We start from the raw sequence: 113,039 nt of genomic DNA, 5'->3' as shown, positions 1-113,039 counted from the left end.
CCAGGACCTTGACCTGATGGGTGCGGGTGGCGCTGTGCTTGCCGTTGTTCACCGTCAGGCTGACGTTGTAGGTGACATCCTGCTCGGCCTTCGGGGCGACGAACTTCATCAGGTGGCCTGCGGCGTCAAAGGCGACGTTGGGGCTGATGCTCCAGCTGTAGCTGAGCTTCAGGCCTGCCGGGTCGCTGGACCCCGTGGCGTCGAGGTACACGGTTTCTCCGGACTTGGCCTCGCTCGCGCCGCCGATGACCGCTACCGGCGGTTTGACCTCTTCGACCGGTGGCTCGACCGGTTTCTCGCCCTCGCTCTGGCACGGGCCCAGGTCACGCCAGACCTTGCCGGCGCCGTCCGGGCCGGTGGTGCTGGCCAGGCCCGGCTCGGTGCCGGAGGTCCACCAGCGAGCCTGGTACTGACGACCTTTCCACTGCACCACATCGTTGCCGACGTAAGTGCCTCTGAGCGTCCATTCTGGTTTGCAGCTGGCATCGGCGGCCTTGCCCTTGATCAGCACCTCGTGGGTCCGGGTGCTGCTCTGCTTGCCGTTGCTCAGGGTCAGGGTGAAACGGTAGCGGGTGTCGCTCTGCAGTTCCGGCGCGGTGAAGCTGATGCGCGCGCCGTCGAAGTCGAAGTCCAGGCGCGGCGAGGCTTCCCAGGCGAAGCTCAGGGCATTGCCCTGGGGATCGCTGGAGGCCGAGGCATCGAGGACGATCTTGTCCCCGGCATTGGCTTCGGTCTTGCCGCTGATCACCGCCACCGGAGGTTGACCGGCATTCACAGGCTTGAGGGACGCGGCCTTGATGTCGTTGTCGGCGCTGAATTCGCCGTCGGCCAGCAGGGTCCAGGCGCCGTTTGCACTGTTGCTGCCATAGACCTGATAACCCTTGATGTTGCCGCTCAGGCCGGCGTCCTGGCGCGGCAGGTAGTGCAGTTGCGAGAAGCGGCTGTCGGCCCCCAGGTCGATCAGTATTTCATGGGGGTAGCGCGCACCCGCCGCCGTGCTCCAGTAGGAGTTGGGGTTGCCGTCGATGGCGTGGTTGCCGACCGCTGCGCCAGGCACTGCGCTGCTGGTGGACATGACCTTCCAGCTATCGCGGGGCAGGGCCTTGCCCTTGGCATCCACCAGCAGCAGTTCGGCGACGCTGGCGTTGTCCTTGCCGTCCACCGCGGAGGTGGCGACGAATTTCAGGTAGCGGCCCTGGGCCGTGTCCTGGGTCAGACCGTAGGCATGGCCTTCAAGCACCTGATCCTGAGTGGCCCGGTTGTCGGTGTTGATCGCCAGGTACCAGCGCCCCGGCTGCGGGTCGTTCACCCCCAGGGACACGTTATGGTTGCGTGCCGAGCGGTAGTCGTAGCTTGAGCCGCTGGGCTGGGCGCCGCGCTTGAGCAGCAACTGGATCTGGCCGGCCTTCTCGGTGAGTTCTCCGTCCACCACGGTGAATACCAGGCGCCGGGTGCCTTCGGGGACATCCACCGGGAAGTAGCGCGTCTGGCCGCTGGCCAGGCTGACTTTCTGGCTGAGGATCGAGGTACCTTGTTCCTGCTCGAGTGGTACCACGGAAGGGCTATAGGCCGACATCCGCGCTGCGTTTTCCCGCCAGACCCGGGCCATGTTGGCGGTGTCCGCGTTACCCAGCGGCACGCCGCGGCTGTCCTTGACGTCCGGGTTGGAGAAATAGCCCACATGGTTGCCGCAGAGGATGGTGCCGACCCGGCCGTTGTTGTAGCCGAAGCGGTAGCTCTTGCCATCGGAACAGTGGTTGCCGCCGATGTTGTGGCCCAGCTCATGACGGAAGACGGTGGCCGACTTGATGGAGTTGATGGTGTAGCGCCCAGGCATGTTCCCCCACCCCACGGCGGTGTCCTGGCCGGGGGTGCCCATGACGAAACTGGCCACCACGTCGGGGCTGTAGCGACGCATGCCTTCGGCGAAGACGTTGCGCACCTGGCTCAGGCTGGTTCTGGTGATGGGCGCATCCTGCGTCACCACCTGAGTGCCCACCAGGCGCAGGCGCACGCCCTGGACCTTGGACTGTTGCAAGGCACGGTTGACCGAGGCCACCTGGACCAGGGCGTAGGCTTCGTGGTCACCGATATAGTCGGCGGCGGCCTGGGAGAACCCGGCCAGCAGGTCGATCACGGTTTCGCCCTGGACGTTGCGGTTGACCTGGAAACTGCGCAGGCCGCTCTGCGACTCCTTCAGGGCTGGGGTTTCGCTGCCGTCATCGGCGATGTAGTCGACGCTCGACGGGTCAAAGGCGGCTCCAGCGTCGAAGTGGATCATCGACTGCTGGCCGTTGGCGTCGCCGCGAATGATGGCATTGGCGTCCGGCAACAGGGCGATGAAGCTGCCGTCGGGGCGCGCGGCGAGGGTCATCTCTCCGGGGGCGCTGAGGGTACGGGCGCGACCCTCCAACTGGCCGGTCATGACCCGCAGGTCCTTGAAGGTATCGTCCTGTTGCGCGATCAGGCTGCGGATGCGCATCCCGGTGACCTGTTGCAGCTGTTCGGTGCCGGTTTCGGCGGCGCCGAATGGCATCGCCCTGGCGCCGGGCAACTGCAGGTTGATGAAGTGACCCTGGATCACCGTTGCGCCGAGAGCGGCATCGGGGCTGTGCTGGACGACATCGGCCTGCGCCATGCCGCCAAGCGGCAAGAGCAGGGCAGCGCCCAGGCTGGCGCCCCAAAGGCGGGTAGCGCGGGACAAGGCGGTCAATCTGAAGCTCGACATAACTATTCCTGGATAGTCTCAGCGCGGTGCGAAACCTGGCGAACAGGACCGCTAAAGCGTCCGCGCTGATGAGGTGGATAAGGAGTTTTGCCGGCGGAGGGCATCATAGGCAGGGGCGCTGCGGGCGTACATCGAACAGGGGGCTTTTCGTACCGGTCCTAGGTGCCGGGCAGGATCGCCGGAGCGGGTGGGACGGAGCGTCCAGGCCGCTAAACAACAGCATGGGGGCGGTGCCACAGAGAGGTTGGCGAGGTCACGCAGGCAGCGGCCACAGGGGCCGTCGCCTGCGCTGGGGGAAGGGGGCTGGCTGCCGGGGGCGTGAAGCCCCCGGCGGCTGTCAGTGACAGGGGCCGAGGTCGTTCCAGACCTTGCCGCTGAAGTCCGGCCCGGTGAACGCCGGATTGCCCGGCTCCTGGCCTTGGGTCCACCAGCGAGCGAGGAAGAAGCGCCCGTTGTGGCTGACTTTCTGACCGCCCAGGTAGGCCGTGCTGCGCGTCCAGGCAGCTGTGCAGCCAGGCGCCGTTTGCGGTGGGGGGGCGAGGACCGTGACGCTGTGCTCGGCGGTCGCGGTTTTCTGGCCGTTGTCCACGCTCAGGGTGAAGCGGTAGCGGGTGTCTTGCTTGAGCTGCGGGGCGTTGAAGCTGACGCTTGCGCCGTCATAGCTGAAGTCCAGTGCCGGCGTGACTTGCCAGGCAAAGCTCAAGGCTTTGCCTTGCGGGTCGCTGGAGCCCGAGGCATCCAGCAGCACCCGCTCACCGGCGTTGGCCTGGCTGCGACCGCTGATCACTGCGACAGGTGGCAGGCTGGCCTCGACTGGTTTGAGGGCAACGGACTTGACCTCGTTGTCGGCACTGAACTCGCCTTTGGCCAGCAGCGCCCAGGCGCTGGTCGGGCTGTCACCGCCATACACTTCGTAGCCCTTGATGTTGCCGGCGGTATCGTTGTTTTGCCGCGGCAGGTAATTCAGGGAAGAGAAGCCCCGCTCTGCTCCGAGGTCGATGATGATCTCGTGGGGATAGCTGGCACTGCCCGAACTCCAGTACGAGTTCGGTTTGCCATCGACGAACCACAGGCTGTTGTCGATGCCGGAGGTCTTGCCGTTGACCGAGTGGACGCGCCAGCCGTTTCTCGGCAGCGGCTTGCCCTTGGCGTCGGCCAGCAGCAGTTCGGCGATGCTGGCGACTTTGCTGCCGTTGATCGACGACGTGGCGACAAAACGCAGGTAGCGAGCCTGGCTGGTTTCCTGGGTCTTGGCGAAGACATGGCCTTCAAGCAACTGGTCGCTGGCGCTCTTGTTCTTCTCGGCTCGTACCCCGACGTACCAGCGTCCGGGCTTGGGATGGCTCACCCCCAGGGCGACGCCATGGTTTTCCAGGGAGCGGTAGTCATAGTCGCTGGCGGTGGGGCGGGCGCCGTGCTTGAGCAGCAGTTGCACCTTGCCCGCGCGTTCATGGCGCGGGCCGTGGTTGATCGACAACGCCAGGCGCTCGGTGCCCTCGGGAATATCCAGGGCCTCGTAGTGGATGACGTTCTGTTTCAGGTCGATGGACTTGCTCAGCAGCGGTGTGACTTGTTCGTGGTCCATGGGGATCACCGCCGGGCTGTAGGCGGACATGCGCTGGGCGCCTTCACGCCACAGGCGAGCCATGTTGGCGGTGCCCAGTTGGCCCAGGGGCACGCCCAGGTTGTCCCTGACATCAGGGTTGGAGTAGTAGCCCACGTGGTTGCCACACAGGATCGTGCCCACCCGGCCGTTGTGGTAGCCGAAACGGTCGCTGCTGCCGTCCGAGCAATGATCGCCACCGATGTTGTGCCCCACCTCGTGGCGAAAGGTGGTGGGCGACTTGATGTTGTTGATCGAGTAACGGCCATTGATATTGCCCCAGCCGAGCATGGTGTCGACCCCCGGGGTGCCGACAAAGAACCCGGTCACCAGATCGGGGCTGTATTGCCGCATGCCTTCGGCGAACAGGGTGCTGACCTTGCGCATGGTTCCGTCGGGGCCGGAGGTGATCGGGTGATCCTCGGCAATGACCTGGGTGCCCACCAGGCGCAGGCGTACCCCTTCGATCTGTGACTGGCGCAAGGCATGGTTGACCGAGGCGACCTGGGCCAGGGCGTAGGCTTCGTGGTCGCCGATGTAGTCGGCGGCGGCCTGGGAGAAACCGGCCAGCAGGTCGATGACGGTTTCGCCCTGGGCGTTGCGGTCGACCTGAAAGCTGCGCTGGCCGTTGCGGGTCTGCAGCAGGTTGGGCTCCTGGGCTTGCTCGGACTGCACATAGTCGATGTTGCCGGGCGCATGGGAGTGCCTGGTTTCGGCGGGGATCAGCGTCTGCTGACCATTGGCGTCGCCGCGAATGGTGGCATTGGGCAGCAGGGCGATGAAGCTGCCATCGCTGCGGGCGGTGACGACGACGTTGCTTTCACCGAATGCCAGGCGAGCGGGGCCCTGGGCCCGGCCCACCAGGACCTTGATGTCCTTGAAGCGATCGTCCTGATCCAGGCGCAGGGCGCCGATGCTCAGTCCGGTGGCCTGGGTCAGGCGCTCGGTGCTGGCGGCAGGCGCGTTGCGCAGCCTGGGATCGGGGTTCAAGGCCTGGATGTCGATGAACGGGCCGCTGATCACAGCGGCGCTGGCAACGGCAGGTGTGGCGGGTGATGTCTCGTCGGCCAGGGCCGGGTTGGCCAAGGGCATGAGCAGGACGGCACCCAGGCTAGCGGCGCGGATGGCGTCGGCCAGGGAAAGGTAAGGCAGTTGGCGGTGGGGCATAACCACTCCAGGACAAGCACAGCGCAGCGCGAAACCGGTTTTGGGAATCGCTGAATGACGGGCGCTGATGAGATGGATTCGGGAGGTTTGCCGGCGCGGTGAATCTTATGAATCGACCTGTTGCTTGTACATGTCCGCCAGGCCTTTTCGGTCACGTACGAAGCAGCGGATGCGCGGGGATGCCAAGCGGCGGTAGGGAAAGCAAGCGCTTAAAAGTGCGGTAAACTGCCGCCCATTGCCTCTTCAGTGCTGACTTTTTCCTACGGTACCCCCCATGACATTCGCCACTCTTGGCCTGATCGAACCCTTGCTGCGCGCCCTCGAAACCCTCGGCTACCAGACCCCGACCCCGGTGCAGGCGCAAGCCATTCCGGCGGTGCTGGGCGGTCGTGACCTGATGGCGGCTGCCCAGACCGGCACCGGCAAGACTGCCGGTTTTGCCTTGCCGCTGCTGCAGTTGCTGACCATGGAAGGGCCGAAGGTCGACAGCAACTCGGTGCGCGCGCTGATCCTGGTGCCGACCCGCGAGCTGGCCGAACAAGTCCACGAAAGCGTGCGTCAGTACGCCGAGCACCTGCCGCTGCGCACCTACGCGGTGTACGGCGGGGTCAGCATCAACCCGCAGATGATGAAGCTGCGCAAAGGTATCGATCTGCTGGTGGCGACCCCGGGGCGTCTGCTGGACCTGTTCCGCCAGAACGCGGTGAAGTTCAGCCAGTTGCAGACCCTGGTGCTGGATGAGGCCGACCGCATGCTGGATCTGGGCTTCTCCGAGGAGCTCAAGAGCATCTATGCCGCGCTGCCGAAGAAGCGCCAGACCCTGCTGTTCTCCGCCACGTTCTCCGACGCCATCCGCCAACTGGCCGGGCAGATGCTCAACGACCCGCTGAGCATCGAGGTCAGCCCGCGCAACGTGGCCGCCAACACGGTCAAGCAATGGGTGGTGCCGGTGGACAAGAAGCGCAAGCCGGAGCTGTTCAGCCACCTGCTGCGCAAGAACCGCTGGAAGCAGGTGCTGGTGTTCGCCAAGACCCGCAACGGCGTGGATGCGCTGGTGGAAAAGCTTCAGGGCCAGGGCGTGAACGCCGACGGCATCCATGGCGACAAGCCCCAGGCCACGCGCCAGCGCGCCCTGGACCGGTTCAAGGCCAGCGAGATCCAGATCCTGGTGGCCACCGACGTGGCGGCCCGTGGCCTGGACATCGAAGACCTGCCGCTGGTGGTCAACTTCGACCTGCCGATCGTCGCTGAGGACTACATCCATCGCATCGGTCGTACCGGCCGTGCCGGCTCCACCGGTGAGGCGATCTCCCTAGTGTGTGCCGACGAAGTCAACCTGCTGTCGGCGATCGAGATGCTCACTCGCCAGACTTTGAAGCGCCATGAAGAGCAGGACTTCGAGCCCGAGCACCGGGTGCCGGAAACCGACGCCAGTGGCCAGGTGGTGAAAAAACCGAAGAAGCCCAAGAAACCGAAAACTTCCGGCGGTGGCGGCAAGCGCAACCTGGGCAAGTGGGTGGACAGTGGTGAAGTGGCCGAAGCGCCGGCGGTGAAACCGGTACGCAAGGTCCCGGCGTTCAACACCGGGCCACGCAAGCGCAAGCCTTGATCTGAATTGTGCTGACCTCTTCGCCGGCCAGTCGGCTCCTACAATCCCCGTAGGAGCCGGCTGGCCGGCGAAGCTATTTATGGCCGGTGTTGCAGCCACTCCAGCATTCCCAGCCCGGCCCGACGGCCGCTGGCAAAGCAGGCGGTCAGCAGATAACCGCCGGTGGGGGCTTCCCAGTCGAGCATTTCCCCGGCGCAGAACACCCCGGGTAGTTGCTCCAGCATCAGTCGTTCATCCAGCGCTTCGAAGGCGACGCCGCCGGCGCTGCTAATGGCCTCGTCCAATGGGCGGGTCTTCACCAGCGTCAAGGGCAGAGCCTTGATCGCTGCCGCCAGGCGCGCCGGATCGTTGAAGGTGTCGGCGCCCGTCAGCTCCCGCAGCAACCCCGCTTTCACCCCCTCGATCCCCAACTGACTCTGCAGGTGCTTGGCCATGGAGCGCGAGCCACGCGGCTTGGCCAGGGCGGTCTGGACCTTGTCCCGAGGCTTGTCCGGCAGCAGGTCGATATGAACGGTGGCTTGCCCGTGTTGGTGGATGCTGTCGCGGATCGGCGCCGACAGGGCATAGATCAGACTGCCTTCGATGCCGCTGGCAGTGATCACGCATTCCCCCAGCCGGGGGATGTCGTCATTGAGGCCGATGGCCACGTTCTTCAGCGGCGCCCCGGCGAATTTGCTGCGCAGCAACTCGCTCCAGGCACTGACCTCAAACCCGCAATTGCTTGGTTGCAAGGGGGCTACCTGCACTCCGCGCTGTTGCAGCAGGGGCAGCCACGCTCCATCGGAACCCAGGCGCGACCAACTGCCACCGCCCAGTGCCAGCAGGGTTGCATCGGCCTCTACCGCGCGCTCGCCTTCGGGGTATTGGATGCGCAGGCTGCCGTCGGCATTCCAGCCCAGCCAGCGGTGCCGGGTGTGGATAACCACCCCGGCGTCGCGCAGGCGCTTGAGCCAGGCGCGCAGCAGCGGCGCGGCTTTCATGTCGGTGGGGAACACCCGTCCCGAGCTGCCGACGAAGGTGTCGATACCCAGGCCGTGAATCCATTGGCACAAGGCCTCGGCGCCGAACTCGCGCAGCAGCGGGGCGATGTGCGGGGCTCGCTCGGCATAGCGCGAGAGGAAGGCCGGGTAGGCTTCGGAGTGGGTGATGTTCATGCCACCGACCCCGGCCAGGAGGAACTTGCGGCCCACCGATGGCATGCCGTCGTACAGATCGACCCGAACGCCGGCCTGGCTCAGTACTTCGGCAGCCATCAGGCCGGCAGGGCCGCCGCCGATGATCGCGACGTGGGAAGTAGGGGAGGGGGACATCAAAAAGCCTAGAAAATGGGAGGGGTGGTTATTGTAAGCAATGCTCGGGAACAGCACCTGCTGGATGAGTTGCCGGCCATTGGTACAACGTCATGACCGGCAGTAACCAAGTCCTTGATTAAATCTGCACGAACCCCGTAAACGCATGAAACAGTCGCGCCGGCCAGTGCAGTCTTCATTTAAGACTACCGGTACCCATCTGGGTTATTCGACTGCCAACGCCACGTATCCTCCATCATCTCCTTCAACCCGAGCTCCGCCTTCCAGCCCAGATCCTGAAGTGCCTTGGACGGGTCTGACCAGCATTGCGCAATGTCGCCTTGGCGACGTGGGGAGAAAGTGTGGGGAATGCTGCAGCCAGAGGCGTCCTCGAAGGCTTGGATCATCTCCAGTACTGAGTAACCCACCCCAGTCCCGAGGTTCCAGGCATTTATACCGGTGTGCTGGGAAATGTAGTTCACGGCTGCTACGTGCCCTTTGGCAAGATCAACTACATGAATGTAGTCCCGAACACCGGTGCCATCGGGGGTCGGATAGTCGTTGCCATAGATGGAAAGTCTTTCGAGTTTTCCCACTGCGACACGGCTTATGTAGGGCAGTAGATTTTCCGGCAGGCCGTTGGGGTCCTCGCCCAGAAGTCCACTCTGATGTGCGCCCACCGGATTGAAGTAGCGCAGCAGGGCAACTGACCAGCGTGGATCGGCTGCTGCCATATCCTGCAGCATCTTTTCTACCATTAACTTGGAGGTGCCATAGGGGTTGGTAGGTGTTCCCAGCGGGCAGCTCTCGACAATCGGTATCTGCACCGGGTCGCCGTACACTGTGGCGGAGGAACTGAACACCAGGCGGTAGACGCCTGCGGTGGCCATGGCCTGGCACAAGGTGATGCTGCCACTCACGTTGTTCTGATAGTAGGACAAGGGTTGCTTTACGCTCTCACCGACGGCTTTCAGGCCAGCGAAGTGCAATACCACGTCAATCTCGTGCTGGGTAAAAATACGGTCAAGGATGGCGCGGTCGCAAACATCACCTTGAACGAATACAGGGGTGCGACCGGTAATTTGTTGCACGCGCTGTAGCGAGAGCATGGAACTATTGCACAGGTTATCCAGAACCACCGCCTCGTGGCCTGCTTGAAGCAATTCCAGCAATGTGTGTGAACCAATATACCCTGCACCGCCAGTTATTAAGAACCGCATAGTTATGAGCCTGTTTCAAGTGAGTGCTGACAGTCCGGCCGCAGTATTATCTGGATCTGATGGTGGATTTTGAAAAATGATACAGCACTGCCAATAGGTTTTTAACGCTTTCATTCTGACAACATAATAAAATTTTCTTGCGTCAAGCCCGATGTCCAGTGCGCTTGTCAGATCGCAGGATCTTGCTTTTGATCACTCGCAAACGTGGTCCCCTCAGACAAATACGCGGTGATGTCCCGGAAAAAGCGCTCGACCATGTTCATCCAAGAGCTGAACGTCGGGGGGAAATGCACTTGGAAGTGTTTATGTTTTTCCAGCAACGCTTTCATATTGGGATGCTTGTGGGGGGTGTAGTTGTCGGTCATCAAATGCAGTTGTAGATGCTTGGGTATTTCTCGATTGATCTTCTTGAGCAACTTCCAGCCACTGTTGATGCCGATGTTGATATTCAATATTCCTAATCAAATGCCCCTGTAGTTAGTTCAGGCCGTGAACAGCGTGGCGGTGCCATGACGCACATAATCGTGGGACTGCATCATGCTTCGGCAGCTCCATCGAGCTTTACCGATGCGTGGTTGAGTGACTTGCTCAAGGACGCGACGCACAGCTTCGCGGGGCAGAAAAGGTTTACGGCCCCACCTGGCTTATCGAGCAAACCGTTATCTGGCAACGAGTGTGGGCGTCGAAAAACGCCAGGGAGGTGTGTCGCTACCCTGATCAAAAAACAGACACCGCTCTGCAAGCCTTGCAGAGCAAGGGATCTAGCGCCTTTCACTCAGGTTATCCACAGGCAGCTCCACAGGTATTGGGGGTAAGCGATCCACAACAACATGACCGTCTGGTGACATTGATCAAAAAACAGGCGATTGCCTTGAGGCCCCGTAGAGCAAGGGCTGTAGAGGCTTTCTCCCAGGTTATCCACAAGCGGCTCCACAGTGGATGTGGGTAAGGCCGCAAGGGCTCAGTAGCAGCCTGACGACTCCCAGACGCGTTGTGCGCTGTGATGGAGGATGCCGTGGCGTCGGGCCAGGGCCTGGCGATCCTTGCTGTAGCCGCCGCCGATCACGCCGACCACCGGGATGTCGCGGCCCAGGCAGTGGCGCATGACTCGCTCGTCACGCTCGGCCAGGCCGGCATCGGTGAGCTTGAGGTAGCCCAGGGCATCGTCCTGGTGCACGTCGACCCCGGCGTCGTAGAGCACCAGATCCGGCTGATACAGGGGCAGCAGGTAGTTGAGAGCGTCGTCCACCACCTTGAGGTAGTCGGCGTCGCCCATGCCCATGGGCAGCGGGATATCCCAGTCGCTCTGGGCCTTGCGTGCGGGGAAGTTCTTTTCACAGTGCAACGAGACGGTCACCGCGTCGGGGGTATGTTGCAGGATCCGAGCGGTGCCATCGCCCTGATGCACGTCGCAGTCGAAGATCAGCACCCGTCCCACGCGGCCGCTTTGCAGCAGGTAATGGCTGATCACGGCCAGGTCGTTGAAGATGCAGAACCCCGCCGGGTAGTCGTAGTGGGCGTGGTGGGTACCGCCGGCCAGGTGGCAGGCCAGGCCATGTTGCAGCGCCTTTTCGGCCGTGAGCAGGGAGCCGCCGACAGCGCGCACCGTGCGCCGGGCCAGGGCTTCGCTCCAGGGCAGGCCGAGACGCCGCTGGTCTTCCCGGGACAACTCGCCGCTCATGTAGCGTTCGATATAGCCAGGGTCGTGGGCCAGGGCGAGGATGTCGGCCGGGCACAGCTCGGGGCGCAGCAAATCGGCATCGTGGGTCAGGCCACTGTCCACCAGGTGGTCGCGCAGCAGACGGAACTTGTCCATGGGAAAGCGGTGCTCCGCCGGGAACTCGGGGCTGTAGTCGTCGTGATAGATCAGTGGCAATGACATGGCATTTTCTTAGAGGAACCCGTGAAGGATCCTACCAGCGATGTAGACTTGCACCCACGGAAACGGAGGGGCCTGATGGAGCCAATACTGCAACTCGAAAGCGCGCGTCTGCTGCTGCGCCAGTGGCGTGACGATGATTTGCCGGCATTTGCCGCGATGTGTGCCGATCCGCAGGTCATGCGCTACTTTCCCGCGCCCCTGAGTCGTCTGGAAAGTGCCGCGCTGATCGGGCGCATACGCGGGCATTTCGCCGAACATGGCTTTGGCCTCTGGGCGCTTGAACGTAAGGATAACGGTGCCTTTATCGGCTTTACCGGGCTGCTGGAAGTGGGCTTCGAAGCGCCCTTTACCCCTGCGGTGGAGATCGGCTGGCGCCTGGCCCGGGAACACTGGGGCCTGGGGTATGCCAGCGAAGCGGCCTGGACTGCCTTGCGTTGCGCTTTCGATCGACTGGCCCTGGACGAAGTCGTGGCCTTCACCACCCGCAATAACCTGCCGTCGCAGAAAGTCATGCAGGCCATTGGCATGCATCACGCGGCCCAGGAGGATTTCGAACACCCGAAACTCGCCGCCGATCACCCGCTGCGCGAGCATGTGCTGTACCGCATTACCCGCGAACAATGGCTGGAAACCTTGCATGGATAGCAGGCGCGCACGTTTAGAATGTGCCGACGAGATACCTGGCCCCAATTGATATCACCGCCGCAGCCGAGATTGCGCGGTGTTGCCCTGTGTGAGGAGAGTCTGAATGAGTCATGTGCTGGATGATCTGGTCGATCTGTTGACCCTGGAAGCCATTGAAGAAAACCTGTTTCGCGGTCGCAGCCAGGACCTGGGTTTTCGCCAGCTGTTTGGCGGCCAGGTGCTCGGCCAGTCGTTGTCCGCGGCCAGTCAGACGGTAGAGGAAGCACGTCACGTGCATTCCATGCACGGCTACTTCCTGCGTCCCGGCGACGCCGCCTTGCCGGTGGTCTATCAGGTGGATCGGGTGCGCGACGGCGGCAGCTTCAGCACCCGGCGGGTGACGGCGATCCAGAAGGGCAACCCGATCTTCACCTGCAGTGCTTCCTTCCAGTACGACGAAGAAGGCTTTGAGCACCAGAACAGCATGCCCCAGGTGGTCGGGCCGGAGAACCTGCCGTCGGAGCTGGAAATCACCACCCAGCGCGCGCACCTGATTCCCGAGCACATGCGCGAGAAGCTGCTGTGCCCCAAGCCCATCGAAGTGCGCCCGGTGACCGAGAAGGACCCCTATAACCCGCAGCCGATGGACCCGGTGAAGTACGTCTGGTTCCGCGCCGACGGTGCTCTGGCGGACATCCCGGCGCTGCACAAATACCTGCTGGCCTACGCGTCGGACTTCGGCCTGCTGACCACTTCGATGCTGCCTCATGGCAAGTCGGTGTGGCAGAAGGACATGCAGGTCGCCAGCCTCGATCACGCCCTGTGGTTCCACGCCGACCTGCGGGCCGACGACTGGCTGCTGTACGCCATGGACAGCCCCTGGGCCGGTAACTCCCGGGGCTTCTCCCGGGGCAGCGTGTTCAACCGTGCCGGTCAACTGGTAGCCTCGGTGACTCAGGAAGGATTGATCCGTCATCGCAAGGATTGGGCATGAGTCTTTCAGACATAGAACATTGGGTGTTCGACATGGACGGCACCCTGACCATCGCCGTGCATGATTTCGCGGCGATCCGCCAGGCGCTGTCGATTCCACCGGAGGACGACATCCTCACTCACCTGGCGGCCTTGCCGGCGGAGGAGTCTGCGGCCAAGCACGCCTGGCTGCTGGAGCACGAGCGCGACCTGGCCCTGGGTTCGCGCCCGGCGCCGGGTGCGGTGGAACTGGTGCGGGAACTGGCCGGACGCGGTTATCGCCTGGGCATCCTCACCCGCAATGCCCGGGAGCTGGCCCACGTGACCCTGGAAGCCATCGGCCTGGCGGACTGCTTCGCCAAGGCGGATGTGCTGGGGCGCGACGAGGCCCCGCCCAAACCCCATCCCGGTGGTTTGCTGAAACTGGCCGAGGCATGGGATGTGGCGCCGCAGCGCATGGTCATGGTCGGTGACTACCGCTTCGACCTGGACTGCGGGCGTGCCGCGGGAACGCGCACGGTGCTGGTGAACCTGCCGGACAACCCCTGGCCGGAGCTGACCGACTGGCATGCCCGGGATTGCGCGCAGTTGCGCGAACTGCTGTCGGCCTGAGGGCCTGTTCGCTGGTAAGTCGGTTCTTACCCGTCCCGTAGGAACCGCCTTGCCGGCGAAAGCGTCATTTCAGACAGCGCCTTTCTCTACTTGAACAGCGCCGCCTGCCCTGCGGGGGAGGTGAACATCTTGTCGCCGTCATGCCCGACCCCGGGCACTTCCACCAGCCGTTGTGGCAAGCCTTGCGGGTGACGCCGCATTAGGTAGTCGAAGTAGTTGTGCCCGCGAATCAGCCGGTAGGCGCCCTGGGTCTCGGCCGCGCAGCTCTTGTCCAGGGCCGGGTGGTTGGGGTCGATGTCCTGCTGGCCCAGCAGGTAGGTGATGTGGCGTGTCACGTAGCCTTGTTCGAGCTGCGCCGGGGATGGGGTGCTGGCATAGGCCGGGAGCCGGTTCAGGCCATATTTCCAGTCGTTGAACCCCGGGCAACTGGCCGGCTCGAAAGCCACCGGGCGCGTTGCATCGAAGTAGGCGTAGGACGACGGATTGGCGATCACGTAGCGCAGTTCGATTCCGGACTGCTTCAGCTCGGCATGTTGCCCTGTGGTCAGGGCATAGCGCTGTACCACCTGGGCGCCGCCGGAGTGGCCGGCAATCACCACTTCCTTGAGTGCAGGAAAGAACTGGCGGTCCTGCAGACGCTGGAGGACGGCATCCAGTACCGCGTAGGAGCTGATGGCCACGGGGCCGGCAGCAGGTTCGCCGGCCATCCAGTCATTACCTTTCCAGCGCAGTAGCGCGTCCGGTAGCTGATGGCGGGCGATGTCACTCTGGTTGAGAAACTGGGGGGCGATCACCAGGGTTGCGGCGCTTTGCCCTGCTTGTCGTGAAGCTCTTTCGCCGCTCTTCAGGTAAGTCTGGGCGTTGCGCAGCCGACCATGAACCATGATCAGCGCGCGCTGCACCCCGGGCAGTGGCTGGCGCCAGTCCTGGCTCAGGCCCAGGGCCAGTTGCCCGCCCTCCAGGGGCAGGCGTTCGGGGCTGACGACCTTGACTGTGTGTTCCGCGGCCTGGGCACCCAGGCAGCCCAGGCACAGTAATGCCGCCAGCAGTCGGCCCATCTACAGGCTCTTGGCGGCGAAGGTATCGCACTGGCCAACCTGGCCCTGGCTGAAGCCGGTCTTGAACCAGCGCACCCGTTGCGCCGAGGTGCCGTGGGTGAAGGAATCCGGTACGACCCGGCCCTGGCCCTGTTGCTGCAGTCGGTCGTCACCGATGGCATTGGCAGCGTTCAGGGCTTCTTCCACATCCCCGGGCTCCAGCCAGTTCAGGCGCTTCTGCCCATGGTAGGCCCAGACCCCAGCCAGACAGTCGGCCTGCAATTCCTGGCGCACCAGTAGACCGCCGTCACCTTCCATTTGCCGGCCTTGCTGGCGTGCGGCCTGCATTTTCGCCGAGACCCCCAGCAGGGTCTGTACGTGGTGCCCGACTTCATGGGCAATCACGTAGGCCTGGGCGAAGTCGCCGGCAGCGGAAAAGCGCTGGGCCATCTCGCGGAAGAAGTCCATGTCCAGATACACCTGCTGATCGGCAGGGCAATAAAAGGGGCCGCTGGCAGAGGTGGCGGAGCCGCAGGCGGAGTTGACCCGGCCACGGAACAGAATCAGCTTGGGCGCCTGATACTGGCGGCCGGCCTGCTGGAAGATCTGGCCCCAGGTGTCTTCGGTGTCGCCGAGGATGGCGCGGACGAACTCCGCCTGCTCGTCATTGGCCGGTGGGCTCTTGCGCGCCTGGGTGGTGGCCGGGGCCGAGGTCTGGCCGCTCTGGCCCACCAGTTGACCGAGGATCTGCAGCGGGTCCTGGCCGGTGGCCCAGCCGATACCGACGATCAGGATGATCGCCGTCAGGCTCAGCCCCTTGCCACCGCCAAAACGCAGGCCGCCACCACCGCCGCCACCGCTGTCATTTCGCGCATCCACGACGTTGTCGCTGCGCCGGCCTTTTTTCCAAAGCATGGGGGAGTCCTCGTTTTTTCTGCTGGTCAGTGTTGCTGCTGGCATGAAGCGGCGCCAGTCCGGTCGTCAGGGATTTTTGCGCACGCTACCATGGCCCGATTGCGGATCTCTCCGCTCCTGGCGCATTCGGGGCTCCCTATTGAACATCGATACCCGCATCAAATTCCGTCACTTGGTGTGTTTTCTTGAAATGGCCCGCCAAGGCAGCCTGGCGCGGGCCGCCGACGTGCTGTCGGTGAGCCAGCCGGCAATGTCGAAAACCCTCAAGGAACTGGAGGAGCTGCTGGACACTCGGCTGTTTGCCAGGAGCAAGGCCGGGCTCAGCCTGACCGAAGCCGGGCGAGCCTTCCTGCGCTATGCCGGGCCTTCGGTGCAGGCCCTGCGCGAAGGCGTCAGCAGCTTGCGCGGCGGCGAATACGCTGCCGGGCTGGTGCGTATCGGCGTGCTGTCCACGGTGGAAAGCCTGCTGCTGCCGGAGGTGATGCGGCGCCTGCACCAGCGGCATTCGGCGTTGACCGTGAGTGTGCTGACCGGCCCCAGCGCCCATCTGCTTTCGCAACTGCGAGTCGGTGATCTGGATCTGGTGGTCGGCCGCATGACCGAGAGTCCGGAGATCCACGGCCTGAGCTTCGAGCACCTGTACAGCGAATCCATGACCCTGGTGGCCCGCCCCGAGCATCCCCTGGCGACCGGGCCCCTGGATCGCGACGCGCTCAGCGCCTATCCGCTGGTACTGCCCCTGGCTGGCACCAGCATTCGCAAGCACGCCGACAGCCTGTTCATTCAGTGCGGTATCGCCCAGTCGCAACAACGCCTGGAAACCCTGTCGGTGGCCCTGAGCCGGCGCTACACCCTGTCCAGCGATGCATTGTGGATAGCGCCGCTGGATGCGGTGCGTCTGGACCTGGCCAATGGCGAGTTGCAGGAGCTGGATCTGGGCCTGCGCGAGCCCGGTGGTTCGGTGGGTATCTCCAGCAATGCCAGCCTGCCGCTGTCCCTGGCGGCGCAATGGGCGGTGGATGTGCTCAGGGAAGTGGGGCGGGCCTACCACGAGGGCAGTTATCCATAACCTTTTGGTTATGGATGGTGGGCGGCTTTTCAATTTTCCCCGCTCCTGGTTTGTTTGAAACTGCGCCGGCTGCGCTCCATAAATCAAACAACAGGAGATCGACATGTCTGATGCAGACAGCAGTCGCTTCGTGATTCGCGACCGTAATTGGCACCCCAAGGCCCTGACCCCCGACTACAAGACCTCCGTCGCCCGCTCGCCGCGCCAGGCACTGGTGAGCATTCCGCAATCGGCCAGCGAAACCAGCGGCCCGGACTTCTCCCACTTGCGCACCGGGCGTTTCGATAACGACTTGCTGCTCAACTTCAACCACGGCGGCTTGCCGATCGGGGAGCGGATCATCGTTTCCGGGCGGGTCTGCGATCAATATGGCAAGCCGATCCCCCACACCCTGGTGGAAATGTGGCAGGCCAACGCCGGTGGCCGTTACCGGCACAAGAACGACCGCTACCTGGCGCCCCTCGATCCGAACTTCGGCGGCGTCGGCCGAGCCCTCACCGACCGTGACGGCTACTACAGCTTCCGCACCATCAAGCCCGGGCCTTACCCCTGGCGCAACGGTCCCAACGACTGGCGCCCGGCGCATATCCACTTCTCCATCAGCGGCCCGTCGATTGCCACGCGGCTGATCACCCAGCTGTATTTCGAAGGCGACCCGTTGATCCCGCTGTGCCCGATCGTCAAGTCCATCGCCAACCCGGACGCGGTGCAGAGTCTGATCGCGCGCCTGGACATGGGCAACGCCAACCCCATGGATTGCCTGGCCTACCGCTTCGACATCGTGCTGCGCGGCCAGCGCAAGACCCACTTCGAAAACTGCTGAGGAGCCTGCCATGCCTGTTCAACTGCTGCCTGAAACCCCCTCGCAAACGGCCGGCCCCTACGTGCACATCGGCCTGGCCCTGGCGGCGGCGGGAAACCCGACCCGTCCCGAGGAAATCTGGAACCAGATGGCCAAGCCCGATGCGCCGGGCGAGCGGATTCTGCTGATCGGCCATGTGTACGACGGCAACGGCCACCTGGTGCGCGACTCCTTCCTGGAGTTCTGGCAGGCCGATTCTGCCGGGGTCTACGACCCGGTGTTCGACACGGAAAAGCCCTTCAACTGCTTTGGCCGCACCGCCACCACCTTCGATGCCGGGGAATGGACCCTCCATACCGTCAAGCCCGGGGTGGTGAACAACGCCGCCGGCGTGCCGATGGCGCCGCACATCAACCTGTCGCTGTTTGCCAGGGGGATCAACATCCACCTGCATACCCGGTTGTACTTTGCCGACGAGCCCGAGGCTAACGCCCAGTGCCCGGTGTTGAACCTGATCGAGCAGCCGCAACGTCGGGAAACCCTGCTGGCTCACCCCTGTGAAGTGAACGGCCAGCGCGCCTACCGCTTCGATATCCGCATTCAGGGTGAGGGCGAGACGGTGTTCTTCGATTTTTGACCCAGCGTCCCGCCACGGATGGCAAGCTTCGGTCCTGACTGGTTTATGGAAGGTTGTTCCAAAAAATAGCCGGGCTCGGCTAATCTGCGCACAAGACGTTGTGCCGGGCCCCAAGGTCCGGCCTCGTCGCTTCTGGGCGGTCATCGAACCCTGCCGCGCAGTTCCCCAACCGGCCCGTTGTCACTAGAATCGGCCAAATTTTGTCGGGACCCGACCATGGCTGGCAGTCAAATCGAACGCGTCTTCAGCGTTCTCGAACGTCTTACCGGTGATCCCCGCGGCCTGCCGTTGCAGACCCTGGCGGAACAACTGGAGATCCCCAAAAGTGCAACCCATCGCCTGCTGGCGGAGTTGATTCGCCTGGGCTACGTGCGCCAGAACCCGGACAACCTGCGTTACCAACTGTCCACCCGGCTGGTGGCCATGGGCTTTCGCTACCTTTCGGTCAGCGGCGCCGACATTGTCCAGCCGGTGCTCGATCGTCTGGCCCAGGAGTCCGGCGAGCTGGTGCGCCTGGGAGTGATCGAGGGCGAGCGCCAGACCTGGATCGCCAAGTCCCAGGGCGCCCGTTCCGGGCTGCGTTACGACCCGGACATGGGCCGCGAGGCGCCGCTGTTCTACACCGCTTCCGGGCATGCCTGGCTGGCCACGCTGAGTGACGCCGAGGCGTTGTCGCTGGTGGAGCGCCAGGGTGTGGAGCCCCCGGCGGACCTGGGGCCCAATGCACCGCGCTCGAACATCGAGTTGCTGGAGCGCCTGCGCCTGGCCCGCGAGCAGGGCTATGCCTGGGTCGAAGAAAGCTCGGCGGTCGGCACCTCGGCGATTGCCGCGGTGGTGCGCCATCCCATCGATGGCCGGGTGGTGGGGGTGCTCAGCATCGCCGGTCCCAGTGCGCGCCTACCGTTGGCGCGGCTGCATGAGCTGGCGCCGTTGCTGCTGCGATTTGCCGAAGAGCTGTCGGCCGCCAGCCAGGCTTCCGAACTGTTCAACCTGTAGCCGCTGCCGAGCCTGCGAGGCTGCGCAAAGACCCGCAGGGCCTTGCTTGGCGATCTACCGTCGGGCGTGTGGTGGCCTTGATATCGCCGCGTCTGTTGCACAGCCGTTCGCAGCCTGCGGCAGCGGCTACACAGACTTCGGCTCGGCACAAAGCCGTTCGATAATCGGACGGTATTTTTTATCCCTCTTGTATGAAAATGGAACTGAGTTCTAAATATTTGGAATTCATTGTCCCTATAACAATCACAAGAGGATCTTCCATTGAATCCGCCACTGCGCATTGCCCTGATCGGCGTCGGCAATATGGGGCAGCAGCACTATCAGCACCTCAAGACCCTGGCCGAGGCCCGACTGTGCGCCGTGGCCGATCCCGGGCCCCAGGCGCAAGCCATTGCCGGGCAGTGGCAGGTGCCGCATTTCAGCGATCACCGGACCTTGCTCAAGGACATGCGCCCGGATGCGGTGATCGTCGCCAATCCCAACAACCTCCACGTCAGCACGGCCCTGGATTGCCTGGCCGCAGGCGTGCCGGTGCTGCTGGAAAAACCCGTGGGCGTGCACCTGGATGAAGTGCGCGAGCTGGTGGCGGCATCGCGCAACACTGGCGTGCCGGTGCTGGTGGGGCACCATCGACGACACAACCCGTTGATCGCCCGTGCCCATGAACTGGTGCACAGCGGCGCTCTGGGCCGGCTAACCACGGTCACTGCACTCTGGCAGTTGCAAAAGCCCGAGAGCTACTTCGACATCCCCTGGCGCCGTGAGCCCGGCGCCGGCATGTTGCTGACCAACCTGATCCACGACCTCGATCTGCTGCGCCACCTGTGCGGCGAAGTGCGACAAGTGCAGGCCATCACCAGCAATCACGTGCGTGGTTACGCCAATGAAGATTGCGCCGCGGTGCTGTTGCAGTTCGACAGCGGCGCCCTGGGCAGCCTCACCGGTTCCGACGCGGTGGCCGCGCCCTGGAGCTGGGAGCTGGATTCCGGGGAGAACCCGGTGTACCCGCGCCAGGCCGATCAGCCTTGCTACCTGCTGGCCGGCACTCAGGGGGCCTTGAGCATTCCTCAGCTCAAGCGCTGGCACTACGCCGAGGCGGGCGCCGGTTGGCACCAGCCCTTGTTGATGCAGCAGGAAAGCTTCGTGCCGGATGAGGCGTCGCGCTTGCAACTGCAGCATTTCGTCAAGGTCGCCCGCGGCGAAGTCGCGCCGCTGGTCAGCGCCGCCGATGCCGCGCGCACCCTGGCGCTGATTGAAGCCATTCGCCAGGCCGCCGCCACGGGCCGCGCCTGCACCCCCACCCCTATTGAGTGAACGACTGATGAGTGAGCGGATTTTTTCCCTGGCCAGCCTGACCGTGCTGGAGCTGTCGCCGCCAGAGATGGTGGACGTGGCGGCCCGTGCCGGCTACAGCCATGTGGGCCTGCGGCTGGTGCCGGCAACCCCGGAGGAACATCACTTCCCGCTGGTGGCCGATGCCGGCTTGCGGCGCCAGACCCTGGCGCGCCTGCGTGATAGCGGCGTGCGGGTGCTGGATGTGGAGATCCTGCGGCTCAAGCCACAGACCCGGGTCCGCGACTTCGAGGCGGTGCTGGCGGTGGGCGCCGAGTTTGCCGCCAGCGAGTTGCTGGTGGCGGGCAATGATCCCGATGAGGCGCGCATGACCGACAACTTCGCCGCCTTGTGCGATCTGGCGCGGCAGTACGGGCTGCATCCCCATCTGGAATTCATGCCCTGGACCGATGCACGCAACCTGGAACAGGCGCTGCGGGTGGTGGAAAACGCCGGCCGTGACAATGGCTGCGTGCTGGTGGACGCCTTCCATTTCGACCGTTCGGGTTCGCGCCTGGAGGACCTGGCCAAGGTTGATCCGGCGCGCCTGCGTTATGCACAGTTGTGCGACGTTGCCGGGCCACGGCCGGACGATATGCAGGAGATCCTGCGTCAGGCCCGTAACGAGCGGCGCTTTCCAGGGGAGGGCGATTGTGATCTGGCGGGGTTGCTCAAGTGTCTGCCGCCGGAGTTGCCCCTGAGTCTGGAAATTCCCACGGTGCAATTGCTCGAACAGGGCGTGAGTGCCTTGCAGCGGGCACAGATGGCGCTGGATGCAACCCGCGCGCTGCTGGCCAGGACCTGAGACGGCGGGAGGGCTTTCGCCGGCAAGCCGGCTCCTACAAATATCCGGTAGGCGCTGGCGGACCGCGAAGCCGTGTTTTCAATCACCCCAAGGAATGCCCATGACCCGCAGCACGCCCCTTTCCGGGATCAATCACCCTTTCAAGGGCATTCTGCTGATCGTCCTGGCGACCTTCCTGTTCGCCAGCCACGATGCCCTGTCCAAATACCTGTCGGGGTTCTTCCCGGTGATCATGGTGGTCTGGGCCCGTTACCTGATTCATACCTTGCTGATGGCCGGGATCTTCCTGCCACAATCGGGCCTGCGGGTGCTGCGCAGCAAGCGACCGTTGCTGCAATTGCTGCGGGCCTTGTGCCTGCTGAGCACCAGTTTGCTGTTCACCTCGGCACTGCTGTTCATTCCCCTGGCCGAGGCCACCGCGGTCAACTTTCTCGCACCGGTGTTGGTCACCGCGTTGTCGGTGCCTTTGCTCGGCGAGCAGGTGACCCGTGGCCAATGGCTGGCGGTGATCTGCGGTTTCATCGGGGTGCTGATCATCGTTCATCCGGGGGGCGAGCTGTTCACGCCGGCGGTGTTGCTGCCGTTCTGCTCGGCGCTGTTTTTCTGTTTCTATCAACTGCTGACCCGCAAGCTGGCCGAGCATGACAGCCCCACCACCAGCAACTTCTTCGCCGGGCTGTGCAACACCCTGGTGATGAGTGCGCTGGTGCCGTTCTTCTGGCAGACCCCGGGCTTGGTTCATGGCCTGTTGATGCTGGCGCTGGGGGCTTGCGGCATGAGTGCCCATCTGTTCCTGACCCAGGCCTTTCGTCACGCGGCGCCGGCGCTGCTGGCGCCGTTCGGCTATTGCCAGATTGTCTTTGCCGGGCTGCTGGGCTGGCTGCTGTTCAACCACACGCCGGATGCGATTACCCAAGTGGGCATCGCCGTGATCTGCCTCAGCGGGCTGGCGGCGGCCTGGCAGCAACGCCGCCGCTGAGACGACTCAGAAACGGAAGCGCACCACCAGGTTCTGCAGGCCGGCCGCCAAGTGCGACAGCTCCTGGCTGGTGGCGTTGGTGCGCGTGGCGGCGTCGGCGCTTTCCAGGGACAGGTCGCGGATGTTCAGCAGGTTGCGGTCCACTTCACGGGCCACCTGGGCCTGTTCTTCCGAGGCACTGGCGATCACCAGGTTGCGCTCGTGGATCTGCTCCATGGCCCGGGTGATTTCCCCCAGGGCCAGCCCGGCCTGTTCGGCGATGGACAGGGTCTGGGCCACCCGCTGATTGTTGCCGTGCATGGACTGCACCACGCTGTCGGTGTCGCCCTGGACCCGGCCGATCATCTGTTCGATTTCCTGGGTCGACTGCTGGGTGCGATGGGCCAGGGCCCGCACTTCGTCTGCCACCACGGCAAAGCCGCGGCCGGCTTCTCCAGCTCGCGCGGCCTCGATGGCGGCGTTCAGGGCCAGCAGGTTGGTCTGTTCGGCAATGGCGCGGATCACGTCCAGCACCTTGCCGATTTCCCGTGATTGCTCGGCCAGGGTCTGCACTTGCTGCAAGGCGGTGCCGACATCGCTGCTCATGGCCTGGATCGAGTCCAGGGTCTGGATCACCCGGGCCTGCCCCTGGGTCGCCTGGGTGGTGGACTGGCGGGTGGTGTCGGAGGTGGACACCGCGTTGCGCGCCACTTCCTCGACGGCCACGGTCATCTCGTTGACGGCTGTGGCGGCTTGCTCGATTTCGTTGTGTTGCTGCTGTAGGCGGCTGGAGTCCTGGTGGGTGCTCTGGCTCATCTGTTGCGCGGCGGCGGCCAGCTGGGTCGAGGTGCTGCTGATCAGTTGCAGGGTTTCACGCAGGCTGGCCTGCATGCTGGCCAGGGCCTTGAGCAGGCGCGCGGTTTCATCGCTGCCCTCGCTGTGGATCGGTCGGCTGAGATCGCCGGCGGCCACTTGCTCGGCCACGCCCACGGCCTGGCGGATGGGCACGACGATGCTGCGAATCAACAGCCAGGCCAGGCACAGGGTCAGCAGGGCGACGGCGATCAGGGCGCCGATCACCGTGATTTTTACCTGGGTGTACAGCGCGTCTGCATGCTGGGCCGACTGGCTGACTTCCTCGGCAGTCAGGTTCATCAGTTCGGCGAACTGGTCGCCGGTCTGGGTCGAGTAATCCTGGATCTTGCCGTTGAGCAGGGCCGTCATCTCGCTGCTGCGATTGTCCTGGGACAGGGCTTCGTACTGGGCCAGGGCCTGTTGGTAGCTTTTTACCGTGGCGAGGAATGTCTCGTATTGCACCCGGTTGTGATCGCCCACCAGCGGCGCGAACCTGGCCAGGGCCTGGTCGAGCCAGGCTTGTACCTGATGCAGGCGGGCAATGGTGCTTTCCAGCACTTTGGGTTCACGGTTGAGGGCCATGCGCAGGCTCAGCACGCGGATGCTCAACACGTAGTCGCGCACTTCTCCCAGGTAGCGGGTGCTGGGCAGGGAAATGTTTTCGGTGTGCTGGCCGGTGGCGCGGACTTCGGCCACTTGCTTGAGGGCGAACAGCCCCTGCAGCAGGACCAGCAGGGCAATCACGCCGAAGCTGATCACGGCGCGTTTGGCGATGCTCAGGTTACCCAGCGTCATGGGACGATCTCCGAGTGTGGAAAAACAAAAGGGGGGAGGGGGAGCCGATAAAAAAACGCAGGCCCTGAGCGGGCCTGCGTGAAAGGAGCATCAGTCTTCTACGTGAGGAATCTTGCGCGGGGCCATGAAGTACATCCAGGTCAGGGCGATGAAGTACATGGCCGGGATCAGGGTGAACAGCAGGGTGTAGTTGTTGTTGGTGACGGTCAGGATGTGGCCGACGATCTGGGTCATGAACATGCCGCCGATGGCCGCGCACATGCCGCCAAAGCCGAACACGGTGCTCATCATGTGCTTGGGCGTGTAGTCCATCACCAGGCTCCAGATGTTGGCAGTCCAGGCCTGGTGGGCACCGATCCCCAGGGAGATGGCGAACACGGCCAGCCACAGGTTGGCGGTGCCGGCGGCCATGATCACGCCGATGATGCAGCAGGCGAACAGGAACATCGACAGCAGCCGCGCCTTGATCGGGTTCATGCCGCGACCGATGAGGAACGAGGAGAGGATGCCGCCACCGACGCTGCCGAAGTCGGCGGTCAGGTAGATGATGATCAGCGGGATGCCCATCTGGGTGACGTTGATCCCCAGGTTGTACTGCTGGTTGAGGAACGGCGGCAGCCAGTACAGGTAGAACCAGAACACCGGCGCGGTCAGCGAGTAGGCCAGGGCGAAGGCCCAGGTGCCACGCATGCGCAGGATGCGGCTGAAGGGCACGCGGGTCGGCTCGGGTTCCACTTGTTGCTGGATGTAGGCCAGTTCCGAGGCTTTGACGCTGGGGTGATCTTCCGGGTTGAAGTACTTCAGGCCCCAGAACAGCAGCCAGACGCCGCCCAGTGCCGCCATGCACAGGAACGCCGCTTGCCAGCCCCAGGCGTGGAGGATCAACGGCAGCAGCATGGGGGTGAACATAGCGCCGACGTTGGTCCCGGCGTTGAAGATGCCGGTGGCTACCGCGCGTTCGCCGGCCGGGAACCACAGGCGCGTGGTCTTCACGCAGGCCGGGTAGTTGGCGGCTTCAGTGAGCCCGAGAATGAAGCGGCAAACCATGAAGCCTGCCGCCGAAGTGGCCAGGCCATGAGCGCCGGTGGCCAGGCTCCACAGCAGCACGGCGAAGAAGAACACCCGTTTCACGCCGACTCGGTCGATCAGTCGCCCTTGCAGCACGAAGCCCACGGCGTAACCGACCTGGAACCAGAAGTTGATGTTGGCGTAGTCCATCGCCGTCCAGTTCATTTCCTTGGCCAGGATCGGCTGCATCACGCCCAGTGCGGCGCGATCGATGTAGTTCAGGGTGGTGGCGAAGAACACCAGGGCGAGCATGCCCCAGCGGGTCTTGCCGACGGCCATGGCGCCGCGGATCTTGTCGCCGATGCCGCCGGCAACACTGAGGCTCGGGGCGATGCGAGAGCTTTGGGAAGGAATCATATAGGCCATCCGTTCAGTGACTGACGAGCCAGGGCTCGTCGGAACTCAAGGGCGCGTGATCAATCGTCAGCGAGGGCATGAGCGCCAGGGACTGGGTGATTGATCGGCTGGTTTGGTTCGTCGAGCCGTTGATTGCGGACCGGCGAACGCCATCGGTACGACGCTCCGCTCAGGGCAGTAGCGGGTCGTGATCCAGGGTGCCGATTGAGGCCGTTCCAGGCGCGAGCCAAAGGGATGAGCAGCAGGGCGGGGCGTTGAGTGCAAGCATGAGGATGTACCCGATTTTTAAAATTTTTATGGTGTGTTCTGGGTCTGGGTGATTGAAGCCACGGTTTCTTGGGGCGGCTCAATGTGCTGTCGATGGTGCGCAGTGGCTGAAAAATCGTCAATTCGCCAAGCGGCTTTTTGTTCGATAATCGAACACAAAACTAACTGGTTCGTACACTTTAAATCATGCTGTGGAATAATCCGCAACATCGAATAAAAGGCTCGGGTGCCACCGGCCGTCATCCCCCGGGAGTTCAATCATGCAGCGTTCCATTGCCACCGTTTCCTTGAGCGGCACCCTGCCGGAAAAACTCGAAGCCATCGCCGCCGCCGGCTTCGATGGGGTGGAGATTTTCGAGAACGACCTTCTCTATTACGACGGTAGCCCTCGGGAAATCAGGCAGATGTGCGCCGACCTGGGGATCGCCATCACCCTGTTCCAGCCGTTTCGGGATTTCGAGGGCTGCCGCCGCGATCGCCTGGCACGCAACCTGGAACGTGCCGAACGCAAATTCGACCTGATGCAGGAACTGGGCACCGACCTGGTGCTGGTGTGCAGCAATGCCCAGGCCGACAGCCTCGGCGAGCGGCAGATCCTTATCGACGATCTGCACCTGCTGGCCGAGCGAGCCGGCGCCCGTGGCTTGCGCATCGGCTACGAGGCCCTGGCCTGGGGCCGCCATGTGAATACCTATCAACAGGTCTGGGACATCGTGCGCAGCGCCGATCACCCCAACCTCGGGGTGTTGCTGGACAGCTTCCATACCCTGTCGCTCAAGGGCGACCCGGCGGCGATTGCCGAGATTCCCGGGGACAAGATCTTCTTCGTGCAGATGGCCGATGCGCCGATCCTGGCCATGGATGTACTGGAGTGGAGCCGGCATTTCCGCTGTTTTCCGGGCCAGGGCGAGTTCGATCTGCCGGGGTTTCTGGCGCCGATCATCAAGAGCGGCTACACCGGGCCGCTGTCCCTGGAAATCTTCAACGACGGCTTTCGCGCCGCGCCGCCGCGGGCCAATGCCGCCGACGGCTTGCGCTCCTTGCTGTACCTGGAAGAGAAGACCCGCGAGCGCCTGCTACAAGAGGCGCAACCCGTGGCCAACCTGGACATTCTGTTCGCCCCGCCAGCGGTTGAAGCCTATGGCGGCACCGAGTTCCTTGAGTTCGCGGTGGACGATGCCCTGGGCGCCAAGCTGGGGAGCTGGCTGGAGCGCCTGGGTTTTGCCAAGGCCGGACAGCATCGTTCCAAGAGCGTGAGCCTGATGCGTCAGGGCGATATCAACCTGATCCTCAACTCCGAGCCCTATTCCTTCGCCCACAGCTTCTTCGAGGCCCATGGCCCTTCAGTGTGTGCCACGGCCATCCGGGTCAAGGACAGCGCCAAGGCCCTGGAGCGGGCGGTGGCCTACAAGGGCCAGCCTTATCGCGGCCTGGTGGGCCCCAACGAGCTGGAACTGGCGGCGGTGCGCGAGCCCGATGGCAGCCTGATCTATCTGGTGGACCCGCAGCAGGGCGGTCAGCACCTGTACGACACCGACTTCAACATGCATGACGATGTGCAGGCCAAGGGCGGCCTCAAGCGTATCGACCACATGGCCATGGCCCTGCCGGCGGACAGCCTCGACAGCTGGGCGCTGTTCTACAAGAGCCTGCTGGATTTCGAGGCCGATGATGAAGTGGTGCTGCCCGATCCTTATGGCCTGGTGAAAAGCCGCGCCCTGCGCAGCCGTTGCAGCTCGATCCGCTTGCCGCTGAACATCTCGGAGAACCGCAACACCGCGATTTCCCACGCGCTGTCCAGTTATCGTGGCAGCGGGGTGCATCACATTGCCTTCGACTGCGACGACCTTTTCGCCGAGGTCAGCCGGGCCAAGCAGGCCGGAGTGCCGCTGCTGGATATTCCGCTCAATTACTACGACGACCTGGCGGCGCGTTTTGATTTCGATGACGAGTTTCTCAGCGAATTGGCCTACTACAACGTCCTGTATGACCGCGATGCCCAGGGCGGCGAGCTGTTTCACGTCTACACCGAACCGTTCGAGGGGCGGTTCTTCTTCGAGATCATCCAGCGCAAGAACGGCTACGCCGGCTATGGTGCGGCCAACGTTGCGGTGCGCCTGGCGGCCATGGCCAAGTCTCGCAGTGGCGCGGTGCGCCAGGCCAAGTTGTAGCGCATTGGTAACCGGAGGCGGTAATCCACCGCCTCTGTGCTTTCTTTCGCGACAGGACGCGGCTCATAATCGCCCGCGTGTTCAGTGATGGCCGTGAGCCCAGAATGACAATGACCAGTGAACGCTCGATTGCGTCCGATGAGCCTGCTCTCGAACCGCGCAAGAGTCGCAAGAACAACCCGGAAAAAACCCGCGAGAACATCCTTCAAGAAGCTATTGTCGAGTTCGTCCAGCAGGGACTTTCCGGTGCGCGGGTGGATGCGATCGCCGAGCGCATCCATACCTCCAAGCGCATGATCTATTACTACTTCGGCAGCAAGGAGCAGCTGTACGTCGAAGTCCTGGAAAAACTCTACGGCGATATCCGAAGCACCGAGAGCCGCCTGCATCTGGCCGAGCTGGCACCGCGGGAGGCGATTCGTCGGCTGGTGGAGTTCACCTTCGATCACCACGACCGCAATGTCGATTTCGTGCGCATCGTCAGCATCGAGAATATCCACAAGGCCGAGTACGTGAAGCAGTCCGGCGTAATCAAGGCAATGAACAACACCATCCTCCATGCCCTGGGCGAGATCCTTGAGCGCGGCGCGCAGGAAGGCGTGTTCCGCAGTGGCCTGGACCCGCTGGACGTGCACTTGCTGATCAGCTCGTTCTGCTTCTATCGGGTGTCGAACCGTCACACCTTTGGCGAGATCTTCCAGATCGACCTGCCGGACGAAAGCATCAAGCAGCGGCACCGGGAAATGATCTGCGAATCGGTGCTGCGCTACCTGCAGGCCTGACCCGGAGCTTTAGGGCCGGGTTGGCTTGTCAGGCGCTGGCTTGCTGGCGAAAGCGTCCGTAAGATCGCCTCGCCACCCCGGCTCTCGCATCATCCCCCACGACAAGGAAGGCACCATGGGTAACCCCGTCCCAACGCTTAAAATCATCCTGATCCTGATGATCGTCGTTGACTCGTTCTGGTTCGGTGAGCGCCTGCTGTCCCTGACCGGTTTCAGCGTATTCGACTGGCTGCCGAGCTCGGTGATCAATCTGGTGGGCCTGTTCGGCAGTCTGCTGATGATTCTCTTCAACGTGCTGTTGATCGGCCTGCTTGCGCGCCTGCAGCTCAAGCCCGAGTAAACGCAGGACCTGTAGCCGCTGCCGAAGGCTGCGAACGAGCCGCAGGCTCGCCAGCGTCCTGACGAATGCCGAGGCCCCTGCGGGCCTGTCGCAGCCTGCGGCAGCGGCCACAGGCGTATTTCAGCCATTCATGCTGTGGAAGTGCGCCAGCATCCGTTGCGGGTTGGCGCTCTGGCCGCTGAACAGCTCGAACGCCTTGACCGCCTGGAACACCGCCATGGTGCCGCCATCCAGGGTTCGGCAACCCAGGGCGCGGGCATTGCGCAGCAGCTCGGTTTCCAGCGGGAAGTAGACGATCTCGGCCACCCACAGCTCCGCCCGCAGCAGTTCCACCGGCACCGGCGTGCCCGGCAGCTTGGCCATGCCCATGGGCGTGGTGTTCACCAGGCCGTCGGCGCTCGCCAGGGTGCTGGGCAGGTCGCCACCGGCCTTGGCCCGAGCGGCGCCGAAATGCTGGTTGAGGTTGTCCGCCAGGCTCTGCGCCCGCTGGTTTTCCACATCGAAAATGCTCAGTTGCTCCACACCCTCACTGAGCAGGGCGTGGGCCACTGCCGCTCCGGCGCCGCCGGCCCCCATCTGCACCACGTGCCGTCTGGCCACGCCTTGCAGACCGCGCCGGAACCCTTCGGCAAACCCCAGGCAGTCGGTGTTGTGGCCGACCCGCTTGCCGTCCTTGAGGACCACGGTGTTGACCGCGCCAATGCCGCGAGCTTCCGGGGACAGTTCGTCCAGTAGCGGCAAGATGCTCTGCTTGCAGGGAAAGGTGATGTTCAGGCCGGTGAAGTTCATCCGTTCGGCGGCGCTGAGCAGGTCGGGCAGGGCGCTGCTGTCGAGCCCCAGCTGGTCCAGATCGATCAACCGGTAGAGGTAGCGCAGGTTTTGCGCGTCGCCTTCGTGTTCATGCAGGGCCGGGGTGCGTGAAGCCTGGATGCCGGCGCCGATCAGTCCGGCGAGTACGCCTGTATGGCCTGTCATAGACCTTGCTCCTTGAACCGCAGGCTGAAGTGTTCCAGCGCCAGGCGATAGCCGTGGCTGCCAAAGCCGCACATCACCGCCAGGGCAATACCCGAGACAAAGGAGTGATGGCGGAACGGTTCGCGGGCGTGGACGTTGGACAGGTGCACTTCGATCACCGGCAGTTCACTGGCCACCAGCGCATCGCGGATCGCCACCGAGGTGTGGGTCCAGGCGGCGGGGTTGATCACGATGCCGGCGCAGCGCCCGCGGGCGGCGTGGATCCAGTCCAGCAATTCGCCTTCGTGGTTGGTCTGGCGAAACTCCACGGCCAGGCCCAATTCCTCGGCGGCACGGCCGCACAAGGCCGAGACATCGGCCAGGGTTTCGTGGCCGTAAGTGGCAGGTTCACGGCTGCCGAGCAGGTTCAGGTTCGGGCCGTTAAGCACCAGAACGATAGGACGCATGGGGGTAGATCTCCGTTGTTATTGTCAGCCTCGGGAGAGGGTACGAGGCACTGGGGAGGTAAATTGTACTAACTGGTTAATTTGGTCAATTGATGGCCGAGAGCGGAACCCGGGAAGGCTGATTAAGTGTTCGATAACCGAACGCTGTTGTTGGCGATGGCCGTGGCGAGGCCTTGCCCGGCAATAAATGCTGACGACTTTGCGGCTGCCCGGAGGCCTTCCTGACCTTCTCCGGGACTAACCTCAAGCAGGTCACCTCACTGCTGCCCTTTCAGGCCGGTGGTCGGATTAATCATGGAAACACGAGTCTTTGGACTCGATAACCTAACGGATGGGTTAGCATGAAAGTGTTCGTTTACAAGGGCTATGCGGTCGTCGTCATGTTGCGTGACGAACATTGCCCACCCCATGTGCATGTGGATGGCGGTCGTTGGAGTGCCCGTTTTCGCTTCAGCTTCTGGCACAACGGCGTCGAGCTCTGGGACGTTGTCCCCCATGGCCGTCGCCCGGCACTGGCAGTCCTTGAAGGCTTGCGCCAGGCCTTGAAGCAACGGGTGCATCTGGCTCGGCGTATCTGGTGGAGCAAGCTGCGCACCTTGTGCCTTGAGCAGCAGTTGTGGGATTGGCAAGCGAACGCTGTGGTGGAAGGTTCAAGCGCCGGCTGCAGGGTGTACCTGATCGAGTCAGCGCACTACGAGGAACAACGAAACCTGACTCGCCTGACCCTTGTGGGTGCGGCGCAAGGAGTGGAGATCGAACTATGAAAGTCGTCAAAGCAGCGGTGCCCGTCGATGTGCCCTTGACCCAGGAACTGCTGGATCAAGCGGTCGAACGTGGTGAGGCGCGTCACGACGCGGGTTTGCAAGTCAGTACCTTGAGCTATGCGGCCGGGTGCCTGTGCCTGGGCTTTGCCGATGGCAGCTCGATTCATTTGCCTGTGGAAAACTATCCGGAGCTGGCGGCGCTGAGCGACACCCATTTGCAGCAACTGCAGCTGGGCTTTTCCGCCACAGCGGTGTGCCATGAAGCCGTGGATCTGCAGGTGTCGATTGTCGGGCTGCTGTCGGCCAGCGAGCCGCTGATGAAACTGGCGACCCAGTTAGTCGCCTCCCGTAACGGTCGGCAAAGCAGCGCGGCCAAGGCTCGGGCGGCGCGCCTGAATGGCAAGAAGGGCGGCCGGCCGCGCAAGGTCGAGGTGCCAGCCTAGGTCCTGGAAAGCGGCTGGCAACTGGTGTAAGTGATCGCTAATGAATACTGATATCAATTGAAAATCATTCTCGACTGGCCGTAAGATGCCGGCAATTTCCTTCATGTTCCAGGGAGTCGGTTTGTCGGACGTGGATCTCAAGGGACTGTTTCTCAAGCATGCCGCGACCTTGCGTGGGTACCTGGCGCGCAAGGTACGGGACCCGCAGTTGGCCGCAGATCTGGTGCAGGAGAGTTTTCTGCGGCTGGCCGAGCAAACGCGCGGTGAGCGGATCGACAACTCCCAGGGCTATCTCTACCGCACGGCGAACAACCTGCTGATCGACCATGTACGTCAGGAGGCGCGGCGCAAGACCGAGACCGTGCCCCATGAAGTACTGGCCGACATCGAGGATGAGGCGGCCGGGTTGGAGGCTCAGGCGATGGCGCAACAACAGCGCAAGGCACTGAAACAGGCGATCACGGAGCTGCCTGCGCGCACTCAGGAAATCTTCCGCCTGAACCGTATCGAAGGCATGACCCACGCCGAGGTGGCCCGGCACCTGAATATCTCCGACAGCTCGGTGCAAAAGCACCTGTCCCGGGCGCTGGCTTATGTGATGCAACGCCTGCAGGCTACCGACGGTCGGCCGGTTGACCAGTGAGTTACGGTAAAAGTCGGGGTCAGACGTCACTGCTTATATATAACGAGAAATCGAGATTCACACGTGAATAGCCAGGGTCCGCAAGAGCGCAGTATCACCGAGGCCGCCGCCGATTGGGCGGTGCGTTTGCACGCGGGAGGCCTGAGCGCCACCGAGCAGGCGCAGCTTGCCCAATGGCAGGCCGAGGACCCGCGTCATCCCCAGGCTCTGGTGTTTGCCCGGCAGACCTGGGAGGCCTTGGGCGAACTGCGCCTGGACCCCGAGCTGGCGGCCACTGCCCCACCAAGACGCCAGGTGGAACGGCCTGCGGCGACAATACAGCGCCCGCGCCGTCGACGCCGGCTGGTGCGGGTCGCCAGTGCGGCCATGCTGGTTCTGGCGGTGGCCCTGGGCTGGCTGCAAGGGCCGCAGGCACTGCTGTACCTGCAGGCCGACTACCAGACCGGCAAGGGCGAGGTGCGCATCGTGCAACTGGCCGATGGCAGCCAAGTGGAACTGGACTCGAGCAGCGCCATTCGCCTGGATTACAGCGGCGACAAGCGTCAGATCCAATTGCTGGCCGGCTCCGCAGTGTTTGATGTGGCGCCCATGGTCGGAGAGGAGCAACGACCTTTCATCGTGCACAGCGCCAGCGGCCAGACCCGGGCCCTGGGCACCCGTTTTGTGGTCGGGCGCGAGAGCGATCAACAAGCCTGGGTTGGGGTGTTGCAGCACAGTGTCGCCGTGAGCCTGGATGCCCCGGCGCAACGCGGCGTTTCCGAGCGGGTTCTGCAAGAGGGACAGAGCGTGCGCTATGACTCGCAGTCGGGGGTGGTGGCACTTGATGGGCTCGACCTGCAGCGCGCCACCAGTTGGCGACGTGGAGTCCTGGTGTTCGATCGCCAGCCCTTGAGCGTGGTGGTGGAGCGCCTCAATCGCTATCGACCCGGGCGGGTGGTGCTGACCAACAGTGCCCTGGCCCAGCGTCAGGTCAGCGGTGTGTTCCGTCTGGATATGCTCGACGCGGCCCTGGTCACCCTCACCCAGGAGTTGCAGGTGCAGCGTTTCGACCTGGCCGGCGTCAGCCTTATTTATTGAGGCCTGCGGGCCTTTTTTCACCTTCGGCGAAAAATAACTGAAAAAACCTTACTGAGTTTTCCTGCCTGGCACGTCTAGCTAATTGAGATGCATTCGCATGCACAGAAAGTAGCCAGCGCAGGAATCAGGAACATGAGGGTAGGCAGTCGCACTGGAATTCACGCCGCAAGTCGTCTGGCCCTGGCCATTCACTTGGGCGTAGCAGGGCTGTTGGCAGGAGGCGGTTTGTTGCACGCGGCAGAGCCCGTGGGCGTAGCCCCGCAGAGTGCTCAGCAACCACGCGAACTGGATTTCGATATCCCTGCCCAGGCCCTCGGCAGTGCGGTGCTGGCTTTTGCCGAGCAGGCCGGGGTGCAGGTGCTGTTCGACAGCCTGCGCCTGCATGGCTTGCACAGCTCGCCGCTCAAGGGCCGCTACGGCGCCGAGGAAGGACTGGCCCGGCTGCTGGGCAATGCGCCGGTGGAGTACCGCTTTAGCGGCGAGCGCCAGGTGACCCTGAGTCGGGTGGAGACCGGACGTGATGGCGCCCTGGCCTTGGCCCCCACCACGATTTCCGGCGACCTCGAAGGCCGGCAGAGCGATTGGGTATACAACGCGCCACGCTCGGTGAGCGTGGTCGGGCGCGAGCAACTTGATCGCAATCCACCGCGGCATGCCGCCGAAATGCTGGAGGAAACGTCCGGCGTGTATTCGGCGCTCAGCCAGCAGGACCCGGGCGTGTCGGTGAACATCCGCGGCATCCAGGACTATGGTCGGGTCAACATGTCGGTGGACGGCATGCGCCAGAACTATCAGCAGAGCGGCCACCAGCAGCGCAACGGAACGCTCTATGTCGACCCCGAGCTGCTCTCCGAAGTGGTGGTGGAGAAGGGCGCCACCTCCACCATGGGCGGGGCTGGAGTGATCGGCGGGGTCGCCAACTTTCGCACCATCGAGGCCCGCGACCTGCTCAAGCCCGGCCAGGAGATCGGCGGCCGAATTCGCCTGACCACCGGCTTGGGCGGCCGCAGCAACGGCACTCACTTCATCGGCAGTTCCGCCTTCGCCATCGGCACCGAAGTCTGGGACATGCTGCTGGCTGCCAGTGAACGACACCTGGGGGACTACAAGCCGGGGACCCGTGGCGGCATTGGCGAATTGCGCACCGGGAGCTGGATGGACCCGTCGATCAATGATCGAGTGAAGCATTCCAAGGTGGCCTATTCCGCTTCGGTGATGCGCTCGCGCCTGGTCAAGCTGGGGCTCAACCTGCCCCAGGACCAGCGTCTGCAACTGAGCTACCTGACCACTGAGGTGTCCTACGACGACGCCAACATGATGAACACCGAGAACAAGGATCAGCTCTGGGAAAAGCTCGGCAGCAGCGATGTGCATTCGCAGAACGTCGGCCTCGACTACAGCTACACCCCGGACAACCCGTTGATCGACTTCAAGGCCAAGCTCTATTACGTCGACAACAGCAATGACCAGAGCACCCTGACCCGCCGCAGCAGCCCTGGCTACTCGATCACCTACCAGACCGATACCTATGGCGCCCAGGCGCAGAACACGTCGACCTTTGCCCTGGGCGGGCTGTCCACGCTGAAGGCCAACTACGGCCTGGAGTTCTTCTACGACAAGGTCCGTCCCGACTCCAGCCAGCCGGTGCCCAAGGGCTCGGCGGTCAGTGCCTCGCCTGCGGCGAGCATGACCCCCGAGGGCGATCGAGCCCTGGGCAGCCTGTTCACCCGCCTGGACTTCGACTACGACGGTTGGCTGAACCTCAATGCCGGCTTGCGTTACGACCGCTACCGCCTGCGCGGCGAAACCGGAATCAACACCCGCACCTTCGTGATCGGCAAGACGCCCCAGCAAATCTCGGTGCCGGTGGCCTATGACATCGACAACCAGGAAGGGCGCTTCTCGCCGACCTTCGGCCTGTCGGTCAAGCCCGGGGTCGAGTGGCTGCAACTGTTCGCCAGCTATGGCAAGGGCTGGCGGCCACCGGCGGTGACCGAAACCATGATCACCGGACGCCCCCATGGTGGAGGTTCTGAGAGCACCTTTCCCAACCCCTTCCTCAAGCCAGAGCGCTCCACCACCTGGGAAGCGGGGGTCAACGTCTTCAAGGAAAACCTCTGGTTCAACGATGACCGCCTGGGCATCAAGGTGGCCTACTTCGATACCCGGGTCGATGACTTCATCTACATGGCCATGGGCGTGCAGCCCCCGGGCTATGGCTCCCCCGGCATCGGCAACAGCGCCTACGTCAACGATCTCAGCAGCACCCGCTTCAAGGGCGTCGAGTACCAGCTCGACTATGACGCCGGTCGCGCCTACGGCCAGCTCAATTACACCCACATGATCGGCGACAACGATTTCTGCATGAAGACCGCCTGGCTGGGAGGGGTGACCCAGCCGGTGAAGAACGGCACAGGGCGGGGCGCGATTGTCACCGGCATGCGTCCCGATGATGCGGCCAACAATGCCAGCCGCTGCAACGCCGCGATCCTCGGTTCGGCCGAACACATGCCCATGGACCGCGGCACCCTGACCCTGGGCGCGCGCTTTTTCGAACGCAAACTGGATATCGGTGCCCGGGCCCGCTACAGCGCCGGCTACTCGATCGCCGGCTCGGCGACTGGGACCGTGAGCCAGACCGGTGTCTACCCGGCCGACTGGAAGCCCTACACCGTCTACGACCTGTATGGCAGCTACCGGGCCACTGAAGAACTGACCCTGCGCCTGGCCATGGAAAACGTCACCGACCGCGCCTACCTGGTGCCCCTCGGCGATGTCCTGGCCTTCACCCTCGGCCGTGGCCGCACCTTGCAGGGCACCGTGGAATATCAGTTCTGACCGCTTTTGCCCATTGAAGGGCAAAACCGCAGCAGGCACTGGCGTGCTGCGGACCTGACCCACCTAATGTATTGGAGTTTTGCATGAGCATTTCGATCTCTTACAGCGCTACCTACGGCGGTAACACTGTTGCGCAATACCTGACTGACTGGTCGGCCTATTTCGGCGACGTCAACCACCGCCCAGGCGAAGTGGTTGATGGCACCAATACCGGTGGTTTCAACCCGGGCCCGTTCGACGGCACCCAGTACGCCATCAAGAGCACCGCCAGCGACGCCGCCTTCGTGGCCGACGGCAACCTGCATTACACCCTGTTCAGCAACCCGAGCCACACGCTGTGGGGCTCGCTGGACAGCGTTTCTCTGGGCGACACCCTCGCCGGTGGTTCGGGCAGCAACTACCACCTGGTCAGCCAGGAAGTCAGCTTCAGCAACCTGGGCCTCAACAGCCTGAAAGATGAAGGCCGTGCCGGTGAAGTGCACAAGGTGGTCTACGGCCTGATGAGCGGCGACAGCTCGGCGCTGGCCGGCGAGATCGATGCCCTGCTCAAGGCGATCGACCCAAGCCTGTCGGTGAACTCCACTTTCGACGACCTGGCCGCCGCCGGTGTTGCCCACGTCACCCCGGCTGCCGCCGCCGCAGCCGATGTCGGCCTGGTGGGTGTGCAGGACGTGGCCCAGGACTGGGCACTGGCCGCCTGAGTGCCGGCTTGAGGCATAAAAAAGCGAATGCAGGATCGCTCCTCCATTCGCTGGTTTGACTCACCTCCGTCGCCCGAGTTTTCGAAGGCCAGGGCGGCGGCGGTGGCAAATTCTGGGGAGCGCCGGGGTGCCTGTCAACGCACCGGGCGCGCCTCTTGTCGTTCCGCTCTGTCTGAGCGGAAGACCCTGTATCCCTAAACTCTGCACAGGACACCTTGATGAGCAGGCCGAATCCACTTGCCGCTTCCGAGACGCTGGCGGCCCTGACGGCCTACAAGGGCGGCTTTTTCAACATCGGCCTGTTCTCGGCGGTGATCAATCTGCTGATGCTGGCCCCGGCCCTGTACATGCTGCAGGTCTACGACCGGGTGCTGGCCTCGGGCAATCAGATGACCCTGTTGATGCTGACGCTGATGATCCTCGGCCTGTTCGGCCTGATGGGGGCGTTGGAGTGGGTGCGCAGCCAGGTGGTGATCCACCTCGGCACCCAGATGGACATGCGCCTGAACCAGCGGGTGTATGACGCCGCGTTCGAGGCCCAGCTCAAGGGCAGCCCCCAGGCCGCCGGCCAGGCCTTGAATGACCTGACCGCGCTGCGCCAGTTCGCCACCGGCAATGCCTTGTTCGCCTTCTTCGACGCGCCCTGGTTCCCGGTCTATCTGCTGGTGATCTTCCTCTTTCACCCCTGGCTCGGTCTGTTGGCCCTGGGCGGTGCGCTGCTGTTGGTGGCGCTGGCCTGGATCAACCAGCATATCTGCCAGGCGCCGCTGGCCCAGGCCAGCCAGTTGTCGATCATCACCAGCCAGCAGGCCACGGCCAACCTGCGCAACGCCGACGCCATCGAAGCCATGGGCATGCTCGGCGCGCTGCGCGAGCGCTGGTTCGTCGGTCACCAGGGCTTTCTCGCTCAGCAGAACCTGGCCAGTGAAAAGACCGCCACTATCAGCGCCTGGTCCAAGGGCGTGCGCATGGCCTTGCAGTCCCTGGTATTGGGCCTGGGCGCGTGGCTGGCGGTGCAGGGGCAGATCACCCCGGGGATGATGATCGCCGGCTCGATCCTCATGGGCCGGGTGCTCAGCCCCATCGACCAGTTGATCGCGGTCTGGAAGCAATGGAGCTCGGCGCGCCTGGCCTACGAGCGCTTGTCCGAGCTGTTGCAGGCCAATCCGCCACGGCCGGTGCGCATGAGCCTGCCGACGCCCAAGGGCAAGTTGAGTGTCGAGCAATTGAGTGCCTGTGCCCCGGGAAGTCGCCGTCCGGCCCTGAGCAACCTCGGCTTCACCCTGGAGGCCGGCCAGGTCCTGGGGGTGATCGGCCCTTCCGGTTGCGGCAAGTCCACCCTGGCTCGGCTGTTGGTCGGTGCCTGGACGCCCCTGACGGGAAAGGTGCGCCTGGATGGCGCGGACCTGGCCCAGTGGGACAAGCAGCAACTGGGCCCGCATATCGGCTACCTGCCCCAGGACATCCAATTGTTCGCCGGCAGCATTGCCGAGAACATCGCGCGTTTCGGCGCGCTGGACTCCGATCAGGTCCTGCAGGCTGCGCAAATGGCCGGGGTGCATGAGTTGATCCTGCAACTGCCCCAGGGCTATGACACGCGCCTGGGTGAGGGTGGTGCCGGGCTGTCCGGCGGGCAGCGCCAGCGCATCGGCCTGGCGCGTGCGTTGTACGGCTTGCCGGCGCTGATCGTGCTCGACGAACCCAACTCCAACCTTGATGAAGCTGGCGAACAGGCGCTGTTGCAGGCCATCAGCCAACTCAAGCAACGGCAGCGGACCCTGGTGCTGATCACTCACAAGCCCAACGTGCTGACCCTCACCGACCAACTGATGATCCTGCGCGAAGGCCAGCTGCAAGCCTTCGGCCCGACGGCGCGGGTGCTAGAGGCGAACCAGAAGGCCAAGGCCGCGCCGCCGCCCGCGGTACCGGTGAGTAATCCGGTGACCAGCCTGAACATGAATTACCGACTGGGCGTGGCCGGCGGCGAAGGGAAAAAAGCATGAAGGCGAATGTATCCACAGGCTCTGTTGCGCCGCTCGCGGGGCCCGCCGCCAGCAATGTGTTGTCCCTGGACGACAGGAAGTATTCACGCCTCGGCTGGCTCCTGGTGCTGGGAGGCTTTGCCGGGTTTATCGGCTGGGCCGCCCTGGCGCCGCTGGACAAGGGCGTGGCGGTATCGGGCAAGGTCATGGTCTCGGGCCATCGCAAGACGGTGCAGCACCAGAGCGGCGGCATCGTCGAGCGGATCGAGGTCAAGGAGGGCGACCGGGTCAGCGCCGGGCAGGTGCTGCTGCGCCTCAACGAGACCCCGCTGCGCACCCAGATGCAGTCCTTGCGCAGTCAGTACCTGGGGTCCCTGGCCAGCGAAGCGCGACTCAATGCCGAGCGCGATGGCGCCAGCGAGATCGTCTTTGATCCTCAGCTCCAGGCCTTGGCGAGCGAACCTGAGGTGGCCGCCAGCCTGGCCCTGCAACGGCAGCTGTTCAGCAGCCGGCGCCAGGCCCTGAGCATGGAGCAACAGGGGATTGCCGAAACCATTGCCGGCTCCGAAGCGCAGTTGCGCGGTACCCGGGATTCCCAGGCCAGCAAGCGGCAACAGCGCAGTGCCTTGAACGAACAGTTGCAGGGCCTGCGGGAGCTGGCCCGGGACGGCTACATCCCGCGCAATCGCCTGCTGGACAGCGAACGCCTGTACGCGCAGATCGACGGCTCGATCGCCGAGGACTTCGGCCGCATCGGCCAGTTGCAGCGGCAGATCCTCGAACTGCGCCTGCGCATCCGCCAGTCCACCGAGGACTTCCAGAAAGACCTGCGCAGCCAGTTGGCCGACACCCGGATTCGCACCGAAGACCTGCGCAATCGCCTGGCCTCCGCCGAGTTCGAACTGGCCAACAACCAGGTGCGCGCCCCGGCTGCCGGGGTGGTGGTGGGCCTGGAGGTGTACACCGAGGGCGGAGTGATCAAGCCGGGCCAGCCGCTGATGGACATCGTGCCCCAGGACGAGCCGCTGCTGGTGGAGGCGCGGGTGCCGGTGCAACTGGTGGACAAAGTGCACCCGGGGCTGCCCGTGGAACTGATGTTCTCGGCCTTCAACCAGAGCACCACGCCGAGGGTGCCGGGGGAAGTGACCCTGGTGTCCGCCGATCGCCAGGTCGACGAACGTACCGAAGAGCCCTACTACACCTTGCGCGCCACGGTCAGCGCCGAAGGCATGCAGCAGTTGCAGGGCTTGCAGATCCGTCCGGGGATGCCGGTGGAGGCCTTTGTCCGTACCGGCGAGCGTTCGATGCTCAACTACCTGTTCAAGCCCCTGCTGGACCGGACTCATATGGCGTTGGTGGAAGAATGACTCGCGCCTTTTGCTTGCTCGCGCTGCTGTGCCTGCTGAGCAGCCCGTCGGCCCTGGCCCTGGGTTTGCTCGATGCCTACGATCTGGCTCTGCGTAACGACCCGACCTTCCAGGCGGCGATCAAGGAGCGCGATGCCGGTGAAGAGAACCGGGCCATCGGCCGTGCCGGGCTGTTGCCGAACCTGTCCTGGAGCTACAACAATTCGCGCAACCAGTCCGAGGTGACCCAGGACACGGTTCGTGGCGATGTCACCACCGATCGTGACTATCGCAGCTATGCCTCGACTCTGACCCTGCAACAGCCGTTGCTGGACTACGAGGCCTATGCGCGCTATCGCCAGGGCTCGGCCCAGGCGCTGTTTTCCGACGAGCGTTTTCGCGGCAAGAGCCAGGAACTGGCGGTGCGCCTGCTCAGTGCCTACAGCCAGGCGCTGCTGGCCCAGGAGCGCATCGAACTGAGCCGGGCACAGAAACGCGCCTACGCCGAACGCTTGCAGCTCAATGAACGTCTGCTCAAGGGCGGCGAGGGCACCCGCACCGATGTGCTGGAGACCCAGGCCCGTTTGAGCCTGGCCCTGGCGCAAGAGATCGAGGCCCAGGACCAGCAGGATGCGGCCCTGCGCGAGCTGCAAGCCATAGTCGGCGAGCCGTTGCAGATCGACGAGCTGGACCCGCTGACCCGGCAGTTCGAGATCCAGCCGCTGCAGCCCAACCGCTTCGACAGTTGGCGCGACCTGGCCATGGCCAACAACCCTGAACTGGCTTCCCAGCAGCAGGCCCTGCGGGCGGCGGAATACGAAGTGGAGCGCAAGCGCGCCGGGCACCTGCCCAAGATCAGCCTGTACGCCAGCAGCCGGCAGACCCGCTCTGATTCGGAGAGCACCTACAACCAGCAGTACGACACCAACACCGTGGGTATCCAGGTCAGCCTGCCGCTGTTTGCCGGTGGTTCGGTCTCGGCCTCGACCCGCCAGGCGGCCAGTCAGCTGTCCCAGGCGCAATATGAACTGGATGCGCAAACCGCCAATACCCTCAACCAGCTGCGCAAGCAGTTCAACCTCAACACCAGTGCCGCGGCCAAGGTCCGCGCCTATGAAATGGCCGTCAGCTCAGCCGAGGCCCTGGTGACCGCGACCCGCAAAAGCGTGCAGGGTGGCGAACGGGTCAACCTCGATGTGCTGGACGCCGAGCAGCAACTGTTCACTGCCCGTCGTGACCTGGCGGATGCCCGGCATGCCTACCTGCTGGCACGGATTGAGCTCAAGTACTACGCCGGCCTGCTCAATGAACAGGACCTGCAGCAACTGGCCGGGTACTTTCAACCCGCGGGCTGACCTTGTGGCCGCTGCCGCAGGCTGCGACCGGGGCGCAGCCCCGCACACCCGGCGACGCAGACGTGCCTGATGCACCGCGGTGTCAGGTTTGCGCCTGCTTCGCAGTCGATCGCAGCCTGCGGCAGCGGCTACAGGAAGCGGTAGGGGGATCGGCGGCCCAGAATGACAACGGCCGTCTCGAGGACGGCCGTTGGGGAGCGGGGCAAATCAGCGGCGGGTCAGCAGGACCCCGGATTCCATGTGGTGAGTCCAGGGGAACTGGTCGAACAGCGCGCAGCGGGTGATGCGGTGGGTGTCGTGCAACTGGGCGATGTTGGCCGCCAGGGTTTCCGGGTTGCAGGAGATGTACAGGATGTTGTCGAAGCGCCGGGTCAGTTCGCAGGTGTCCGGGTCCATGCCGGCCCGGGGCGGGTCGACGAACACGCTGCCGAATTCGTAGCTCTTCAGGTCCACGCCCTGCAGGCGGCGGAACGGACGCACTTCGTTCAGGGCTTCGGTCAGCTCTTCGGCGGACAGACGCACCAGGGTGACGTTATCCACAGCGTTTTCGCTGAGGTTGCTCAAGGCGGCGTTGACTGAGGTCTTGCTGATCTCGGTGGCCAGTACCTTGCGCACCCGGGTGGCCAGGGGCAGGGTGAAGTTGCCGTTGCCGCAGTACAGTTCCAGCAGGTCGTCCTGGCGTTCGCCCAGGGCTTCATAGGCCCAGTTGAGCATCTTCTGGTTCACCGTGCCGTTGGGCTGGGTGAAGGCGCCTTCGGGTTGGCGGTAGCTGAAGGTACGCCCGCCGACTTCGAGCTTTTCCACCACGTAGTCCTGGCCGATGACTTCGCGCTTGCCCTTGGAACGGCCGATCACACTGACATTGAGGTCGGCGGCCAGTTGGCTCGCGGCCTTGTGCCAGTGCTCGTCCAGCGGGCGGTGGTAGCACAGGGTGATCATCGCATCGCCGGCCAGGGTGGTGAGGAACTCCACCTGGAACAGCTTGTGGCTCAAAGGCGCGCTGGCCTGCCAGGCGGCCTTGAGCCGGGGCATCAACTGGTTGATGCGCTGGCTGGCGATGGGGAACTCTTCAATGAGGATCGGCGTGCGTTTGTCGTCCTGGGAGAACATCGCGTAGTGGCGTTCACCGGCCTCGCGCCACAGGCGGAACTCGGCCCGCAGGCGGAAGTTCTGCAGGGGCGAGTCGAAGACCTGGGGCTCGGGCGCAGCGAAAGGCGTCAGCAGGTCACGCAGGCGCGTGACCTTGTCGTTCAATTGGGTGCTGTAGCTTGCGGCGTCAAAAGTCATGCGGCGAACCAACCCAGCTTGATCACAAACAGAATCGACAGGATCACCAGCGGTGCGTTCAGCTCACGAGCGCGGCCCGACAGCAGCTTGATCGCGGTCCAGGCAATGAAGCCGAAGGCGATGCCGTTGGCGATCGAATAGGTGAACGGCATGGCCAGGGCAGTGACCACCACCGGCGCGGCGACGGTGATGTCGTCCCAGTCGATTTCCGCCAGGCCCGAGGTCATCAGCACGGCCACGAACAGCAGTGCCGGCGCGGTGGCGAACGGTGGCACGCTGGCCGCCAGCGGCGAGAAGAACAGTGCCAGCAGGAACAGAATCGCCACCACGATGGCGGTCAGGCCGGTGCGGCCACCGGCGCTCACGCCCGCGGCGGATTCGATGTAGCTGGTGGTGGTCGAGGTGCCCAGCAGGGAGCCGGCCATGGCGGCGGTGCTGTCAGCGATCAGCGCGCGGCCCATTTTCGGCATGTGGCCGTCCTTGCCCATCAGGCCGGCGCGCTTGGCGACGCCGATCAGGGTGCCGGAGTTGTCGAACAGGTCGACGAACAGGAAGGCGAAGATCACGCTTACCAGACCAATGTCCAGGGCGCCCTTGATGTCCAGTTGCAGGAAAGTCGGGGCCAGGGACGGAGGCATCGAGGTCACGCCGGCGAACGGGGTGAAGCCCATGATGATCGAGGCAATGGTCACCGCGAGGATGCCGATCAGCACCGCCCCGCGCACTTTCAGCGCTTCCAGGGCGACGATCAGGGCAAAGCCCAGGGTGGCGAGGATCGGCGCCGGCTTTTTCAGATCACCCAGGCCGACCATGGTGGCCTGGTTGCTGACCACGATGCCGGCGTTGTGCAGGGCGATAAGCGCCAGGAACAGGCCGATACCGGCAGCAATCGCCGAGCGCAGCGGCAGGGGGATGCTGTTGATGATCCATTCGCGGATCTTGAAGATCGACAGCAGGAAGAACAGCACCGCCGAGATGAACACCGCACCCAGCGCCACTTGCCAGGTGTGGCCCATGTGCAGGACCACGGTGTAGGTGAAGAAGGCGTTCAGCCCCATGCCCGGGGCCAGGGCGATCGGGTAGTTGGCGATCAGGCCCATGATGGTGGAGCCGATGGCGGCAGCCAGACAGGTGGCAACGAACAGGGCGCCCTTGTCCATGCCCGTCTCGCCGAGAATGCTCGGGTTGACGAAGAGAATGTAGGCCATGGCCAGGAAGGTGGTGACGCCCGCAAGAATCTCGGTGCGCACGTTGGTGTTGTGTGCCTTGAGTTGAAACAGCCTTTCCAGCATGTCTGCTCCCCGTGGCGCCGCCGGGCGCCGTGAATGTATCGACTCCAACAGCAAAGCACAGACTTTATAAGGTGCCTGTGGATTTGCCCTGGGTCGGAAAAAGCCGCGCATCATACCAGCAGCGTGGGCCAATGGCTGCGATCGTCGGCGATGTTTTGCACTGCTGGCAAGTAGCGCATACTGCGCCCTGCTTTTAAGGGGGGATTTATGCGCAGCACAGTGAAAATGACAGCATTGACGCTGCTGGGGGCAGCGGCCTGCTGGTTGGCGGCTCCGGCCCTGGCGCGTTCGGCGCCGCCGTTGAGCCAGGTGGAGATTCTCAAGGTGCTGTCACCTTCCTGCGGCCTGGAAGATGTCTCCGATGGGCGTGAACGCACCCAGTGCGACCACAACGGCCCGAACATCAAGGTCTACGTGCTGGAGATCGGCTACGGCCGCGAGCCCCATGTGAACCTGGACGGTTTCGAGGTCGACGGCACTCGCTCGCCGGTGTGCGAGGACGGCTCCGCCTATGTGCCCTGCGGCAACTCGGGAATCACCGTGGGCTACATCTATGTCTTCGACCTGGCGGGCAAGCAGGAAGGCACCTTCAGCTTCAGCAACACCTCGATCAACGCACCGGGCAATACCCTGAGTGCGCAGATCTACATCCGGTAGCCCCGAACGGCGTTCGGCAAAGCTGACTAAGCTCTAAAGACCTTCCTTGTGGAGTCATCCCCATGACCTTCAGAGCCTTGGTCACCCTTGCCGAAGGCATTGATGACCTGCAAAGCGTGACCCTGATCGACGTACTACGCCGTGCCGAAATCGAGGTGTTGGCGGCCAGCGTCGAAAACCGGCGCATGCTCACCTGCGCCCGCGGCACCCGACTGACCGCCGACGCCATGCTGGTGGATGTGCTGGCCCAGCGCTTCGACCTGATTGTGTTGCCCGGCGGCGCGGTAGGTGCCCAGCATTTGGCGGGCCATCAACCCCTGATGCAGTTGCTCAAGGATCAGGCGGCCGCCGGTAGGTTCTTCGCCGGCATCGCCGAAGCACCGGCCCTGGCCTTGCAGGCCTATGGGGTGCTGCGCCAGCGGCGCATGACCTGCCTGCCCAGCGCCAGCCATCAGCTGTTGGGCTGTACCTTTGTCGACCAGCCGGTGGTGGTGGATGGCAACTGCATCACCGCCCAGGGTTCCGGCGCGGCCCTGACGTTTGCCCTGGCCCTGGTGGAGGCGCTGTGCGGTCGCGGCAAGCGCGCCCAGGTGGCAGCAGAGTTGTCGGTATAGGGCTCAGCCGACATGGGCCGCGATAGGCTCGATCACCGGTTGCAACTCCTGCTCGGTGTGCCAGATGTCGTAATCGGCCTGCACCGCCAGCCAGACCTTGGCCTTGCCGATTCCGGCACGTTCCAGGCGGACCGCCAGTTCCGCGCGGATCGGCGCATGGCCGTTCAACACCTTGGACAGATGCGGGCGGGCATAGCCGATATGCCGGGCCAGTTCCGTCACGCTGATGCCCAGCTCAGGCAAGACATCCAGGCGCAGGGTGTCACCGGGGTGGGGCGGGTTGTGGATGGGCATGATCCTGCCTCCTGTTCAGTGGTAGTCCAGATAATCGACCAGTTCGATATCCGAACCTACGAAACGAAAGATCACTCGCCAGTTGCCGGACACCACCAAAGACCAATAGCCGTGCAGGTCGCCCTTGAGTGGGTGCAGCCGCCAACCCGGCAGGTTGAGGTCTGCCGGTTCGCTGGCGTGATCCATGAACGACAGCTGGCGGGCCAGCCGGCGTGCATGCTCAGCCCGTATTCCACGAGTTGATCCGGTTTCATAGAAGGCGCGTAGGCCTTTGTGCTGAAAGGACTTGATCGTGGGGAGCGAGTGTAAGGCGATACATTACACTCTTCGTAGCGGTTTTGTATTGCAGGGAATGATCAACAAGCTGTTACAGGGACAAACCGCCTGAGGTTTTACATCTTGGCCTCTTCCACTCGTTCGATCATCCGATCGCGCTTGGCCAGGGTCGGAAACAGCTTGATCCAGACCCCGGTCACGACCAGCGTGCCGACCCCGCCCAGCACCACCGCCGGCACGGTGCCGAACCAGTGGGCGGTCAGCCCGGATTCAAATTCCCCCAGCTGGTTCGAAGCGCCGATGAACAGGCCGTTTACCGCGCTGACCCGGCCGCGCATTTCGTCCGGGGTTTCCAGCTGCACGAAGGACGCGCGGATCACCATGCTGATCATGTCCGCCGCCCCCAGCACCACCAGCACCGCCAGGGAAAACCAGAACGAAGTCGAGAGGCCGAAGGCGATGGTGGCCACGCCGAATACGCCGACGGCGGTGAACATCACCCGCCCGACCTTGCGCTCGACGCTGAAACGCGCCAGCCACAGCGACATCAGCAAGGCGCCCACCGCCGGTGCCGAGCGCAGCAGCCCGAGGCCCCAGGGGCCGGTCAACAGGATGTCCTTGGCGAACACCGGCAAGAGTGCTGTGGCGCCGCCCAGCAGCACGGCGAACAGGTCCAGGGAGATGGCGCCGAGGATGTCCGGGCGGCTGCGGATGAAGCGAATCCCCGCCAGCAGCGAATCGAGGGTGGCCTTGCCCTTGTTCAGCGGCGTCTGCCGGGCCGGCAGGTTGAGCATCAGCAGGCAGGCGATCAGGTACAGGACCACGGTGGGGCCGTAGACCCAGACGCTGCCGAAGGCATACAGCAACCCGCCCAGGGCCGGGGCGACGATGGTCGCCGACTGTTGCGCCGATTGCGCGGCGGCCACTGCCCGGGGAAACAGCGCCGCGGGCACGATGCTCGGCAGCAGGGCCTGGGTGGTGGGCATCTCGAAGGAACGGGCGCCACCGAGGAGGAAGGCCAGGATGAAGATCATTTCCCGGGTCACGCTGTCGGTCAGGCTGCCGACGGCCAGGGCCAGGGCGATCAAGGCTTGCAGCGACTGACAGATAGCCGCCACTCGGCGCCGGTCGTAGCGGTCGGCCACGTGCCCGGTGTGCAGCATGAACAGCACTCTTGGGGCAAACTCCACCAGCCCCACCAGGCCCAGGTCGAGCACATTGCCGGTCAGCTGGTAGAGGTTCCAGCCGATGGCCACAGTGAGCATCTGGAAACCACTGGCGGTGAAGATCCGGGCCAGCCAGAACGCAATGAACGGACGATGGTGACGGAGCAGCAGAGGGTCTTGGCTGGGCATCGGGCGGTCGATCTGAGCGGGGAGTGCGACGAGGTTATCACCAAGATGTAACCAATAGTTGCGGGGCGGGGGAAATCGTTAGCCACGCATCTATCTCGTTTTTCGCTCGAACACCGGGTCGCGAACCCTGTAGCCGCTGCCGCAGGCTGCGAACGCTTTGGGCGGCACTCCGTCGCAGGAGACGCCAGGATCTTGAATACGCCGCAGGTTCGCCGGGAAATGGCCAGGCAAGACCCTGCGTACCGAACGCGGCCCGGCCTTTCGCAGCTTCGCAGGCTCAGCAGCGGCTACAGGCGTTTTGTGTGGGGAAAAGCCGGGAAAACCCCGGGTTTGGCGGGGTGAGGCAAGCTGTCACGCGGCAAATAACCACAGAGTTGCGCGCTGAAAATAGGACTACTCTTTTAACGTTGCTTGACCCAGATCAAAACCTTTTCCAGTGGTTTGATGTGGCGGCCGAAGGGCCAGAATCCCTACGTTGCGATGGTTTAAAAAAGAACGAATCCGAATTCGCCGAACTCCATATCCGTGGGGGCAGTAGGCGCTGGCCTTTGGCCCGCAGCCGGTTTTACCTGATAGAGGAAAGCTTATGTTCGGTTTAGAGGCGCTTGATCTCGCCCGAATTCAGTTCGCATTCACCGTTTCGTTCCACATTCTGTTCCCGGCCATCACCATTGGTCTGGCGAGTTATCTGGCGGTACTCGAAGGCCTGTGGCTCAAGACCCGCGACGATACCTATCGTGATCTTTACCACTTCTGGTCGAAGATCTTCGCTGTCAACTTCGGCATGGGGGTGGTTTCCGGTCTGGTGATGTCCTACCAGTTCGGCACCAACTGGAGCCGTTTCTCCGATTTTGCTGGTGCTGTCACTGGCCCCTTGCTCACCTATGAAGTGCTCACCGCGTTCTTCCTCGAGGCTGGTTTCCTCGGGGTGATGCTGTTCGGCTGGAACAAGGTCGGACGCAAGCTGCACTTCTTCTCCACGGTGATGGTGGCCATTGGCACCCTGATTTCGACCTTCTGGATTCTGTCCTCCAACAGTTGGATGCAGACCCCGCAAGGCTTCGAAATCGTTGACGGCCGAGTGATTCCGGTGGACTGGCTGGCGGTGATCTTCAACCCGTCATTCCCCTATCGCCTGGCGCACATGGCGGTGGCGGCGTTCGTCGCCACGGCATTCTTCGTCGGCTCGTCCGCAGCCTGGCACTTGCTGCGGGGCCGCGACAACCCGGCCATTCGTCGCATGCTGTCGATGGCCATGTGGATGGCCTTGATCGTGGCACCGGTGCAGGCGGTGATCGGCGACTTCCACGGTCTGAATACCCTCAAGCACCAGCCGGCGAAAATCGCCGCCATCGAAGGTCACTGGGAAAACGTCGGTAATGAGCCGACCCCGCTGATCCTCTTCGGCTGGCCGGACATGAAGGCTGAGAAAACCAAATACGCAGTGGAAATCCCTTACCTGGGCAGCCTGATCCTCACCCACTCGCTGGACAAGCAGGTGCCGGCGCTCAAGGAGTTCCCGCCCGAAGACCGTCCCAACTCGACCATTGTGTTCTGGTCGTTCCGGGTCATGGTGGGCCTGGGCATGCTGATGATCTTCACCGGCCTGTGGAGTGTCTGGCTGCGCAAGCGCGGCACCCTCTACACCTCGCGTCCGTTCCTGTACCTGACGTTGTGGATGGGGCCGTCCGGCCTGATCGCGATCCTGGCGGGCTGGTTCACCACCGAGATCGGCCGTCAGCCCTGGGTGGTCTATGGCCTGATGCGCACGGCGGATGCTTCGTCCGCACACAGTTTTGTGCAGATGAGCATCACCCTGGCGTTGTTCGTGGTGGTTTATTTCTCGCTGTTCGGCGTGGGTCTGGGCTACATGATGCGCCTGGTGCGCAAAGGCCCGGTCACCAACGAAGGTGCCGAAACCAGCCACGGTGGTCCCGGGCAGAAACGTACTCCGGCCCGTCCGCTGTCCGCAGCCGACGATGACCACGACGCCGACCACGGCACCCGCCTGAACAAGGGGAACTGAGTCATGGGTATTGATCTTCCGCTGTTGTGGGCCGTGATTATCATCTTCGGCATCATGATGTATGTGGTCATGGACGGCTTCGACCTGGGGATCGGGATTCTCTTCCCGTTCGTCAAGGACGACCGCGACCGTGACGTGATGATGAACACCGTCGCCCCGGTCTGGGACGGCAACGAGACCTGGCTGGTGCTGGGGGGCGCGGCCTTGTTTGGCGCCTTCCCGCTGGCCTACTCGGTGGTGCTCTCGGCGCTGTACCTGCCGCTGATCCTGATGCTGATCGGCCTGATCTTCCGCGGGGTGGCCTTTGAGTTCCGCTTCAAGGCCAAGGAAGACAAGCGTCATATCTGGGACAAGGCGTTTATCGGCGGCTCGGCGGCGGCGACCTTCTTCCAGGGCGTGGCTTTGGGCGCATTCATCGACGGCTTGCCGGTGGTGGACCGCCAGTTTGCCGGTGGCTCCCTGGACTGGCTGACGCCCTTCACCCTGTTCTGCGGCCTGGCGCTGGTGGTGGCCTATGCCTTGCTTGGCTGCACCTGGCTGATCATGAAGACCGAAGGCAAGTTGCAGCAGCAGATGCATGACCTGGCCCGGCCCCTGGCCTATGTGGTGCTGGCGGTGATCGGCATCGTCAGTATCTGGACGCCCTTGGCCCATGCCGACATCGCGGCGCGCTGGTTCACCCTGCCCAATCTGTTCTGGTTCCTGCCGGTGCCGATCCTGGTGCTGGTGACCATGTACGGCCTGCTCCGTGCTGTGGCCCGCAACGCGCATTACACGCCGTTCCTGTTGACCCTGGTGCTGATCTTCCTCGGCTACAGCGGCCTGGGTATCAGCCTGTGGCCGAACATCGTGCCGCCGTCGATCTCCATCTGGGACGCCGCGGCGCCGCCGCAAAGCCAGGGCTTCATGCTGGTGGGCACCTTGTTCATCATCCCGTTCATCCTGGGTTACACCTTCTGGAGCTACTACGTGTTCCGCGGCAAGGTCACCCACGAAGACGGTTACCACTAGGTAGGAGCCGGCTTGCCGGCGAACAGGCCCTTGCCCCTTGTGCCTGGCTGGCCGGCGCTTTCACTGGCCAGCCAGCTCCGACGAGGGTTTGGGTCAAGCAGGAGTTGAAATCATGAGCGATAAACACTCTTTGCAGGAAATCGAACAGGCGGAAAAACAGCCCCTGTGGCGGCGCCTGGGCTGGCTGGCGATGATCTGGGGTGGCAGTGTGCTGGCCCTGTTCGTGGTGGCCAGCCTGATGCGCATGTTCATGAGCGCCGCGGGCCTGACTACCCACTGATCATCCCATCCCGTTGCCTTGCGGCACGGTTTCAACCCTCCGCTTGCGGAGGGTTTTTTTTGCCTGTTACTTGCGCGCTTTGAGGATCACGAACTTGGGCGTGGCCGCCACTTGTTCGACGCCGCGAAACAGCCGCGCCAGCTTGCTGTGATAACCCAGGTGACGGTTGCCGACGATATACAGCGCACCGCCCACCACCAGGGCTTCCCGGGCCTGTTGGAACATGCGCCAGGCGAGGAAGTCGCCCACCACCTGCTGCTGGTGGAACGGCGGGTTGCACAGCACCACGTCCAGGGACTGCGGCGCCTGACCGGCCAGGCCATCGCCGGCGCGCATCTCGGCTTCGCGCTCGCCCAGCACTGCCTGCCAGTTCTCCCGTGCCGACTGCACGGCCATGAAGGATTCGTCCACCAGGGTGTAGTGGGCCTGGGGGTTGTCCAGGGCGCTGGCGATCGCTAGCACGCCGTTGCCGCAGCCCAGGTCCGCGACCCGGGCGCTGCCGAGGTTCTGTGGCAAGTGCGGGAGGAAGGCGCGGGTGCCGATGTCCAGGCCTTCGCGGCAGAACACGTTGGCGTGGTTGAGCAGCTCGATGGCCGGCTGCTCCAGGCGATAGCGGGTGGGGTAGGGCGACACGACCGGCGGTCTGGCTTCTGGCGTGGCGACCAGCAGGCGGGCCTTTTTCACCGCCAGGGAGGCCTGCACCGGGCCGATGTAGCGCTCCAGCAAGTCACCGGCGGCGCGGGGCAGGTGCTTGACCATGGCCGCCGCCACGACCTGGGCGCCAGGGGCCAGTTGTCCCTGCAGGCGGATCAGCTGTTCTTCCAGCAGGGCCAGGGTCTTGGGGACGCGAATCAGCACCCGGTCGAAGGAACCGTGCAACGGCTCGCTGGCCGGTATCACCCGCAGGGCGTCAAAGGGCAGGCCGTTGCGCACCAGGTTCTTTTCCAGGGCCAGGGCGCCCAGGTACGAATCGCCGCTGCTGCTGACCTGGACCTTGCCCAGCAGGCTTGCAGCCAGGGCGCCGAAGCTGTCGTTGAGGATCAGCACCCGGGTATCGCTGGTCGGTTGCTGCTCGGCCAGATGGTTGAGCAGGTATTCGTCCGCTGCGTCGAAGGCTTGCAGCGGCTCGTTTTGCTGTTCGGGCTGGCGGATCAGGTCGAGCTGGGCGAAGGGGCTTGCAAGCAGGGGCATGGGGCGGACTCTAGGTAATCGGTGAATGTCCCGGCGGTGGGGGCTGTCGCGCGCACGGGAACCCTCGAACAGCGCAGGCGCGGGCCGTTCGAAGCGGGGCTAAATGGTACGTTTTTTTGCCGGGGATTGCCCGCGCTCTATGCCACTACAAACCGCCGGTGTTTCTGTCCGGCGCTTTGCGGGACACTAGCGCATCGCTTTTGTGGAGCCCGTCATGACCGCCAGTGAAGAAAAGTACACTCGCCAGACCCTGCTCGAGGTCCAGCCGCTGACCTCCAGCCTGTTCACCCTGCGCACTACCCGGGATGCGGGTTTTCGCTTTCGCGCCGGGCAGTTCGCTCGTCTCGGGGTGACCAAGGCCGATGGCAGCACGGTGTGGCGCGCCTATTCCATGGTGTCGTCGCCGTTCGATGAGTTTCTCGAGTTTTTCTCCATCGTGGTGCCCGGCGGCGAGTTCACCAGTGAGCTGAGCCGCCTGGAAGTGGGGGACAGCCTGCTGGTGGATCGTCAGGCCTTTGGCTATCTGACCCTGGATCGTTTCGTCGACGGTCGCGATCTCTGGTTGTTATCCACAGGCACCGGGATTGCGCCGTTCCTGTCGATCCTCCAGGACTTCGAGGTCTGGGAGAAATTCGAACGCATCATCCTGGTCTACAGCGTGCGCGAGGCCAGGGAGCTGGCTTATCAGCAGTTGCTTGCCGAGTTGCCGCAACGTGAGTACCTGGCCGAATTTGCGCATAAGTTGCAATTCATCAGCACCGTGACCCGCGAGCAGCACCCGGGCAGCCTCAATGGGCGCATCACCCAACTGATCGAGAACGGCGAGCTGGAACGTGCCGCTGGCGTGGAACTGACCCCCGAGCATTCCCGGGTGATGCTCTGCGGCAACCCACAGATGATTGACGACACCCGTGCCCTGCTCAAGCAGCGAGGGATGAACCTGAGCCTGAGTCGACGGCCGGGGCAGGTGGCGGTGGAGACTTACTGGTAACCAAAACGGCGCCTTGAGGGCGCCGTTGATGTATTGCAGGACTCGCCTCAGGGCTTGTTGTTCTGCGCCTTGAGCAGATCGCGGATCTCTCCCAGCAGCTCTTCTTCCTTGGTCGGTACCGGTGGCAGGGTAGGGGCCACGGCTTCTTCGCGTTTCAGGCGGTTGATGACCTTGACGCCCATGAAGATGGCGAAGGCGATGATGATGAAGTCGATGATGCTCTGGATGAACTTGCCATAGGCCAGAACCACCGCGGGTGCATCCCCTGCCGCCGCTTTCAGCGTGACCGCCAGGTCCCCGAAGTTCACCCCACCGACCAACACGCCGATGGGCGGCATGACCACGTCGCCGACAAAGGACGAGACGATCTTGCCGAACGCGGCGCCGATGATGATACCCACGGCCATATCGACCACGTTACCTTTGACCGCGAAGGCCTTGAACTCACTTAGCACGCCCATAGGTTATTCCTTGTTACAGATGAGGTTGGTTACGGCAGTGTAATTCAGCAAAAAGCATTTTGCCGACACAACTTTTAACAGCACGCGGGGTTATTGACCGATAAACAGGCAAAGAGTTTTTTCAAAGTGCCATCGGATCGCGCGCGATATACCCCGCATTTGACGAGATAACCAGAACATTCTGTCAATCGATGGGTTATGGCCTTTCTATTTATCTTTCAAATGTTTAGTCACTAGCCTCTAGCAGGCGCACCGAGATGCGCCTTATATAACTAGAGGAATTCAACATGACCGCTTCTCTTGGCCTTGGGAGTTTTTCCCAGCGACGCGTACTGGGCGTGCTTGCCGCCAGTCTGCTTTCCCTTTCCGTACAGGCCGCCACGCTGACCCGCGACAATGGCGCGGCAGTGGGCGATAACCAGAATTCACAGACCGCAGGCGCCACCGGCCCGGTGTTGCTGCAAGATGTGCAACTGATCCAGAAACTTCAGCGTTTTGATCGCGAGCGCATTCCAGAGCGCGTGGTACACGCCCGTGGCACCGGCGCCCACGGCACCTTCACCGTCACCGACAACCTCAGCGACCTGACCCGTGCCAAGGTGTTTGCCACCGGCGAGGTGACCCCGGTATTCGTGCGTTTCTCGTCGGTGGTGCATGGCAACCACTCCCCGGAAACCTTGCGTGATCCACGGGGTTTCGCCACCAAGTTCTATACCGCAGAGGGGAACTGGGACCTGGTCGGCAACAACTTCCCGACCTTCTTCATTCGCGATGCCATCAAGTTCCCGGATATGGTGCACGCGTTCAAACCCGATCCGCGTACCAATCTGGATGATGACTCGCGACGTTTTGATTTCTTCTCTCATGTTCCCGAAGCCACTCGCACATTGACCGAGCTGTATTCCAACTCCGGAACTCCGGCCAGTTACCGGGAAATGGATGGTAATGGGGTGCACGCCTACAAGTTGATCAACGCCAAGGGTGAAGTGCACTACGTGAAGTTTCACTGGAAGAGTCTGCAAGGTCTGAAGAATCTCGATCCGAAACAGGTGGTCGAGGTACAAGGGCGTGATTACAGCCATATGACCCATGACTTGGTAACCCACATTAATAAAGGGGACTTTCCCAAGTGGGACTTGTATGTCCAGGTATTGAAACCCGAAGACTTGGCCAAGTTTGATTTCGACCCACTTGACGCCACCAAGATCTGGCCGGATGTGCCCGAGCGCAAAGTGGGACAGATGGTGTTGAACCGTAACCCGGCCAACGTCTTCCAAGAGACTGAGCAAGTGGCCATGGCCCCGTCCAACCTGGTACCGGGGATCGAGCCTTCGGAAGACCGCCTGCTGCAAGGCCGGGTGTTCTCCTACGCCGATACCCAGATGTACCGCATCGGCGCCAACGCTCTGCAACTGCCGATCAACGCACCGAAGAACCCGGTGAACAACGGCAACCAGGACGGCGCGATGAACCTGGGTCACACCAGCACGGGGGTCAACTACCAGCCGAGCCGCCTGATGCCCCGCGAAGAGCCGCAAACCGCGCGCTACAGCCAGATGGCACTGTCGGGCAGCACCCAGCAGGCGAAGATCCAGCGCGAGCAGAACTTCAAGCAGGCCGGTGATCTGTACCGTTCCTTCAGCAAGAAGGAACGCCAGGACCTGATCGACAGCTTCGGCGGCTCCCTGGCCACCACCGATGATGAGAGCAAGCACATCATCCTGTCGTTCCTGTATAAGGCCGACCCGGAGTACGGCACCGGCGTGACCCGCGTGGCCAAGGGCGACCTGACTCGGGTCAAGGCGCTGGCGGCCAAGCTGAGCGATTGATCGAGCGCGTTTCACTCCGTCACGCCCGCCCGGGCGTGACGACTTTTTCCGACAGAGGAGTCGCGCCATGCGTCTTTTTACAGCGCTGCTGTCAGTGGCCTGTTCGTTTGCCGCCTACGCGCAGCCGGCGGCCGAAGCCGCGACCGCCGCCGACCCGGTGGCGGTCAAGGTGCAGCTGGAACACTACTATTTCGATGCCGCCCGCCGGGGCGATGTGGAAATGCTCGACACCTTTATCGAGGCCGGTTACTCCCTCGATACCCAGGATGAAAAGGGCTACACCGCGTTGATCCTCGCCGCTTATCACGGCCAGGGTCCGGCAGTGGAGCGCCTGCTGGACGCCGGCGCCAATGCCTGTGCCCAGGACAAACGCGGCAACACGGCGTTGATGGGGGCGATCTTCAAGGGCGAGGTGCAGATCGCTCGGCGTTTGCTGGCGACCGATTGCAGTCCCGATCAGCGCAATGGCGCCGGGCAGACGGCGGCCATGTACGCCGGGTTGTTCAAGCGGGTCGAACTGTTGGACGCCTTGGCCGCCAAGGGCGCTGACCTGAATGCCGAAGACCCGCTGGGCAATAGCGCCACGCGGCTGGCCAGCGGGCAGATACGCACCACGGCGCCGCGCTGATCGGTTCCAGCTGAGCTATCATCGCGGTTTTTGCCGGGGGTTCAGATGGCCAAGGCCAAGCGCATGTACGGCTGCACCGAGTGCGGCTCCACCTTTCCCAAATGGGCCGGGCAATGTGGCGAGTGCGGGGCCTGGAACACCCTGACCGAGACCATGATCGAAAGCGGTGGTGCCGCGGCTCCCGCCGGGCGCACTGGCTGGGCCGGGCAACAGGCGCAGATCAAGACCCTGGCAGAAGTCAGCGTCGAGGAAATTCCACGTTTCTCCACCGCTTCCGGCGAGCTCGACCGAGTGCTGGGCGGCGGCCTGGTGGACGGCTCGGTGGTGCTGATCGGTGGTGATCCGGGGATCGGCAAGTCGACCATCCTGCTGCAGACCCTGTGCAACATCGCCACGCGCATGCCGGCCTTGTACGTCACCGGCGAGGAGTCTCAGCAGCAGGTAGCGATGCGCGCCCGGCGCCTGGGCCTGCCCCAGGATCAGTTGCGGGTGATGACCGAGACCTGCATCGAAACCATCATCGCCACCGCTCGGGTGGAAAAACCCAAGGTCATGGTGATCGACTCGATCCAGACCATCTTCACCGAACAGCTGCAATCGGCTCCGGGCGGCGTGTCCCAGGTGCGCGAGAGCGCCGCCTTGCTGGTGCGTTACGCCAAGCAGAGCGGCACGGCGATTTTCCTGGTGGGCCACGTGACCAAGGAAGGCGCCCTGGCCGGGCCGCGGGTGCTGGAGCACATGGTCGACACCGTGCTGTATTTCGAGGGCGAGTCTGACGGTCGCCTGCGGTTGCTGCGGGCGGTGAAGAACCGTTTTGGTGCGGTCAATGAGCTGGGTGTGTTCGGCATGACCGACCGCGGTCTGAAGGAAGTCTCCAACCCTTCGGCGATTTTCCTCACTCGAGCTCAGGAAGAAGTGCCCGGCAGCGTGGTGATGGCCACCTGGGAAGGCACCCGGCCGATGCTGGTGGAAGTCCAGGCGCTGGTGGATGACAGCCACCTGGCCAATCCGCGCCGGGTCACCCTGGGCCTGGATCAGAACCGCCTGGCCATGCTGCTGGCGGTGCTGCACCGCCACGGCGGGATTCCGACCCATGACCAGGACGTGTTCCTCAACGTGGTGGGTGGGGTCAAGGTGCTGGAAACCGCCTCCGACCTGGCGTTGATGGCCGCCGTGATGTCGAGCTTGCGCAATCGTCCGCTGCCCCATGACTTGCTGGTGTTCGGTGAAGTCGGCCTGTCCGGTGAAGTGCGTCCGGTGCCCAGCGGCCAGGAGCGTTTGAAAGAGGCCGCCAAGCACGGCTTCAAACGGGCCATCGTGCCCAAGGGCAATGCGCCGAAAGAGTCGCCGCCGGGCTTGAAGATCATTGCCGTGACCCGCCTGGAACAGGCGTTGGATGCGCTCTTCGAATAAATCGAGCTGGGCTCTCATGGAAGGAAGCAGGTAATGGGCATGACAAAGTTGAAGGGCTGGTGGCTGGGCCTCAGCCTGCTGTGTGGCAGCGGCTTTGCCGTGGCGCAGCCGAGCGAGGTGCCCGAGGGCTATCGCGTGGCCCAGCAAGTGCTGGTGGGCGATGGTTCGCTGCTGGAGGTGCTGGAGGATGTGCGCATCACGCCGCAACTGCATGCCGACAGCTGGGGCAATGGCTTGGACGCCGACAGCTTTGCCCAATCCGAGGACGATCACCCGACCACGCCCTTGGGCGCTCAGGTGCGCCTGGTTTCCGACGGTGGCGAGGTGCTAGCGCAGAGGTCCCTGGACTATCCCCTGGCCACGGTGGAAAAGGCGCCGCTCAACGGCCTGCCATCGCCGGCGTTTTTCCTCACTGTCGACCAGACCGCCCCCATGGGCAGCTACAGCGGTCCGGCCACACAAGTGCTGATGCCGCAGCAGAGTCAGCTGGACTCGGTGCTCTATCTGGGGGAAGAAGGGGAAAGGCAGCCGCTGGTGTTCGCCCAGACTGGCAAGGCGGCGTGGCGGATCGTGCCGTCCCGGGAGGGGGGCACCGAAAGCATCCAGCAGGTGTCATCGGCGTCGTCGATGGAGAACGAAGAGTTCATCACCACCTATCGCACCTTCCGTTATGTCGACGGCCAATGGACAGTATCGTCACGGCAGCAAGCGGGTTACTGGGACATGGAAAGCGACTTTCCCGAACCCGCGCTGTTCCCCTGAATACTGGTGCCTTTGATCAAATACTGATCAGCGCACCCAGTTCCCGCTCCAACTCCTCGGGGTCCCCCAGGTTCAGCTCGATCAACCTCCTGAGGTGTTCGATGGACTCCAGGCCGATGTGCAGGCAGACGAAGCCCAACTGACCGTTATGGTCGTGGGCCAGTTGCACATTCATACGCACGTCGGCATCGAGGCCCAGGTGAATATCGGCTTCGAAGGGGCGGTTGGGATCTCCGAGCCAGGGATCGGGGCGTTCGATCAACAGTCCCTTGAGGGACAGGTCCAGCAACCGCACCGGCCAGCGGTGGGTGCCTTGACTCAGTTCAGTCGTGGCATCGAAGGCGATGCGTTTGAAGCGTCGGCGTTCGGCGTGTTGCTCGCTCATGGGCTGGCCCTCTGCGTGGTGCACTGACTATAGACCCCGGTTTATTACTGTCGCTACAAAGCCATCGGACCGCAAAAAAAATGCAATGCCGCCGCGCTCGCGGCTTGCCGGACGAATGGGGCTGATTCAGGGTTTTGTGGCGGTGCGCCTTGCGCAGAAAAATTCCCAAAAAAATGCCGCTCATAAGATAAAAGAAGGCTCTAGACCAACGTGGGGGTGGTCTTTGAGAACAGTAGCGCTACACTCGAAATGCTGTTTTTCTATCCCCCTGGCCGGAATAAAAAAATGAAAAATAATAATAGCCTGCTGCGCCATGTCCCTTGGCTGCTGCTGGCAATCGTAGGAGCGTGCGCCCTCGGCGTAGTTGCATTGCGTCGCGGCGAGGCGATCAACGCCTTGTGGATTGTGGTGGCCGCGGTGGCCATCTATCTGGTGGCGTACCGGTACTACAGTCTGTTCATTGCCAATAATGTGATGCAGCTGGATCCGCGTCGGGCCACTCCCGCCGTGCTCAACAATGACGGTCTGGACTATGTGCCGACCAACAAACACATTCTCTTCGGTCACCACTTCGCGGCCATTGCCGGCGCCGGCCCTTTGGTGGGCCCGGTCCTGGCGGCGCAGATGGGCTACCTGCCCGGCACCCTGTGGCTGATTGTCGGGGTGGTCCTGGCCGGTGCGGTTCAGGACTTCATGGTGCTGTTCCTGTCCACCCGGCGTAACGGCCGTTCCCTGGGCGACATGGTCCGTGAGGAAATGGGCCGTATTCCCGGCACCATTGCGCTGTTCGGCTGCTTCCTGATCATGATCATCATCCTCGCGGTGCTGGCGCTGATCGTGGTCAAGGCCCTGGCCGAGAGCCCGTGGGGCATCTTCACGGTGATGGCGACCATTCCGATCGCGGTGTTCATGGGCGTGTACATGCGCTACATCCGCCCGGGCCGCATCGGCGAGATTTCGTTGATCGGCGTTCTATTGCTGCTGGGTTCCATCTGGCTGGGGGGGCAGGTGGCCGCCGATCCGGTCTGGGGCAAGATGTTTACCTTCACCGGCATCCAGATCACCTGGATGCTGATCGGCTACGGTTTTGTCGCCGCGGTGCTGCCGGTGTGGCTGATCCTGGCGCCCCGTGACTATCTGTCGACCTTCCTCAAGATCGGTACCATCATCGCCCTGGCGATTGGCATCCTGATCACCATGCCCGAGCTGAAAATGCCGGCCCTGACCCAGTTCACCGATGGCACTGGCCCGGTATGGAAAGGCGGCCTGTTCCCGTTCCTGTTCATCACCATCGCTTGTGGCGCGGTGTCGGGCTTTCATGCGTTGATCTCCTCGGGGACCACGCCCAAGCTGCTGGATAACGAAACCAACGCCCGCTACATCGGCTACGGCGGCATGCTCATGGAGTCCTTCGTGGCGATCATGGCCATGGTCGCGGCTTCGGTGATCGAGCCTGGCGTTTACTTCGCCATGAACAGCCCGGCGGCCATCGTCGGCGGTGATGTGGTGGCCGTGGCGCAGACTGTCAGCAGTTGGGGCTTTGTCATCAGCCCGGAACAATTGCAGGCGGTGGCCAAGGACATCGGTGAAAACACCATCCTGGCCCGTGCCGGTGGGGCACCGACCCTGGCGGTGGGTATCGCGCAGATCCTCCACCAAGTACTGCCGGGTGAGAACACCATGGCGTTCTGGTACCACTTCGCGATCCTGTTCGAAGCCCTGTTCATTCTGACCGCTGTGGATGCCGGTACCCGTGCCGGTCGTTTCATGCTCCAGGATTTGCTGGGGTCTTTCGTTCCAGCGCTCAAACGCACTGAATCCTGGACCGCCAACCTGATTGCTACCGCCGGTTGCGTGTCCCTGTGGGGCTACCTGCTGTACCAGGGCGTGATCGATCCGCTGGGCGGCATCAACACCTTGTGGCCGCTGTTCGGCATCTCCAACCAGATGCTGGCCGGTATTGCCCTGATGCTGGGCACCGTGGTCCTGATCAAGATGAAGCGCCAGCGCTATATCTGGGTCACCCTGCTGCCGGCTGTCTGGCTGCTGATCTGCACCACGACTGCGGGCTTCATCAAGCTGTTCGACGCCAACCCGGCGATTGGCTTCCTGTCGCTGGCGAAGAAATACAGCGATGCGATGGCCAATGGTCAGATCCTCGCTCCGGCCAAGGACATCACGCAGATGCAGCACGTGATCTTCAACGCCTACACCAACGCGACCCTGACTGCCTTGTTCCTGCTGGTGGTGTTCAGCATCCTGTTCTACGCGCTCAAGGTCGGTATCGCGGCTTGGGGCAGCAAGGAACGTACGGATAAAGAATCGCCCTACCAGGCTGTGCCTGACGCGTAACCCGAGGATTGCAACCATGTTCAATGACCTGAGTCGCCTCGGTAAATACCTCGGTCAGGCCGCGCGCCTGATGGTCGGCATGCCCGACTACGACAACTACGTCGAGCATATGCAAACCAAGCACCCGGACAAGCCGGTGATGTCGTACGAGGCGTTCTTCCGTGAACGCCAGGAAGCCCGGTACGGCGGCAAGGGCGGTCCGAAGTGCTGTTGAAGTACAGCGTGTAAGCCACACCCATGTAGGAGCCGGCTGCTCGGCGATAGCGTTCTGATTGACGCCATCGTCGGCCAGCCGGCTCCTACGTTTTTATGCGTGGGAGATCCTGCTTTGCAAAATCCTATTCCCGTCACCGTGCTCAGCGGTTTCCTCGGCGCCGGCAAGACCACTTTGCTGCGTCATCTGCTCAAGGCCGAGCACGGTTTGAAGATCGCTGTGATCGAGAATGAGTTCAGTGATGCCGGTATCGACACCCAGCTGCTGGGGGACGAGCCGGTCCAGGTCATGACCCTGTCCAATGGCTGTGTCTGCTGCACCATCCACACCGACCTGACCAAGGCCCTGTATCTGCTGCTGGAGCGCCTGGACAGTGGCGAGATCGCCTTTGATCGACTGGTGATCGAGTGCACCGGATTGGCCGACCCGGCTCCGGTGGCGCAGACCTTTTTCATTGATGAAGAGTTGCGTGAGCGCTACATCCTCGACGGCATCATTACCCTGGTGGATGCCAAGCACGCCGAGTTCCACCTGACCCAGACCATCGCCCAGGCGCAGATCGGCTTTGCCGACCGGCTGCTGGTGAGCAAGCGCGACCTGGTGGATGAGCAGACCTTCGAGGCCCTCAGCCAGCGCCTGACGCGGATCAACCGCCGGGCGCCGATTCGCCTGGTGGAGCACGGCCGGATCGATCTGGCGGAACTGCTGGATGTGCGGGGCTTCAACTTGAATGCTGATCTGGGCGGCGGCATCAGCCTGCGTCCGGTGAGCCCGGCACCCTCGGTGGATCGGATTTCCAGCCTGGTGCTGCGCACTGAACAGGCCCTGGACCTGGATCGCCTCAGCGAGTTCATGAATGAGCTGCTGGAGGATCATGGCAAGCAATTGTTGCGTTACAAGGGCGTGCTGAACGTGATCGACGAGCCACGGCGCATGGTGTTCCAGGGCGTGCTCAAGCTTTACGGCTTTGACTGGGATACCGAATGGGCTGAGGGCGAGGCGCGGGAGAGTGTGATGGTGTTCATTGCCGACGATCTGCCGGAAGAGAAGATCCGGCAGGGATTCGAGAAGATGCTGGGGGGCTGAAGTCCTCGCTGGCCAGCCGACTCCTACAGGTCGGCGGGCGCTGTGCCTAGCAGGCGTTGTTCCAGGTGATCCAGGTGGCGGTTCATCAGGGCTTCGGCCTTTTCTACATCAGCCGCCTGTAGCGCATCGATGATCGTCGCGTGCTCTTGCCAGGCGCAGCAGTGGCGGGCGCGGCCTTCAAACTGGGCGATGACCAGGGAGGTCAGCGGCACCAGGCTGCCGAGAAACTGCGCCAGTGGGGCGTTGCCGGCCACTTCAGCCAGTTGCAGGTGGAACTCCCCGGACAGGCGAATGGCCGGGCCGCGTTGGTCGCGCTCAATGGCTTCACGTTCCCGGGCGATCAACTGTCGCAGGGACTGCAACTGGCGTCGGGGTTGCTGGCAGGCCAGGCGCACCAGGGTGATTTCCGTCAGGCGCCGGGCGTGCAGGATCTGCCGGGTCTGTTCCAGGTCAGGAGCCGCGACCTGGGGGCGGTAATTGGGCCGCAGGATCACCACTTGCTGGTGGGACAAGCGCGCCAGAACCTGGCGGATGATGCTGCGGCTGACGCCGAAGGCCTGCCCGAGGCTGTCTTCGGTGAAGCGGCTGCCGGGGGCGATGCGCTGCTCGAGAATGGCGTCGAAGATCTGCGGATAGACATCATCGACCAGCAGTTTTTTTTCGCCGCACTGACGCCGAGGCAGGCTGGCCACCAGGGTGAAGGGGTTGTTTTTCAGGGCGTAGCTGACCATGGCCTGTCTCCAGTCCAGTTGCTGACTCGGGGGTTGATTACAGGGCGTTGGAGCCCAGGTGATCGTCCGGAATATTCAGTTCGATGCCCATGCGCTGGCCTTCCTGGAGGATGTGCCGACGCATCTCGGCGCTGGCCAGGGCGCTGTTTTTGTTGCGGATCGCCCGCACCACGGCTTCATTTTCTTCCAGGCGTTCGGCCAGGTGCTCCGGCGAATTGCGCAGGATCTGCGCACTTTGCTTGAGGGCATTGCTGGTCTGTTGCACCACGTTCTGGAAGATCGGGTTGCTGGTCAGGGTGAACAGTTCCTCGTGGAAGGCGATGTAGGCATTGACCCCGGCTTCGCTGTCATTGGCCTCCAGGGCTTCGCGCATGTCCATCAGGGTCAGGCGCAGCTGGCCGACTTCCTTGCTGCTGATGGATTGCGCCACCAGCCCGACGATGAAGGGCTCCAGGGTGTAGCGCAGTTGCAGCACGTCCTCGAGGCTGGCGCCGGCCACGCTGCGCTCGGCACCCTGGGCTTCGCCCTGGGGCGCATCCAGCACCACCACGCCCTTGCCAGGCATGGAGCGCACCAGGCCCAGGGTTTCCAGGACGATCACCGCTTCACGCAGGCTGGGGCGGCTGATGCCCAGTTGCTCGGCCAATTCACGTTGCCCGGGCAGCATGTCGCCGGAGCGCCACTGGCCTCGGGCAAGGGCCGCCCGGAGCTTTTCTACCACTGAATTCACAACCGTTGACGAGCTGATCACTGTTGACTCCATGAGCTATCGGTAGCGCGCTGTTGCCGCGCTGATTGTTGTGCCTGCCGTCGGCAGGCACAAGGTTGGATCAAAATTCCTGCTGGTGGGCACCGGCCACCGGTTTTCGCGCCTGGAAGGTATAGCCCTGTTGACCACTGAGCACCTTGTTGGCCCGTTGCACGTCGATGTCCTTTTCCCAGCGGGCGATGGCCACGGTGGCCACGCAGTTGCCGATCAGGTTGGTCAGGGCGCGACCGATGCCCATGAACCAGTCCACTGCCAGCACCAGCACCAGGCCCACCACCGGAATTGCCGGGATCGCGGTCAGGGTCGCCGCCAGGATCACCAGGGCCGAACCGGGAATGCCATGGGCGCCCTTGGAGGTGATCAGCGACACCAGGAGGATGGTCAACAGGTCCGACATGGACAACGGCGTGCCGGTGGCATTGGCGATGAAGACGATGGCCAGGGTCAGGTAAATGGAGAAACCATCCAGGTTGAACGAGTAGCCGGTGGGAATCACCAGGCCCACGGTGGAGCTGCCAATGCCCAGGTGCTCCAGCTTGCGCATGATCTGCGGCAGGACGGCGTCGGAGGAGGCGGTGCCGAGAACGATCAGCAACTCTTCGCGCAGGTATTTGAGGAAGGGCAGCATGCGTAGGCCCGACAGGCGCATGACCAGGCCGAGGATCAGCGCGACGAAGGCGACGCAAGTCAGGTAGAACAGGCCCACCAGGCTGCCCAGGTGCTGCAGCGAATCCAGACCGTATTTGCTGGTGGTGAAGGCGATGGCGCCGAACACGCCGATGGGCGCCAGGCGCACGATCATGCCCATGATGCGGAAGATCACGTGGCTCAGTTCATTGATCAGCCGGGAGATGCCCGAGGCGGCTTCGCCTACCAGGTTCAGGGCACTGCCGAACAGCACCGAGAACAGCAGCACCTGGAGGATATTGTTCTCGGCAAAGGCACCGATCACCGAGGTGGGGATCAGGTCCATCAGGAACTGGGTGGTGGTGTGCATGTGCTGGCCGCGCTGGGCGATATCGCCCATGTCGGCGGTGGACAGCTGCTCCAGGTGAATATTGGCGCCGCTGCCGATGCCGGTGCTGAAGGCCATGACCAGGCCGATCACCAGGGCGATGGTGGTGAGTATTTCGAAGTAGATCACTGATTTGAGGCCGATGCGGCCGACCTTCTTCAGGTCGCCGGCGCCGGAGATGCCGCTGACCACCACGCAGAACACGATCAGGCCGATGAGCATCTTGATCAGCTTGATGAAGCCGTCGCCCAGTGGTTTGAGTTGTGAGGAGTATTCGGGGAGGGTGAGTCCGCACACGATGCCGAGCATCAGTCCGAGCACAACCTGGAGGAAAATCGAACGCGAGCACCATCTGAGCATGGGGAGGAATCCTGGTCGGTGTCCTGTCTGCCGTGCGCGGGGGAGCGCAGCGGATGGAGGACTTAATTATTGTGGTCTTACCGGTATGTCCAGTGCAGGCGCAGTCTACGCTCGGGTTTTATGGGTTTACAAGATGCTGAACGAAAATTGGCTTTACCGGTCTGACCAGTGGTTTTTCCTCCCCAGGCCACTGTAGCCGCTGCCGTAGGCTGCGATCGCCGAGTATCTTGCGTTCGCAAGACCTCGCAGGCTCCTTTCAGCGCCTGGTGCGGCGGTCATCCAGGCACAAAAAAGCCCGGCGCTGGGCCGGGCTTTTTCTGTTGCGGTCTGCGGGCTGATTAAGCGCCGTACACCGGCAGCTTCTTGCAGATGGCCTTGACCTTCTCACGCACGGCGTCGATCACCGCTTCGTTGTTCAGGTCCGCCAGGATGTCGCAGATCCAGCCGGCCAGTTCCTTGCACTCGGCTTCCTTGAAGCCACGGGTGGTCACAGCCGGAGTACCGAAGCGCAGGCCGGAGGTGACGAACGGGGAACGTGGATCGTTAGGCACGGAGTTCTTGTTCACGGTGATGAACGCTTTGCCCAGAGCGGCGTCGGCGTCTTTACCGGAGATGTCCTGCTTGATCAGCGACAGCAGGAACAGGTGGTTCTTGGTACCACCGGAAACCACGTCGAAACCGCGGGCGATGAACACTTCGGCCATGGCTTGGGCGTTCTTCACCACTTGTTCCTGGTAGGCCTTGAACTCAGGCTGCAGCGCTTCCTTGAAGCAGATCGCTTTAGCGGCGATCACGTGCTCCAGCGGGCCACCCTGGGCGCCCGGGAATACCGCGGAGTTCAGCTTCTTCTCGATGTCGGCGTTGGCGCGAGCCAGGATCAGGCCGCCACGTGGACCGCGCAGGGTCTTGTGGGTGGTGGTGGTGACCACGTCGGCGAATGGCACTGGGTTCGGGTAGACGCCAGCGGCGACCAGACCGGCCACGTGGGCCATGTCGACGAACAGGTAGGCACCGACCTTGTCAGCGATTTCGCGGAAACGCGGGAAGTCGAGGATCTGCGAGTAGGCGGAGAAACCGGCCACGATCATTTTCGGCTTGTGCTCGACGGCCAGGCGCTCGACTTCGTCGTAGTCGATCAGACCGTTGGCGTCGATGCCGTACTGAACAGCGTTGTACAGCTTGCCGGAGGAGGAAACGGCAGCACCGTGGGTCAGGTGACCACCGTGGGCCAGGCTCATGCCCAGGATGGTGTCGCCGCCTTGCAGCAGGGCCAGGTAGACCGCTGCGTTGGCTTGGGAGCCGGCGTGTGGCTGGACGTTGGCGTAGTCGGCGCCGAACAGCTCCTTGGCGCGATCAATGGCCAGTTGCTCAACCACGTCGACGTATTCGCAACCGCCGTAGTAACGCTTGCCTGGGTAGCCTTCGGCGTATTTGTTGGTCAGTACCGAGCCTTGAGCTTCCATCACCGCTGGGCTGGTGTAGTTTTCCGAAGCGATCAGCTCAATGTGCTCTTCCTGACGCTGAGCTTCTTGCTCCATGGCGGCAAAGAGATCGGCGTCGTACTTGGCAATAGTCAAATCACGGCTGAACATGGCGGTCCTCAAGGATCGGGGGGCAGAAAGGGGAGGCATTCTAACCCAATGGGTTTTAGATGGCATATGAAAGGACATCATGTCGCAGACAAGTGGCCTTCACGTAGTACGTGATCTCTCGTAGGAGCTGGCTTGCCAGCGAAGAGGCCCCTGAATCGCCTTCGCCGGCAAGCCGGCTCCTACGTACACGGGGGTTAGTCGAACATGAACAGCGCGTCGTTGCTGAACTGCGCTTCGAAGCGGTTGGCTGGCATCGGCCGGCCGAACAGGTAGCCCTGGACCTCGTCGCAGCCGTGTTCGCGCAGGAACTCCAGCTGCTCGTGGGTTTCCACGCCCTCGGCGATTACCGCCAGGTTCAGGCTGTGGGCCATGGCGATAATGGCACGGGCGATCTGCGCATCCTGCTCGCCGGACGGCAGGCCGTCGACGAAGGTGCGGTCGATCTTCAGCACGTCGATGGGGAACTGCTTGAGGTAGTTCAGCGATGAATAGCCGGTGCCGAAGTCGTCCACCGCGATGCTCAGGCCTAGATTCTTCAGGCCGTCGAGAATCTGCATCGCCTCGCTGACTTCGCGCATCAGGATACTTTCGGTGAGCTCCAGCTCCAGGCACGCCGGCGGCAGGCCGGTGTCCTTGAGGATGGTGGCGATGCGCATGCCCAGCTGGCCGTCGGAGAACTGCCGCGCGGAAATGTTCACCGAGACCTTCGGCACCCGCACCTTGGCCTGGTGCCAGGACTTGAGCTGGCGGCAGGCTTCGCTGATTACCCAGTCGCCCACATCCACCACCAGGCCCAGTTCTTCCAGGACCGGAATGAAGTCGCCCGGCGGCACCAGCCCACGGCGCGGATGACGCCAGCGCAGCAGCGCCTCGGCACCGGTCAGGCGTTTGCCGTCGCCGCTGAACTGCGGCTGGTAATAGAGCACGAACTCTTCCTGTTCCAGGGCGTGGCGCAGGTCGCTTTCCAGCTCCAGGCGCTCCAGGGCACTGGCGTTCATGTCGGCCTGGTAGAACTGGAAGTTGTTCTTGCCGCGCTCCTTGGCGTGGTACATCGCGGTGTCGGCGTTCTTCATCAGCTGGCTCAGTTCTTTGCCGTCCTGAGGGCTCAGGGCGATGCCGATACTGGCGGTGACGAAGAACTCCCGACCTTCGAGGACGAAGGGCTTGACCAGGCTGGCGAGGATCTTCTCGGCCACATTGATGGCCCGGTTCAGGGCGATCTCGCGGCTGGCGCGCGGTTGCAGGAGCAGGGTGAATTCGTCGCCACCCATGCGCGCCACGGTGTCGTCATCGTCGACGCAACCCAATAGGCGGGTGGCCATTTCCTTGAGCATGCGATCACCCGCCGCGTGGCCCAGGGAGTCGTTGATCGGCTTGAAACGGTCCAGATCGAGGAACATCAGCACCACCCAGGACTTCTGCCGCTCCGCCGATTGCAGCGCGGTGTGCAGACGGTCCTGGAACAGGGTGCGGTTGGGCAGGTGGGTCAGGGCGTCGTAGTAGGCCAGGCGGTGAATCCGCTGTTCACTGGCCTTGCGCTCGCTGATGTCGCTGAAGAAGCATACGTAGCTGGCCAGGTCGCCTTCATCGTCGAGCACCGCAGTGATGCCGACCCAGGCCGGGTAGTGCTCGCCATTGCGGCGCTTGAGCCAGACTTCGCCTTCCCAACTGCTGTGCTGGTGCAACTGCTTGAGCACATAGCGCAGGTGGGCTTCCTGCTGGTCGTCGACGGTGAGCATGTTCGGCAACTGGTCAAGCACCTGGGACACCGCGTAGCCGCTGACCCGGCTGAAGGCTTCGTTGGCCTGGACGATATAGCCGGCGGGGTCAGTGATCAGGATCGCCGAGGTCGAGTGCTCGAATACCGTGGCCGCCATGCGCAGGTCTTTTTCCGCCCGGCGTTGCTGGCTGATATCGCGGCCAACCCCGAGTACGCCCTCGAAGGCGCCGTGTTCGTCCCACACCAGGACCAGGCGCAGTTCGATGGGGATCTTGCGCCCATCGGCTCGCAGGCAGTCGAACAGGAACAGCTGGGTCTGCACCTGGCTGCGCAATTGCGCCAGTTGCTCGGGTTTATCCAGGGCCTTGCTGACCCGGTCCATCAGGGTGTAAATGCCGGCCAGTTGCTGTGGGTTGGCGATGGTGGACTGCCAGCCATTCTGGAAGATCCACTCCACGTCGTAGCCGAGCACCGCATGCACCGAGGGGCTGACGTAGTTCAGCGACAGCTTGTTGTCAGTGGAGAAGATCACGTCGCTGATGCTTTCGGCGAGCATGCGGTAGCGCTGTTCGCTGTCACGCAGCGACTCGCTGGCCTCGATCTGGTCGGTGATGTCCTTGGCCACGCCGATGATTCGCGTCACCTGGTCGTAGCGATCCCGGGCCAGGGCCTGTTCGCGGATCTCGAAGCGCCGCCACTGGCCGCTGCGGTGGCGGAAGCGCAGTTGGCATTGCAGGAGCTGGGCGTAGGCCGAGTGGCGCTGTTCCTGGCGCAGGCGGTGATAGAGGTCAGCGTCTTCCGGGTGCAGGAGGATTTCCCAGAAGTACTCGCCCATCTGGTGCAGTTCGGTCTTGTTGTAGCCGAGGGTCTGGCCCAGGTGGTGGTTGCTGAAGATCATCCGTTGGCTGATCACGTCCTGCACATACAGGTGATCGGGCACGGTGCGCACCACGTCCGACCAGAAACCTTCGCGCTCCAGCAGCGACAGCTCGATCAGCTTGCGGCTGGTGATGTCGCTGATGCTGAGGATCACTGCGCTGTAATCCTCTGTCGCTTCCGGCAGGCGCAGCACCAGCCATAGATGCTGGTCATTGCCTTGGGCGTCGCTGAGCTTGATCTCCAGTTCCAACTGTTTCTGCTGGTTGACCACGGCTTCCAGTAACTGGCCGCCGATGGCGTTGCCGTTCTTCGGGCAGCCTTCGATCAGTAGCTGCCAGGCCTGGTCGCTGGATTCGACATTGAGCAGGCGCAGCGCCACCTGATTGACTTCGGTGATGCGCAATTCTTTCAGCAACTGGCGACGGTGGTCCGGATGGCTGGATTGCCAGCGCTTGAGCTGCTCGCTGTTGTGTAAATGGTGTTGGCCGAGCAGGTCCGGGAGCCCGGAGATATCCAGGACGCAGAGGGCGACCCCTGTGCCCTCGAAAATATCCTGATAGCGTCGCCGGCCCTCGTGGAGCTGGCGTTGGCGCCGACGCATGTTGAGCAGGGCAATCACCGGCAGCAGGGAGAACGCCAGGCCCAGCAGGCACTTGCCGATAAAGGCCGGCAGCAGTTCCTCGATCACCGCCCGTTGGTCGAACAGCCCGCGCAGCTGCCAGTCGCTATTGTTCAAAGGCACCAGCAGCACACTGCTGGCCATCTCGTCGGGGTCCAGCATGCCTGGGGTCGGGGCGCTGCGTTCGTCGCGCTTGATCACCTGTCGGCTCAGGCGATTCTCGATCACCCAGGTCGGCTTGAAACTTTCCTCGCTTTGCCGCACCAGGGTCTGCAGGAAACTGGGGGACATGCGCAGTATCCAGAAACTGCGAGTCGAGCCACTGGCCTGGTGCAGCAAGACATGCACCACTGAACCGTCGGCAGGATTGCTGTAGTAATAGCGCTGGGAACGGCTGCGCTGGACCAGTTCGGCGAGCCAGAGAGCATCCTGACTGTCGGTGGCGCTGTCGCTGAGGATCTGCCCCTGGCTGTCCAGCAGGGCGAAACTGCGGACGTCCGGCAGGGAGCGCTTGAGCTTTTGCAGCAGTTGCTGTTGTTGCTGGCTGTCTTGGGGGGCTTCGACGGTCGGTAGCAGATTGAGGGCGATCTGGGCATTGAGCGCCAGGTTCAGGCTCAGGTGGTCGGCCAGATCGGCGCTGTAGTCGATGGCGTGCTGGCGCTGGTCCTTGCGGGTTTGCTGCAGTTGATCGAGCAGTTGCCAGAACAACAGGGCCAGGAGCAATAGCACCAGCGTCGCCAGTGCGCCTTTGAGTGTGCCCCGCAAAGGAAGGGCCGACGCGGAGGCTTTAGCGCGCGCGGGCTGTGGCGAAATGACGTTGGACAAGCTGTGATCCTGCGGTTTGGCTGGGCTGGCGCGACGTGCACTATAAGCCGGACGCCCGAAGGGCGGCTAGCATGCCTTGAGTTGTGGCAAAGTGCCAGTCCCGCTTGGCTGGACCTGGATCGTGCATTGAGGTAGTTTTGCCGGTTACGCGGGAGCGTTCCAGCTCCAAACAATCAGGCTTTTTCCGCCCGTCGGTATTGATCATGGTCAATGCCGGTGCCGCGCATGGCCTGGCCCGGGCCCGGCCCGTTCTATTCATCTGTCACTGACGCTAGGTTCACCATGGCTCAATACGTCTTCACCATGCATCGGCTGGGCAAAGTTGTTCCGCCGAAGCGGGAAATCCTGAAAAACATCTCCCTGTCTTTTTTCCCTGGCGCCAAGATCGGCGTACTGGGCCTCAACGGTTCGGGTAAGTCCACGCTGCTGAAAATCATGGCCGGCGTCGATACCGAGTTCGAAGGTGAAGCCCGTCCGATGCCGGACCTGAACATCGGCTACCTGCCTCAGGAACCACAACTGGATCCAACCAAGACTGTGCGTGAAGTGGTCGAGGAAGCGGTGAGCGTGATCAAGGACGCCCAGGCACGCCTGGACGAAGTCTACGCCGCCTACGCCGAGCCGGATGCCGATTTCGACAAGCTGGCCGCCGAGCAGGCCAAGCTGGAAGCCATCCTGCAAGCCAGCGACGGTCATAACCTGGAGCGCCAGCTGGAAGTGGCCGCCGACGCCCTGCGCCTGCCGGCCTGGGACGCCAAGGTCGAGCACCTGTCCGGTGGTGAAAAGCGTCGTGTGGCCCTGTGCCGCCTGCTGCTGTCCGCCCCCGACATGCTGCTGCTCGACGAGCCAACCAACCACCTGGATGCCGATTCCGTGGCCTGGCTGGAACACTTCCTCCACGACTTCCCAGGCACCGTGGTCGCGATTACGCACGACCGTTACTTCCTGGACAACGTCGCCGGTTGGATTCTCGAGCTCGACCGCGGCGCCGGTATTCCTTACGAGGGCAACTATTCGGGTTGGCTGGAAGCCAAGTCTGCGCGTCTGGCCCAGGAATCCAAGCAGCAGTCGGCCCATGAAAAGGCCATGAAGGAAGAGCTGGAGTGGGTGCGCAAAGGCGCCAAGGCCCGCCAGTCGAAATCCAAGGCTCGTCTGCAACGCTTCGAGGAAATGCAGTCCCAGGAATTCCAGAAGCGCAGCGAAACCAACGAGATCTATATCCCGGCCGGTCCGCGCCTGGGTGACAAGGTCATCGAGTTCAAGAACGTCACCAAGGGCTACGGCGATCGCGTGCTGATCGACAACCTGTCGTTCTCCATGCCCAAAGGCGCCATTGTCGGCGTGATCGGTGGTAACGGTGCCGGTAAATCGACCCTGTTCCGCATGCTCATGGGCAAGGAAACCCCGGATTCGGGCAGCATCGAGATCGGTGAGACCGTGCAGCTTGCCTGCGTGGATCAGAGCCGTGAGGACCTGGACGGCAGCAAGACCGTGTTCCAGCAGATTTCCGACGGTTCCGACCAGATCCGCATTGGTAACTACGAGATCCCGTCGCGTACCTACGTCGGTCGCTTCAACTTCAAGGGTGGCGACCAGCAGAAGTTCGTCAAGGACCTGTCCGGTGGTGAGCGTGGCCGTCTGCACCTGGCCCTGACCCTGAAAGAGGGCGGCAACGTCCTGCTGCTCGACGAACCGTCCAACGACCTCGACGTCGAAACCTTGCGTTCCCTGGAAGAGGCCCTGCTGGACTTCCCGGGCGCCGCCATCGTGATTTCCCACGATCGGTGGTTCCTGGACCGGGTGGCCACTCACATCCTGGCGTACGAAGACGATTCGCAAGCGGTGTTCTTCGAAGGCAACTACACCGAGTACGAAGCCGATCGCAAGAAGCGCCTGGGCGAAGCCGCAGCGCAACCGCACCGTGTGCGGCACAAGAAGCTGGCCTGATCGGCTCGCTGCTTGAAACAAACGGAGCCTTCGGGCTCCGTTTTTTTTGTTCGCCGGTAAGCCGGCGCCTACAAAAATACTGCCGTTGCGGTAGGCGTCGGCTGACCGGTGAAGGGTTTTCTGCGACTCCCCAAAAACGTGCAGGCCATGCAATTTGTGCCACCAAATCCGTGCACAAAATCCCTGTAAATCGTCGTCATTTATATCTAATGCACCATTTAAATTCATATCTGCGACATTTTGCGCTGTCGCGGTGCGAGTTGAATTGATAAAGTCCCGGGCAAATCTCCCCTTAACGACAATAAATTTGCCGAGACTTCCCATGATCGAATCCGTCGAAGATTTCCTCGCCCGCCTGAAAAAGCGCGATCCGGACCAACCTGAGTTTCATCAGGCGGTGGAAGAGGTCCTGCGCAGCCTCTGGCCATTTCTCGAGGCCAATCCGCACTATCTGAGCTCCGGTATTCTCGAGCGAATCTGCGAACCGGAACGCACTGTGGTGTTTCGCGTGTCCTGGGTCGACGATCAGGGCAAGGTCCGGGTCAATCGCGGTTTCCGCATCCAGATGAATAGCGCCATCGGTCCCTACAAGGGCGGCTTGCGCTTCCATCCGTCGGTCAACATGGGCGTGCTGAAATTCCTCGCCTTCGAGCAGACCTTCAAGAACTCCCTGACGTCCCTGCCCATGGGCGGCGGCAAGGGTGGCTCCGACTTCAATCCCAAAGGCAAGAGCGATGCTGAAGTGATGCGCTTCTGCCAAGCCTTCATGACCGAGCTGTACCGGCATATTGGTGCCGATGTTGACGTGCCTGCGGGCGATATCGGCGTCGGAGCCCGGGAAATTGGCTTCCTGTTCGGTCAGTACAAGCGCTTGAGCAACCAGTTCACCTCGGTATTCACCGGCAAGGGCATCAGCTACGGCGGCAGCCTGATCCGTCCGGAAGCCACGGGGTTCGGTTGTGTGTACTTCGCCGAAGAAATGCTCAAGCGTCGTGGTGCCCGGGTTGAAGGTCAGCGAGTGGCGATTTCCGGTTCCGGTAACGTGGCGCAATACGCGGCCCGCAAGGTCATGGACTTGGGCGGCAAGGTGATCTCCCTGTCGGACTCCGAAGGCACCCTGTACTGCGAGTCCGGCCTGAGCGAAGAACAATGGCTGGCGGTGCTGGAACTGAAGAACGTCAAGCGTGGACGCATCAGTGAACTGGCGACTCAATTCGGCCTGGAGTTCCGCGCCGGGAAAACCCCATGGGACTTGCCCTGCAATATCGCCCTGCCATGCGCCACACAGAACGAACTGGATGCCGAGGCTGCGCGTACCCTGCTGCGCAACGGCTGCATCTGCGTCGCCGAAGGCGCCAACATGCCGACCACTCTGGAGGCTGTGGATATCTTTATCGAGGCCGACATCCTGTTCGCCCCGGGCAAGGCATCCAATGCCGGCGGAGTGGCGGTGAGCGGGCTGGAGATGTCGCAGAACGCCATGCGCCTGCTCTGGACTGCCGGTGAAGTGGACAGCAAGCTGCACGCCATCATGCAGTCGATCCACCATGCCTGCGTGCATTACGGCGAAGAGAACGGTCGGATCAACTACGTCAAAGGGGCGAACATCGCCGGCTTCGTCAAGGTTGCCGATGCCATGCTGGCCCAGGGCGTGGTCTGAGCCGTCTCAGGCCAGTTCGATTCGGATGATTTCGATCAACTGATCCCCAGCCGGCCGTTGCCACAGGACTTCGTCACCGGGTTGTGCCCCCATCAGGGCACGGCCCAGGGGCGAGGCCCAATTGATCAGGCCTCTGGCGGCATCGGCCTGATCCTCACCGACCAACTGCACGCTCTGTTGCTGATCCTGTTCATCGGCGAAGGTCACGCGGCTGCCGATCTGCACCTTGTCGCAGGTGCTTGCATTGACCACCTGGGCGCTGTGCAGGCGTGACGAGAAATAGCGCAGGTCCCGTTCCAGTTCCGCCACCTGCTGTTGGTCTGCGGCGTCCCCCAAGTCGGTTTGTGCCGAGTGCTGGCTGTGCAGTTCTGCCACCTTGGCCTGCAACTCGGCAAAACCCAGGGGCGTGACGTAGTTGGGCAGGGTGCTGATCTGACGTTCCACGGGTTGCTCGACCTGGGCTGCGGCCAGATCTTCATTGACGAAAGCGCGGCTCATGGTTGTTCTCCTTAAAGGGAGCGATGGACCATGGTTGCAGGCTTTTGACCCGGGCGGTTAGCTAAAAACGACTTACTGCGAGCGATAAGTCCGAGCCGCGTCACGGTCCTTCTCCTGCTGCCAGGCACGTTCCCGTTCGTCCCAGTGACGTTCCCGGTACTCATTGCGCTCCTGGTTCTCCAGCATGCCCTGGCACTGGCGGAAACCATCGTTCCAGCCCTCGGCATACTGCGGGTCCTTGAGGTAGCGCGGAACGTCCTTGCGATACTCACCGCTGATCGATCCTGCTACCTGACGGCCGCTGACGCAGCCAGCGTCGAAGCCGTCGACAAAGGCCGGCGGATAGCCTTGCTTGAGCAAATACTCGTGGTTCGACTCACAACCACCGATCAGTGCCAGTGCCAGCACTGCCCAACCATAACGCCACATCGAGTCACTCCCAGGCTTCACCTGAGTGAAGTCTAGAAGGGCGATTGTCGGCGACGCGTGAAAACCTTGTCGCTGGCAACTTGAGGCTTGCAGCTGTTCTTAATAGTGATACCACTTGAGTTCGAGCATGACTTCGTTGACCGGGGTAGCCAGCTGGCTGAACTCGCGCTGCGCGCTCAGGCGCAGGCCCAGGTTGCGGGACAGTTCCCATTGCTGGTTGAGGCTCAGGCTGCGGCGGACTTCGCCGTTGGTGAAGTAGTCGCCCTTGGCTTCGAGGCTGAAGTTGCCCAGTGGGTTCTTCCACAGCAGCCCGGAGTTGAAGCCTGCCGCCGGGGCGATGAACCCGGCGAAGTCGGCGTTGTGTTCTACCCGCACGGTACCCAGGACAAAACCCAGGGTGTCCTCGCCCAACTGCCAGGTACCGCCGGCGCCGCCGTTGACGTGGCTGACCAGGGTTTCATCGTCGTGCTTGCCAGGCACCCGCTCCAGGCCGCCAGTGACCTGCCAGGACCAGGGTTGCAGCAGCTCGTTGCGTGGAGTCAGGGAGCGGATGGTCGCCAGGTCCAGTTGTTGCAACTGCCAGCGGTTGCCTTCGTACTGGCGTAGTTTCATCTGCAGGATTTCGATCTGCGCCCCTAATGGGAAACCCTCGGCGTTGTCATTGAGGTCGTGGTAGGCCATGCGCAGGCCGTATTCGGCAAAGGCCTTGTCGTCCCGGGTTCCGAGCCCCAGTTGCCAGGTACGGGACTGGTGACCATCCTCCGGCAGGCCAGGGCGTTCGATCTGCAGTTCCGGCGCGGGGTTCTGGTTGATTGCCCGCAACAGTTCGAAGCTGCGCTGGGAGCGCTCGGTATCGCGCTCCAGCCCGTTGGCCCGATAACGCTCAAGGCGGTAGGCGGCGTCGACGATCAAGGCCTGGCGAGCCCGTGGCAGGGCCTTGAACTCGGCGCCTTGCAGTTGTTTCTGATCGGCGCTGACCTTGAGCACCCATTGCTGTTCGTCGTGGCTCAGGGGCTGGGCGCGGCTGAGCAGCTCCCGCTCCCGGGACGGGCGATAGTCGATGCGCTCCACCAGCCCGGCGTCCTTGACCGCCTTCACCGTGTCGGTGGGAATGGCGGTCAAGGGGAATTGTCCGGTCAGGCGTAGGCTGGGCCTGGCGACTTGTAGCAACTCCAGCAGGCGGTAGGAGCAGTTCTCATCGAAGAAGAAGTAGTCGAACTTGATCTGCTTGAGCTCCCAGACGTGCTCCACCATGCGCTCGGTTTCAACTGGCGTCAGGTTCAGGCGGTACTCCCACAGGTCGCGGTTTTCCAGGCTGCGGTACTCCGAAAGCTTCTCCTGGTAGGGCACCAGGGCAAACAGTCCGGGGTAGCCGCCCATCAGGCCTTTCCACGCGTAGAGGATGCTGTTGTCCGAACCTTCGATATAGGCACCGAAGTTGATCGCGTAGCTGAGCAGGGCCGTGTTGTTGCTTTGTACGTCGGCCTGGTCGATGCGTAGCAGGGTATGGCCAAACATCGATGAGGGGCTGTTGAGGTAGGCCGCGGGGAAAATCATCACGGTGCTGTGGGGTGAGACATCCTTGAACCATTGTTTGAATTCGCTGCACTCGACTTGGGGCAAGTCATTCAGCCCCAGTTGTGCCTTGAGCCAGCGGGTGCGGGACGGATAGACGCACTGCGCATGCCGGTCACCGGCGTCGGGGGCAGCGTAGAGGGCGTTCAGCGTCGCGCTCAGCTCGGCGTCGGGATGGTGGGCGCCATCGGTTGCGAGGAAGAACTTCGGATCACTGACATAACTGCGCCAGCCGCCCAGCTTGGCGGTTTCATAGTGTCCGATGGAAATCCAGAACGGGTCATTGGCCAGTTGCTGCAAACGTTGGGGATCGATGTGGGGCGCGGCATACAGCGGGGCGCAGACAAAGAGCGCCAGGTAGGCAAGGCGTTTGAGCATGGTGGGCAACTTAAGTCGGAAATACAAAGACCCAAGATGGGCAAGGTCAAGAAGACAAAACCCGCTCCCCGGGGGGAGCGGGCGGGTCGAGCTTAAGCTGGAGTGGCGTATTTCGCCAGGCGCGCATCGTTCTTCAACACGGCCAGGGTATTGGTGTGCACATCTTCCGCGGTCACGTCAGCCTTGCTGAAGATCTGTTGGAAGTGTTCGTGGGTGACCGCAGCAAAGTGCGCACGGTCTTCAGGGGCGACACCGAGTACCACGGCGTAGGTGGTCAAGGCTTCGCCTTGGCCCTTGGCCATGTCTTCGGAGAGCTCGTTCATCATGCCGTTCATGGCGAACCAGGATTTACCACCGTAAGTCAGTGATGCATTGGTGGAGCAGCCGTTGGTGCCGGAAGTCATGCCGAAGGTCGCGTTACCGGAGGTGCCGTTGGTGGTGGAAGCCAGGAAGTGCGCTGGAGTACCACGCTGACCTTCGAACAGCATGTTGCCCCAGCCGCAATCCGGACCGCCTGGCGCCTGAGCCATGGCGTTGAGGGATACAGCGGTGAAAAGAGTACCGAGAAGAATCCGTTTCATAGCGTTGTTCTCTTTGTGTGCATACCAATGGACAGGGAGACTGGCGCTGATTGGCGCCAGTGGGCCGGTTATCTATCCAGCCGCGCAGTTTGGAGTTTAGGCAGGTTCCATGGGTTCCGTAGATTTTTACAAAACAATGCCTGAAATAGCTGGTTTTACATGGGGCGGGTAGCTGTATCCGCCTTGTCTATGCTTTCCCCTGAGGCGCGCCTTGCCAGCCGGGCATACCCGGCGCCAGAATGCCGCCATCTGCCCCGCCTGATGTAAGGAAGCCCGATGCCTGATCCTGTTGCTGCCAGCCTGCGTCTTGCGCCTGAAGCGCTGACCCGTCCTTTCTCTGCTGAACAGTTCAGCTTCTCGACCACCAATGATTTGGAGCCCTTTCGCGGCGTGCTTGGCCAGGAACGTGCGGTCGAAGCCTTGCAGTTCGGCGTGGCCATGCCACGCCCCGGTTACAACGTGTTTGTCATGGGGGAACCCGGCACGGGGCGCTTTTCTTTCGTAAAGCGCTACCTGAAGGCTGAAGGCAAGCGCCTGCAGACCCCGTCTGACTGGGTCTATGTCAACAATTTCGACGAGCCCCGGGAGCCTCGGGCGCTGGAACTGCCGGCCGGTGCCGCGGGCAGTTTCATCAGCGACATCAACGGTTTGATCGATAACCTGCTGGCGACGTTCCCGGCAGTCTTCGAGCATCCGTCCTATCAGCAGAAGAAGAGCGCCATCGACCGCGCTTTCAACCAGCGTTACGACCGCGCCCTGGACGTGATCGAGCGCCTGGCCCTGGAAAAGGACGTGGCGCTGTACCGCGACAGCAGCAATATCGCCTTTACCCCGATGCTCGATGGCAAGGCCCTGGACGAAGCCGAGTTCGCCCAACTGCCGGAGGCTGATCGCGAGCGTTTCCACGAGGATATTTCCGCTCTGGAAGAGCGCCTTAATGAAGAGCTGGCGAGCTTGCCGCAGTGGAAGCGCGAGTCGAGCAACCAGTTGCGTCAGCTCAATGAAGAAACCATCACCCTGGCCCTGCAGCCGTTGTTGGCGCCACTGTCCGAGAAGTACGCGGAAAACGCTGCGGTCTGCGGTTACTTGCAAGCCATGCAGGTCTATCTATTGAAGACCGTGGTCGAGCAACTGGTGGACGACAGCAAGACCGATGCGGTGGCACGCAAGCTGTTGGAAGAACAGTACTGCCCAAGCCTGGTGGTGGGCCACCCGGCCAGTGGCGGCGCGCCGGTGGTGTTCGAGCCGCATCCGACCTACGACAACCTGTTCGGCCGGATCGAGTACAGCACCGACCAGGGTGCGCTCTACACCACGTACCGGCAGTTGCGTCCCGGTGCACTGCATCGAGCCAATGGTGGTTTCCTGATTCTGGAAGCCGAGAAGATGCTCAGCGAACCCTTTGTCTGGGACGCCCTGAAGCGTGCCCTGCAATCGCGCAAGCTGAAGATGGAATCGCCTCTGGGCGAGATGGGGCGTCTGGCTACCGTGACCCTGACGCCGCAGATGATTCCGCTGCAGGTCAAGGTCATCATCATTGGTGCTCGCCAGTTGTATTACACGCTGCAGGACCTGGATCCGGACTTCCAGGAAATGTTCCGGGTACTGGTGGACTTCGACGAAGACATCCCGATGGTGGATGAAAGCCTGGAGCAGTTTGCCCAGTTGCTGAAAACCCGCACCTCGGAGGAGGGCATGGCCCCGCTGACCGCTGATGCGGTGGCGCGCCTGGCCACCTACAGCGCGCGTCTGGCGGAGCACCAGGGGCGTCTGTCGGCGCGGATCGGCGACCTGTTCCAATTGGTCAGCGAGGCCGACTTTATCCGCCACCTGGCTTCCGACGAAATGACTGACGCTGGACATATCGAAAGGGCGCTGAAGGCCAAGGCGACGCGTACCGGTCGGGTATCGGCACGGATTCTCGATGACATGCTCGCCGGCATCATTCTCATCGACACTGATGGTGCGGCCGTGGGCAAGTGCAACGGCCTGACGGTACTGGAGGTGGGGGATTCGGCGTTCGGCGTGCCAGCGCGTATTTCCGCCACGGTCTACCCCGGTGGCAGTGGCATCGTCGACATCGAGCGCGAGGTCAATCTTGGCCAGCCCATCCACTCCAAGGGGGTGATGATCCTGACCGGTTACCTGGGCAGTCGCTATGCCCAGGAGTTCCCCCTGGCGATTTCCGCGAGCATTGCCCTGGAGCAGTCCTACGGCTACGTGGATGGCGACAGTGCTTCGCTGGGGGAGGCCTGCACGTTGATTTCGGCGTTGTCGAAAACTCCACTCAAACAGTGTTTCGCCATCACCGGTTCGATCAACCAGTTCGGCGAGGTGCAGGCTGTGGGCGGAGTCAACGAGAAGATCGAAGGCTTCTTCCGCCTGTGCGAAGCCCGCGGCTTGACCGGAGAGCAGGGTGCGATCATTCCTCAGGCCAACGTGGCCACTTTGATGCTCGATGAGAAGGTGCTGCAGGCCGTACGTGCTGGACAGTTCCATGTGTATGCGGTGCGTCAGGCTGATGAAGCCCTGAGCCTGCTGGTGGGCGAGCCGGCTGGTGAACCGGATGCCGAAGGTCAGTTCCCCGAAGGCAGCGTCAACGCGCGGGTGGTGGAGCGCCTGCGGGTCATTGCCGAGATGATCAGCGAAGAAGACCTGAAAGAAGCGGAAAAGGAACTGGCGCAAGAGGCGCTGACAGAGGCCAAGCCGGCGTGACAGTGGCCGCTGGCGAGGGCTTTGTCCCTCGCCAGCGGCGTCAGTGGGCTGACGCCAATTTCTCAAAATAGACCATTCGGCGCCTGTTGGATCGGTCAACTTTGTTTATCAGGCTTTTCTTCTATTCTCAGGGCAAGGAGAACGACAGTCGTCGCTGGATCGAAACAGTCCTCTACTGAAGGCTGAACAGTGGTTCTACCGAGGGTCGCCGCCATGTCGCGCAACCTTTGCCTCACCCGCCAATGCCTTGGCTTGGTCACCCGTATCGAATGCAGCGTCCGCCCACTGGCGGGGGACAACGGTATGTGGACCCTTCTCTTCGCCGCCGGAATGGCGGGTGAACAACCCTCAGCGATCAAGTCCCAAGGCCCGTTCTGTGGGCCTGTGGTGGCGGAGTCCATCCTTGATTCGATTGTTGAAAGCCTGACCACCCATGGCTATCAGCTGGCCGATGATCCACAGATCTGGTGCCTGCATCTGCAGGCCCAGTTACGTCAGATCAATGGTGAGCGGGGACGTCATGCCGGTGATTTCCAGTTCCATCCCGAACACTGACCCCTAGGGGGCCGGGGGCGCCGACTCGGCTTTGTCGAGCTTGACCTCAAAGCCGTATTGCACCGTGTCGAGTGTGCTGCGGGTGTAGCTTTCCAACTGGCTGGGCTCGCCGTAGAAGTAGTGCACATCGAATAACGCCGTACCGTCGGCCGAGGCACTGTGGCTGCTTGCAAGAATCTCCTTCAGGTATTGGCCGCTGGCGTCCTTGGCAAAGAAGCGCCAGGCGTCTGCAGGAAAGAGTTTCTGGTCGACGATCAAGGCGTTGCCCCTGAGTTCTAGGCCTTTGGGCAGCTGTTGAGCGTTGATGCTGCTCTTCTCGATGGTGGCCAGGAACAGAGGAATGGAGCCTACGGCGTAGGCGGGGGTTTCCGGGAAAAGGTTGAGGTCGTAGGTGATGACGCCCCGCAACGGGTCGATGTCGAAGGCCTCGTCCGGCAGTTCGATCGGTTCACCCCGTTGGCCCTTCTCGTTCTGGGTGAAGAAAGTCAGCGGGGTATCGTTGGTGCTGAACTCTGAGCCCAGCAACTCATCATTGAAGGTCCGCGGGTGGCTGAACTCGATGCGCGCTGCGCTGGCATCTTCCACCGACTGGCTGATGGTCACGGATTTTTTCAGTGACTCTTCGTCCAGCTGTGCGCCCTTGAGGTAGTGGGGGGCTTGATCGTCATAGACCACCACCGGCATTGGCAGCGGTTGGATGTTCCTGTCGGTGGTATTGCTGTCGAAACGATGTACCGGCAGGTCCAGGTCCTTGCGCGTGACGCTGGCCTGGGAGAAATCCAGTACTGCGACTTCCAGCCGATCCACCAGGCCATTGAAATACACCTTGGCGTAATGATTGGTGTGTTGCTGGTCGAAGGCCTTTTGCTCGTCCTCCAGTTGTTTCTCGAATGCCTCGCTCCACGCCTTCTGCTTTTGCATCTCGGCCAATTGCTGTTGGTAGAAGGCGATCTGTTGGGCACTTTCGTTGATCGAGCCTGCGCGGGACAGAATCTGCCCCTTGCTGTCACGGGCCTGGGCCAGCAAGGGATTGAGGGAGGCATCATTGGCTTCTTCGGGCAGGGGGGCGCTATTGCTCAGCTCGATCTCGGCAACGTTCCTGTCCAGCGTCAACAGGGTCAGGCGGATATTGCCGTCCTGACGCGGTTTACCGATGTCGGCCTTGGTCAGTTCAAAAGCGAGCACCCGACCTGGGGCTATCACCTCCAGCTTGCCTTGTAGGGAAACCGGCTGCGGCTGATTCTTGTTGTCCACCTCCAGGCCCTCGATAAAGGGGTAGGTGATGGTCAAGTCATCCGGATTGGTCAGGTTGGAGCTGGAGGGGCTGAGCTGGATGCCCGGATCGGTCTCCGACCATTCGGCTTGGAAGGGAATGACTTTTTTGTTGCTGAGGGTGACCGACTGCCATTCCAACCCGTGGGGAAACGGGAACTGTGTGGGCATGTTGAAGCTGAAGGGGAAGACGGGCTGCAGATCGGTCAGGTAGTCGGAATTGGAGGATTTGCGCAGTACGAACAGGCCGTTGACGTAGGTGTCCACCAAGGCTTGGGCAGTGGGATAGTGCTTGAGCAGGGCCAGGCTGTCGTCGCCGTATTCGGTTTCCAGCGGCTTGCTGTCAAGTTTGAGCTGTGCTCGTTCCAGCAGCAGGAGGGAGCCACCAAGATTGGCAATGGCGTCCTTGAGCTTTGGATCCTGGATGGCGTCCAGCGACTGTTCAAACTGTACGGTTTTCTCTTCGAGGCTCGCCTGTTTCTTTTCGTCGCTGGGGGAACAGCCGCTGATCAGCAGCGCCAGACCAAGGCCGACACTGGCCAAAGGCAATCGCACATCCATTTCCAGTCTTCCTGTCCAATGTCGGTGAGCGTGAGCAATGGCTTCGACACTAGCAGAAAATACGCCCGGAAAAACCCGTGGATCAGGTGATTGTCTGTGGTTTATGGGGGTTTCGGGCGCTGATATACTCGCCGCCGTTTTTACACCGGGTGCGAGATTCAATGGAACGTTTTATCGAGAATGCAATGTATGCCTCACGCTGGCTGCTGGCGCCGATCTACTTCGGTTTGTCTCTGGGCTTGCTGGCACTGGCATTGAAGTTCTTCCAGGAAGTCTTCCACGTCATTCCCAATGTGTTTTCCATGGCCGAGTCCGACCTGATCCTGGTGCTGTTGTCGTTGATCGACATGGCGCTGGTAGGTGGCCTGCTGGTGATGGTGATGATCTCCGGTTATGAGAACTTCGTGTCGCAACTGGACATCGACGAAGACAAGGAGAAGCTCAGCTGGTTGGGCAAGATGGATTCTTCGTCTTTGAAGATGAAAGTGGCCGCGTCCATCGTAGCGATTTCGTCGATCCACCTGCTGCGAGTGTTCATGGATGCCAAGAACATCCCTACCGAGTACCTGTTGTGGTACGTGGTGATTCACATGACGTTCGTGATTTCGGCGTTTGCCATGGGTTACCTGGACAAGCTGACCAAGCACTGACAGGTTTCGCTGCGTGAATGAATGCCGCCCGGCCGTTGCGAAACGGACGGGCGGCGTTGTTTGTGGCTTGTGTTTTTCCTGGCTGGGGCATATGCCTGTAGCTGTCAGGGCTGTAAAAGCACGAGGTGCTCTCATGAATCTGCAAGAAATGAATGCCTACGCCATTGCCGGAAAAGTCGACGAATTGAACCTGATCTCCCTGGAGGGCGGAATCTATCTGCTTGAGGCGCGCATGCACGGGGCGGCTTATCCACTGAGCGATGCCCAGGGCCAGATGTTTCATCTGCGCTCCGTGGAGCATGCTCGTGAGGTCCTGCAGTCTTTTCCCAAGTTGCCGTTCAATCTGATTCACACGTCAGTGCATGACGAGATGTGCGGCTTGTCCGCGGGTGTCGAGGAAAGCTTGAAAGTGCCCATCACTTTGCACTCGGGTGGCTGAGGCCTGCGCGGCGATGATCCGTGCCGGGCTTCTGTGCTAGTCTGCTCGCCCTTTTGATTCCGGGCGCTCCGGGAGGCGCTGTGTTCCTGCGGCCTTTCCGAGCCGTCCGCACAGCGGAGCAGTGTCATGTCCGAAGTAAATCTGTCCACCGACGAAACCCGCGTCAGCTACGGCATTGGCCGTCAGTTGGGCGACCAACTGCGCGACAACCCTCCACCGGGTGTCAGCCTGGACGCGATCCTGGCGGGTCTGACCGACGCTTTCGCCGGTAAGCCAAGCCGTGTGGGTCAGGAAGAAATGTCCGCGAGCTTCAAGGTCATCCGCGAAATCATGCAAGCTGAAGCCGCTGCTAAAGCCGAAGCTGCTGCGGGTGCCGGTCTGGCTTTCCTGGCGGAAAACGCCAAGCGTGAAGGCATCACCACTCTGGCTTCCGGTCTGCAATTCGAAGTGCTGACCCAGGGTGACGGCGCCAAGCCATCCCGTGAAGACAGCGTGCGTACTCACTACCACGGCACCCTGATCGACGGCACTGTGTTCGACAGCTCCTACGAGCGTGGCCAACCTGCTGAGTTCCCGGTAGGCGGCGTGATTGCCGGCTGGACCGAAGCGCTGCAATTGATGAACGCCGGTAGCAAATGGCGTCTGTACGTGCCGAGCGAGCTGGCTTACGGCGCACAAGGCGTGGGCAGCATCCCGCCGCACAGCGTTCTGGTGTTCGACGTCGAGCTGCTGGACGTTCTGTAACCCGGTAGGGGCCAGATGGCTGGCGATGACGGCCGCGCACGCGCGGTCGGTTCATCCTCGGCCAACTTGCCCCTTTCGCGGTTTTGGTTTCATAGACGAATTTTTGCGCCCAGGCTGTGGCCATCGGCGCCGGTTGGCCGCAAGGCTCTGGCGTAGCAGAACAAAAACAGGTTGCGCACCAATTCCTTGAGAACCAGCGGTTCGCTGGAGCTCAAGCCGATCAGGTCCAGATCTCCCTGGTCCTGCAGCTCGCTCAGGGCTTCCTCTTCCAGCACAGCACAGACTTCCCCGGTTTCCCGATGCAGGATGCGCAGGTAAGGGTGTGGGCGGTCCAGCCAGGCATCAATCAAATAAGTCATGGGTGTCATCTCCTTGAATGGGGTTCAATGAGAATAATTCTTATTCAATGAATAGCAAGTACCTATTGGCGGTTTCTGCTTTTTTCTGTGTGGAAATTGTTTTCGATCAAATCGGCTGGCTTTTCGCTAGCAGGTGTGTGGATCAAGCAGGGCGGGGGGATAGGCGGGATACCCTCTCGCGGCAGGCGCGAGAGGGTGCAGGCGTCAGACCTTGCGGACGAACTCGGATTTGAGCTTCATCGGGCCGATGCCGTCGATCTTGCAGTCGATGTCGTGGTCGCCATCGCACAGGCGGATGTTCTTGACCTTGGTGCCGACCTTGACCACCAGGGAGGTGCCCTTGACCTTGAGGTCCTTGATCACGGTGATGGTGTCGCCGTCTTGCAGCACGTTGCCCACCGAATCTTTCTTCACGGCTTCATCGGATGCGGCTTCGGCTTCGCCGCTGGCGGACCACTCGTGGGCGCACTCGGGGCAGATCAGCTGGGTGCCGTCCTCGTAGGTGTATTCGGAATTGCATTTTGGGCAGGGTGGCAAAGTGCTCACTTAAGCTCCTCAAAGTCAGGATGGCTAAAAAGCGCACATTGTATAGGGTTTTTTCGGGGAGGGGGCGCTGGGGAGTTGCGCCGGCTCCTGCCGATCAGCAGGAGCCGGTGCGGTTTAGTGGGTGCGAGCGACGGCGAATTCGCTCAACTCCACCAGAGCGTCGCGGTATTCGCTGGGTGGCAGGGCTTCCAGGCAGGTAATGGCGCGAGCCACGTAGTCGCGGGCCAATTGCGCGGTGTAGTCCAGGGAGCCCGAAGCCTCAACGGCGGCGCGGATGCTTTCCAGGTCTTCGATACCGCCTTTCTGGATGGCCTGGCGAACCAGGGCTGCCTGCTCTGGGGTGCCTTCGCGCATGGTGTAGATCAGCGGCAGGGTGGGTTTGCCTTCCGCGAGGTCGTCACCCACGTTCTTGCCCAGGGTTTCGGCGTCGCCACGGTAGTCCAGCAGGTCGTCCACCAGCTGGAAGGCCACGCCCAGGTGATCGCCGAAGGTGCGCAGGGCTTCAGCCTGTTCCGGTGTGGCGCCGGCCAGGGCGGCTGCGCTGTGGGTCGAGGCTTCGAAGAGCATCGCGGTCTTGCCGCGGATGACTTCCATATAGGTTTCTTCGGTGGTACTGGCGTCGCGCACCTTGGACAGTTGCAGGACTTCGCCTTCGGCGATGATCCGCGTGGCCTGGGACAGGATGCGCATGACTGGCATCGAGCCCAGTTCAACCATCATTTCGAACGAACGGGAGTACAGGAAGTCACCCACCAGTACGCTGGGCGCATTGCCCCACATAGCGTTGGCGGTCGAACGGCCACGGCGCATGCCGGACATGTCGACCACGTCGTCATGCAGCAGGGTGGCGGTGTGCAGGAACTCGATGGTGGCGGCCAGCAGGCGCAAATCGTCGCCTTCGCGCCCCAGCGCCTTGCCACACAGCAGCACTAATAAAGGACGCAGGCGCTTGCCTCCGGCCGAAGTGATGTAGTCGCCGATTTTTGAAACCAGCGGCACTCGGGAAGTCAGCTGTTTCTTGATGATGCCGTCGACGGCGCTAAAATCGTCCGCCACCGCGCGGTAGAAAGCTTGGGGTTGCATCAGCGACAGGTGCTCCAGAAGGGTTGCGCGGCATGCTAGGACCCGCGTCCGCAGGTGTCAAGGCGCGCTCCGGGCAGGACTCCGCGCCGCCTGAACGGCACTTGCATCGCTATTGTGCCTTGCGTACAATCGCGCACCCTGAACTTCCTGGGCAGCACCTGCCTTACGCAATTGCACTTGGGCCGTTCCAGCCCCATGCAGCCATGCCAGCCAATACCTCTTCTTATAAAGAGCTGGGTGAGCAGGATTATCGGAGAAATACCATGTACGCAGTAATCGTTACCGGCGGTAAGCAATACAAGGTCGCTGAAGGTGAATACCTGAAGATCGAAAAACTGGAAATCGCCACTGGCGAGTCCGTGACTTTTGACCGCGTTCTGTTGGTTGCCAATGGCGACGACGTGAACATCGGCGCACCTGTTGTTGCTGGCGCAACCGTCAAGGCTGAAGTGATCTCCCAAGGTCGTCACGATAAAGTCCGCATCATCAAGTTCCGTCGCCGTAAGCACCACATGAAGCGTATGGGCCACCGCCAGTGGTTCACCGAGATCAAAATCACCGGTATTCAGGCTTAATTTCAGCCTAATTCCTCACTAGGAGAATTGAACTCATGGCACACAAAAAAGCTGGTGGTAGTACCCGTAACGGTCGCGACTCAGAAGCCAAACGCCTTGGCGTGAAGATGTATGGCGGCCAGGTCATCAAGGCCGGCAACATCATCGTGCGTCAGCGCGGCACCCAATTCCACGCTGGCTACGGCGTTGGTATGGGTAAAGATCACACCCTGTTCGCGAAAATCGAAGGCGTGATCAAGTTTGAAGTAAAAGGCGCCTTCGGTCGTCGTTACGTGAGCGTCGTCGCGGCTTAATTGCGCGATCGCTGGAAAAGCCCTGTCTCGCGACGGGGCTTTTTCGTTTGTGGGATGAGTCTCTTGCAAAACTGTTTGTACGAGCTGGCAGCGTTGGATGTTTCGGTCGTTGATTGAGGTCGCTGCGCTCATTTTTGCAAGAGTCTTATGTCTTGGTTTCTTCAGCTCGCCCGTGCGGTGAGAGGCGTTTGATCATGAAGTTTGTTGATGAAGTTTCGATTCGAGTAAAAGCTGGCGACGGCGGCAATGGCTGCATGAGTTTCCGTCGGGAAAAATTCATCGAGAACGGTGGTCCCAACGGCGGTGATGGTGGTGATGGTGGCTCGATCTACATGGTCGCTGACGAAAACCTCAACACCCTGGTGGACTACCGTTATACCCGGCACTTCGATGCTGAGCGCGGCTCCAATGGTGGCAGCACCGACTGCACCGGCAAGAAAGGCGAGGATCTGGAGCTGCGGGTTCCGGTCGGTACCACCATCATTGATGCCGGTACTCAGGAGGTCATCGGCGACCTGACCAAGGCTGGTCAGCGCCTGATGGTGGTGCAGGGTGGCTGGCACGGCCTGGGTAACACCCGGTTCAAGTCCAGTACCAACCGTGCGCCGCGACAGACCACTCCGGGCAAGCCGGGTGAGCAGCGTGATCTCAAGCTGGAATTGAAGGTGTTGGCGGACGTCGGCCTCCTGGGTTTGCCGAATGCCGGTAAAAGTACCTTCATTCGCTCGGTTTCCGCCGCCAAGCCGAAAGTGGCTGACTACCCCTTCACCACGCTGGTGCCCAACCTGGGCGTGGTCAGTGTTGACCGCTGGAAGAGCTTCGTAATCGCCGATATTCCAGGTTTGATCGAAGGGGCTTCCGATGGCGCTGGCCTGGGGATTCGCTTCCTCAAGCACTTGGCGCGTACGCGCATCCTGCTGCATCTGGTGGACATGGCTCCGCTGGATGAAACCAATCCGGCGGATGCCGCAGAAGTGATTGTCAACGAGTTGGTCAAGTTCAGTCCGTCCCTGGCTGAGCGTGAGCGCTGGCTGGTGCTGAACAAGAGCGATCAGATTCTTGAGGAGGAGCGTGAGGAGCGCGTCAAGGAGATCGTTGATCGTCTGGAGTGGACGGGTCCGGTGTACGTGATCTCGGCCATCTCCAAGGATGGTACCGAGCGTCTGAGTCGCGACATCATGCGTTATCTGGAAGATCGTGCCGATCGCCTGGCGGCCGACCCGGCCTATGCCGATGAGCTGGCCGAGCTGGATCAGCGCATCGAAGATGAGGCGCGTGCCCAGTTGCAGGCGCTGGACGATCAGCGTGCCTTGCGCCGTAGCGGCGTCAAGAGTGTCCATGACATTGGCGACGATGACTGGGATGAAGAGGATGTGGATGACGAGGACGGCCCGGAAATCATCTACGTCCGCGACTGATCCTGTGGTGCGGGCTTGCCCGCGAACACGGTTTATCTGGGCGGGCGCGGTGTTATCATCGCTGCCAGCCAGCTCTCAAGGCGCCGCTCATTCGAGCGGCGTTTTGGTATCTGCAAGGCTTAAATACGAATAACCCCATGAGTGGCGCTCGGTCGCGCTGCTCGCTGGCAAAGGTTGAATAAGATGCGGAGCAAGGTGACGGGTGCGCAGCGCTGGGTCGTGAAGATCGGCAGTGCACTGCTGACGGCGGACGGCAAGGGACTGGATCGCGCGGCAATGGGCGTGTGGGTCGAGCAGATGGTGGCCTTGCATGAGGCGGGGGTTGAATTGGTACTGGTCTCTTCGGGTGCTGTGGCGGCCGGAATGAGTCGCCTTGGCTGGACCGCACGACCGAGTGCGATGCATGAGCTGCAGGCGGCTGCGGCCATTGGCCAGATGGGCTTGGTGCAGGCCTGGGAGTCGAGCTTTGCCGAGCATGGCCGGCATACGGCGCAGATTCTCCTGACCCACGACGATCTGTCGGACCGTAAGCGTTACCTCAATGCTCGCAGTACTTTGCGGGCGCTGGTGGGGCTCAAGGTGATTCCGGTGATCAATGAAAACGACACCGTGGTGACCGATGAAATCCGCTTCGGCGATAACGACACCCTGGCGGCGCTGGTGGCCAATCTGGTGGAGGCTGACCTGCTGGTTATCCTCACTGATCGCGATGGCATGTTCGATGCTGATCCGCGCAACAATCCCGATGCGCAGTTGATTTACGAGGCGCGGGCCGATGATCCGGCGCTGGATGCCGTGGCTGGCGGTACTGGCGGGGCGTTGGGGCGTGGTGGTATGCAGACCAAGTTGCGAGCGGCGCGCCTGGCGGCGCGCTCCGGTGCGCATACCATCATTGTTGGTGGGCGTCTGGAGCGGGTGCTGGATCGCCTGAAAGCGGGGGAGCGCATTGGTACCTTGCTGTCGCCGGAGCGTGGCATGTTGGCGGCACGCAAGCAGTGGCTTGCTGGACATCTGCAAACCCGCGGTACCCTGGTGCTGGATGAGGGGGCTGTATCGGCCTTGTCTCAGGGCAACAAGAGTCTGTTGCCAGTGGGGGTCAAGCAGGTCCAGGGTGGTTTCCGTCGCGGTGAAATGGTGGTGTGCGTGGCGCCTGATGGGCGTGAAATTGCCCGCGGCCTGGCCAACTACAGTGCCCTTGAGGCGCAGAAAATCATCGGTCAGCCCTCTGATGCGATTGTCGGTGTCCTGGGTTACATGGCTGAGCCGGAATTGGTTCACCGCGATAACCTGATTCTGGTGTAAGTGACCTAAGGAAAAGCGAATGCGCGTAGCAAAAGGATTGTTGGGGTTGCTCTTGGCGATGCCGTTCATGGTGTCGGCCGAGGAAATTGGCCAGGTGTCCACGGTGTTCAAATTTGTCGGGCCTAACGACCGGATCGTGGTCGAGGCCTTTGATGATCCCAAGGTGGATGGCGTGACTTGTTATCTGTCGCGAGCCAAGACGGGTGGTCTCAAGGGTGGCTTGGGTTTGGCTGAGGATCGTGCTGAGGCGTCCATTGCCTGTCGCCAGGTGGGGCCGATTGCCTTCAAGGGCGAGCTCAAGGATGGTGACGAGGTCTTCAAGGAGCGCACCTCGCTAGTGTTCAAGACCATGCAGGTGGTGCGCTTCCTCGACAAGAAGCGCAACACCCTGGTGTATCTGGTCTATAGCGATCGTGTGATCGAGGGTAGTCCGCAGAATGCGGTAACGGCGATCCCTATTCTGCCTTGGCCTCATCAATGACCTGTTGAGAATTGCCGGGCCGGCCCCTGATGGGGCTGGCTTGTTGCGGGCGGGTAAATTGCAGGCAATAAAAAACCGACCCTTGGGTCGGTTTTTTAACAAGCGTGTCGCTTAGGCTGCAGCAGCAAGGTTCAGAGCCTTGATGTGGCCATTCAGACGACCTTTATGACGAGCAGCTTTGTTCTTGTGGATGATGCCTTTATCGGCCATGCGGTCGATAACTGGCACGGCCAGAACATAAGCGGCTTGCGCTTTAGCAGCGTCTTTGGCGTCGATGGCTTTAACTACGTTCTTGATGTAGGTACGAACCATGGAACGCAGGCTGGCGTTGTGGCTGCGACGCTTCTCAGCCTGTTTTGCACGTTTTTTGGCGGAAGGTGTGTTGGCCACCGTCGAGCTCCTCGAAAGACTTTTTGGGAAATAGCAAACAAAATAGGCCGCGAATCATGCCGATGAGTTGAAGTCTTGTCAAGGGCAGCTGATGCGTTCCGCTGAGTGGTCGATCTGAAGAGGCGGGATATTTATTTCCGGCGCTTGACCTGTAAACTCGCGAGCTTTGGCTCTGTGCTGTTGCGGCGCGGAGTATCGCATAAGTGGGCGTCTTTTCGCCTGCTGTTTATCTACAGGCAAACAACCTTTTCATGAACCTGCTCAAGTCATTGGCCGCGGTCAGCTCTATCACGATGCTTTCCCGGGTACTGGGGTTTGTCCGCGATACCATCATCGCGCGCACGTTCGGCGCCGGGATGGCTACGGATGCCTTCTTCATTGCCTTCAAGTTGCCCAACCTGTTGCGGCGAATCTTTGCCGAGGGAGCCTTCTCTCAAGCCTTCGTGCCGATTCTGGCGGAGTACAAAAGTCAGCAGGGGGAGGAGGCGACTCGGACCTTCATTGCCTATGTCTCGGGCTTGCTGACCCTGGTTCTGGCCCTGGTCACTGCCCTGGGCATCATCGCTGCACCCTGGGTGATCTGGGCTACGGCACCGGGTTTTGTCGACTCCCCGGAAAAATTCGCCCTGACTTCCGATCTGCTCCGGGTGACCTTTCCTTATATATTGCTGATCTCGCTGTCCTCCCTGGCCGGGGCGATTCTCAATACCTGGAACCGCTTCTCGGTGCCGGCGTTCGTGCCGACTCTGCTCAACGTCAGCATGATCATCTTCGCGCTGTTCCTTACGCCCTACTTCGATCCTCCAGTGATGGCCCTGGGCTGGGCAGTGCTGGCAGGTGGCTTGGCGCAATTGCTCTATCAGCTGCCGCATTTGAAGAAGATCGGCATGTTGGTGCTGCCTCGCCTGAATGTGCGTGATACCGGTGTCTGGCGGGTGATGAAGCAGATGCTGCCGGCGATCCTCGGGGTGTCCGTCAGTCAGATCTCGCTGATCATCAACACCATCTTTGCTTCCTTCCTGGTCGCGGGCTCTGTGTCCTGGATGTATTACGCCGACCGTCTCATGGAGCTGCCTTCCGGTGTGCTGGGCGTGGCCCTGGGCACTATTTTGCTACCGACCCTGGCCAAGACCTACGCCAACAAGGATCGCCATGAGTACTCGCGGATTCTCGATTGGGGGCTGCGTCTGTGCTTCATCCTGGTGCTGCCATGTTCCCTGGCGCTGGGGATACTTGCTGAGCCGTTGACGGTGTCGCTGTTCCAGTACGGTGAGTTCAGCGCTTTTGACGCCTCTATGACTCAGCGTGCATTGGTGGCTTACGCCGTGGGCTTGCTGGGGATCATCGTGATCAAGGTGCTGGCGCCGGGTTTCTACGCACAGCAGAACATACGCACACCGGTGAAGATCGCCATCTTCACGCTGATCGTCACCCAACTGCTCAACCTGGCCTTTATCGGTCCCTTGAAGCACGCAGGCCTGGCTTTGGCCATCAGCGCTGGGGCCTGTATCAACGCTGGGCTGTTGTTCTACCAGTTGCGCAAGCAGCAGATGTTTCAGCCGCAGCCGGGCTGGGGGCTGTTTGCCTTGAAGCTGATCGTGGCTGTGACGGTGATGTCGGCGGTATTGCTGGGGCTGCTGCACTTTATGCCGGCCTGGGACCAGGGGCACATGTTCCAGCGTTTCCTGCGCTTGGGCGTGTTGGTGGTGGCTGGGGTGGTGGCGTATTTCGGCATGTTGGCCCTGCTGGGCTTCCGTTTGCGCGACTTCAATCGCAAGGCCTTGAACTGACGGCTGTTTAGTCGTTGGTGCGAGGCAACTACCGGTTTTGTCGGTTCGATCAATTTGGGTGACGGTGCTGCCTGTCGTCGGCCGTCGGGTGTGGTTATAATCGACCACTTTATGAGCAAGAAGCGCGTTATGCAGCTGGTTCGAGGCCTCCACAATCTGCGCCCCCAGCATCGGGGCTGCGTCGCCACTATTGGCAACTTTGACGGTGTTCACCGTGGTCACCAGGCCATCCTGGGCCGGCTGCGTGAGCGTGCGCTCGAGTTGGGCGTGCCCAGCTGTGTGGTGATTTTCGAGCCCCAGCCACGGGAATTCTTTGCCCCCGAGACGGCGCCGGCGCGCCTGGCCCGCCTGCGTGACAAGCTGCAACTGCTGGCCCAGGCCGGTGTTGATCGGGTGTTGTGCCTGGCGTTCAACCAGCGCCTGAGCAAACTCAGCGCCAATGAATTTGTCGAGCGGATCCTGGTGGATGGCCTGGGCGTGCAGCACCTGGAAGTCGGCGACGATTTCCGTTTTGGTTGCGACCGGGTCGGCGATTTCGAGTTTTTGCAGCAGGCTGGCGCCAACCACGGCTTTACTGTCGAAGCGGCGCAGACCGTAGAACTGGATGGCCTGCGTGTCAGCAGCACCCAGGTCCGTAATGCCTTGGCCGCAGCAGATTTTGAACTGGCCGAGCGTCTGCTTGGTCGGCCGTACCGGATTGCCGGGCGGGTGCTGCACGGGCAGAAACTGGCGCGCCAGTTGGGTACGCCCACTGCCAACGTGCAATTGAAGCGCCGGCGTGTGCCGCTTTCCGGGGTTTACCTGGTGAGTGTCGACATTGCCGGCAAGACCTGGCCGGGGGTCGCCAATATCGGCGTCCGGCCCACAGTCGCAGGTGATGGCAAGGCCCACCTGGAAGTTCATCTTTTAGATTTTGCCGGCGATCTGTATGACCGGCGTTTGACGGTGGTTTTCCACCACAAGCTGCGTGAAGAGCAGCGTTTCGCCTCCCTGGAGGCGTTGAAGACGGCGATCAATGCGGATGTTGCCGCCGCCCGTGCCCAAGTGGCACGTATCCATAGCGCCAATCGCTAATGAAGAGCCTTAAATGACCGACTATAAAGCCACGTTAAACCTTCCGGACACCGCCTTCCCAATGAAGGCCGGCCTGCCTCAGCGCGAACCACAGATTCTGCAGCGTTGGGACAGCATTGGCCTGTACGGAAAGTTGCGCGAGATTGGCAAGGATCGTCCGAAGTTCGTTCTGCACGACGGTCCTCCTTATGCCAACGGCACTATTCACATCGGTCATGCGCTGAACAAAATTCTCAAGGACATGATCCTGCGCTCGAAAACCCTGTCGGGGTTCGACGCACCTTATGTTCCGGGCTGGGACTGCCACGGCCTGCCGATCGAGCACAAAGTCGAAGTGACCTACGGCAAGAACCTGGGCGCAGATAAAACCCGCGAACTGTGCCGCGCCTACGCCACCGAGCAGATCGAAGGGCAGAAGTCCGAATTCATCCGTCTGGGCGTTCTGGGCGAATGGGACAACCCGTACAAGACCATGAACTTCAAGAACGAGGCCGGAGAAATCCGCGCCTTGGCCGAAATCGTCAAAGGCGGCTTCGTGTTCAAGGGCCTCAAGCCTGTGAACTGGTGCTTCGACTGCGGTTCGGCCCTGGCCGAAGCGGAAGTCGAGTACGAAGACAAGAAGTCCTCGACCATCGACGTGGCCTTCCCGGTCGCCGATGAAGACAAGTTGGCCACCGCCTTCGGCCTGGCCAAACTGGCCAAGCCCGCGGCTATCGTGATCTGGACCACCACCCCGTGGACCATCCCGGCCAACCAGGCGCTGAACGTCCATCCGGAGTTCAACTACGCCCTGGTGGATGCCGGCGAGCGCCTGCTGGTGCTGGCCGAAGAGCTGGTTGAGTCCTGCCTGGCTCGCTACAACCTGGAAGGTTCGGTGATCGCTACCGCCCCGGGTTCTGCCCTGGAACTGATCAATTTCCGTCATCCGTTCTACGATCGTCTGTCGCCGGTGTACCTGGCCGAGTACGTGGAACTGGGGGCTGGCACTGGCGTGGTTCACTCGGCCCCGGCCTACGGTGAAGACGACTTCGTGACCTGCAAGCGCTACGGCATGGTCAACGACGACATCCTCAACCCGGTACAGAGCAACGGCGTCTACGCGCCATCGCTGGAGTTCTTCGGCGGCCAGTTCATCTGGAAGGCCAATCCGCTCATCGTCGATAAGCTGAGTGAAGTGGGTGCGTTGCTGCACACCGAAATCATCAGCCACAGCTACATGCACTGCTGGCGCCACAAGAGCCCGTTGATCTACCGTGCCACCGCGCAATGGTTCATCGGCATGGACAAAGAGCCGGTCAGCGGTGACACCCTGCGTGCGCGCTCGCTCAAAGCGATCGAAGACACCAAGTTCGTCCCCGCCTGGGGCCAGGCGCGCCTGCATTCGATGATCGCCAACCGTCCGGACTGGTGCATCTCCCGCCAGCGCAACTGGGGCGTGCCGATCCCGTTCTTCCTGAACAAGGAAAGCGGCGAACTGCACCCACGCACCGTCGAGCTGATGGAAGAAGTGGCCCAGCGTGTTGAGCAGGAAGGCATCGAGGCCTGGTTCAAGCTGGACGCCGCCGAGCTGCTGGGCGACGAAGCGCCGCTTTACGACAAGATCAGCGACACCCTCGACGTGTGGTTCGACTCCGGCACCACTCACTGGCACGTACTGCGCGGTTCGCACCCAATGGGCCACGTGAACGGCCCACGTGCCGACCTGTACCTGGAAGGCTCGGACCAACACCGTGGCTGGTTCCACTCGTCGTTGCTGACCGGTTGCGCCATCGACAACCACGCGCCGTACCGCGAACTGCTGACCCACGGTTTCACCGTCGACGAGACGGGCCGCAAGATGTCCAAGTCGCTGAAGAACGTGATCGAGCCGAAGAAGATCAACGACACCTTGGGTGCCGACATCATGCGTCTGTGGGTAGCGTCGACCGATTACTCGGGCGAAATCGCCGTGTCGGACCAGATCCTGGCCCGCAGTGCCGATGCCTACCGCCGTATCCGCAATACTGCACGCTTCCTGCTGTCGAACCTGAGCGGTTTCAACCCGGCCACCGACATCCTGCCGGCCGAGGACATGCTCGCCCTGGATCGTTGGGCCGTGGACCGTACCCTGTTGCTGCAGCGCGAGTTGCAGGAACACTACGGCGAATACCGCTTCTGGAACGTGTACTCGAAGATCCACAACTTCTGCGTGCAGGAGTTGGGTGGTTTCTACCTCGACATCATCAAGGATCGCCAGTACACCACCGGCGCCAACAGCAAGGCACGTCGTTCGGCGCAGACCGCGCTGTACCACATCTCTGAAGCGTTGGTGCGCTGGATCGCGCCGATCCTGGCCTTCACCGCTGATGAACTGTGGGAATACCTGCCGGGCGAGCGTAACGAATCCGTGATGCTCAACACCTGGTACGAAGGCCTGAGCGAATTGCCCGCTGACTTCGAACTGGGCCGCGAGTACTGGGAGGGCGTGATGGCGGTCAAGGTTGCAGTGAACAAGGAGCTGGAAGTTCAGCGTGCGGCCAAGGCCGTCGGTGGCAACCTGCAAGCCGAAGTTACCCTGTTTGCCGAGGATGGCCTGACCGCCGACCTGGCCAAACTGAGCAACGAACTGCGTTTCGTGCTGATCACCTCGACCGCCAGCCTGGCACCGTTTGCCCAGGCACCAGCGGATGCCGTGGCTACCGAAGTACCGGGCCTCAAGCTCAAAGTCGTCAAGTCGGCCTTCCCTAAGTGCGCCCGCTGCTGGCACTGCCGTGAAGACGTCGGCGTGAACCCTGAGCACCCGGAAATCTGCGGTCGTTGTGTGGATAACATCAGCGGCGCGGGCGAGGTTCGTCACTATGCCTAACGCCGCAGGCCGTTTCGGCCGTCTGGGCTGGCTGTGGTTGAGCTTGCTGGTCCTGGTCATCGACCAGGCCAGCAAGCTGCACTTTGAAAGCTCGCTGACCATGTACCAGCAGATCGTAGTGATCCCCGAGTACTTCAGTTGGACCCTGGCTTATAACACCGGCGCAGCCTTCAGCTTCCTCGCGGACAGCTCTGGCTGGCAGCGCTGGCTGTTCGCCCTGATCGCGATTGTGGTCAGCGCCGTGCTGGTGGTCTGGCTCAAGCGCCTGGGGCGTAACGAAACCTGGCTGGCCATCGCTCTGGCCCTGGTACTGGGCGGTGCCTTGGGCAACCTGTATGACCGCATTGCCCTGGGCCATGTGATCGATTTCATCCTGGTGCACTGGCAGAACCGCTGGTACTTCCCGGCATTCAACTTCGCCGACAGTGCTATCACCGTTGGCGCGGTGATGCTGGCCCTGGATATGTTCAAGAGCAAGAAAACCGGAGAAGCCGTTCATGACTGAGCAGGTATTGACTGAGCAACGCATCGGTCAGAACACGGAAGTCACTTTGCACTTCGCATTGCGCCTGGAGAACGGCGATACCGTAGACAGCACTTTCGACAAGGCCCCGGCGACCTTCAAGGTCGGTGACGGCAACCTGCTCCCCGGGTTCGAGGCCGCGCTGTTCGGCTTCAAGGCCGGTGACAAGCGTAGCCTGACGATTGAGCCGGAAAACGCCTTTGGCCAGCCGAACCCGCAGAACGTGCAGGTCATCCCGCGTTCGCAGTTCCAGGACATGGAGTTGTCGGAAGGTTTGCTGGTGATCTTCAATGACGCGGCCAATACTGAGCTGCCGGGTGTGGTCAAAGCCTTCGATGATGCTCAAGTCACCGTCGACTTCAACCACCCGCTGGCCGGCAAGACCTTGACCTTCGACGTGGAAATCATCGACGTCAAAGCGCTTTAACAGCATCGCCGGCATGCCGTGCCCTATTCTGTAGGGGCTGGTTTGCTGGCGATCCGCTGTCTATAACGATCTAACTTCTTGCGCGCAAGACACGAGGCACAGCATGCAAATCAAACTCGCCAATCCCCGTGGCTTCTGCGCCGGTGTGGACCGGGCGATTGAAATCGTCAATCGCGCCCTGGAAGTCTTCGGGCCGCCGATCTACGTCCGGCATGAAGTGGTGCACAACAAATTTGTCGTCGAAGACCTGCGCAATCGTGGTGCGATCTTCGTCGAAGAGCTGGAGCAGGTGCCGGACGACGTCATCGTTATCTTCAGCGCCCACGGTGTCTCCCAGGCTGTACGCAGTGAAGCGGCCGGTCGCGGTCTCAAAGTGTTCGATGCCACTTGCCCGCTGGTGACCAAGGTGCATATCGAAGTGGCGCGCTACAGCCGTGATGGTCGTGAGTGCATCCTCATCGGACACGCCGGCCACCCTGAAGTCGAAGGCACCATGGGGCAGTACGACGCCAGCAACGGCGGCGCCATCTACCTGGTGGAAGACGAAAAGGATGTAGCCGAGCTTCAGGTGCAGAACCCCGAGCGCCTGGCGTTCGTGACCCAGACCACCTTGTCCATGGACGACACCAGCCGGGTGATCGATGCCTTGCGCACGCGTTTCCCGGCCATTGGCGGACCGCGCAAGGACGATATCTGCTACGCCACGCAAAACCGCCAGGACGCGGTCAAGCAACTGGCTGACGAGTGCGATGTAGTGCTGGTGGTGGGCAGTCCCAACAGCTCGAACTCCAACCGCCTGCGCGAGCTGGCCGAGCGCATGGCCACTCCCGCCTACCTGATCGACGGTGCCGAGGACCTGCAGCGCAGCTGGTTCGACGGTGTCGAGCGCATCGGCATTACCGCCGGCGCTTCGGCTCCTGAAGTGCTGGTGCGTGGGGTGATCCAGCAGTTGCAGGCCTGGGGCGCCACCGGTGCCGACGAGTTGGCCGGCCGCGAAGAGAACATCACCTTCTCCATGCCCAAAGAGTTGCGGGTTCGCTCCCTGCTCTGATCAGTCCACTCCCACGCAAAGGGCCTGCTCGGCGGTTTCGCTGCGCAGGCTGACCCTCCCGCTGCGCGACAGCACCACCTGGTGGCGGCTGTGTTCCTGGTCGGCCTGGCAAATATGCAAGGTGCCGGCCTGGAAGGCGCCACTGGGCAGCAACGGATTGCCCTGGGCACTGAAGCGCACGAAGTGCTGTACCGGACGATTACCCACAATCAGCACTTGCCCACCGCTCTGACGCTCGATCAGCAGCGGATTCTCTGGATCCTCCCAACCCTTGCCACTGACATCCAGAATGATGCGCCAGCCCTGGCTCCAGTCGTCGTTCAGACTATGTATCAGCGCGGTGCGCTGGTGCAGGATGGCCGCCGCCCGTGCATTGCGCAGGCCGCTGGCGAGCATCTGCGCCGCTTCCTGCTGTCGATTGGTGCGCAATAGTTCACTGAGCGCAGCCGTGGACAGCGGCAGCAAAAGTGCCAGCAAGGCCAGCGCGATCAGCAGTTCAATCAGGCTGAAGCCCTTTTCATGCATGGTGTCTCCTCCCTGGAGATGAGGCGTTCACGCTATCCGTATGCAGGCGCTGAGCAGATGACCAACTTGCCGGTCTGGGATGGGGCGAGTCGCCGCCCGTTATAGCCGATGCCTGTTCCAGGATGGGTGGTGTATTTGGGTACAAAGGGTTTCACCCGATTGAAACGGCCCGGCGCCTGGGCCCTTGCGGCTCGGCCTCAAGGGAGAGGTAAGGGGGCTGTGAGCAATGTATTGCGGGTTGTTCCGAGAGGCGGCCCGGGGCTGACTCTGGCACTAACCTTTGAAGTCGAGAGCAGTGGTTTCCATCGTTTCTGTGGGCTCACACGAGCCTGCTTCATCGGAGATCGGTGGTTGTCTGCATGGGCTTGGGAGCGTGACGGAGATTGGAACATGAGGGAGCAGCATGCACAGGACGGCATGACCCTGATCGAGGTGCTGGTGGCCCTGTTGATTCTCGCGGTGGGGCTGCTGGGGGCCGCGGCGGTCCAGATCAAGGCCTTGCAGTACACCGACAGTTCACGGATGAGCACCCAGGCCAGCTTTATTGCCTACGACATGCTTGACCGGATCCGTGCCAATACGGCGGCCGACTATGGTGTTGCCACGCCCGCCGCAGGCAGCCCGGGCAATGTGCGGGATCAGGACCTGCATGATTTCGCCAGCAACGTGGCGAACTTCGGGGGCCCCAGCGCCAAGGGCAGTATCAGTGTCAATCAGCAGGTCTATACCATCCGCATCACGTGGGACGATTCCCGGGCCGAGGGGCATTCGCGCAGTCAGCGCGCTCTGGTGCTCAGCAGCCGCGTGGCCGTGGATTCGGGAGGGGCGCGATGAGGCAGGGCAGTCATGGCTTCGGGCTGGTAGAGATAATGCTGGCACTGGCTTTGAGCCTGGTGCTGGTGCTGGGTGCGGCTCAGGTGTTTATCGCGGCGAAGGCTACTTACCTTAGCCAGAACGCCTCGGCCTACCTGCTGGAGGATGCGCGTTTTGTTCTGAGCAAGATGCTCCAGGAAATTCGCATGGCAGGGCTTTCCGGTTGCCTGCGCACCGTCAATGATCGCAGTACGGCTAAGGAGTTTTCCCGCTACGCGGCCACTCCGATTCAGTGGAGCAATGTCGAGCGCAAGCTGACCTTGATCACCGCTGACATCGGTGATTATGGCGGGACGCCGACCTGGAGCCTGGTCACCGACTGTCGGCGCAGCGCCGTGGTCTATTCGGGGGCTCATCAAGGGGAGGGCGGACAGCAGGTCCTGGCCTTGCGCCGGCTGTTCTATAGCCTCCAGGACCATCAGTTGATGCTGGGCAGCGGCTTGGGCAAACAGCAGGCGGTGCTGCTGGATAATGTCGAGGCCTTCGAGGTGAGTTTCGGCATGGCCCGTACTGCAACGGATAGTGCCGCTTCCAGCTACAGCCGCAACCCGGGAGATCCGGCACGTATTCGCAGCGTGCGGTTGCAGCTGACATTGGCCGATCCCCAGCAGCGTGTGCGCCCGCAGCGCTTTACGCTAGTGGCGGCCTTGCGTAACAGGTTGCCCTGATGCCTGGCATCAATGGCGCAGGGCCCACCAGGGAGAGAGGCATGGCGCTGTTGATGAGCCTGGTGTTCTTGTTGCTGCTGACCATGATCGGCCTGTCATCGCTGCAGAACGCCATCCTCCAGGAAAAGATGAGCGCCAGCCTGACCTTGAACAACCGCGCATTCCAGGCTGCAGAAGCGGCCTTGCGCCTCGGGGAAAACGCGGTGCGCATGGATGACTATCGTTTGTCGGTATGCGCCAATCCTTCTGAATGTGCCCCTCCCGCTGAGTCTGCAGCGGTCAGCAGCGCGGGCTTCAACAGGGTTTCCGCCGTGACCTGGATCGCCACCGGAGAGGGTTTCTATGGGGTGCAGAACCTGGGGGCTTCTACGGATGCGGTCAACCTGCCGATCAATACCGTCGCCACCTTGTATCGAGTGACTGCCGTGGGTTTGGCCGGTCATTCGCGCAGCGTCTTGGAGAGCATTTATGCCAAATACTGAACCTGATTCGAAAGGTAGCCGGCTTTTGCTCGTCGTTGCCGCTACGTTGCTGGGCAGTTTGTGGCAAGGGGGCCCGGCCCAGGCGCACGGTCCCGCCAACAGCCTACTCCCAGGCGCTGTTGCAGCAGCGCCTGAAGTGATAACCAGCACTCCTTATGTTCTGCCCTTTGTACGCGGACAGGTCTTGCCTTGTGCAACGATGGGCAGTGCCGGCCAGCCCATGGGTGTGGTTCCGTGGCGGCCGGTGCATGTTCGTGACGCTAGGCGGGTGTCCTGCAACCTTCTGCCGTTCAAGATCGATGGCCCCGACTCAAACACTGGTAGTGGGAAATTGATCGAGCTGCAAGCGTTCAGCGGTAAGATGCTCGACGCTGCGGTTGCGCACAGCCATGGCACTGGCAAGATCATCCGCGATTCCAGTGGCGGCATCAGCACCCGGGTGGACAAAAACGACGGTGGCAGCCGGCGCATCCTGTGGCGACAAATTCAGTAAGCGAGATTCTTGACCATGCGCAGATCCAACCAAGGGTTCACCCTGATCGAAATCATGATCGTGATTGCGATCATCGGTCTGGTCCTTACCTTGAGCCTTCCCAGCATCACCGAATACATGAAGAAGCCCCATCGCAGTGAAATCGCCGTGCTGCTCACCGAGCAGGCGCAGCAACTTGAGCGCCACTTCTCCAAGACCGGTGCCTACAGCAACGCCCCGGATCTGAGCACCGGCAATGAGTACTACAGCATCACCCCGACTCTGAGCGACAGCGGGTTCTCGCTGACCGCGACGCCAAAAGCCGACGGGATGATGGCGGGGGACAAATGCGGCAGCTTCAGCATCGATCAGACAGGTGCCACCAGCATCAGCGGCCAAGCCGACGGGCTGGCGGCTAAGGATTGCTGGGGACGCTGAGTCTCTGTATCGGGGAGCTGCGGCGCCCACTGTCTTTCTCATGATTGGATCGAATTATGGTCAAGCAACAGCAAGTGCTGGTGGTGGGCGGCGGAGTGATCGGCCTGCTCACGGCTTTCAATCTGGCGTCCCGGGGCCAGCAGGTGCGGCTTGTAGAGCGTTCGGAACTGGGGCGTGAGTCGTCGTGGGCTGGTGGAGGCATCGTCTCGCCGCTGTACCCTTGGCGCTACAGCCCGGCAGTCACGGCGCTGGCCCATTGGTCCCAGGACTTTTATCCACAGCTGGCGGAGCAACTGCTGAGTGCTACCGGGGTTGATCCCGAAGTGCATACCACCGGGCTCTACTGGCTGGACCTGGAGGATGAGGCCCAGGCCCTGCAATGGGCGCGGCGCGAGGGTCGGCCCCTGAGCGCTGTGGATATCTCGGCGGTACATGATGGGGTGCCGGTGCTGGGAAGCGGCTACCAGCGGGCGATCTACATGGCCAATGTGGCCAATGTGCGTAATCCGCGGCTGGTCAAATCCCTCAAGGCCGCTTTGCAGGCTTTGCCCAACGTGCACATCGACGAGCAGTGCAGCGTCAGCGGCTTTATTTGTGAAGGCCGGCAGGTGGCAGGCGTGCACAGTTCGCAGGGTGAGATCCGCGCCGATCAGGTGGTGCTCTGCGCCGGGGCCTGGAGTGGCGAGTTGCTGGGCAGCCTGGGGCTTGTACTGCCGGTGGAACCGGTCAAAGGGCAGATGATCCTGTACAAATGCGCTGCCGACTTCCTGTCCTGCATGGTCCTGGCCAAGGGCCGTTATGCGATTCCCCGGCGTGACGGACACATCCTGGTGGGCAGTACTCTGGAGCACGAAGGGTTCGACAAGACGCCGACTGCATCCGCTCTGGAAAGCCTCAAGGCTTCTGCTGTCGAGCTGATCCCGGCACTGGCGGACGCTGAGGTCGTGGGGCATTGGGCTGGGCTGCGTCCGGGGTCGCCGGAGGGCATTCCCTACATCGGGCCAGTTCCCAGCTTTGCCGGTTTGTGGCTCAACTGTGGGCATTACCGTAACGGCCTGGTGCTGGCGCCCGCCTCCTGCCAGCTTTTTTGCGACCTGCTGCTGGGACAAGCGCCGATCATCGATCCGGCGCCTTATGCGCCCGAAGGTCGAATTTAATTCAGGCCAAGCTTCTTCATGCGGTAACGCATCGAACGCAAGGACAGACTCAGCCGTCGGGCCGCCACCGTGCGGTTCCAGCGGCTTTCCTCCAGGGCCTGGAGCAGTAAATGGCGCTCCACCTGTTGCAGGTGCAGCGCGAGGTCCAGGTTGGGAGGGAGCGAGGGGGAGGGGGCGTCCTGGTGTTCACTGACAGGCAGATGCAGGTCGCTCAGCTCGATCCACGGACCTTCGCAAAGGGTCTGGGCCCGCTCCAGCAGGTTCTCCAGTTCACGTACGTTGCCGGGAAAGTCGTAGCGCTCCAGGGCTTGCAGTGCTTGCGGGCTTAGTTGGGTGGCAGGCTTGTCGCCGGATTTGGCCAGGCGTTGCAGAATATGCCGCGCCAGTATCTCGATATCTCCTGGGCGCTCGCGCAGCGCGGGGACTCGCAGTTCGATCACATTCAAGCGGTAGTAGAGATCCTGGCGAAAGCGGCCGGACTCTACCTCACACTTCAGATCCTTGTGAGTGGCACAGAGAATCCGCACATCGACGGCTCTTTCCTCCTGGCTGCCCACCGGGCGCACAGACCTTTCCTGCAGTGCACGCAGTAGCTTCACTTGCATGGCAAGAGGCAGGTCGGCGACCTCGTCGAGGAACAGGGTTCCCCCCTCAGCGGCCTGGAACAGTCCAGGCTGATCAGCCAGGGCGCCACTGAAGCTGCCTTTGCGGTGACCGAAAAACTCACTCTCCATCAGTTCGCCAGGAATGGCGCCACAGTTGACCGGAATGAAGGGCGCCCCGGCCCTTGGACCCAACTGGTGGATCAAACGCGCCACTCGCTCCTTGCCACTGCCGGATTCGCCGCTGATGTAGACCGCCGCCAGGCTGGGGGCCAACTTGTCGATGTGTTGGCGCAGGTTGTCCATGGGTGGTGAATGTCCCAACAACTGATGGTCGGGTAGGTTTTTTGTGGTGGTGGGCAGCCGCTTCAGTCTGCTGCTTATCCATTCTCGAAGGCGCATGGGGTGTAGAGGCTTGTGCAGCAGGTCGCAAGCCCCGACTTCCAGGGCGCTGGCCTGCGTGCCTGGGTCATTGCTTAGAAGTGCGACCGGCAATTGAGGGTGGCATTGGCGAATATGCAGCAGCAGGTCCAGTCCGCTGCCATCGGGTAAATGCAGGTCTGTCAGGCACAGGTCGAAGCGCTCCCGGGCCAGGTGAGTCCGGGCTTCCTGCAAGGTGCGGGCACTTTGGGTGTGCAGGCGCATGCGGCCGAGGGTGATTTCCACGAGGGCACGGACTTCCATGGCCTCATCGACCACCAGCACCCTGGGCATTGGGTTCATGGCGGCTGCCGTTTTCATGGGTCAGTCAACAGCGGGCAATAGCGCCCGTGTTGGGGGGCGAGAGATCAGTCTAGGCCCTTGGGATGGGCGGCGCAGGGGGCCGGGGGCGGGTTATTTTGTCGCCAATTGTGCGGACGATGGGTGTAGGGCTCAGCGATCCTGGCTGCCCGGGCCCTGCTCCAGATGGGCCTGGCTGCAGTACCACTGTTGTGACAGGCTCAACGCCCGGTCCTGAGGCAGGTGTACGCCGCAGTGAGCGCAGCGCACCATTGGCGTACTCGTCGGCTCCTGGGGTGTACGGGGAGTTGCAGCGGGGCGCTTGAATTTGCGCCAGAACCATACCGCAGCGGCAATCAGAGCGATCCAGAACAGTAGACGAACCATGGTGACCAGCTTTATGGGGAAAAGAGGGAGCAGTTTATCCAAGCGCCCGGCGGGCGCACAGGCCCATAAAGCTGCGGGCATGAAAAAGGGAGACTTGAAGTCTCCCTTTTTACTGCGGCGCTATCAGTCGAACACGCCGAAGGTCATGTAGCTGAACCAGGAGCGGTCACTGTTGTTGCCAGTGGCCTCGTGCTCTTCTTCCTCGACCACGTCGCCGTTGCTGTCTTTAGGCTTGAGCTCCGACGGGATCGCGTCCTTGGCATCCTGATACTGCTTCATCACGTCCTGATTGGCGCGGGTTTCTCCCGGCGGCAGCGGTGGACGGGACTCGATAAGGCCCAGGGTGGCCTTGCTCAGCCAGGAGCGGTTGTCGGCTTCGGCCACCCGTGGCACGAACTGACCATCAACCAGGCTTGGGTGGTCAGGGTAGTTGAGCTTCAGGGTTTCCAGGCTGGTGGCAGCCAGTTCGTCCAGGTGCAGACGCTGGTAGGCCTCGGTCATCACCGCCAGGCCGTCACCCACGGAAGGGGTTTCCTGGAAGTTTTCCACCACGTAGCGGCCACGGTTGGCGGCGGCGACATAGGCCTGACGGGTCAGGTAATAGTCGGCCACGTGGATTTCGTAGGCGGCCAGCAGGTTGCGCAGGTAAATCATGCGCTGCTTGGCGTCCGGGGCGTAGCGGCTGTTGGGGAAGCGGCTGGTGAGCTGGGCGAACTCGTTGTAGGAGTCGCGGGCGGCACCCGGGTCACGCTTGGTCATGTCCAGTGGCAGGAAGCGCGCCAGCAGGCCGACGTCCTGATCGAAGGAGGTCAGGCCCTTGAGGTAGTAGGCGTAGTCGACGTTCGGGTGTTGTGGGTGCAGGCGAATGAAGCGCTCAGCGGCGGATTTCGCAGCCTCTGGCTCGGCATTCTTGTAGTTGGCGTAGATCAGCTCGAGCTGTGCCTGATCGGCGTAGCGACCAAAGGGATAGCGCGATTCCAGGGCCTTGAGCTTGGCGGTGGCGCTGGTGTAGCTGTGGTTGTCCAGGTCGGTCTGCGCCTGCTGGTACAACTCGACTTCGCTCAGGTTTTCGTCAACGACTTCCTTCGATGAGCAAGCAGCGGTCAGTGCGAGGATGGCGATCAGCAGCAGGTGTTTCACTTGCATGGCGGCTTGCGTCCCTATGACGGCCGCTGTCTTGGGCGGGGCCGTCCTGTTATGATGAGCGCCCCGTTGAAAGCCTCGGGGCAAAAGACGCCGTATTTAACCACAAGCGCGCAGCCGAAACCAAAGGCTGTGCCGACGCCCAGTCCGAGCATGTCCGATAAAATTGAACTTCGCGCAGAGGTGCCGTCCGAACTGGGCGGTCAACGCCTCGATCAAGTCGCCGCACAACTATTCGCTGAGCATTCGCGCTCGCGCCTTTCCGCCTGGATCAAAGACGGCCGCCTGACTGTTGACGGAGCGGTGATCCGCCCTCGGGACATCGTGCACGGTGGTGCCGTTCTCGAACTGACCGCCGAGCAGGAGGCTCAGGGTGAGTGGATCGCCCAGGACATCGAGCTGGACATCGTCTATGAAGACGATGACATCCTGGTGATCAACAAGCCTGCGGGCCTGGTGGTGCACCCGGCTGCCGGCCATGCCGATGGCACGCTGCTCAATGCCCTGCTGCATCACATCCCCGACATTATTAATGTGCCGCGTGCGGGTATCGTCCACCGTCTGGACAAGGACACCACCGGTCTGATGGTGGTGGCCAAGACCATTCAAGCGCAGACCCAGTTGGTGGCTCAGTTGCAGAGCCGCAGCGTCAGCCGCATCTATGAATGCATCGTGATCGGTGTAGTCACTGCTGGTGGCAAGATCAATGCTCCCATTGGTCGCCACGGCCAGCAGCGCCAGCGCATGGCGGTGATGGAGGGTGGCAAGCAGGCTGTCAGCCACTATCGCGTTCTGGAGCGTTTCCGTTCCCACACCCATGTACGGGTCAAGCTGGAAACCGGTCGTACTCACCAGATTCGGGTGCACATGGCCCACATCAACTTCCCGCTGGTGGGCGATCCGGCTTACGGCGGTCGCTTCCGCATTCCGCCGGCGGCCAGCCAGACCATGGTCGAGTCGCTGAAAAACTTCCCGCGCCAGGCCTTGCATGCGCGTTTCCTGGAGTTGGACCATCCGACCACTGGTCAACGCATGAGCTGGGAATCGCCGCTGCCGGATGACTTCGTCTGGTTGTTGTCGCTGCTCAAGCAGGACCGTGAGGCGTTCATCGGATGAGTGGCTGGCTGATTCCTGACTGGCCCGCGCCGGCTGGGGTCAAAGCCTGTGTTACTACCCGCGATGGCGGCGTCAGCCTGGCGCCGTTTGACAGCCTCAATCTGGGCGACCACGTTGAGGATCGGCCTCAAGCGGTGGCCGAGAATCGCCGGCGCCTGACCGAGCACTTCGATATTGCCCCGGCCTGGTTGCAACAGGTGCACGGGATTGCTGTGGCTCACGCCGATCCTGGCGTCGTGGCCAGCGCCGATGCCAGTTGGTCCGCCACGCCAGGCATTGCCTGTGCGGTGATGACCGCCGACTGCCTGCCTGCGTTGTTCTGCAACCGAGCCGGAACCCGGGTCGCGGCAGCCCATGCCGGTTGGCGCGGGCTGGCAGCTGGAGTGCTGGAAGCCACTCTCGACAGCCTGGATGTACCCGCCGCTGAGGTCTTGGTATGGCTGGGGCCCGCTATAGGTCCACAGAGTTTCGAAGTGGGTGCGGAGGTCCGTGAAGCTTTCGTTGCCCAATTAGCGGCCGCGGAGCAAGCCTTTGTCCCTAGCGTCAATGCCGGGCGCTTCATGGCTGACATCTACCAGTTGGCGCGCCTGCGTTTGGCCACCCGGGGTGTGACGGCGGTCTATGGTGGTGGCTACTGCACCGTGACCGACCCACGCTTCTTCTCTTATCGGCGCAGCCCACGTACTGGGCGTTTTGCCTCCCTTATCTGGCTTGAACGCTAGACTAATCTGACTTGCGTCAAGCAGCTGACGCTTGAATCTCCCAGAATCGACCGCATCTAGAGAATCATCTGGCAGGTTTCTCTATTTAGGTGTGTCCATCGCTCCGGCCTGCTCAAAAGGAAGGTGACTAATGCGTATAGACCGATTAACCAGCAAATTGCAGCTGGCCTTATCCGATTCTCAATCCTTGGCCGTTGGCCTCGATCATCCGGCCATTGAACCTGCGCACCTGATGCAGGCGCTGCTGGAACAGCAAGGCGGCTCGATCAAGCCACTGCTGATGCAGGTGGGCTTCGACGTCAACAGCCTGCGCAAGGAACTGAGCAAAGAGCTCGACCAACTGCCAAAAATCCAGAACCCCACTGGCGACGTCAACATGTCCCAGGATCTGGCGCGCCTGCTCAACCAGGCCGATCGCCTGGCTCAGCAGAAAGGCGACCAGTTCATTTCCAGCGAGCTGGTACTGCTGGCCGCCATGGATGAAAACAGCAAGCTCGGCAAGTTGCTGCTGGGTCAGGGCGTGAGCAAGAAAGCCCTGGAAAACGCCATCAATAACCTGCGCGGCGGCGAGGCGGTGAATGACGCCAACGTCGAGGAGTCGCGCCAGGCGCTGGACAAGTACACCGTCGACCTGACCAAGCGCGCCGAGGAGGGCAAGCTTGACCCGGTGATCGGGCGTGACGATGAAATTCGCCGGACCATCCAAGTGCTGCAACGCCGGACCAAGAACAACCCGGTGCTGATCGGTGAACCTGGCGTGGGTAAAACCGCCATCGCCGAAGGCCTGGCCCAGCGGATCATTAATGGCGAAGTGCCTGATGGCCTGAAAGGCAAGCGCCTGCTGTCCTTGGACATGGGCGCGCTGATTGCCGGTGCCAAGTACCGTGGCGAGTTCGAGGAACGCCTGAAATCCCTGCTCAACGAGCTGTCGAAGCAGGAAGGTCAGATCATCCTGTTCATCGACGAGCTGCACACCATGGTCGGCGCCGGTAAAGGCGAAGGCTCGATGGATGCGGGCAACATGCTCAAGCCGGCTCTGGCCCGTGGCGAGCTGCATTGCGTCGGTGCCACCACGCTCAACGAGTACCGCCAATATATAGAGAAGGATGCAGCCCTTGAGCGGCGCTTCCAGAAAGTGTTGGTGGACGAGCCGAGCGAGGAAGACACCATCGCTATCCTGCGCGGCCTGAAGGAGCGCTATGAGGTGCACCACAAGGTAGCCATCACTGACGGTGCGATCATTGCCGCGGCCAAGCTCAGCCATCGTTACATCACTGATCGGCAACTGCCGGACAAGGCCATTGACCTGATCGACGAAGCTGCCAGCCGCATCCGCATGGAGATCGACTCCAAGCCGGAAGTGCTGGATCGTCTGGAGCGGCGCCTGATTCAGCTCAAGGTTGAATCCCAGGCGCTGAAGAAGGAAGACGACGAGGCAGCGATCAAGCGCCTGGAAAAACTCCAGGAAGAGATTGTTCGTCTGGAGCGTGAGTACGCTGACCTGGAGGAAGTCTGGACCTCGGAGAAAGCCGAAGTGCAGGGCTCTGCGCAGATCCAGCAGAAGATCGAGCAATCGCGCCAGGAACTGGAAGCGGCGCGGCGTAAAGGCGACCTGAACCGCATGGCCGAGCTGCAGTACGGGGTGATCCCGGATCTGGAGCGTAGCCTGCAGATGGTCGACCAGCACGGCCACAGCGAGAACCAGTTGCTGCGCAGTAAGGTCACCGAGGAAGAAATTGCCGAAGTGGTGTCCAAGTGGACCGGCATCCCGGTGTCGAAAATGCTCGAAGGCGAGCGCGACAAGCTGTTGAAGATGGAAAGCCTGCTGCATCAACGGGTGATCGGCCAGAACGAAGCCGTGGTGGCGGTATCCAACGCAGTGCGCCGCTCCCGGGCTGGCTTGTCCGATCCGAACCGGCCAAGTGGCTCGTTCATGTTCCTCGGCCCAACCGGGGTGGGTAAGACTGAGTTGTGCAAGGCCTTGGCGGAGTTCCTCTTCGATACCGAGGAAGCCATGGTGCGGATCGACATGTCCGAGTTCATGGAGAAACACTCCGTGGCTCGCCTGATCGGTGCGCCGCCAGGCTATGTCGGTTATGAAGAAGGTGGCTACCTGACCGAAGCCGTGCGTCGCAAGCCGTACTCGGTCATCCTTCTGGACGAAGTCGAGAAGGCGCACCCGGATGTGTTCAATATCCTGCTGCAGGTTCTGGAAGATGGTCGCCTGACGGACAGCCACGGACGTACCGTGGACTTCCGCAACACGGTGATCGTCATGACCTCCAACCTGGGCTCGGCACAGATCCAGGAATTGGTAGGGGATCGCGAGGCACAGCGGGCAGCGGTGATGGATGCGGTGTCCACCCACTTCCGGCCGGAGTTCATCAACCGGGTCGACGAAGTGGTGATCTTCGAGCCTCTGGCGCGGGATCAGATTGCTGGTATCACGCAGATCCAGTTGGGGCGCCTGCGCAGCCGTCTGGCGGAGCGCGAGCTGAGCCTGGAACTGAGCGACGAGGCCTTGGACAAGCTGATCGCCGTGGGTTACGACCCGGTGTATGGCGCACGGCCGCTGAAGCGTGCGATCCAGCGCTGGATCGAGAACCCGTTGGCCCAGTTGATCCTGTCCGGTGGCTTCCTGCCAGGAGCAACAGTCACTGCGTCGGTGCGGGACGATGAAATCGTCTTTGCCTGATCGCACAGTGGCGTATTGATGAAAAGGCCTCGTATGGCGAGGCCTTTTTTTTCACTAGGGCGTTGAACTGAAAGGAAAAGGCTTGTAAAGTGCGCCCCGCAGTCAGTCACCCCCTAGGTTTTTTCTGATGTAGAAGAAACCGGCAATGAAGTCGCAAATCATTGTCTTAAAAGCAATTTAAGGGGTTGACAGGTAGTTTGAAGATTGTAAAATAGCGCGCCTCAGAGGCATGAACGTAGCGATACGGGAAAGCCGAAGAGGATGAAGTAAAAACGTTGTAACTTGAAATATGTAGTTCCGTGATAGCTCAGTCGGTAGAGCAAATGACTGTTAATCATTGGGTCCCAGGTTCGAGTCCTGGTCACGGAGCCAATTTCAAACCGGGGTATAGCGCAGTCCGGTAGCGCGCCTGCTTTGGGAGCAGGATGTCAGGAGTTCGAATCCCCTTACCCCGACCATTTTTGGGTCGTTAGCTCAGTTGGTAGAGCAGTTGGCTTTTAACCAATTGGTCGTAGGTTCGAATCCCACACGACCCACCATTTTTGAGACCAGTTCGCTGGAATCGAATCTTAAGATCAGACGCCAAAAGCTCTGTTCGCAGAAGGCGCCTTTTAAAGGTGCCTTTTTTTTACCGGGGTATAGCGCAGTCCGGTAGCGCGCCTGCTTTGGGAGCAGGATGTCAGGAGTTCGAATCCCCTTACCCCGACCATATTCACGATAAAAGGCACCTCTAGAGGTGCCTTTTTTCGTTTGTCTGCAAAAAAGCGCTGAGGTCGAGGGGCAGCCCGGGAGGCGAGCCTCTTGTTGTCAGTCGATAGGCAGTTCTTCCCAGACCCTAGGTTGTTCAAACAGGCGCTGTTCGAGGGTGATGATGGCCTGTTTCACCTGTTCCACGCATTCCTTGATCATGTTCAGGGACAGGTCGGGGCTCAGGCAGGCATCTTCCAGCTGACGACAACTCTCTACCAATTCTTCGCCTTTGACCACGCGCGCAGCGCCCTTGATACGATGCGCCAACTCTGCCAACTCAGCTGTTGCCTGCTCTTGAAGCAAGGTGTCGAGGCTCTGCATGTCCATGCGATTGTTACTGAGCAACTCACTCAAGATGTGATGCAACATCGTCGGCTCGCTGCCCACCAGGGTATGCAATGACTCCAGGTCGAATACCTGAGGAGAGCGGGGGCTGGTGGGCTTCGTGGGGATGAGGTTCTCACGTTCGCTCTCATCGGCCTGTCCCATGGCCAGCAGACGTTCTTCCAACTCATCCAGGCTGATGGGTTTGATCAGGCAATCATTCATTCCCGCCTGGATGCAACGTTCCACTTCTTCCTGCTGGGCGTCGGCGGTCAGGCCGATGATCATCATTGGTTCGCAGGCCTTGTCCCGCTCATCCTGGCGGATCGCCCGGCTCATCTCGGCGCCGTTCATGATGGGCATGTGGCAGTCGGTGATGATCACGTCAAAGTCCTGCTCGCGCCAGAGATGCAGTGCTTCCAGGCCGTTCTCCGCTTCGAACACGTCATGTCCGAGAAAGCACAGCTGCTGCTGCAGGACCTGGCGGTTCACCGGATGATCGTCTACCACCAGAATCTGCAAACGGTGCGTGTAGCGCCTCTTGACCTGAGGCGGACGCTCAGAGGTGGCCGTGCGCTCCAGTACTTGCAAACGCAGCGCCACATCCACCCGGGTGCCATGCCCCAGGGTGCTGCTCATCGACACCTGGCCACCCATCATTTCGCACAGGGAACGACAAATCACCAGGCCCAGCCCCGTGCCTTCGATGTTCTGCACGTTGCGCTCTACCTGGGCGAAGGGTTGGAACAGGCGTTGCTGGTTACTGGGGGAAATACCAATTCCCGAGTCTTCGACACTGAGCTCGACCCGCAGCACAGCGTTTTCCACTAGCTCGCCGGAAATGGTCACCTTGATAAAACCGGCTTCGGTGAACTTGATGGCATTGCTCACCAGATTGGACAGGATCTGCTTGAAACGCATCCCGTCCACCAGCACATCGCCGTTGATGCTGGAGTCGATCTCGAGGATCAGGCTCAGGCATTTCTGCCGGGCCAGCCCCTCGAACACTCTAGCCACTGATTCCACCAGTTCGCGCAGGTTGGCGCGTTTGGGCGAGAGGCTCAGGCGTCCGGACTCGATGCGGGCAATGTCGAGGATATCGCCGATCAGCTCCAGCAGGCTCTTGGCCGAACTGTAGGCGATTTCAATGCTGGAGCGCTCGATCCGCTCGCTGTCGGCGCGTTTGAGCGCCAGTTCCAGAATGCCGATGATGGCGTTCATTGGCGTGCGTATTTCATGGCTCATGGTGGCCAGGAAGGTGGTCTTGGCCCGGCTGGCCTCATCGGCGAGATTCTTCGCCTCCTTCAGTTCCTGAACCAGATGACGGTGCTTGGTTATGTCCAGCCAGCCGCAGATCACGCCCTTTGTGACACCGGTGGCGTCCTGGAATGGCTGAATCCAGTGCTCGATCCAGACGTCCTTGCCCTG

101 protein-coding genes, 4 tRNA genes and 1 pseudogene (2 of these 106 cut by a window edge) are annotated in these 113,039 nt (G+C 62.0%); 67 read left to right on the top strand and 39 right to left on the bottom strand.

Annotated elements, in window-relative coordinates; translation table 11 throughout:
• Together KHO49_RS12415 and KHO49_RS12410 are read right to left on the bottom strand one after the other, a co-directional pair.
• A protein-coding gene (locus KHO49_RS12415; RefSeq protein ID WP_213665077.1) for a discoidin domain-containing protein crosses the window boundary here: on the bottom strand, positions 1–2,728 show its 5' portion. The gene continues 482 nt to the left of window position 1, outside the view; only the first 2,728 of its 3,210 coding nucleotides appear in the window; its start codon is at positions 2,726–2,728; its stop codon lies off the left edge, out of view.
• 337 nt (positions 2,729–3,065) lie between these two features.
• Complete coding sequence (locus tag KHO49_RS12410) at positions 3,066–5,498, bottom strand: discoidin domain-containing protein (RefSeq protein ID WP_213665076.1); 2,433 nt, start codon at positions 5,496–5,498, stop codon at positions 3,066–3,068.
• A gap of 274 nt (positions 5,499–5,772) precedes the next feature.
• Between KHO49_RS12410 and rhlE1 the strand changes: the two genes are divergently transcribed.
• Positions 5,773–7,107, top strand: a complete 1,335-nt coding sequence (gene rhlE1, locus KHO49_RS12405) for an RNA helicase RhlE1 (protein ID WP_102882307.1) — start codon at positions 5,773–5,775, stop codon at positions 7,105–7,107.
• A gap of 77 nt (positions 7,108–7,184) precedes the next feature.
• Here rhlE1 and KHO49_RS12400 read toward each other — a convergent pair whose 3' ends face one another.
• From KHO49_RS12400 to KHO49_RS12385, 4 genes and pseudogenes are all read right to left on the bottom strand, one after another.
• The gene (locus KHO49_RS12400) at positions 7,185–8,417 is read right to left on the bottom strand and encodes a TIGR03862 family flavoprotein (RefSeq protein ID WP_213665075.1); all 1,233 of its coding nucleotides are present in this window, start codon (positions 8,415–8,417) and stop codon (positions 7,185–7,187) included.
• 185 nt (positions 8,418–8,602) lie between these two features.
• Entirely contained in the window at positions 8,603–9,616 is a 1,014-nt protein-coding gene (gene galE, locus KHO49_RS12395; RefSeq protein WP_213665074.1) for a UDP-glucose 4-epimerase GalE, read from the bottom strand.
• Positions 9,617–9,822: 206 nt separating this feature from the next.
• A pseudogene (locus KHO49_RS12390) lies at positions 9,823–10,277 on the bottom strand (helix-turn-helix domain-containing protein); the annotation flags it as partial.
• 300 nt (positions 10,278–10,577) lie between these two features.
• Positions 10,578–11,498: a histone deacetylase family protein gene (locus KHO49_RS12385; protein WP_102882304.1), complete on the bottom strand. Its 921-nt coding sequence runs from the start codon at positions 11,496–11,498 to the stop codon at positions 10,578–10,580.
• Positions 11,499–11,573: 75 nt separating this feature from the next.
• Here KHO49_RS12385 and KHO49_RS12380 point away from each other — a divergent pair, with 75 nt between their 5' ends.
• From KHO49_RS12380 to KHO49_RS12370, 3 genes are all read left to right on the top strand, one after another.
• On the top strand, positions 11,574–12,143 hold the full coding sequence (locus tag KHO49_RS12380) for a GNAT family N-acetyltransferase (RefSeq protein ID WP_102865387.1): 570 nt from the start codon (positions 11,574–11,576) through the stop codon (positions 12,141–12,143).
• Between the two features lie 103 nt (positions 12,144–12,246).
• Positions 12,247–13,116: an acyl-CoA thioesterase II gene (gene tesB / locus KHO49_RS12375; RefSeq protein ID WP_102865388.1), complete on the top strand. Its 870-nt coding sequence runs from the start codon at positions 12,247–12,249 to the stop codon at positions 13,114–13,116.
• Positions 13,113–13,706: an HAD family hydrolase gene (locus tag KHO49_RS12370; protein WP_170002312.1), complete on the top strand. Its 594-nt coding sequence runs from the start codon at positions 13,113–13,115 to the stop codon at positions 13,704–13,706. Before tesB ends, KHO49_RS12370 begins: the two co-directional genes overlap by 4 nt.
• 86 nt (positions 13,707–13,792) lie before the next feature.
• Here the strand turns inward: KHO49_RS12370 and KHO49_RS12365 are convergent, their stop codons facing one another.
• Together KHO49_RS12365 and ypfJ are read right to left on the bottom strand one after the other, a co-directional pair.
• Entirely contained in the window at positions 13,793–14,764 is a 972-nt protein-coding gene (locus KHO49_RS12365; RefSeq protein ID WP_213665073.1) for an alpha/beta hydrolase, read from the bottom strand.
• Positions 14,765–15,658: a KPN_02809 family neutral zinc metallopeptidase gene (gene ypfJ, locus KHO49_RS12360; RefSeq protein ID WP_110596228.1), complete on the bottom strand. Its 894-nt coding sequence runs from the start codon at positions 15,656–15,658 to the stop codon at positions 14,765–14,767. It abuts the gene before it with no gap.
• Between the two features lie 139 nt (positions 15,659–15,797).
• On the opposite strand from ypfJ, the gene pcaQ reads away from it, so the two are divergent.
• From pcaQ to KHO49_RS12325, 7 genes are all read left to right on the top strand, one after another.
• Positions 15,798–16,727: a pca operon transcription factor PcaQ gene (gene pcaQ, locus KHO49_RS12355; RefSeq protein WP_102882301.1), complete on the top strand. Its 930-nt coding sequence runs from the start codon at positions 15,798–15,800 to the stop codon at positions 16,725–16,727.
• A gap of 103 nt (positions 16,728–16,830) precedes the next feature.
• Positions 16,831–17,550, top strand: coding sequence for a protocatechuate 3,4-dioxygenase subunit beta (pcaH, locus tag KHO49_RS12350; RefSeq protein ID WP_123390378.1), 720 nt, complete (start codon positions 16,831–16,833; stop codon positions 17,548–17,550).
• Between the two features lie 10 nt (positions 17,551–17,560).
• Positions 17,561–18,166: a protocatechuate 3,4-dioxygenase subunit alpha gene (gene pcaG / locus KHO49_RS12345; protein WP_102865394.1), complete on the top strand. Its 606-nt coding sequence runs from the start codon at positions 17,561–17,563 to the stop codon at positions 18,164–18,166.
• A 216-nt stretch (positions 18,167–18,382) separates the two neighbouring features.
• Positions 18,383–19,162 (top strand): IclR family transcriptional regulator, encoded by a 780-nt coding sequence (locus KHO49_RS12340; RefSeq protein WP_123390380.1) that lies wholly within the window; start codon positions 18,383–18,385, stop codon positions 19,160–19,162.
• A 261-nt stretch (positions 19,163–19,423) separates the two neighbouring features.
• Positions 19,424–20,476 (top strand): Gfo/Idh/MocA family protein, encoded by a 1,053-nt coding sequence (locus KHO49_RS12335; protein ID WP_213665072.1) that lies wholly within the window; start codon positions 19,424–19,426, stop codon positions 20,474–20,476.
• Positions 20,477–20,483: 7 nt separating this feature from the next.
• Entirely contained in the window at positions 20,484–21,299 is an 816-nt protein-coding gene (locus KHO49_RS12330; protein WP_213665071.1) for a sugar phosphate isomerase/epimerase family protein, read from the top strand.
• Positions 21,300–21,399: 100 nt separating this feature from the next.
• On the top strand, positions 21,400–22,278 hold the full coding sequence (locus KHO49_RS12325; RefSeq protein ID WP_213665070.1) for a DMT family transporter: 879 nt from the start codon (positions 21,400–21,402) through the stop codon (positions 22,276–22,278).
• A gap of 6 nt (positions 22,279–22,284) precedes the next feature.
• Here KHO49_RS12325 and KHO49_RS12320 read toward each other — a convergent pair whose 3' ends face one another.
• Complete coding sequence (locus tag KHO49_RS12320) at positions 22,285–23,907, bottom strand: methyl-accepting chemotaxis protein (RefSeq protein WP_213665069.1); 1,623 nt, start codon at positions 23,905–23,907, stop codon at positions 22,285–22,287.
• Positions 23,908–23,997: 90 nt separating this feature from the next.
• The gene (locus tag KHO49_RS12315) at positions 23,998–25,332 is read right to left on the bottom strand and encodes an MFS transporter (RefSeq protein WP_102882294.1); all 1,335 of its coding nucleotides are present in this window, start codon (positions 25,330–25,332) and stop codon (positions 23,998–24,000) included.
• Positions 25,333–25,859: 527 nt separating this feature from the next.
• Between KHO49_RS12315 and quiC the strand changes: the two genes are divergently transcribed.
• The 3 genes from quiC (at position 25,860) to KHO49_RS12300 (ending at position 28,892) form a co-directional block, all read left to right on the top strand.
• Positions 25,860–27,770: a 3-dehydroshikimate dehydratase QuiC gene (gene quiC, locus KHO49_RS12310; protein ID WP_213665068.1), complete on the top strand. Its 1,911-nt coding sequence runs from the start codon at positions 25,860–25,862 to the stop codon at positions 27,768–27,770.
• A 104-nt stretch (positions 27,771–27,874) separates the two neighbouring features.
• Positions 27,875–28,552, top strand: a complete 678-nt coding sequence (locus KHO49_RS12305; RefSeq protein ID WP_102882292.1) for a TetR/AcrR family transcriptional regulator — start codon at positions 27,875–27,877, stop codon at positions 28,550–28,552.
• A 115-nt stretch (positions 28,553–28,667) separates the two neighbouring features.
• Positions 28,668–28,892, top strand: coding sequence for a hypothetical protein (locus KHO49_RS12300; RefSeq protein WP_016967259.1), 225 nt, complete (start codon positions 28,668–28,670; stop codon positions 28,890–28,892).
• A gap of 120 nt (positions 28,893–29,012) precedes the next feature.
• Here KHO49_RS12300 and KHO49_RS12295 read toward each other — a convergent pair whose 3' ends face one another.
• Positions 29,013–29,867: a shikimate dehydrogenase gene (locus KHO49_RS12295; protein WP_110652065.1), complete on the bottom strand. Its 855-nt coding sequence runs from the start codon at positions 29,865–29,867 to the stop codon at positions 29,013–29,015.
• Complete coding sequence (gene aroQ, locus KHO49_RS12290; protein ID WP_102865405.1) at positions 29,864–30,313, bottom strand: type II 3-dehydroquinate dehydratase; 450 nt, start codon at positions 30,311–30,313, stop codon at positions 29,864–29,866. The genes KHO49_RS12295 and aroQ overlap by 4 nt, the downstream gene beginning before the upstream one ends.
• Positions 30,314–30,654: 341 nt before the next feature.
• Here aroQ and KHO49_RS12285 point away from each other — a divergent pair, with 341 nt between their 5' ends.
• From KHO49_RS12285 to KHO49_RS12245, 9 genes are all read left to right on the top strand, one after another.
• Positions 30,655–31,077 (top strand): DUF4160 domain-containing protein, encoded by a 423-nt coding sequence (locus tag KHO49_RS12285; protein ID WP_102882290.1) that lies wholly within the window; start codon positions 30,655–30,657, stop codon positions 31,075–31,077.
• A complete protein-coding gene (locus KHO49_RS12280; protein ID WP_110596220.1) occupies positions 31,074–31,520 on the top strand; it encodes a DUF2442 domain-containing protein in 447 nt (148 codons plus the stop codon). The genes KHO49_RS12285 and KHO49_RS12280 overlap by 4 nt, the downstream gene beginning before the upstream one ends.
• A gap of 121 nt (positions 31,521–31,641) precedes the next feature.
• Positions 31,642–32,163 carry an RNA polymerase sigma factor gene (locus tag KHO49_RS12275; protein ID WP_102865512.1) on the top strand — a complete coding sequence of 174 codons (522 nt, stop codon included), beginning with the start codon at positions 31,642–31,644 and terminating at the stop codon, positions 32,161–32,163.
• A 63-nt stretch (positions 32,164–32,226) separates the two neighbouring features.
• On the top strand, positions 32,227–33,240 hold the full coding sequence (locus tag KHO49_RS12270) for a FecR family protein (RefSeq protein WP_213665067.1): 1,014 nt from the start codon (positions 32,227–32,229) through the stop codon (positions 33,238–33,240).
• Between the two features lie 132 nt (positions 33,241–33,372).
• Positions 33,373–36,078, top strand: a complete 2,706-nt coding sequence (locus tag KHO49_RS12265; RefSeq protein ID WP_213665066.1) for a TonB-dependent receptor — start codon at positions 33,373–33,375, stop codon at positions 36,076–36,078.
• A gap of 83 nt (positions 36,079–36,161) precedes the next feature.
• Positions 36,162–36,779 carry a heme acquisition protein HasA gene (locus KHO49_RS12260; RefSeq protein WP_102865410.1) on the top strand — a complete coding sequence of 206 codons (618 nt, stop codon included), beginning with the start codon at positions 36,162–36,164 and terminating at the stop codon, positions 36,777–36,779.
• A 218-nt stretch (positions 36,780–36,997) separates the two neighbouring features.
• Complete coding sequence (locus KHO49_RS12255; protein ID WP_110596218.1) at positions 36,998–38,782, top strand: type I secretion system permease/ATPase; 1,785 nt, start codon at positions 36,998–37,000, stop codon at positions 38,780–38,782.
• Positions 38,779–40,128 carry an HlyD family type I secretion periplasmic adaptor subunit gene (locus tag KHO49_RS12250; RefSeq protein WP_213665065.1) on the top strand — a complete coding sequence of 450 codons (1,350 nt, stop codon included), beginning with the start codon at positions 38,779–38,781 and terminating at the stop codon, positions 40,126–40,128. The genes KHO49_RS12255 and KHO49_RS12250 overlap by 4 nt, the downstream gene beginning before the upstream one ends.
• Positions 40,125–41,462, top strand: coding sequence for a TolC family outer membrane protein (locus tag KHO49_RS12245; protein WP_213665064.1), 1,338 nt, complete (start codon positions 40,125–40,127; stop codon positions 41,460–41,462). The genes KHO49_RS12250 and KHO49_RS12245 overlap by 4 nt, the downstream gene beginning before the upstream one ends.
• 207 nt (positions 41,463–41,669) lie before the next feature.
• Here KHO49_RS12245 and trmA read toward each other — a convergent pair whose 3' ends face one another.
• A complete protein-coding gene (gene trmA / locus KHO49_RS12240) occupies positions 41,670–42,749 on the bottom strand; it encodes a tRNA (uridine(54)-C5)-methyltransferase TrmA (RefSeq protein WP_213665063.1) in 1,080 nt (359 codons plus the stop codon).
• The gene (locus KHO49_RS12235) at positions 42,746–44,041 is read right to left on the bottom strand and encodes an NCS2 family permease (protein ID WP_102882282.1); all 1,296 of its coding nucleotides are present in this window, start codon (positions 44,039–44,041) and stop codon (positions 42,746–42,748) included. Before KHO49_RS12235 ends, trmA begins: the two co-directional genes overlap by 4 nt.
• Before the next feature lie 207 nt (positions 44,042–44,248).
• Here KHO49_RS12235 and KHO49_RS12230 point away from each other — a divergent pair, with 207 nt between their 5' ends.
• Positions 44,249–44,698, top strand: coding sequence for a DUF4879 domain-containing protein (locus KHO49_RS12230; protein WP_102882281.1), 450 nt, complete (start codon positions 44,249–44,251; stop codon positions 44,696–44,698).
• A gap of 62 nt (positions 44,699–44,760) precedes the next feature.
• Complete coding sequence (locus tag KHO49_RS12225) at positions 44,761–45,312, top strand: DJ-1 family glyoxalase III (RefSeq protein WP_102865417.1); 552 nt, start codon at positions 44,761–44,763, stop codon at positions 45,310–45,312.
• Between the two features lie 3 nt (positions 45,313–45,315).
• On the opposite strand, the gene KHO49_RS12220 is transcribed toward KHO49_RS12225, so the two are convergent.
• From KHO49_RS12220 to KHO49_RS12210, 3 genes are all read right to left on the bottom strand, one after another.
• Positions 45,316–45,606 (bottom strand): HigA family addiction module antitoxin, encoded by a 291-nt coding sequence (locus tag KHO49_RS12220; RefSeq protein ID WP_016966170.1) that lies wholly within the window; start codon positions 45,604–45,606, stop codon positions 45,316–45,318.
• Between the two features lie 15 nt (positions 45,607–45,621).
• A complete protein-coding gene (locus tag KHO49_RS12215) occupies positions 45,622–45,897 on the bottom strand; it encodes a type II toxin-antitoxin system RelE/ParE family toxin (protein WP_213665273.1) in 276 nt (91 codons plus the stop codon).
• Between the two features lie 101 nt (positions 45,898–45,998).
• Positions 45,999–47,237, bottom strand: a complete 1,239-nt coding sequence (locus KHO49_RS12210) for an MFS transporter (protein ID WP_102882279.1) — start codon at positions 47,235–47,237, stop codon at positions 45,999–46,001.
• A 586-nt stretch (positions 47,238–47,823) separates the two neighbouring features.
• Here KHO49_RS12210 and KHO49_RS12205 point away from each other — a divergent pair.
• From KHO49_RS12205 to KHO49_RS12195, 3 genes are all read left to right on the top strand, one after another.
• Positions 47,824–49,263: a cytochrome ubiquinol oxidase subunit I gene (locus KHO49_RS12205; protein WP_102865419.1), complete on the top strand. Its 1,440-nt coding sequence runs from the start codon at positions 47,824–47,826 to the stop codon at positions 49,261–49,263.
• A gap of 3 nt (positions 49,264–49,266) precedes the next feature.
• Complete coding sequence (gene cydB / locus KHO49_RS12200; RefSeq protein WP_102882278.1) at positions 49,267–50,274, top strand: cytochrome d ubiquinol oxidase subunit II; 1,008 nt, start codon at positions 49,267–49,269, stop codon at positions 50,272–50,274.
• 112 nt (positions 50,275–50,386) lie between these two features.
• Positions 50,387–50,554 (top strand): DUF2474 domain-containing protein, encoded by a 168-nt coding sequence (locus KHO49_RS12195; RefSeq protein WP_102865421.1) that lies wholly within the window; start codon positions 50,387–50,389, stop codon positions 50,552–50,554.
• A gap of 66 nt (positions 50,555–50,620) precedes the next feature.
• Here KHO49_RS12195 and KHO49_RS12190 read toward each other — a convergent pair whose 3' ends face one another.
• Positions 50,621–51,745: a methyltransferase gene (locus KHO49_RS12190; RefSeq protein WP_213665062.1), complete on the bottom strand. Its 1,125-nt coding sequence runs from the start codon at positions 51,743–51,745 to the stop codon at positions 50,621–50,623.
• Positions 51,746–51,959: 214 nt separating this feature from the next.
• Between KHO49_RS12190 and KHO49_RS12185 the strand changes: the two genes are divergently transcribed.
• Positions 51,960–52,736 (top strand): ferredoxin--NADP reductase, encoded by a 777-nt coding sequence (locus KHO49_RS12185; protein ID WP_102865423.1) that lies wholly within the window; start codon positions 51,960–51,962, stop codon positions 52,734–52,736.
• A gap of 47 nt (positions 52,737–52,783) precedes the next feature.
• On the opposite strand, the gene mscL is transcribed toward KHO49_RS12185, so the two are convergent.
• Positions 52,784–53,197, bottom strand: a complete 414-nt coding sequence (gene mscL / locus KHO49_RS12180; protein ID WP_102882276.1) for a large-conductance mechanosensitive channel protein MscL — start codon at positions 53,195–53,197, stop codon at positions 52,784–52,786.
• A 287-nt stretch (positions 53,198–53,484) separates the two neighbouring features.
• Between mscL and KHO49_RS12175 the strand changes: the two genes are divergently transcribed.
• The 4 genes from KHO49_RS12175 (at position 53,485) to KHO49_RS12160 (ending at position 57,829) form a co-directional block, all read left to right on the top strand.
• On the top strand, positions 53,485–55,026 hold the full coding sequence (locus tag KHO49_RS12175) for a catalase (protein WP_213665061.1): 1,542 nt from the start codon (positions 53,485–53,487) through the stop codon (positions 55,024–55,026).
• 67 nt (positions 55,027–55,093) lie between these two features.
• On the top strand, positions 55,094–55,654 hold the full coding sequence (locus tag KHO49_RS12170; protein WP_102882274.1) for an ankyrin repeat domain-containing protein: 561 nt from the start codon (positions 55,094–55,096) through the stop codon (positions 55,652–55,654).
• Positions 55,655–55,699: 45 nt separating this feature from the next.
• Positions 55,700–57,067 carry a DNA repair protein RadA gene (radA, locus tag KHO49_RS12165; protein ID WP_025129215.1) on the top strand — a complete coding sequence of 456 codons (1,368 nt, stop codon included), beginning with the start codon at positions 55,700–55,702 and terminating at the stop codon, positions 57,065–57,067.
• 33 nt (positions 57,068–57,100) lie between these two features.
• Entirely contained in the window at positions 57,101–57,829 is a 729-nt protein-coding gene (locus KHO49_RS12160; protein ID WP_420793752.1) for a hypothetical protein, read from the top strand.
• Positions 57,830–57,845: 16 nt separating this feature from the next.
• Here KHO49_RS12160 and KHO49_RS12155 read toward each other — a convergent pair whose 3' ends face one another.
• Positions 57,846–58,214, bottom strand: a complete 369-nt coding sequence (locus KHO49_RS12155) for a PilZ domain-containing protein (protein WP_102882273.1) — start codon at positions 58,212–58,214, stop codon at positions 57,846–57,848.
• A gap of 285 nt (positions 58,215–58,499) precedes the next feature.
• On the opposite strand from KHO49_RS12155, the gene KHO49_RS12150 reads away from it, so the two are divergent.
• From KHO49_RS12150 to yjiA, 3 genes are all read left to right on the top strand, one after another.
• Positions 58,500–60,566, top strand: coding sequence for a carbon starvation CstA family protein (locus KHO49_RS12150; RefSeq protein WP_213665059.1), 2,067 nt, complete (start codon positions 58,500–58,502; stop codon positions 60,564–60,566).
• 16 nt (positions 60,567–60,582) lie between these two features.
• Complete coding sequence (locus KHO49_RS12145) at positions 60,583–60,780, top strand: YbdD/YjiX family protein (RefSeq protein ID WP_007937254.1); 198 nt, start codon at positions 60,583–60,585, stop codon at positions 60,778–60,780.
• Between the two features lie 114 nt (positions 60,781–60,894).
• Positions 60,895–61,866, top strand: coding sequence for a GTPase (gene yjiA, locus KHO49_RS12140; RefSeq protein WP_102865429.1), 972 nt, complete (start codon positions 60,895–60,897; stop codon positions 61,864–61,866).
• Positions 61,867–61,889: 23 nt separating this feature from the next.
• On the opposite strand, the gene KHO49_RS12135 is transcribed toward yjiA, so the two are convergent.
• The 5 genes from KHO49_RS12135 to KHO49_RS12115 form a co-directional block, all read right to left on the bottom strand.
• Positions 61,890–62,597, bottom strand: coding sequence for a GntR family transcriptional regulator (locus KHO49_RS12135; RefSeq protein ID WP_123390403.1), 708 nt, complete (start codon positions 62,595–62,597; stop codon positions 61,890–61,892).
• A 37-nt stretch (positions 62,598–62,634) separates the two neighbouring features.
• A complete protein-coding gene (locus KHO49_RS12130; RefSeq protein ID WP_102882271.1) occupies positions 62,635–63,348 on the bottom strand; it encodes a FadR/GntR family transcriptional regulator in 714 nt (237 codons plus the stop codon).
• Between the two features lie 79 nt (positions 63,349–63,427).
• Positions 63,428–64,741 (bottom strand): C4-dicarboxylate transporter DctA, encoded by a 1,314-nt coding sequence (locus tag KHO49_RS12125; protein ID WP_102882270.1) that lies wholly within the window; start codon positions 64,739–64,741, stop codon positions 63,428–63,430.
• A 338-nt stretch (positions 64,742–65,079) separates the two neighbouring features.
• Positions 65,080–66,333, bottom strand: a complete 1,254-nt coding sequence (gene glyA / locus KHO49_RS12120) for a serine hydroxymethyltransferase (RefSeq protein WP_102882269.1) — start codon at positions 66,331–66,333, stop codon at positions 65,080–65,082.
• 194 nt (positions 66,334–66,527) lie between these two features.
• Positions 66,528–70,376 carry a sensor domain-containing protein gene (locus tag KHO49_RS12115; protein ID WP_102882268.1) on the bottom strand — a complete coding sequence of 1,283 codons (3,849 nt, stop codon included), beginning with the start codon at positions 70,374–70,376 and terminating at the stop codon, positions 66,528–66,530.
• Positions 70,377–70,658: 282 nt separating this feature from the next.
• On the opposite strand from KHO49_RS12115, the gene ettA reads away from it, so the two are divergent.
• Together ettA and gdhA are read left to right on the top strand one after the other, a co-directional pair.
• Positions 70,659–72,323, top strand: a complete 1,665-nt coding sequence (gene ettA, locus KHO49_RS12110) for an energy-dependent translational throttle protein EttA (RefSeq protein ID WP_092309880.1) — start codon at positions 70,659–70,661, stop codon at positions 72,321–72,323.
• Positions 72,324–72,645: 322 nt separating this feature from the next.
• Positions 72,646–73,983 carry an NADP-specific glutamate dehydrogenase gene (gdhA, locus tag KHO49_RS12105; protein WP_102882267.1) on the top strand — a complete coding sequence of 446 codons (1,338 nt, stop codon included), beginning with the start codon at positions 72,646–72,648 and terminating at the stop codon, positions 73,981–73,983.
• 6 nt (positions 73,984–73,989) lie between these two features.
• On the opposite strand, the gene KHO49_RS12100 is transcribed toward gdhA, so the two are convergent.
• The 4 genes from KHO49_RS12100 to KHO49_RS12085 form a co-directional block, all read right to left on the bottom strand.
• Positions 73,990–74,481 (bottom strand): GreA/GreB family elongation factor, encoded by a 492-nt coding sequence (locus tag KHO49_RS12100; RefSeq protein ID WP_102882266.1) that lies wholly within the window; start codon positions 74,479–74,481, stop codon positions 73,990–73,992.
• 72 nt (positions 74,482–74,553) lie between these two features.
• Positions 74,554–74,910: a hypothetical protein gene (locus tag KHO49_RS12095; protein ID WP_110652076.1), complete on the bottom strand. Its 357-nt coding sequence runs from the start codon at positions 74,908–74,910 to the stop codon at positions 74,554–74,556.
• 99 nt (positions 74,911–75,009) lie between these two features.
• Entirely contained in the window at positions 75,010–76,863 is a 1,854-nt protein-coding gene (locus KHO49_RS12090) for an Lnb N-terminal periplasmic domain-containing protein (protein ID WP_213665058.1), read from the bottom strand.
• A gap of 92 nt (positions 76,864–76,955) precedes the next feature.
• Complete coding sequence (locus tag KHO49_RS12085; protein ID WP_011063564.1) at positions 76,956–77,444, bottom strand: DUF3015 domain-containing protein; 489 nt, start codon at positions 77,442–77,444, stop codon at positions 76,956–76,958.
• A gap of 276 nt (positions 77,445–77,720) precedes the next feature.
• Between KHO49_RS12085 and KHO49_RS12080 the strand changes: the two genes are divergently transcribed.
• Entirely contained in the window at positions 77,721–80,159 is a 2,439-nt protein-coding gene (locus KHO49_RS12080; RefSeq protein ID WP_102865439.1) for a Lon protease family protein, read from the top strand.
• Positions 80,160–80,372: 213 nt separating this feature from the next.
• Complete coding sequence (locus KHO49_RS12075) at positions 80,373–80,714, top strand: PA4575 family protein (protein ID WP_102865440.1); 342 nt, start codon at positions 80,373–80,375, stop codon at positions 80,712–80,714.
• Between the two features lie 3 nt (positions 80,715–80,717).
• On the opposite strand, the gene KHO49_RS12070 is transcribed toward KHO49_RS12075, so the two are convergent.
• Complete coding sequence (locus tag KHO49_RS12070) at positions 80,718–82,547, bottom strand: hypothetical protein (RefSeq protein WP_102882263.1); 1,830 nt, start codon at positions 82,545–82,547, stop codon at positions 80,718–80,720.
• A gap of 161 nt (positions 82,548–82,708) precedes the next feature.
• On the opposite strand from KHO49_RS12070, the gene KHO49_RS12065 reads away from it, so the two are divergent.
• The 3 genes from KHO49_RS12065 to bamJ all read left to right on the top strand — a co-directional run bounded on the left by KHO49_RS12065 (position 82,709) and on the right by bamJ (position 84,380).
• Entirely contained in the window at positions 82,709–83,197 is a 489-nt protein-coding gene (locus KHO49_RS12065; protein ID WP_102882262.1) for a TIGR00645 family protein, read from the top strand.
• Positions 83,198–83,330: 133 nt separating this feature from the next.
• Positions 83,331–83,636 carry a DUF6482 family protein gene (locus tag KHO49_RS12060; RefSeq protein ID WP_102882261.1) on the top strand — a complete coding sequence of 102 codons (306 nt, stop codon included), beginning with the start codon at positions 83,331–83,333 and terminating at the stop codon, positions 83,634–83,636.
• Positions 83,637–83,762: 126 nt separating this feature from the next.
• Positions 83,763–84,380, top strand: coding sequence for a BamJ family beta-barrel-assembly machinery protein (gene bamJ / locus KHO49_RS12055; RefSeq protein ID WP_044465159.1), 618 nt, complete (start codon positions 83,763–83,765; stop codon positions 84,378–84,380).
• Between the two features lie 89 nt (positions 84,381–84,469).
• On the opposite strand, the gene KHO49_RS12050 is transcribed toward bamJ, so the two are convergent.
• From KHO49_RS12050 to KHO49_RS12040, 3 genes are all read right to left on the bottom strand, one after another.
• Positions 84,470–84,739 (bottom strand): PA4570 family protein, encoded by a 270-nt coding sequence (locus KHO49_RS12050; RefSeq protein WP_102865444.1) that lies wholly within the window; start codon positions 84,737–84,739, stop codon positions 84,470–84,472.
• 204 nt (positions 84,740–84,943) lie between these two features.
• The gene (locus tag KHO49_RS12045; protein ID WP_016967028.1) at positions 84,944–85,285 is read right to left on the bottom strand and encodes a zinc ribbon domain-containing protein YjdM; all 342 of its coding nucleotides are present in this window, start codon (positions 85,283–85,285) and stop codon (positions 84,944–84,946) included.
• A gap of 114 nt (positions 85,286–85,399) precedes the next feature.
• Complete coding sequence (locus KHO49_RS12040; protein WP_016967027.1) at positions 85,400–86,368, bottom strand: polyprenyl synthetase family protein; 969 nt, start codon at positions 86,366–86,368, stop codon at positions 85,400–85,402.
• A gap of 263 nt (positions 86,369–86,631) precedes the next feature.
• Between KHO49_RS12040 and rplU the strand changes: the two genes are divergently transcribed.
• The 5 genes from rplU (at position 86,632) to KHO49_RS12015 (ending at position 90,437) form a co-directional block, all read left to right on the top strand.
• Entirely contained in the window at positions 86,632–86,943 is a 312-nt protein-coding gene (gene rplU / locus KHO49_RS12035; protein ID WP_007924746.1) for a 50S ribosomal protein L21, read from the top strand.
• A gap of 35 nt (positions 86,944–86,978) precedes the next feature.
• Positions 86,979–87,236: a 50S ribosomal protein L27 gene (gene rpmA / locus KHO49_RS12030; protein WP_003228360.1), complete on the top strand. Its 258-nt coding sequence runs from the start codon at positions 86,979–86,981 to the stop codon at positions 87,234–87,236.
• Between the two features lie 194 nt (positions 87,237–87,430).
• Positions 87,431–88,654 (top strand): Obg family GTPase CgtA, encoded by a 1,224-nt coding sequence (gene cgtA, locus KHO49_RS12025; protein WP_110596205.1) that lies wholly within the window; start codon positions 87,431–87,433, stop codon positions 88,652–88,654.
• Between the two features lie 183 nt (positions 88,655–88,837).
• Positions 88,838–89,956 carry a glutamate 5-kinase gene (gene proB / locus KHO49_RS12020; protein WP_213665057.1) on the top strand — a complete coding sequence of 373 codons (1,119 nt, stop codon included), beginning with the start codon at positions 88,838–88,840 and terminating at the stop codon, positions 89,954–89,956.
• A gap of 19 nt (positions 89,957–89,975) precedes the next feature.
• A complete protein-coding gene (locus KHO49_RS12015; protein WP_102882259.1) occupies positions 89,976–90,437 on the top strand; it encodes a CreA family protein in 462 nt (153 codons plus the stop codon).
• Positions 90,438–90,548: 111 nt separating this feature from the next.
• Here KHO49_RS12015 and rpsT read toward each other — a convergent pair whose 3' ends face one another.
• Positions 90,549–90,827 carry a 30S ribosomal protein S20 gene (gene rpsT, locus KHO49_RS12010; RefSeq protein ID WP_016967023.1) on the bottom strand — a complete coding sequence of 93 codons (279 nt, stop codon included), beginning with the start codon at positions 90,825–90,827 and terminating at the stop codon, positions 90,549–90,551.
• A 251-nt stretch (positions 90,828–91,078) separates the two neighbouring features.
• Here rpsT and murJ point away from each other — a divergent pair, with 251 nt between their 5' ends.
• From murJ to ispH, 6 genes are all read left to right on the top strand, one after another.
• The gene (gene murJ, locus KHO49_RS12005; protein ID WP_213665056.1) at positions 91,079–92,617 is read left to right on the top strand and encodes a murein biosynthesis integral membrane protein MurJ; all 1,539 of its coding nucleotides are present in this window, start codon (positions 91,079–91,081) and stop codon (positions 92,615–92,617) included.
• A 129-nt stretch (positions 92,618–92,746) separates the two neighbouring features.
• Positions 92,747–93,691 carry a bifunctional riboflavin kinase/FAD synthetase gene (gene ribF / locus KHO49_RS12000; RefSeq protein WP_162884093.1) on the top strand — a complete coding sequence of 315 codons (945 nt, stop codon included), beginning with the start codon at positions 92,747–92,749 and terminating at the stop codon, positions 93,689–93,691.
• Positions 93,692–93,704: 13 nt separating this feature from the next.
• A complete protein-coding gene (gene ileS / locus KHO49_RS11995; protein WP_123390415.1) occupies positions 93,705–96,536 on the top strand; it encodes an isoleucine--tRNA ligase in 2,832 nt (943 codons plus the stop codon).
• A complete protein-coding gene (gene lspA / locus KHO49_RS11990) occupies positions 96,529–97,041 on the top strand; it encodes a signal peptidase II (protein ID WP_102865450.1) in 513 nt (170 codons plus the stop codon). Before ileS ends, lspA begins: the two co-directional genes overlap by 8 nt.
• Positions 97,034–97,486 carry an FKBP-type peptidyl-prolyl cis-trans isomerase gene (fkpB, locus tag KHO49_RS11985; protein WP_102865451.1) on the top strand — a complete coding sequence of 151 codons (453 nt, stop codon included), beginning with the start codon at positions 97,034–97,036 and terminating at the stop codon, positions 97,484–97,486. Before lspA ends, fkpB begins: the two co-directional genes overlap by 8 nt.
• A 103-nt stretch (positions 97,487–97,589) precedes the next feature.
• On the top strand, positions 97,590–98,537 hold the full coding sequence (ispH, locus tag KHO49_RS11980; protein WP_102865452.1) for a 4-hydroxy-3-methylbut-2-enyl diphosphate reductase: 948 nt from the start codon (positions 97,590–97,592) through the stop codon (positions 98,535–98,537).
• On the opposite strand, the gene KHO49_RS11975 is transcribed toward ispH, so the two are convergent.
• Positions 98,538–99,062 (bottom strand): GspH/FimT family protein, encoded by a 525-nt coding sequence (locus KHO49_RS11975; protein WP_102882256.1) that lies wholly within the window; start codon positions 99,060–99,062, stop codon positions 98,538–98,540.
• A gap of 390 nt (positions 99,063–99,452) precedes the next feature.
• Between KHO49_RS11975 and pilV the strand changes: the two genes are divergently transcribed.
• From pilV to thiO, 6 genes are all read left to right on the top strand, one after another.
• Positions 99,453–99,896: a type IV pilus modification protein PilV gene (pilV, locus tag KHO49_RS11970; RefSeq protein ID WP_213665055.1), complete on the top strand. Its 444-nt coding sequence runs from the start codon at positions 99,453–99,455 to the stop codon at positions 99,894–99,896.
• A complete protein-coding gene (locus tag KHO49_RS11965) occupies positions 99,893–100,603 on the top strand; it encodes a PilW family protein (protein WP_110596200.1) in 711 nt (236 codons plus the stop codon). Before pilV ends, KHO49_RS11965 begins: the two co-directional genes overlap by 4 nt.
• 41 nt (positions 100,604–100,644) lie before the next feature.
• Positions 100,645–101,085, top strand: a complete 441-nt coding sequence (locus tag KHO49_RS11960; RefSeq protein WP_213665054.1) for a pilus assembly PilX family protein — start codon at positions 100,645–100,647, stop codon at positions 101,083–101,085.
• A 331-nt stretch (positions 101,086–101,416) separates the two neighbouring features.
• Positions 101,417–101,578: a hypothetical protein gene (locus KHO49_RS11955; RefSeq protein WP_249735511.1), complete on the top strand. Its 162-nt coding sequence runs from the start codon at positions 101,417–101,419 to the stop codon at positions 101,576–101,578.
• Between the two features lie 15 nt (positions 101,579–101,593).
• Positions 101,594–101,995, top strand: a complete 402-nt coding sequence (locus tag KHO49_RS11950) for a type IV pilin protein (protein WP_102882252.1) — start codon at positions 101,594–101,596, stop codon at positions 101,993–101,995.
• Positions 101,996–102,051: 56 nt separating this feature from the next.
• A complete protein-coding gene (gene thiO, locus KHO49_RS11945) occupies positions 102,052–103,152 on the top strand; it encodes a glycine oxidase ThiO (RefSeq protein WP_213665053.1) in 1,101 nt (366 codons plus the stop codon).
• Here the strand turns inward: thiO and KHO49_RS11940 are convergent.
• The 3 genes from KHO49_RS11940 to KHO49_RS11930 form a co-directional block, all read right to left on the bottom strand.
• Positions 103,149–104,477, bottom strand: a complete 1,329-nt coding sequence (locus KHO49_RS11940; protein WP_213665272.1) for a sigma-54-dependent transcriptional regulator — start codon at positions 104,475–104,477, stop codon at positions 103,149–103,151. The two genes, thiO and KHO49_RS11940, sit on opposite strands and share 4 nt — an antisense overlap.
• Positions 104,478–104,627: 150 nt before the next feature.
• Entirely contained in the window at positions 104,628–104,861 is a 234-nt protein-coding gene (locus KHO49_RS11935; RefSeq protein ID WP_213665052.1) for a PP0621 family protein, read from the bottom strand.
• Positions 104,862–104,984: 123 nt separating this feature from the next.
• Positions 104,985–106,007, bottom strand: coding sequence for an outer membrane protein assembly factor BamD (locus KHO49_RS11930; protein WP_102882249.1), 1,023 nt, complete (start codon positions 106,005–106,007; stop codon positions 104,985–104,987).
• 150 nt (positions 106,008–106,157) lie between these two features.
• Between KHO49_RS11930 and rluD the strand changes: the two genes are divergently transcribed.
• From rluD to KHO49_RS11895, 7 genes are all read left to right on the top strand, one after another.
• Positions 106,158–107,120 (top strand): 23S rRNA pseudouridine(1911/1915/1917) synthase RluD, encoded by a 963-nt coding sequence (gene rluD / locus KHO49_RS11925; protein WP_102865461.1) that lies wholly within the window; start codon positions 106,158–106,160, stop codon positions 107,118–107,120.
• The gene (pgeF, locus tag KHO49_RS11920; protein WP_213665051.1) at positions 107,117–107,842 is read left to right on the top strand and encodes a peptidoglycan editing factor PgeF; all 726 of its coding nucleotides are present in this window, start codon (positions 107,117–107,119) and stop codon (positions 107,840–107,842) included. The genes rluD and pgeF overlap by 4 nt, the downstream gene beginning before the upstream one ends.
• A 130-nt stretch (positions 107,843–107,972) precedes the next feature.
• A complete protein-coding gene (gene clpB, locus KHO49_RS11915) occupies positions 107,973–110,537 on the top strand; it encodes an ATP-dependent chaperone ClpB (protein ID WP_102865463.1) in 2,565 nt (854 codons plus the stop codon).
• Between the two features lie 296 nt (positions 110,538–110,833).
• A tRNA-Asn gene (locus KHO49_RS11910) sits at positions 110,834–110,909 on the top strand.
• A 9-nt stretch (positions 110,910–110,918) separates the two neighbouring features.
• Positions 110,919–110,995: transfer RNA gene (locus KHO49_RS11905), tRNA-Pro, on the top strand.
• 5 nt (positions 110,996–111,000) lie between these two features.
• A tRNA-Lys gene (locus KHO49_RS11900) sits at positions 111,001–111,076 on the top strand.
• Positions 111,077–111,169: 93 nt separating this feature from the next.
• Positions 111,170–111,246 (top strand) — tRNA-Pro (locus KHO49_RS11895).
• A gap of 98 nt (positions 111,247–111,344) precedes the next feature.
• On the opposite strand, the gene KHO49_RS11890 is transcribed toward KHO49_RS11895, so the two are convergent.
• Positions 111,345–113,039, bottom strand: the 3' portion of a protein-coding gene (locus tag KHO49_RS11890) for a transporter substrate-binding domain-containing protein (RefSeq protein ID WP_213665050.1). 1,953 nt of this gene lie beyond the right edge of the window; the window shows 1,695 of its 3,648 coding nt (coding positions 1,954–3,648); its start codon lies beyond the right edge, outside the window; its stop codon occupies positions 111,345–111,347.

The sequence above is a fragment of the Pseudomonas sp. RC4D1 genome (genome assembly GCF_018390395.1).
Classification (GTDB): domain Bacteria; phylum Pseudomonadota; class Gammaproteobacteria; order Pseudomonadales; family Pseudomonadaceae; genus Aquipseudomonas; species Aquipseudomonas danubii.
Note: the sequence above shows the minus strand (reverse complement) of the source record. Positions and strands in the feature narration are given on the sequence as shown.

What these genes read in the sequence shown, in the direction of transcription:
- KHO49_RS12160 (WP_420793752.1), top strand. Translation starts at nt 57,101, where the DNA reads ATGGGCATGACAAAGTTGAAGGGCTGGTGGCTGGGCCTCAGCCTGCTG.
- pgeF (WP_213665051.1), top strand. Translation starts at nt 107,117, where the DNA reads ATGAGTGGCTGGCTGATTCCTGACTGGCCCGCGCCGGCTGGGGTCAAA.
- KHO49_RS12190 (WP_213665062.1), bottom strand. Translation starts at nt 51,745, where the DNA reads ATGCCCCTGCTTGCAAGCCCCTTCGCCCAGCTCGACCTGATCCGCCAG.
- KHO49_RS11935 (WP_213665052.1), bottom strand. Translation starts at nt 104,861, where the DNA reads ATGGTTCGTCTACTGTTCTGGATCGCTCTGATTGCCGCTGCGGTATGG.
- KHO49_RS12080 (WP_102865439.1), top strand. Translation starts at nt 77,721, where the DNA reads ATGCCTGATCCTGTTGCTGCCAGCCTGCGTCTTGCGCCTGAAGCGCTG.
- ispH (WP_102865452.1), top strand. Translation starts at nt 97,590, where the DNA reads ATGCAAATCAAACTCGCCAATCCCCGTGGCTTCTGCGCCGGTGTGGAC.
- KHO49_RS12300 (WP_016967259.1), top strand. Translation starts at nt 28,668, where the DNA reads ATGGGTAACCCCGTCCCAACGCTTAAAATCATCCTGATCCTGATGATC.
- cydB (WP_102882278.1), top strand. Translation starts at nt 49,267, where the DNA reads ATGGGTATTGATCTTCCGCTGTTGTGGGCCGTGATTATCATCTTCGGC.
- fkpB (WP_102865451.1), top strand. Translation starts at nt 97,034, where the DNA reads ATGACTGAGCAGGTATTGACTGAGCAACGCATCGGTCAGAACACGGAA.
- KHO49_RS12050 (WP_102865444.1), bottom strand. Translation starts at nt 84,739, where the DNA reads ATGACTTATTTGATTGATGCCTGGCTGGACCGCCCACACCCTTACCTG.
- KHO49_RS12380 (WP_102865387.1), top strand. Translation starts at nt 11,574, where the DNA reads ATGGAGCCAATACTGCAACTCGAAAGCGCGCGTCTGCTGCTGCGCCAG.
- KHO49_RS11975 (WP_102882256.1), bottom strand. Translation starts at nt 99,062, where the DNA reads ATGCATGAAAAGGGCTTCAGCCTGATTGAACTGCTGATCGCGCTGGCC.
- KHO49_RS12100 (WP_102882266.1), bottom strand. Translation starts at nt 74,481, where the DNA reads ATGAGCCGCGCTTTCGTCAATGAAGATCTGGCCGCAGCCCAGGTCGAG.
- KHO49_RS12255 (WP_110596218.1), top strand. Translation starts at nt 36,998, where the DNA reads ATGAGCAGGCCGAATCCACTTGCCGCTTCCGAGACGCTGGCGGCCCTG.
- KHO49_RS12090 (WP_213665058.1), bottom strand. Translation starts at nt 76,863, where the DNA reads ATGCTCAAACGCCTTGCCTACCTGGCGCTCTTTGTCTGCGCCCCGCTG.
- KHO49_RS12065 (WP_102882262.1), top strand. Translation starts at nt 82,709, where the DNA reads ATGGAACGTTTTATCGAGAATGCAATGTATGCCTCACGCTGGCTGCTG.
- KHO49_RS12230 (WP_102882281.1), top strand. Translation starts at nt 44,249, where the DNA reads ATGCGCAGCACAGTGAAAATGACAGCATTGACGCTGCTGGGGGCAGCG.
- KHO49_RS12235 (WP_102882282.1), bottom strand. Translation starts at nt 44,041, where the DNA reads ATGCTGGAAAGGCTGTTTCAACTCAAGGCACACAACACCAACGTGCGC.
- KHO49_RS12280 (WP_110596220.1), top strand. Translation starts at nt 31,074, where the DNA reads ATGAAAGTCGTCAAAGCAGCGGTGCCCGTCGATGTGCCCTTGACCCAG.
- KHO49_RS12175 (WP_213665061.1), top strand. Translation starts at nt 53,485, where the DNA reads ATGACCGCTTCTCTTGGCCTTGGGAGTTTTTCCCAGCGACGCGTACTG.
- KHO49_RS12095 (WP_110652076.1), bottom strand. Translation starts at nt 74,910, where the DNA reads ATGTGGCGTTATGGTTGGGCAGTGCTGGCACTGGCACTGATCGGTGGT.
- KHO49_RS11965 (WP_110596200.1), top strand. Translation starts at nt 99,893, where the DNA reads ATGAGGCAGGGCAGTCATGGCTTCGGGCTGGTAGAGATAATGCTGGCA.
- KHO49_RS12015 (WP_102882259.1), top strand. Translation starts at nt 89,976, where the DNA reads ATGCGCGTAGCAAAAGGATTGTTGGGGTTGCTCTTGGCGATGCCGTTC.
- KHO49_RS12320 (WP_213665069.1), bottom strand. Translation starts at nt 23,907, where the DNA reads ATGACGCTGGGTAACCTGAGCATCGCCAAACGCGCCGTGATCAGCTTC.
- KHO49_RS12040 (WP_016967027.1), bottom strand. Translation starts at nt 86,368, where the DNA reads ATGCAACCCCAAGCTTTCTACCGCGCGGTGGCGGACGATTTTAGCGCC.
- KHO49_RS12185 (WP_102865423.1), top strand. Translation starts at nt 51,960, where the DNA reads ATGACCGCCAGTGAAGAAAAGTACACTCGCCAGACCCTGCTCGAGGTC.
- thiO (WP_213665053.1), top strand. Translation starts at nt 102,052, where the DNA reads ATGGTCAAGCAACAGCAAGTGCTGGTGGTGGGCGGCGGAGTGATCGGC.
- KHO49_RS11930 (WP_102882249.1), bottom strand. Translation starts at nt 106,007, where the DNA reads ATGCAAGTGAAACACCTGCTGCTGATCGCCATCCTCGCACTGACCGCT.
- KHO49_RS12295 (WP_110652065.1), bottom strand. Translation starts at nt 29,867, where the DNA reads ATGACAGGCCATACAGGCGTACTCGCCGGACTGATCGGCGCCGGCATC.
- KHO49_RS11950 (WP_102882252.1), top strand. Translation starts at nt 101,594, where the DNA reads ATGCGCAGATCCAACCAAGGGTTCACCCTGATCGAAATCATGATCGTG.
- KHO49_RS12385 (WP_102882304.1), bottom strand. Translation starts at nt 11,498, where the DNA reads ATGTCATTGCCACTGATCTATCACGACGACTACAGCCCCGAGTTCCCG.
- KHO49_RS12265 (WP_213665066.1), top strand. Translation starts at nt 33,373, where the DNA reads ATGAGGGTAGGCAGTCGCACTGGAATTCACGCCGCAAGTCGTCTGGCC.
- cgtA (WP_110596205.1), top strand. Translation starts at nt 87,431, where the DNA reads ATGAAGTTTGTTGATGAAGTTTCGATTCGAGTAAAAGCTGGCGACGGC.
- KHO49_RS12315 (WP_102882294.1), bottom strand. Translation starts at nt 25,332, where the DNA reads ATGATTCCTTCCCAAAGCTCTCGCATCGCCCCGAGCCTCAGTGTTGCC.
- KHO49_RS12245 (WP_213665064.1), top strand. Translation starts at nt 40,125, where the DNA reads ATGACTCGCGCCTTTTGCTTGCTCGCGCTGCTGTGCCTGCTGAGCAGC.
- murJ (WP_213665056.1), top strand. Translation starts at nt 91,079, where the DNA reads ATGAACCTGCTCAAGTCATTGGCCGCGGTCAGCTCTATCACGATGCTT.
- aroQ (WP_102865405.1), bottom strand. Translation starts at nt 30,313, where the DNA reads ATGCGTCCTATCGTTCTGGTGCTTAACGGCCCGAACCTGAACCTGCTC.
- KHO49_RS12365 (WP_213665073.1), bottom strand. Translation starts at nt 14,764, where the DNA reads ATGGGCCGACTGCTGGCGGCATTACTGTGCCTGGGCTGCCTGGGTGCC.
- pilV (WP_213665055.1), top strand. Translation starts at nt 99,453, where the DNA reads ATGAGGGAGCAGCATGCACAGGACGGCATGACCCTGATCGAGGTGCTG.
- KHO49_RS12325 (WP_213665070.1), top strand. Translation starts at nt 21,400, where the DNA reads ATGACCCGCAGCACGCCCCTTTCCGGGATCAATCACCCTTTCAAGGGC.
- KHO49_RS12155 (WP_102882273.1), bottom strand. Translation starts at nt 58,214, where the DNA reads ATGAGCGAGCAACACGCCGAACGCCGACGCTTCAAACGCATCGCCTTC.
- KHO49_RS12285 (WP_102882290.1), top strand. Translation starts at nt 30,655, where the DNA reads ATGAAAGTGTTCGTTTACAAGGGCTATGCGGTCGTCGTCATGTTGCGT.
- rpmA (WP_003228360.1), top strand. Translation starts at nt 86,979, where the DNA reads ATGGCACACAAAAAAGCTGGTGGTAGTACCCGTAACGGTCGCGACTCA.
- KHO49_RS12400 (WP_213665075.1), bottom strand. Translation starts at nt 8,417, where the DNA reads ATGTCCCCCTCCCCTACTTCCCACGTCGCGATCATCGGCGGCGGCCCT.
- glyA (WP_102882269.1), bottom strand. Translation starts at nt 66,333, where the DNA reads ATGTTCAGCCGTGATTTGACTATTGCCAAGTACGACGCCGATCTCTTT.
- pcaG (WP_102865394.1), top strand. Translation starts at nt 17,561, where the DNA reads ATGCCTGTTCAACTGCTGCCTGAAACCCCCTCGCAAACGGCCGGCCCC.
- KHO49_RS12370 (WP_170002312.1), top strand. Translation starts at nt 13,113, where the DNA reads ATGAGTCTTTCAGACATAGAACATTGGGTGTTCGACATGGACGGCACC.
- KHO49_RS12060 (WP_102882261.1), top strand. Translation starts at nt 83,331, where the DNA reads ATGAATCTGCAAGAAATGAATGCCTACGCCATTGCCGGAAAAGTCGAC.
- rluD (WP_102865461.1), top strand. Translation starts at nt 106,158, where the DNA reads ATGTCCGATAAAATTGAACTTCGCGCAGAGGTGCCGTCCGAACTGGGC.
- quiC (WP_213665068.1), top strand. Translation starts at nt 25,860, where the DNA reads ATGCAGCGTTCCATTGCCACCGTTTCCTTGAGCGGCACCCTGCCGGAA.
- KHO49_RS12305 (WP_102882292.1), top strand. Translation starts at nt 27,875, where the DNA reads ATGACAATGACCAGTGAACGCTCGATTGCGTCCGATGAGCCTGCTCTC.
- KHO49_RS12145 (WP_007937254.1), top strand. Translation starts at nt 60,583, where the DNA reads ATGTTCAATGACCTGAGTCGCCTCGGTAAATACCTCGGTCAGGCCGCG.
- gdhA (WP_102882267.1), top strand. Translation starts at nt 72,646, where the DNA reads ATGATCGAATCCGTCGAAGATTTCCTCGCCCGCCTGAAAAAGCGCGAT.
- ribF (WP_162884093.1), top strand. Translation starts at nt 92,747, where the DNA reads ATGCAGCTGGTTCGAGGCCTCCACAATCTGCGCCCCCAGCATCGGGGC.
- KHO49_RS12135 (WP_123390403.1), bottom strand. Translation starts at nt 62,597, where the DNA reads ATGGTCAGCTACGCCCTGAAAAACAACCCCTTCACCCTGGTGGCCAGC.
- rplU (WP_007924746.1), top strand. Translation starts at nt 86,632, where the DNA reads ATGTACGCAGTAATCGTTACCGGCGGTAAGCAATACAAGGTCGCTGAA.
- KHO49_RS12125 (WP_102882270.1), bottom strand. Translation starts at nt 64,741, where the DNA reads ATGCTCAGATGGTGCTCGCGTTCGATTTTCCTCCAGGTTGTGCTCGGA.
- bamJ (WP_044465159.1), top strand. Translation starts at nt 83,763, where the DNA reads ATGTCCGAAGTAAATCTGTCCACCGACGAAACCCGCGTCAGCTACGGC.
- KHO49_RS12225 (WP_102865417.1), top strand. Translation starts at nt 44,761, where the DNA reads ATGACCTTCAGAGCCTTGGTCACCCTTGCCGAAGGCATTGATGACCTG.
- mscL (WP_102882276.1), bottom strand. Translation starts at nt 53,197, where the DNA reads ATGGGCGTGCTAAGTGAGTTCAAGGCCTTCGCGGTCAAAGGTAACGTG.
- trmA (WP_213665063.1), bottom strand. Translation starts at nt 42,749, where the DNA reads ATGACTTTTGACGCCGCAAGCTACAGCACCCAATTGAACGACAAGGTC.
- KHO49_RS12085 (WP_011063564.1), bottom strand. Translation starts at nt 77,444, where the DNA reads ATGAAACGGATTCTTCTCGGTACTCTTTTCACCGCTGTATCCCTCAAC.
- clpB (WP_102865463.1), top strand. Translation starts at nt 107,973, where the DNA reads ATGCGTATAGACCGATTAACCAGCAAATTGCAGCTGGCCTTATCCGAT.
- KHO49_RS12075 (WP_102865440.1), top strand. Translation starts at nt 80,373, where the DNA reads ATGTCGCGCAACCTTTGCCTCACCCGCCAATGCCTTGGCTTGGTCACC.
- ypfJ (WP_110596228.1), bottom strand. Translation starts at nt 15,658, where the DNA reads ATGCTTTGGAAAAAAGGCCGGCGCAGCGACAACGTCGTGGATGCGCGA.
- KHO49_RS12210 (WP_102882279.1), bottom strand. Translation starts at nt 47,237, where the DNA reads ATGCCCAGCCAAGACCCTCTGCTGCTCCGTCACCATCGTCCGTTCATT.
- rhlE1 (WP_102882307.1), top strand. Translation starts at nt 5,773, where the DNA reads ATGACATTCGCCACTCTTGGCCTGATCGAACCCTTGCTGCGCGCCCTC.
- radA (WP_025129215.1), top strand. Translation starts at nt 55,700, where the DNA reads ATGGCCAAGGCCAAGCGCATGTACGGCTGCACCGAGTGCGGCTCCACC.
- KHO49_RS12070 (WP_102882263.1), bottom strand. Translation starts at nt 82,547, where the DNA reads ATGGATGTGCGATTGCCTTTGGCCAGTGTCGGCCTTGGTCTGGCGCTG.
- ileS (WP_123390415.1), top strand. Translation starts at nt 93,705, where the DNA reads ATGACCGACTATAAAGCCACGTTAAACCTTCCGGACACCGCCTTCCCA.
- ettA (WP_092309880.1), top strand. Translation starts at nt 70,659, where the DNA reads ATGGCTCAATACGTCTTCACCATGCATCGGCTGGGCAAAGTTGTTCCG.
- KHO49_RS12260 (WP_102865410.1), top strand. Translation starts at nt 36,162, where the DNA reads ATGAGCATTTCGATCTCTTACAGCGCTACCTACGGCGGTAACACTGTT.
- proB (WP_213665057.1), top strand. Translation starts at nt 88,838, where the DNA reads ATGCGGAGCAAGGTGACGGGTGCGCAGCGCTGGGTCGTGAAGATCGGC.
- KHO49_RS12220 (WP_016966170.1), bottom strand. Translation starts at nt 45,606, where the DNA reads ATGCCCATCCACAACCCGCCCCACCCCGGTGACACCCTGCGCCTGGAT.
- KHO49_RS12330 (WP_213665071.1), top strand. Translation starts at nt 20,484, where the DNA reads ATGAGTGAGCGGATTTTTTCCCTGGCCAGCCTGACCGTGCTGGAGCTG.
- tesB (WP_102865388.1), top strand. Translation starts at nt 12,247, where the DNA reads ATGAGTCATGTGCTGGATGATCTGGTCGATCTGTTGACCCTGGAAGCC.
- KHO49_RS12195 (WP_102865421.1), top strand. Translation starts at nt 50,387, where the DNA reads ATGAGCGATAAACACTCTTTGCAGGAAATCGAACAGGCGGAAAAACAG.
- KHO49_RS12205 (WP_102865419.1), top strand. Translation starts at nt 47,824, where the DNA reads ATGTTCGGTTTAGAGGCGCTTGATCTCGCCCGAATTCAGTTCGCATTC.
- KHO49_RS12250 (WP_213665065.1), top strand. Translation starts at nt 38,779, where the DNA reads ATGAAGGCGAATGTATCCACAGGCTCTGTTGCGCCGCTCGCGGGGCCC.
- KHO49_RS11940 (WP_213665272.1), bottom strand. Translation starts at nt 104,477, where the DNA reads ATGAACCCAATGCCCAGGGTGCTGGTGGTCGATGAGGCCATGGAAGTC.
- KHO49_RS12410 (WP_213665076.1), bottom strand. Translation starts at nt 5,498, where the DNA reads ATGCCCCACCGCCAACTGCCTTACCTTTCCCTGGCCGACGCCATCCGC.
- KHO49_RS12150 (WP_213665059.1), top strand. Translation starts at nt 58,500, where the DNA reads ATGAAAAATAATAATAGCCTGCTGCGCCATGTCCCTTGGCTGCTGCTG.
- KHO49_RS12340 (WP_123390380.1), top strand. Translation starts at nt 18,383, where the DNA reads ATGGCTGGCAGTCAAATCGAACGCGTCTTCAGCGTTCTCGAACGTCTT.
- galE (WP_213665074.1), bottom strand. Translation starts at nt 9,616, where the DNA reads ATGCGGTTCTTAATAACTGGCGGTGCAGGGTATATTGGTTCACACACA.
- pcaH (WP_123390378.1), top strand. Translation starts at nt 16,831, where the DNA reads ATGTCTGATGCAGACAGCAGTCGCTTCGTGATTCGCGACCGTAATTGG.
- lspA (WP_102865450.1), top strand. Translation starts at nt 96,529, where the DNA reads ATGCCTAACGCCGCAGGCCGTTTCGGCCGTCTGGGCTGGCTGTGGTTG.
- KHO49_RS12170 (WP_102882274.1), top strand. Translation starts at nt 55,094, where the DNA reads ATGCGTCTTTTTACAGCGCTGCTGTCAGTGGCCTGTTCGTTTGCCGCC.
- KHO49_RS11960 (WP_213665054.1), top strand. Translation starts at nt 100,645, where the DNA reads ATGGCGCTGTTGATGAGCCTGGTGTTCTTGTTGCTGCTGACCATGATC.